The following is an 83,602-nucleotide window of genomic DNA, read 5'->3' as shown; positions in this document are numbered from 1 at the left end:
CTGCCCTGGTTTTTCTTTTGAATATCACCTGTCGCATCAGAAGCAGAACTTCCCAAAATCAAGAAGCCATAATCAGGTGTAGGAATTGCATTGTAAAGATATTCTGCAAATTCTCCCCCGATAGATTTTTCCCACAAAATATCCTGCTGCGCAGAAATAGTAAGCATTGGAAATAAGGAGAAAACAGATAGTAAAGTTTTTCTCATATATAATATTGTTAATAAAATGGCAAAAATATAAAATTATTAACAATAAATTAAGAAATATTGTTCAATTAATGTTAAATTCTATTATGTGGTGATTTTATTAAAAACTACCCGATGAGGACTTTATCTATTTTTACTAAAATTATTATTTCATACCTTTAATTAATACTATGTATGAATATTTAAATTCAAAAAACAATCTACTTCAACTAAAATCCAATAATCTAATTGTCAAGTATTCTTTTTACTTAAATTCCAATATGTTATATTGGTATTCTAAATAGTGTAATATTTCTTCTGCATAATTGTTATATATACTTTTTTATAAAATAATGTGTTTTTTATTTCTCTATTAAGAGATTTTTTGTAACTTATAATCGCAAAAACCGTAATAAAAATGGGAAGAAAGAAAAAAGCGGAAATTGAAAATACAGCACAACCACCTCCTAAAGTAAGAAAAGAAGCATCAGGTCGTTTACGTGATAAATCTCGTACTAAGGCAAGAATGATAGCAGCCGTTGGCAAGGTTATTCAAAAGAAAGGGTATCCGGGGCTTTCCGCTTCTAATATTGCATTGGCAGCTGGGGTCGATAAAAAGCTGGTTTGGACATATTTCGGAGGTGTAGACAACCTGATTGAAGAATATATTCACCAAAAAGATTTTTGGAAATCTGCGTTGAAAAGTATTAGTGGTGATTTGTTAAAGCATCCTGAAACTATAGGCAAGAAGGAAATTGAAAATATATTACAAAGCCAGTTTGATACGTTATACAAAGACAAAGCACTGCAAAAAATTATCCATTGGGAATTAGGAGAGGAAAAGAAAGTGCTACGTGAGGTGGCCGATAAAAGAGAAGAAATAAGTGAACAGTTATTTGCTGCAATACTACCCGATTTTACCCATACAACTTTGGATCTGAGAGCACGGTTGGCTATACTTATAGGAGGAATATATTACGTTACATTACATGCAAAATCGAGTGGCAGATTGTTTTGCGGAATTGACATTAACGAAGAAGAAGGAAAAGAACAGATAAAAAGGGAAATTCAAAATACTGTTTTTGAATTGTATGAAAAAGCAGGGATTGAAAAATAATAACCTAAAATAAGTCCCTCATATTCAGTAGCCGGCATTTAGTTGTAATGATAACAAATGCTATACTAAGCGCATAAGAGTAGAAAAACGATGATTTTCGAGCCTGTTTTTACCATTTACATCTAAAAAAACATTACTGTTAAATGATAAAAAACAATAGCTTTTAAAATTTTAACATTTAAAATAAAGTATTAAATATTAGTATATTAAAAAATAAAAAAGAGGTAAATTGATCAATCTGCACCTATAAATATTGCATTCCGAATCCTTAGCCTATATATTTACGGTTCTACGATCATAGAAAATTACCATCTGTAAAAAATAATATCAGGTGGTTAACCAATCGGTATTTGAAGGCCTCAAATATCACTATTATTTTCAAGCCAGATTATCTGGTAAGTATTAACTATTATAAAATTTTTAAATCATGAAAAAACTATTTTTTAGTGCATTAGCATGTGTTGTTTTTGCAGGAAGTGCTTTCGCTTCGAATGAGGTTGTATCTGAAAACAGCCAAATATCAGAAAACTTATTAAAAAAAGAAGATCCTTGTCAATTAACAGTAAGAGTTTATTCTGTAGATAGAAGTGGTGTCTATACTTTAGTGGAAATAGGTGGTCATAGCGTTGATAAAAGTGGTTCAGCATGTAGCGAATGGTCTACTGGAATAATAAAAGAATATGAATCTCGATGGCCAGGTCACAAAGTTACACATGAATTAGTTTCAAACTAATCAGCAAGAGACTGTCTTTATAGGAGACAGTCTCATTTTTTCTTTCCTTTAACCCTTAAACTGTAAATAATGAGACCATTTTTAGCCTTTATATCGATACTTATTCTCTTTACTAATTATCAAGTTTTTTCTCAGAATATCCAGATTGACTATATGAGCTATAGTGACGGGATTATTGCAACAAAAATTCCGGCTGTTTTGCGTATAGATAATAGTTCACAAAAAGCTATTTACGAGGTAAAAATAAGCCAAGCGCAAAAAATTAAAGATACTATGAATCCTGACGAAAACGAGCTATACCAGCACCTTCAAACAAAAGAATCAAGTTTTAGTGTTTATGACAAAAATGCACGGACAAGCTTATTTTTTGGTTTTCTTGGGAAAGAAGAAGTTTATATTGTTGATACTATACCGGTAATTAAATGGGAAATACTGAATGAAACCAAAAATATTATGGATATAAAATGCCATAAAGCACTCACGACTTTTAGAGGTAGAAATTGGATTGCCTGGGTTGCTTTAGATTTTCCTATATCATATGGTCCGTCAAATTTTCAGGATCTTCCCGGAGCTATTCTCGAAATTAATGATGATGCTAATAAATTTAAAATAGTTGCGACTAAAATCACCAAAACCTCAGACAATTTTAAATCGTATTTTGATCAGTTTACAAAGAAAAAAGCAGATGCATCTGCTGAAATGACATTAAAGGAATTCAAAGAAAAAGAAAAAGAAGGATTTGAATCATTTATAAGTGAAATGCAAGCTAGAGGTAGTAAAACTCCTACCTATTCAGAGCAACGACATGGTTATGAAATCTTGTATGAATGGGAATAGATATAACATTGTTTCCGTTCTTTCAAATCAATAAATCTTTGCATATTAACCGTAAATAAATACAAGTAAAATGAAAAAGTTTATATTCAGTGCAATTGCATGTGTTGTTTTTGCTGGTGGCCTTTTGGTTTCCAATGACAATAGTTCAATAAATACTAATTTAGTAAACAATCCAAATACAAAATTTCAATTTAGTTTTCAAGATACTGATGTAATAGCAGAATCTAATACAGTGGCAGATTATAGTGATCCGAAGCGTCCTTGTATAATATAAGTTACTATTTATAATCCTGATGGTTCAACCAGCTTTTTAAAAGAAGGAAGCAAAATAACCCAATCAGCTTAAAAGAGAAAATTGTCAATCATATCATTTGAGCTGTAACTGAACCTATTAAAATAATCAACAAATGCCTGAAGTTATTTCAGGAGAAAATCACTGATGCACAAGAAAATATATCTAATTCTCTTTTTTTTATTTTCCATACTTGGCTGGGGTCAAACCAAGTGTACCGGAACTGTGGTTTCATCTGAGAAAATGCCTATTTCAAACGCATCAGTATTGGTAAAAGATAGCAATGATCATATAGTAAACTATGGCTTTACCAACGAAAAAGGCAATTATGAACTTGCTATAGACAAAGAAGGAGAGTTCGTTATAGAAGTAAATAAAATGGGGTTTGACAAGCAGCAACAATCATTGCAGGTAACGGCGTCTCAAAAAAATTACAAGCTGCATTTCATCTTGTCCGAAACCATTGAAACGTTAGAAGAATTAGTTATTGAGATAGATAATCCTATTCAGTTGCGGGGCGATACTTTGGTATATGATGCCAAAGCTTTTACTACCGGTAGGGAACAGGTGGTAGAAGACTTGCTGAAAAACATACCGGGCATCACCGTTGAAAAAGATGGAAAAATAAAATTTGAAGATACCGAAATTGAAAAAGTCATGATAGATGGTGATGATTTTTTTAACAGAGGTTATACTCTACTGACCAAAAATATGCCGAACAAACCATTGGACAAAGTGGAGGTATTACGTCGGTATTCCAACAACAAATTGCTCAAAGGCATTGAAGATTCAGATAAAGTAGCCTTAAATCTAACGATACAGGATGAATACAAAGACCTGTGGTTTGGTGATATCAGCCTTGGGTACGGACTTGTAACGGAAAACCGGTACGATGTAACGGGAAACCTAATGAATTTCAGTAAAAAATATAAAAACTTTCTTACCTATGGGCTAAACAATGTTGGTGAAGATCGTGTAGGCCCTTTAGACGATATGTTTTATAATAACTATGAAGTAGAGTCGGTAGGTCAGAGTAGCAGTTTATATCAATTGATGTCGTTAAGCGGAGGAAGACCTGGTCAGCTGAAAGACCACCGTACACGAATTAACAACGCCGAACATGTTTCCTTAAGTACGATTGTCCCCCTAAGTGAAAAACTGAAAGTGAAGATGGTGGGTTTTTTGGGGTTTGATGAAAATTATGCTTATAACAGGAGCTTCAGTACGACCAATGTTGGTAACACGTATTTTGAAAATACAGAAGAGAACTCCTTTAAAAACCATTTAAAAAAAGGATATGTGAATGTACTGGCTACCTATGATGTATCGAAAAATCGGATGCTGCAATTCAGTTCGGTATGGAATCAGGGCAATACCGATAATCAGAACGATTTAACGTTTAACGGTACCAATACTTTAGAGCGTTTAACTACAAAAAATACCTTTTTTGACCAGAAAATAACCTATACGCATAAATGGAACGAGCGAAATGTAATGCTGTTAAAAACACGTTATTTCACCAACAAAATACCCCAGTTTTATACCATAGATAATTACCTGATGGGCGATTTGTTCGCATTTGATGCTGAAGCCATGAACAACGCTATACAGAACCAAAAGGACTTTTTGGGTATTGAAGCCGATTTTAAATTAAAGCAGAAAAAAGGCGACTTAATACAGTTTCAAGTTGGTTTTATGCAACATAACGAAGAAATGAAAACCGGATTTAGTTTGTTTAATGCAAATCAAACCGTTTTTCCTGAAGGCTTTCAGACCAACAGTTCATTTGGATTAGGAGATTTGTATGCGAAAAGTGGTTATACCTGGAAATGGAATACATTTAAAATAGACGGACGAATTGAACTACATCAGCTTTTTAATCGCTTTAATACCGTAATTTCTGATAAAAAGCAGGGACTGTTTTATGCCATGCCATCTCTTAGTTTCAATTGGGAAGTAAAACCTACCCATATCTTTTCAGCGTCTTATAATCTACGCTATCGAAACACTTCTTTTTTAGAAGTAAACGACACTTATCTACTCTCGTCATCACGAGGCTTCAGCAGAGGTTTTGGCGAATTTAAACTTACCGATATGCAGATGGCTAACATCGGGTATAATATTCGACATTACCTGAACCGTTTTCGTTTTTCATTGAATCTGAATTATTCCACACAAGGTAATGTTATTTCCAGCAGAAGCATTTTAGAGCAGAATAGTTCGCTTTCAGAAGCTGTTTTTATTCAAGGAGGTGAAACATATGCAGGATTATTTGCTTCCAGTTTCTATTTCCGAAAAATAAAAAGCACTGTCAAGTTTGACGCGGATTATACCATATCCACTTCTTTTAATGAGGTAAATAATTCCGGGCTTCGGAAGAATACCTACACCAATCAGCGGTACAACCTGGAATGGCGCACCAGTTTCCGCTCGCCTTTCAATTTTCATATAGGTACCGAATGGACAGCAACCCATGTACAGTCACCCGATTTTACTAATTCGTTCACCAATGGCATTAGCTTTTTAGATCTTTATTATAGATTGGATGAACGCCTGGATATAAAAGTAGTAAACGAGTATTACTATTTTGGTAACCTCAGTGAAAACCAACGTCATCATTTATTTATGGATGCCGAACTTACCTACAAGCTAAAAGGCGATAAATATACGGTTGGGCTACGGGCGAATAATATTTTTAATAAACAAAATTTTACGACCTATTATGTAAGCGATACCGGTTATAGTACCAATAGCTATCGCTTAATGCCTCGTTATTTACTTTTAAGCTTTAAATATCGTTTCTCTTTGTAAATCAGATAAAACATATTCAATAAATCATCAGCTTCACCACCAAAAGAATTTTGCTATTCCTGGTGTCCATTCTTATCAATTTTTCGGTTAAAATAATCCAGGCTACCCTGGTTTTTCTTTTGAATATCACCTGTCGCATCAGAAGCAGAACTTCCCAAAATCAAGAAGCCATAATCAGGTGTAGGAATTGCATTGTACAGGTATTCAGCCTGATTTCCTCCAATAGATTTTCCGACAAAATACCGTGCTGAGCGGTAGCATAAAAGGAAAATAAGGAGAAAACCGAGAGTAAAGTTTTCCCTATATGTATTAACGTTAATTAGTTAGTAAATATGTAATTAATTAACATTAAATAAGAATATGTTTAATAATTAATGCTAAATTTGAATATATAGCAATATTTTAACATATAAAATGCAATATGAAATCCTTAACCACTATCAAAGAAAATGAATTGGTTTCCCAACTAAGGGAGGGGGATTCTCGTGCATTTGATTTTCTTTATAAACAATACAGTAAAACTATTTTCAATTACAGCTTTCGTTTTCTTAAGCAAAATGAATTAGCAGAAGAGATAGTACAAGAGGTTTTTTTGAAAATATGGATGAACAGGCATTCTCTTAATCCGGATCTTTCTTTCAAATCATTTCTTTTTACTATTGCCAAAAATCTAATTTTCAATTTTCACAAGAAAGCATCCAACGATTTGAGATTGCAAGAACAGATTTACCATATCCGTAGTAAAGAGAATAGTTACTTTGTTGAACATGAAATAGACTGGCAGGATTATCAGCGGATAAAGAATAACGCTATCAATTCTCTTCCAAAGCGACGCAGAGAAATTTTTCTGCTTTCTCGCGAAGAAAATCTCAGCAATAAGGAAATCAGCGAAAGGCTGAATATTTCTGTTATAACCGTCAGAAACCAATTAAGCATTGCTGTAAACGATATCCGCAACTATCTTGAAGCCCATAGTGACGTTACTTTGATGATCATATTCACTCTCCAATTTCTTTTATACAATAGTTAAAATTTTGTTAAAGTGGTAATTTCGGACGGTACGATTTCCATTCCCAATTGTATTACTTATATAACAACGTATAAACTAAGATCAATTGGAAAGGCAAAATTACATACGGGAATTATTCAAAAAATTTGCTGAAGACAAATGTACGGATGATGAAAAAAGAATCCTCATAGCGTATTTAAAGGAAAGTAATGATGATCCCGATAGTATTCTTCCGGATATGGAAGAATTAGAACCTGCACTTGAAGAAGCATCATTCAGTGACAAGACAAGGGATAGGATTTTATCTTCTATCCACTCAAAAGCAGGTATTTCCCGAAAGAAAAACCACAGAAGAATATATTGGGCAGCAGCTGTACTTATATTCATACTGTTATCAACCGGAATCGCTTTGCAATATTTTTATTTCAGTAATTCTTCTGAATCCCATTTTGAATTGAATGGCAATGACATTACCCTTACCAATGAAAGGGGAGAAGTACAAATTCTTGACCCGACACAGGTAAAAATCATCCAATCTGAATCAGGAACATTTGAACAAAACAGAACAACTCTTGATTTCAGTGGGAATACCCAAAGCGAAAAACTTGTATTCAATACTTTACGGGTTCCTTATGGTAAGACATTCAGCCTTATTCTGTCCGACGGAACGAAAATAGAGCTGAATGCCGGAACTTCGGTTACATTTCCCGTAAATTTTATCGATTCTGAACCTAACCGTGACATCACACTGATAGGAGAAGCTTATTTTGATGTGAAGAAAAATTCAAAACATCCTTTCATCGTTCATTCAGGGAAAATGGATGTGAAGGTTTTAGGAACCTCATTTAATGTTTCCAATTATCCGGAAAGTAAAATTTCCGAAGTTGTTTTGGTTAAAGGAGGTGTTTCACTAACTCAGAACAAAGAAACAGCTTCCGCGCCAACTCTCATCTTATCACCTGGTGAAAAAGGAAGTTTTAATCAAAGTTCAGGACAAGTTAAAAAAGAAACAGTAGTCACAGGAATTTATACCGCCTGGCGAAACGGTGAACTCGTTTTCCGTAATACGTCATTTGAAAACATTCTTGTTATGCTTGAAAGAAAATACAATGTAGAAATTGTAAATCAGAATAAGGAACTCGCACATGAAATGTTTAATGCCAGTTTTAAAGAAGAATCCGTAGAAAATATCCTTGATTATTTTAAAATGACCAATGGAATAACCTATACCCGCAAAGAAAATAAAATTATCATTCACTAAATACAGACGCCTATGAAGCATTGAAAAACAGACACACATTGAGGACAAGCGTTTTTATGCAGAAAGCATAAAAAACCGGGAGAATGTTGGAGCATTCCCCCGGCGAAAAGCGCAATTAACAAAGTTAATCACACTAAAAACAGTTATTAAAAGTATGAAAAATCTTTTTAACCACGCAATTTCTGCGGGGGAACTAAATCAATTTACTATAAAAATGAAGCTCAGCGTTTTTTTCATAGTGGTATTTTTGATGCAGACACAGGCTTATAACCTGTATGGTCAGCAAAACAAGATTACCCTTGAACTTCAGAACCAAACGGTGAAGCATCTCATTGACAGAGTGGAAAATGAAACAGACTATAAATTTGTTTACATGATCAAGGATGTTGATGTCAACCGTATCATCAACATAAAAATGAAAAACGGTACAATTGAAAAATTGCTTCAAAAAACATTTGAAAATACACCTATCCGCTATCAGATTAAGGGAAAACAAATTCTCCTTATGCTGAAAAAAGAAAAAGAAACAACAACTTTGTTGTCAGAGAAGAAAACCCCGGTACTTTTTACGACGACTACAGCCAAAGATAATCAGGAATCCATAACCGGAACGGTAAGTGATTCTATTGGCCCGATAGCGGATGTATTGGTATCGGTAAAAGCAACAGGTGTTTATGTGATAACCGATGAAAATGGGAATTATGCGATAGAAGCCTCACCCGGTGATATTTTGGTTTTTTCCAATCCGGGGTATGATACCCTGGAGATTCCGGTGGGGAATAAAACGGTTGTCAATGCCAGAATGCAACAAAATATTACCGATCTGAAAGAAGTTATTGTCAACGCCGGATATTATAAAGTAAAAGAACAGGAAAGAACAGGAAGTATATCTAAAATAACAGCAGAAGAAATCGGCAACCAACCTGTAAACAGCCCTTTAGATGCCCTTATAGGGCGAATGACTGGTGTTGATATTATACCAAATTCAGGATTGGCAGGTAGTGGATTTCAAGTTCGGGTACGTGGACAAAACAGTATCGCCGCCGGAAATGAACCGCTTTATATCGTAGACGGAGTTCCGTATGATGCCGGAAGCATGGGAGATAGATCTGTTTCAGGGACAGTTTTCTATTTAAATAATATTAGTCCTCTGAATACACTCGACCCTTCTACGATAGCCTCTATAGAAGTACTGAAAGATGCGGATGCGACGGCTATTTATGGATCTCGCGGAGCCAATGGAGTTGTCTTGATTACGACAAAAAATGGCAAGCCGGGGAAAACGGTTTTTTCGGTAGATGCTTCTACCACATTAATTTCAGCTACCCGGTTTCTAAAACTTCTTAATACCGAGCAATACCTTCAGATGCGACGTGAAGCTTTCATAAATGATGGAATAACGGAATACCCTTCTAATGCTTATGATATAAACGGAACCTGGGATCAGAACCGTTATACCGACTGGCAAAAAGAATTTATGGGGAATATCGCGTACAACAATACCATCAGGGCCTCTGCTTCAGGCGGGAATGAACAAACCTTGTTTTCTATCGGAGGTTCCTTTATGAAAGAAACCACTGTTTTTCCCGGAGACTTTAATTACAAACGAACAACTGCCTTCGCTAATATCAGTCATCAATCGAAAAATAATCGTTTTACTTTACAGTTCTCGGCAAACTATGGGTTAGACAGAAACTTTTTACCTGCAACTGATTTGTCGCGAAGAGCAAGAATTCTTCCGCCAAATGCTCCGAAATTATATGATGATAATGGAAACGTTAACTGGGAAAACAATACGTTTGACAATCCTTTATCAGAACTGAATGCGACTTATCGTAATGAGTCTGCTAATTTAATGGCAAACACGACTATCGGCTATAAAATTATAAAAGGCCTGGAATTTAAAACCAATGTAGGATACAATCGTTCAGATCTGACGGAGCTACAGTTGAATCCGCATACAAGGTTTAATCCGGCCTGGGGATTAACAAGCCAGTCTTCTTCGACCGTAAAAAATGAAGGCAATAGAAATTCCTGGATCATAGAACCTCAATTGGATGCTTCTTACAAATTAGGAGATGGCAGATTGAACGTCATCATAGGGAGTACCTTTCAGCAGCAAAATGAAGACCGTTTTGCCGTACTTGCATTGGGATTTGCAAACAATAGCTTTATGACCAACCTAAGCGCGGCAAATGAATTACAAATCATCAATGAAGCAAGCACTCAATATCGCTACATTGCATTTTATGGACGTATCAATTACAACTGGAAACAGAAATATATCGTAAACCTGACGGGACGTCGGGATGGATCAAGCCGTTTCGGTCCGGGACAGCAGTTTGCTAATTTTGGCGCGGTAGGTGCAGCATGGATTTTTTCGAAAGAGGAATTTCTGAAAAACACCTCATTTCTGAGCTTTGGAAAATTAAGAGCAAGTTTCGGTACTTCCGGAAACGACCAGATTGGTGACTACCAATACCTGAACAACTATACTATTACAGATGCAGACTACGGAGGAAATATAGGACTTAGCCCGTCGAGATTATTTAATCCTTATTATGCATGGGAAGAAAACCGCAAGTATGAAGGAGCATTGGAAGTAGGCCTTTTAAAAGACCGAATCAATCTTGAAATCGCTTATTATACGAATCGCTCGAAAAATCAGTTGATCGGTGTACCACTTCCGGGAACAACGGGGTTTAGCTCTATCCATGCAAATCTGGATGCCACAGTAGAGAATAGCGGATGGGAAGTTAATGTAAGAACCGAAAATTTCCGTCGCAAAGATTTTAAATGGAGTACGTCGTTTTTACTAACGTTACCTAAAAATAAACTCATCAGTTTTGAGGGGCTTGAAAATTCGACCTATGCTAATCAACTTGTATTGGGAATGCCCATTTCGGTGTCCAGGTTATACCATTTAACCGGTGTAAATCCCCAAACCGGATTGTTTGAATTTGAAGATTATAACGGAGATGGCATCATTTCATCACTTGACCGTCAGTATAATATTGACATGACACCAAAATTTTACGGAAGCATTTCGAATTCGTTCCAATACAAGAACTGGAATTTGGATTTTATGTTTCAGTTTGTAAAGAAAAAAGGGCTTAATGAATTATCTTATACGGAATCACCGGGTATGATGCTTAACACTTCTACAAGTGTACTTGACCATTGGCAGAATCCGGGAGATCATGCTTTTATGCAGATGTACACAACAGGATGGAATTATGACGCTTATGCAGCTTACTCGAGATTTGGAAGTTCTAACGCTATAATATCAGATGCTTCTTTTATCCGGTTAAAATCGCTTTCACTTTCTTATCGATTACCATTAGACAAGGAAGGACAGCCTAAGGTTACCTTATTTGTACAGGGACAGAATTTATGGACAATTACAAAATTCAAAGGCGGTGATCCGGAACAAATGATCGGCTTTCTACCTCCTATGAAACGAGTGATGTTCGGATTTAGAATGGAACTATAATTTAAAAATTATTCTTATGAAAACAACGATTAAACATCATATAATCATTAGAAATAATCCATTTCTGATGACCTTATTCTTTTGCTTCTTTCTCTTTTGGGGTTGTGATGACTTTTTAGAAGTGGACGGTCCTACTGGTCAAGTTCCGCACCAGGAAGTATTTGAAAACGAAGAAACAGCTACTTCTGCTGTGACCACACTGTACAGTAAGCTTCGGGACGAAGTATTGCTGACAGGAAATCAATCCGGGATGAATATTCTGATGGGGTATTATACAGATGAACTTAATTATTATAGCTATGCAGGAATGTTAGGTGATGCTTTTTACAGACATACGATTACTGCCACAGATGGTTCTGTACAGTCGATTTGGAATGGCGCCTACAACCTTATCTATATGAGTAATTCTGCGATTGAAGGCATTGACGCTTCGCAAAATCTATCTCCGGAAGTTAAAAATCAATTAATTGGAGAAACGCTCTTTATTAGGGCATTGACACATTTTTACCTGATAAATCTTTTTGGAGATGTCCCTTATGTCACAACCACAGATTATTTAACCAATAAACAGGTTTCCCGAATGCCGACCACTGAGGTGTACCAAAGAATCATAAAAGATCTATCTGATGCAAAAGCTCAGTTAACGACCACTTATGTGTCAACTGAGCGTACACGTGCCAACCGTTATGTTGTTTCTGCTTTTCTGGCAAGAGTGTACCTGTACACAGAACAATGGCAGAAAGCGGAAGAGGAAAGCAGCTCTTTGATTAATGCTTCTTCGGTATTCTATCTTGAAAATGACTTGAACAAAGAATTTTTAAAGGAAAGCACCTCTGCCATTCTGCAATTCAAGCCAAAAAGAGCAGGCGATAATACATTAGAAGGAGGGAGTTTTATCTTTAATGCCGGACCACCACTTGTAGTAGGACTGAATCCTGATTTGTTAAACGCTTTTGAACCCGGTGACCAAAGAAAACAAATGTGGATTGGTGAGGTGACAGACGGAAACGAGGTGTGGTATTTTCCCTATAAATACAAACAACAAGAAAATACAGGAACTTCAATGGAATATTCCATTGTATTGCGATTGGCAGAACAATACCTGATCCGAGCAGAAGCCTTGGTGCATTTAGACGACCTCTCAGGGGCAAGACAAGACATTAATGTTATTCGCCATCGAGCAGGATTAGCCAATACAAATGCGGTTTCTTCACAGGAGATGTTGGATGCGATCTTAAAAGAAAGAAGGTTGGAATTGTTTACCGAACAAGGGCATCGCTGGTTTGATCTGAAAAGACTTGGAAAAGCCAATGAAGTACTTTCTTACATAAAACCGAATTGGAGACCCACAGATGTACTTTTTCCGATTCCTGAAAGTGAATTGTTGATAAATCCAAAACTGGCACCTCAAAACCCGGGATACTAAAAATTAATATTTTTCCGCAGTGCGCATTATCCGGATGCAGCAGTTTATATCCATTATAGTCTATGCTTCTTCTTGCTATACATTTCTTTCTCCTCATCAAAGAGCTTAGAGGATATGCCGTACTGCGGATTATTGTAAAAAAATAATAAAATGAAAAAAAATAAAATATATAATAAAGTTCTGCAAAAAAGGTATTTTCAACTTCTTATGATGGGACTCATAGGCTTGCTTTTACTGCCGCTTTCCGGGCAGGAAATCAGAAACAAAAAAACGTATACAGCTGATTTGGACTCGTTATGGAGTACGAATAGTCATGTAACCGATTTAAGCTCTGATGGACGATGGGTGGCTTTTGTAGACGTTTATAATCATGGAGACCGTAAACTTTTTTTATCCAAAACAGATGGAAAAAATCGACTGGAATTTGGTCATTCTGAGTCTTATAAATTTTCAGGAGACAATAACTGGTTTGCATTTATTTCTTCTAAAAAAGAATTGATCTTAATAGACCTAAAAACGCAAATCCGCAGAACGTATTCAAATGTGTTCTCTTTTGAGTTCAGTGATAACGGGCATTTCATTACGATGGATCATTCTGCACCAGCCACTAAAAAATCAATATCAGTTGAAAATTTACAGAATAGAAATTCAATAAAACTGGATAACGTGTTGGATTATACATGGAACCCTGCATATAATCTAATGGCTATTAACCGTAAAACTGATGAAAAATCGGAAATTCTCCTAGTAGATGCAACAGACAATAAGATACAGTTGATTCAGCAAGCGAAGGATAGCAGTTATTCCAATCTTTCTTGGAACGATTCCGGAAATTCTCTGGTATTCTCTGAAACTTTAAACAATCAGACAACCATTCATTTTTATAAGCTGAATGGCGTAAAAATGACAATTGACAATGCGTTGGTTAAGGCAAAATTTCCCCATACTGTGATGAGCAATAAAGAAATTTTGGTGTCTGATAATGGAAACAATGTATTCTTTTACAGGCGTATTGAAGATGCTGAACCCGTTGACGATTATGGGGTTCAAATTTGGGAGACAACCGATCCCTGGGCGTATCCCAAAATGAAGAATTATCGAGAAGCGGAAGCTCCCTTTTTGTTGACTCTATGGGATACTTCATCAAATCAACTGAAGGAAATCGCCGACAAAGAAACCCCAAGTGCTAAATTTAATCCCAATCATTCTCATGCGCTCGTATTTTATCGGTTAAAATACGAACCCCAGTACAAAGAGTATGAAGATGTTGATGTGTTTTTAAAGGATTATCAGTCCGGTAAAAAGACACGGATTGTTGAAAAACTCTACACTCAAAACGGATTCTTCAGGTTTTCACCATCAGGCCGATATTTTGTTTACTTTAAAAATGATGATTGGTGGGTGTATGACGCCCAGAAAAATAATACTCGTAACTTAACAGGAAACTTAAACGAATCCTTTGTAGAAAAGGAGTTGTATTGGACAAAAGATGGAGAACCATACGGAAATCCGGGTTGGTCCGATGACGAGAAATACATTATTCTCCATGACAAGTATGATGTATGGTTAATGGGAGTGGATGGTAAAGCGCAAAGGAAAATTACTTCAGGAAAGGAAAAGAAAATCTCCTATAGAATATGGAGAGACGATTCGAAATATATAAAATCTTCACAATATTTGACTTCTTATGCCTATGACTTAAAAAAGGGCATATTGCTCACAATGTCAGGAGATGATCTGCAAACAGGATATGCGTTCTGGGATGGAAAAAAAACAAATAGCCTCATATACGAACCATTGAAAGTGAATGACGCTTTGTTATCTTCCGATAGGAACACGGTGGTATTGAAGAAAAGTAAATACAATTTGCCTCCTGCCATCTATTCGTTCCATATCGCCAAAGGCAGTGAGACGTTACTTTTTCAAAGTAATCAGGAACTTCTCGGATACGATTTGGGGAAAAGTGAAATCTTGTCTTATAAGAATCCGAAAAACGACTTTTCTAAAGCTGCACTCCTTTACCCGGCTAATTTTGATCCCCAAAAAAAGTACCCGATGATTACCTGGATTTATGATAATAATTCTGTCGTACTTAATTCAGCACCATCAGGTTTTGATATAATCGGTTTTAATGTTCTTAAGTATGTGACGAACGGTTATTTTATTTTTTTACCTGATTTGACTTATAAGATCGGACAACCGGGAGTGTCAGCCACTGCTTCCTTACAACTGGCAATAAACGAAGCGTTAAAAAACACCTTCATAGATAAAGAAAAATTGGGTTTGATAGGTCATTCGTGGGGAGGCTATGAAACCTCATTTATTGTTACACAAACCGATCTGTTTGCAGCTGCTGTTTCCGGAGCGGCTGCAAATGATTTAATCAGTAAATATCATGATGTTGCTTGGAGTATGAGAACAGAACAGATGTGGCGATTTGAAAACCAGCAATATCGGATGGGTGATTCTTTTTACAAAATCAAAGAGAAGTACTATCGTAATTCACCATTGCATCAGGTGGAAAATATAAAAACACCTCTTCTATTATGGACCGGAGATAAGGACGATAATGTAAACTGGACGCAAAGTGTGTATATGTATAATGCGCTAAAAAGGTTAAATAAACCAGGTAAACTATTGCTCTTCAACAATGAAGGACACTTTATTTTTGATAAAAAGAAGCAGCAAATTTTATCAACCGAAATTTTTGAGTGGTTTAATAGATACCTCAAATAAAAATAAGGAGTGAATTTTTTCACTCCTTATTACATTTTTTAAGATGAGACAATAAATTAACAAACGAAATCATTTATTGAACTCTGTGTGTTAAAGGATTACTACAAGATGTTGCACTTGCTTTAATTTGAAAGACCTGCTGACCTGAAAAGGTACACGCCAGTCCTCCAAGATTGTTACACTCCATAGGTACATCTAAACATTGTCCGCTCTGGAAAATGTATCCGGGAGCAAATGCTTCTGTAGAAGCTTCATTTTTTTCAGTTGCAAAAGCAAAAACTCCCGCCGCTAAAAATGCCATTGCAGGCAATCCGATTTTTAAAAATTTTGTTCTCATAATATAAAATTTTATTCATTATTGGCTTACTATTTTTCAGGTGTTCAGCCTATTTCCTGGTACTGTACAGTAACTTTTATTGATAATATTTTTTATCCAGTGTATATACCCATAGCGTATTATCTACAATTCCAATCAGAAGGTTTTTATAGGTTTTCAATTCCAACAATTTTTGATTGGGTTGATGATAGAAATAAAAACTTTGTAAATAGGTATTGTTAGAGGTATTGTACATGTCTATAATTGCGGCAGATTTCAATACTTCATCCTCCTCATATTTTCCTAACCTGTCACTATTGATAAACAGGTAATCACCAAAGGTGGTCGCATATTTGTTGACGATTGTACTTTTTCCACCTAATTTATACTGGTCTTTCTTTTCGTAGAACGCTACATCTATCTGAGCTTTACTTATCGTATCGATTGTTTTACCTGTGATTTCTTGTTTTAGTTTATGATCGGCAACTACATAGCTATTCCGGTAATAATAAACATATACTGTTTTTCCCTGTGAATTGTCCAGTAAGATTCCGTCTGTATCAAACATCCCGTCCACTTGTTTTTCCAGAATTGTATTGTTCAAAGTAACCTCAATAGAATCATTATTCTTACGAAGAACTCCCAAAGTATTCGCTTTTGTTTGTGTACTGGTAGTTGTGATGGCGAGGTGCAGTGAATCCAAGATTGCATATTGCATATAGTACGCATCGTTTTGAGAAAAAGTTTTCGCTTTCCAGCTCGTCGTATTTCCGCTGAATAGAACAGGAACAGTACCGTCACCAAGAAAAAAGTAAGGAGGCTTTACAACCATTTTCACTCTTTTGTATGGGAGTTCCGTATTTTCAATTTCTACCCGTATTTCTTTTTCCGTTTTCAGATCTATGTCTATCAGTTTTAGGTAAAGAGGAGCCATATAATTTCCTAAATAAATGGTTTTGTCGTCTATACCCGCAATATAATAGGAGTTCGAAGGCAAAGTATATTCCCCAACTTTTTCAAGCCCATGCGGAATGTATTTTCTTTGAAAAGCATTGTTTTGTTTAATTTCGTTTTCAGAACTTAGAAAGATAGCTGTTATGATAAAGGTTCCCAATAAAAGTAACAGCAATAAGCGGAAAATTACTTTTTTCAACGGCTTATCTTCCATCAGAACAATTGCCCAGCCAGTCAATAGCACAAATACACTATTGAAAATAAGATGTTCCGTCCAGCCTAATGATTCTAAAACGCCTCCGCAGGAACAAGGGGTAAAAGAGGTAAAATGAAGGATGATGATAATATAAGCTGTAAACATCACCATTAATATATAAGCTAAATATAATCCTATTTTACGTACTCTGTCAATAGCCAGTAAAAGACTAATGAAAAGCTCAAGACTAATTACGCCATAGGAAACCGGTACGGCAAACGCACCCAATAAAGGAGATTGCCCCAGCTGTAGTTGGAAATCTCCGAACTCTCTTGCTTTACTTAGAGAGGCATAGACAAAAAGCAGTATAAATAAATAACTGATGATGATTGGAACAATATGACGGATGCTTTTCATTGGTTCAGTTTCGATTAATTGGTTAACCAAAATTCTGAATATTTAAGCAGTTGTAAAATTGCTAAAAGTAAGTATTACAAGGTGATAAGTCGGTAAATTATGGTTAAAAGTATGAAAAACATTGCTAAAAGTATAAACGCTTAATCTTCAAACAAAAATCGAGGAATTTTATCCAACGGAAAATCGTATTTTGTATTGAATATCTTATACATATTGTTATAATCTGTAAAGCCGTTCTTATCAGCGATTTCTTTAAAACACATTTTACTGAACAAAATATCATCCACTGCATGTATCATTTTAACTTTTGTATAGAATTGATAAAAAGTACTTCTGAAATAACTTTTGCAATCCTGTTGAAATTGCTGGTAATCTTTATTATAATGCCTTGCCAAATCCCGGAGGTTTTTATGTCTTTCCGAACAGTATACTTCTAAAGAATCATTAAGATAGTGTAATTTGCCGGATGTTAATTTTATAATCCTTCTTGGAATAGATAACTCATGAATATTAAGTCGCAATACTGAATTTTCCAATTCAGCCATTCCGCTTAAAATAATGACGCTAGATGTTGTGAAAAAATGTAAATGGATGGGAAAAATTTGATGTTGTTTATCAGGATTCAGTAAATTGATGTTAAGTTCCGCCCATTTAAGAGCTTTTTTCAAAACAAGGTCATGTTCAATTTCCTCACTTGTTCCCAACACACAGTCTTTTACTATTTTTCTTTTGTAATAGTCAAAACCTGACGGTAGAATTTCCAACCTTTGAAAAAAAGAGAGGTAAAAACAAATCAGTTTCCGGGTAAAATAGGTTCGCTGGTTCTCTGAAGTATAATGATACGTCTGATGAAAAAGGGGTAATTGTGATAAATGGAGCATAGCTTGTTCCAATTTTTTGTCAATCATGGTAAGTAAATACATATCAGTTTAATTTAGAAGGGTTAGCTATATTGATCATACACAAATTCAGTTGCCACATCTTAAAATGAATGTATATAATTGGAGAATCTTGTAAAATTGACCATCTAAAGTTTAGATTAACAAGATTTAGAAAAAGTTAAATAGGTTGCAGAAATTTATTTTTGCAACCTATTTTATTTCATTAAATTCTACGGTAGCACATGCGCGTTTTCGTAATCTTGCTGGGTAATGGGATAGATGAGAACTCCGTCTTGCTGAACAATATCATTTTCTTTTACGTTCCATAACGTTGACTTTCCTGAAAGCCAAACGGTATTGCCATTAAGATTGCTATAATAACCTCTGGAATCCGAAAATTTCAGAACAATTGAATCTACCACGACATCCTCAAATCCCGGATACATAAACCCGAAAGCAGGATCTCCAAGAGGTTTGGGTATTGTTACGGTACTTATGCTACTGAGAGATGCTGCTCCTACCAATAAGCTGTACTTAAGTTCAGCCATTTCTAGTTTTGTTCCATAGGGATCTGCGGTGTTGTATCCATAGATTGAAACTGGACTTGCTGATTGATTTTTTATAGCAACCTCATAGGTGTACCGTGGCGTTTCTCCGCCTGTTCCCGGGTCGCAGGATGTTAAGGTTATACACGCTAAAGGCAATGCTATGCCTGTTTTATAAATTATTGACAACTGTGTTTGCATGTGATTTAAGAGTATTTAGGTGTACTTTCGTACTGTTAGTATAGAGGTTGAACAGTTTATCATAGAAAGAATCAACACTATGATTACCATTTAAGGCAGTCTGAATTTGTTTAAGACTATAACCACTTACCTGATCCTCAGGATAAATAATATTAAAGTTATGTTGATTGTAATTATCTATCAAATCTATCATCAATGAGCTATATTCATCCATATCAGAAAGAGTCGTATATTGTCTGCCTCCGTTCCATGTTCTTATAAGGTTATTCCCCCACGTCCATATAGGCGAAGAAAGATAGTTACCTAAACCATATTGATTAAAATATTGTGTATATTTATCATTTGTAGCTATAGTTTCTACGCACTCTGCCCAAGATTCTCTTAGAAACAGTTTATGCTTTGCTGCACTACCTGCAATACTATTAAATGCTGTTCCATCCATTTTATAATGTCCTTTATGAGTGATTTCATGAATTACTGTAGCGTAAACTTCATCACTTTTTTTACGAGAACCATCTTTATTTTTCCCACCAATCTTAACTTCACTTCTAAACGGAATCCAGCCAAACCAATAGTTTGATTTGTGATCATTATAATGTCCAGATATATCAATTGATACGGGATTATAAATACCATAAGTAGGAACGACTCTATTGAAATAGTCATGAGCGGCATTATTGATCAAAGCGTAAAACTGGTGTTTTGTGTTTTTAGTAAAAACAACATTTAAGGCTCTACGTTTATGGCTATCTGATTTCCAATTTGCTATATCAAAAAAGTTACCTGGACGTACTTTCACCTTCACAAAGTCTGCAAACTTAACATTATAATGTACGTGTTTGGTATATGTGGTACCAGTAGAAAAGTTTCCGTTAACATCTGTCGAACCATTTTCAACACGAAGCCACCCCCATTTCAAAACATTGACTTCTGCTCTCAAAACTGGTAAATAGACAGCTGTACCTCTCCTTTCAGACAACCAATCATCTTCTACACGTATATTTCCAGAAGGTCTCCATTTTTTACCAAACAGCCCTTTTGCGACTACTTTTCCATCTTGCGAATTGCCTTCTTCAATGCCTTCACGGTAATTCATATAGCCTTCTGCCAATTCCTCTTCATCTAAATGTCCTGCAATTTTACGAGTTTCATACATTAGGTTTTGCTTAAATTCTATCTCGTCATAATTTTGAGAAACGTCTTCCAGTTTATCTTCGTCTGTAAAATGAAGCAAGGCAAGTGTTTCGTGGGTTACATTTGGTTACTTACCACAGCGTAAAAGCTTGGTATTTCATTTTCTCCCGGATCTTCAGTACGTTCTTTGGGCGTAAATTCAAACGGGTCAACTGTAAGTTGTAATTCTTCATCTTTTTCCATTAATAAAGAATATTGCAAGCTATCAGCAGGTGTAAATTTATAATAAATATGGGTAGGCTCTACTTGGTAGTTTGCGAAACGCTGTGCTACTTGGGGGCGATGTTCTCTGTAGTAAGATAGAACTCTTGGCAATGCTTTATTTACATTTTCAACGGTAAAAGGGATTATTCCTTCTGCAATACGTGCTGAACTTTGGATATTCGTTTGTTCAATATTTTCGCTTTCAGAAATATCATCCTGATTACAGGAAATAAAGGTTGTAGCTGATAATACTATCCCCAAAAAAAGGTTGTTTACTTTCATGTTTTAATTTAATATAGTGTTAATGTATAGAAGGAATCATATTGCAAATTAAAAATAAAAAAGTTAATATCATGTTGTTTATTCTTTATTTAGAAAATAATATTATTATAATTCCTATTAATTTTATAAAATGTAATTTATTAATAATAAACATAATAAAATCATATTTTAAATTAGACTTATTTAATTTTATGAAAAATACTAACATTATTTAATTATCTAATTGCATAATTAAAATTTATTTTGTTTTTTTGGTTAGAGAGTTAAATCATAATTTATGAAAAAGTCTTCTACCATACTTTTATTTATACTACTACTTTTCTTTTCGAATATAAACTTTGCAAATGCACAACATTATGTAGTAAAAGGTAAGTTAGTTGATAAACAAATGAAATCTGTAGAGTTTGCAACTGCTTCATTATTAAAAAATGATTCTCTTATAACTCAAACTTATACTGATAGCCTAGGTATTTTCAACATAAAAGCAAATTCAGGAAAATATACACTTTTAATTGAAAGCTTTGGACAAGAATTCTTAAATAAAACGATTGATCTTCATCAAGATATTGATTTAGGGATTATTGAAATTGAAGAGTCGGTAATCCTTGAAGAATTAACTATTTCAGCAAGAAAAAAATTAATAGAACGTAAAGTTGATCGATTAGTTTTTAATGTTGAAAACTCAATTTCTGCTAGCGGAGGAACAGCAATAGATGCCCTTAAAATAACACCGAGAGTAAAAATTTTAAATGAAAATGTAGGGATTATTGGAAAAAGCTCTGTTTCAGTTATGGTAAATGACAAAATGATATTATTAAATGGCAGTGAATTATCGGACTATCTTAAAACCATAAAAACAGAAGACATACAATTGATAGAAGTTATAACTAATCCGCCTGCAAAGTATAGTGCGGAGGGAAATAGTGGTTTGATCAATATTAAGTTAAAACAGGTTAAAGTAGATTATTGGAGTGCATCTTTACGAAGTTCATATAGTTATAATGAAAAAGCGGATGTATTTTCTTCAGGGGGTTCTTTCAATTATAATAAAGGAAAGTTTGGCATTTCTTCAAGTCTTGGGTATTCAAGAGGTGATAGTTTCAATCTTGCTACAGAAGAAATTGATTATCCTGATCAGTTTTGGTCTGGCACGACTTCCACACTTCGAAAAAATAATTCGATAAGCGGAAAACTAAATTTAAATTATGAGTTTTCCAGTAAATTCAGTTCGAGTATAGAATATTACGGAAGTGAAAGCAAGCCGGGAATTGAACAACAAAACCAGGTGCTGCTAACTGATAAGAATGATATCAATGCAAACAGAATTCTTACGGATTTAAGAAACAGTAAAAAAAATAAAAACCATTCGTTAAGCTTCAATTCTCTATTGAAACTGGACACTATTGGCGGTAAATTGACAATTGGTGCAGATTATTTTAATTTCGATTACCGAAATGACCAAAGTTTCATTACCAAATATTTTGAACTTCCTGTTAATAATCAGACAGGTGAAAGCATTCTTAGCAATAATGGAAAACAAAGAATTAATAATTATACACTGAGAGCTGATGTCGAACAAAAATTATTTGATATCGATCTAAGTTATGGCGCGAGATTATCAAATACGAAAACAATCAGTAAGATATATTACGGAGAAAATCAGGATGGGGAATTGCCTGTTGCAGTTGGGAGTAATGATAATTTTAAATATTCTGAGGCAATACAAGCATTGTACCTGTCGGGTAAAAAGTCATTCAATGATAATAAATGGGAACTTCAGCTCGGAGTACGAATGGAATCTACCCAAACTGAAGGTACTTCAGAATCGCTTGAAAGAACAGATAAAAATTCATACCTAAAATTTTTTCCTACAGCCTATATTGTTTATAATGCGAATGAAGATCATACATTTTCTTTAAATTATGGCAAACGTATTAACAGGCCTCGTTTTGCTATGCTTAATCCGTTCCGGATATATAATAATTCCTTTTCGTATTTTGAAGGTAATCCATTTTTGCGGCCTAGTTATTCACATAACATAGAATTGGGACATAGCGCCGGTAATTTTAATACTTCCGTTTACTATTCGAAAGAAACAGATGGTTATACTATATTGACTGTTATTGACGATCAATCCATTAACCAACAGTCAACTATGCTCAATTATTTCACCACCTATAACTATGGAATCAGTGAAAGTTTTTCCTATCGGAATAATTGGCTGGAAAGTTTTCTTATGTTGGATATTTATTATTCTAAAACCATATCAGACAATCCAAATACAAACAAAATAACGAAGGGATTTGGTTCAGATATTTCAGTTTCTAATGCTTTAATACTGAATAAGAACAAAACGTTTCTTGCCAATGTAGATTTGGCTTATTCTTTTCCTAGTTATTACGGAATATCAAAGAACAGGGAGGTGTTTAATCTCAATATAGGGGTACGGAAAATGTTTTTTGAAAAGAAGCTTGTTGCAAACCTAAGTGTAAGAGATGTTTTCGGAACAAACAAACAAAGGTGGTCAGAAACAATTAACAGTGTTAATATCAGACGTTCCAATTTTGAATATGGCCCAAATTTTAGCTTGTCAGTAAGTTACCGGTTTGGTAATTCTAAAATAAGGGCAAAACAAAATACAACAGGTAATTCTGAAGAAAAAGACAGAGCGACAAATAATTAGATTTATTGTATCAGAGTCCTTGTAGTGCGCAATACTTGGAAAATGACACTTAAATACCGAAAGCTGCACGGTTGATGTAGTATTTTTTAATTCTTAATCTTTAAAATTATGTTTAAGAACAAATTCAAAAACATGCAAATGGGAGAAAACTTTGAAAAAAGAGGTTTTGAAGTTATCTCAGACAACGAAGCATCGGCTTTGGTAGGTGGTTGTGGAAACCTGAAAAAGTGTAGTCAATACACAGGGTCTTGTACAATTCTTGGTTCTTGTGGACAATACGCTAAAGAAGTAGAGTCTAGCATTGAGGTTACACCTTAAAATTAACCGGTTATCTAAAAGTTCTTCTGAGGTAAAATCATTACCCTTTATTTTCTTTAAAGTGAAATATTGGCATTCCTGATTTCTTTTAGATAACCTTTTTTTAACTATTAAATTTCAGATTATGTATAAATCAAAATTAAGATTGCTTTTAGCAAAAAATAAAGGAACAGAACAGAGATTTGAAGTTATTTCTGACCATGAATCTTCCCAACTGCTCGGAGGATGCGGAAACCTAAAAACATGTGGCGTTTTCAGTGGAGACTGTGGCGTTTTCAAAGATTCTAACTGTGGCACTTATACGAAGTCTGTTGCTAATGAAGAATTTGAAATCAATCCATAAAATGTAAAACGATTTGCTTATGAAATTTTCAAATTACCATTTATCTACAGATAATTTAAGCGAGGTTGGTTTAGAAAATAAAAGAATAATATTCTCTACAAGAACAGCTACTTCAATTATGATAGACGAGCGCATATATGAAAAACTTATTGTCAATCAGTTCAGTGAAGTTGAACCGGAACTATTGCGTACACTCGAGGAAAAAGAATTTATTATACCAAACGAGCAAAACGAGTTTGATTTTGTTACGTCCTTAAACAAAGAGATGAGGGCAAAATCCAATTTTCTTTCAATGACTATACAACCCTCTGCAAACTGCCAGCTCGGCTGTCACTATTGCGGTCAAAATCACACAAAGGATTATGCTACAGACGAAGTAATTAATAAATACGAGGAAAGGATACAGTTTTTACTAAATCAAAAAGAGGGTTTGTATGAAGGTTTGGCAGTTACATGGTATGGAGGTGAACCGCTAACAGGCTATTCTTCCATTAAAAAAACATCGCAACGACTGATTGAACTTTGTGAATCAAAAAATATGGGATACATTTCCGATATGATAACTAACGGATTAAGCCTAAAACCAAAATTGTTCAAAGATTTGGTAGAAGTTTGCCGTGTAACCAATTATCAGATAACCCTGGACGGTACCGCTGAAAGTCACGATCAAAGACGGTTTACTAAAACAGGCGAACCTACTTTTGATATTATTATGAACAATATTGTTGAAGTGGTTAAAACCGATACATATGATAAGCATAATTGTAGAATCAGTATTCGGGTTAATATTGATAAGACGAATTATCAGTTTGTCGATGGTCTTATTGAACAAATAAAAGACTGTGGTATATCTCATAAAGTTTCTGTTTATTTTGCACCAATAGTAGATTTTGGCGGTAATGATGCTGGTAAGGATGGACTCGATAAAAACTTCTTTGCCCAATTAGAAATAGACTGGTTATTTAAATGTTACGAATATAACATCTCTGTGGAAATACTGCCTACAAGAAAATTTTCGGTTTGTATGGTGGATATGGAAGACAGTGAGGTTTGGGATGCCTTTGGAAATATTTATGCCTGTTGGGAATTTCCGTACTCCGACACCTATAAAGCCGGCGACAGCCTTATTGGAAACCTGTTCAAACCTGCTGAAACCTATAATAAAAATGCAACACTGCGAGATTGGGATAATACGTTAGAGTCTGGTTCTACCTGGTGTAAAACCTGTAACCATCTACCTGTCTGCGGAGGAGGCTGCCCAAAATCCTGGTTTGAAGGTACGCCGGCCTGTCCTAGTTTTAAATTCAATTATAAGGACAAGCTGTTATTGGATTATTATATAAAAAAGCGAAGAAAGGATTTTGAAAAAGAAAATAAAGTTAGTCTATCAACTTGATGAAATGGATTGTGGCCCTTCGTGCCTTACGATGATTTCAAACCATTTTGGTAAAAAATATGACCTTTCGTACATACGAGAGAAATGTTACCTGACAAGAAATGGCGTGAGTTTATTAGGGATATCGCAATGTGCGGAGGAACTTGGTTTTAACAGTACAGCACTGAAGCTAACTTTTCAAGGTTTATTCGAAATCTCTCTTCCTTGTATATTACATTGGAATCAAGCCCATTTCGTTGTACTGTATAAAATTCAACAAAGGTTCGGAAAGAATTTCTTTTATGTTGCAGACCCGGCACATGGTTATATTAAACTTAATGAAAAAGATTTTCTTAGCAACTGGAATACTTCAGGTATTAATAAAGGAGTATGTTTGGTTCTCCAGCCTACTCCTTTATTTTATGAAAATACAATCCCTGAGCACCGGAATGATTACAGGTTTCTTCTGAACTATTTAAAACCTTTCAGACCGGATATTTTAAAAATATTCGCAGGACTGATTATAGGAAGTTGTATTACCTTAGTACTTCCTTTTCTAACACAATATATGGTAGATGCTGGAATTCAGAACAAAGACCTTGGAATTCTCCAATTGATTGTTATTTTCCAGATTACCTTATTTATAGGAAGTACGGTTATTGAAATCTTCAGAAACAGGTTTTTTCTGCATATCGGAACACGTATAAACATCAATATTCTTTCCGATTTTTTATCTAAGCTCATGGTTATGCCTCTAAAATATTTTGATTCGAAAAGAACAGGTGATTTAATCCAGAGGATTGAAGATCATAAACGAATTGAAGTATTTATTACATCAAATGCCCTGCTGACCGTCTTTTCGCTGGTAACATTTTCAGTTTTCTTCTTAGTTCTTGCGTATTATGACCTTTTTATTTTACTTGTGTACCTGATACTTACAGTAATTTCTGTTGGATGGGCACTTTTCTTTCAGCGGCAGCGAAAGATACTGGATTACAAAAGATTTGATTTGCAAGCTAAAGATCAATCCAATACATATGAACTTATTAATGGTATTGAAGAAATACAGTTAAATAGCTTTGAAGAATACAAAAAAAATAAATGGAAGGAAATTCAGGAGCACCTTTATACAACTAATCTTAAAGTCTTGAATGTTGACCAGTTTCAACTTAACGGTTTTAACCTGATAAATAACTTAAAAAACATTATAGTAACGTTTATTGTAGCCAAAAGTGTTATTAGCGGCGCTCTTTCTTTAGGGAATATGCTGAGCATCTCATATATTATAGGTCAGATGAATTCTCCTATAAATCAACTGATTTCTTTTTTCAGAACTGCTCTTGATGCAAGACTCAGTTTTAATCGTTTAAACGAAATACACAATAAAGACTTGTCAAATACAACTGGGCTTGCCTGCGATTTTAATAATGCTCCCATAATGCTATCTGATATAAGTTTCCAGTACGAAGGCCCCAGATCACCTTATGTTTTAAAAAATATTGATTTAACAATTCAAAATGGAAAAATAACGGCAATTGTAGGTCAAAGTGGTAGTGGAAAAACAACCTTGATGAAACTTCTTCTAAAATACTACGAACCTGTTGAAGGTGGTATTACAATTAATAATACCCCGTTTGAGAGATATAGTTTTGATAGTTGGCGAAAAAAATATGGTGTGGTTTCACAGGAAGGGTTTATTTTTTCTGATACAATCGAACGAAATATTGCAACAGGAGATCTGAATATAGATTGGAAAAAATTAGAATATGCTGCTAAGATGGCAAATATCCATATGTTTATTGCGGGGCTTCCTTTAGGATATAGTACAAAAATAGGTGAAGCAGGTATAGGTATTTCGGGAGGACAAAAGCAAAGAATTTTGATTGCACGAGCAGTCTACAAAAACCCGGAATATTTGTTTTTTGACGAAGCCACTTCGGCTTTGGACGCAGAAAATGAAAAAATTATTCATGATAATTTACAATCCTTTTTTAAAGGAAAAACAGTAGTGATTATAGCGCACCGTTTGAGTACTGTTAAAAATGCCGATCAGATTATAGTGCTTAAACATGGGAAAGTTGTCGAACAAGGCAATCATGAAAAATTAGTATCAATTAAAAGCGAATATTACAATTTAGTGAAAAACCAATTGGAGCTTGGTAATTAATATCACCTGATTTACATCTCCTCAATTTCATTCTTTTTTAATATTTAATCTCAAAATATTAAGCGAACTACTTAACTATTTTAACACTATCAGTTATGGTATCGCGTATACACACAATTTAAAATTACCTACTATGAAATTCGATTACACAAAAACAAGTACAAAAGATTTTGAAGACATTCAAGGAATGAATATTTTTCAAAGAGCAGAAGCCTTTCAAGGCTATCTTGACTATTTAGATAATAATGGATTTCTGAATTATCTTTTAAAAGCTGATTCAGGTTGTAATTCGGAAGTAGAACTTGCCGAAACGAAACATATCAAAAACGGTTCGTATATCAGTTTTGTTTGTAATGACTATTTAGGCTTTACTCAACATCCAAAAATTAAAGAAGTTGTTAAGTCGGCGATTGATCAATTTGGAACCGGTGCCGGGGCTTCTCCATTAATCGGCGGCTATTTTGATTACCATAAACAAGTTGAAGATAAAATTTCGAAATTTTTCAAAAAACCTGAAGGTTCAACCATTATTTATACTACAGGTTATACAGCAAACAGTGCTTCTTTACTTGGTTTATTAAAAAAACAAGATATTGCGATTGTAGATATGGCAGTTCATGCCAGCATATATGAAGGCCTTACAGGGACAAACTCAAAACGTTTCCTCCATAATGATACCGAATCTTTGGAGCGTATTTTATCAAGATCTCAAGATGAATATCAAACAAAAATAGTTATTATTGATGGAGTTTATTCACAAGACGGAGATATTGCTAAATTAAAAGAAATCATTGAGATAACACATCACTATGGAGGGTTAATTCTAGTTGATGACGCACATGGAATTGGCGTACTTGGAAAAACAGGTCGTGGAGCGATGGAGCTTTTCAATGTATTGGATAAAGTGGATATTATAACCGGGACTTTTAGTAAAACATTCGGAAATGTAGGAGGTTATTTGGTTGCAGATCCAAGCATTGTTACCTATTTAAAATATCAATCAAGACAATACGCTTTTTCCGCATCTGCGCCCGCTACAGTTTTAGGAGTCGCTAAAGCGATTGATCTTATAGATGAAGAACCGCATTGGCAAAAACAATTATGGGATAACATTAACTACTTTAAACAAGGATTACAAAACATTGGTTTAACTATTGGAGCGACAGAATCGGCTATTATTCCTGTAAAAATTGGAGATACGTATAAAAATTCTGAAACGGCAAAACTTTTACTTGAAAATGGTATCTACACAAATCCTATTATGTATCCTGCGGTAAGTCTTAAAGATTCCCGAATTCGGATGAGCCTGATGGCAACCCATACAAAAGACCAATTAGACAAAGCCTTAAATGTATTTGATTATATTAGCAAAAAGTTAGAACTTGCGTAAGTATATGTAGAATATTCGAAACAAATAATAAAATGGTTCAAGACAATACTATTAATTCAAGTGATTCAGGCAAACCCAAGAGAAAACCCAGAAAGCCATCACAAGGCCCTTTAAGAGATAAAGAAAGAACAATGGCACGAATGGTTGCTTCTGTTGGAAAGGTGATTCAAAAAAAAGGATATGCCGGACTTACAGCACCTAATATAGCCCTTGCAGCAGGAGTGAATAAGCAATTGGTTTGGACATATTTTGGAGGAGTAGATAACCTGGTTGAAGAATATATAATGCAAAAAGATTTTTGGAAATCAGGAGCTAAACCAATGATGCAAAGAATATTTTCAAATGCAGAAAACGCCGGTGCAAGTGAAACAAATGATGTATTGCAAGCTCAGCTTGAAATCATTTTAAAAGATAAAATTTGGCAAAAAATTATTCATTGGGAACTTGGAGAAAACAAGAAAATGTTACGAGTTCTTGCGGATAAAAGAGAAGAAACGGGAGAGCAATTATTGAGTTTAATCGATCATTATTTTGAACATACCGATGTAAATATAAGAGCGAGATTGGCATTGTTAATTGGAGGAATTTATTATCTGTCAATCCACTCAAAATCGAATGGTAGTAAGGTGTGTGGAATCGACATTAATGAAGATAAAGGTCTTTTAGAAATAGAGAAAGCGATAAAAGGGATTATATACGAGTCTTTTGAAAAAGCCAAAACACAGAAAACGCTCAAATAATTTTATGCTGTAATAATAGTCAACCATTTTCTAATAAATAGCAACATAGCAGATCGATTATTTTAAATCTTTCTGCTATGTTCATTTTAACAAAATATGGATGTAATCAATATCCATTAAACTTTCCAAAAACGTCTTGATAAATTCCGTTTTTTTCAATGAAATTACTTTTATTTTTTCTGAATGAAAAACTTCTGGAAATTGCTTTCCAACTACGGTTTTGTTTTTTTACTGTTGCAAATGTAGGACAGCCTCATTCACTCAAAAAAATCTTTTTGGGTTTCTAAAAAAATTCTCTCCACTTTGTTCCAATAATTTTTTCGGACACTCCTAAATCCTTCGGACAAAAAGATTTCAAGCCCGATTCGGAATTCTGTTTTTTCTAAACGGAATCGAATCGGGTTTTGTATGCCTGATACTTTCCTATGGTCATCGGCAAAGAAAAAAGCCTGAACCTCAGTTATACGAATCAATTCTATTACAAACGTTCTTTGACATCAATGAAAAAATAAAAGTAAAAACAACAAAAAATATTGTTTTTCTCATTAAGAGAAAAATTAAAAAAGAAAAGCCGAGTGTCCTCGAAACCGAATCAATTCACTCGAAAATTAGATAACAAAATAAATGACTAACCATTTTAAACAAAAGAGTATGAGTACAATTATTGGCAGAATTACAAGAGATGCAGAAATCAGAACAATTGCAAACGACAAACAAGTCGTAAATTTTTCAGTAGCTATTAATGAAAGCTACAAAGACAGGCAAGGTGGACGAAAAGAGTTAACCACTTATTATAATTGCTCTTATTGGATAAATTCAAAAATAGCTGAGTTTCTTACCAAAGGTACTTTGGTAGAATTATCGGGAAGAATAAGCAGTAATGCTTGGATAGACCAATCTGGCGAACTTAAATCAGGATTGAACTTCCATACGTCAAAAATCAAACTGCATGGAAGCAGTCATAAAAGAACCGAAACTATAAAGGTTACTGCACATGGTGGGAATAACAGCATAGCAGAACAAGAAACCGAAGACGATTTACCATTTTAAACTTTAATCCAAAGGCTGTTTTCCTTTGAAGAAGCCTTTTATAATAAAATTATGGAAACACAAGCACAATTTAATTTTCAAGTCAAGAGCCGAAAAGATACAAGGGAATGGGAGAATACACCAGTCTATTATAAAACTTATTGTGATAGAACCACTGCAATACGCTATGCAAGAAGAATTTCCAAGATATTCAAGTCGGAAATCCGAATGACAGAGGGAACAAATCCTTTCAAAACGAGTGGAACTTATATAAGTGAATCTAATTAATCACAGGTTACCGTCTTAATCGGTGGTAGCCATCAAAAATAAATCATTACGAAATGAAAAAGACAACAGTATTAAGCGAACACATGCAAGATAGCTTATTAGAACACATGAGAATAAGAGTGGCAATCAAAAGATGCAATTTCGGGATTAAGTTGGCGAAGAAATATTTTAAAGACTTTGAAATGACCAAGTTTGAGCTTTACCGAGAATATGCACAAGACATTCTAAGACCTTATTACAATGAACTTTTGGCAGAGGAATATTTAATCGAAAAGTATAAACATCTGTATCGTGAGGATTTCTGCAAATCAAAATTAATTGCCGAAAAGATACTAAATATTTAATCAAGGGCTATCGCCTTAAATGGTGGTAGCCTACTATAAAAACAACTGATATGAAAGCAAAAACAATAGAGGAAGCGAAAAGTCTGGCTAAAGGCAAGAGCCTTGAAACACAATACAAAGATGAAGCTATTCACATCATCTATTGTAACCGAACTAAATTATACTATGTAGACACGAATAGTTTCATACGGAATTGGGAACGGCTTATAGGCTATTATGAAAATGGTGTTTACACCGCTGAGAAATTACCATTTTAACACAGATAGCTATGAAAATAATGGATTTAAACGGTTGCCCAATCGAAGTAATTGACCTAAAAGAAGCAATCAAAATTGCCAAACGCAATACAGGATATAGCCATGAGAACAAAAGTTTTTCGGAGTTCGACAAAAGACAGAATGCTTATTGGACGGATATGTACGAGAAACTGACAGCAATTAAAGAACAAGAATAACTCATTAAAATTTCAGAACAATGAACACTAATTTTTTTAATCAGATAGCACAGTTGGATTTTACGGGAGTATTGCGACTAAACATTTCCAAAGGAGCAGAAAATAATCTAATCGTATCGGTATTGCTCAACAATGAGCAATGTGGAGATAAGGCAAAAAACGGTATTCCACCATTGACATTTAACGCCACACCACAGGAATTTGACGAGGGATTTTTTGAGCAGATAAAAGCACCTATCAAAACCGTTTCGGGTGTAATGGTGGATATGGAAAAATTTCTGAAACAAGTCGAAGAAACCAAAAAGCATTCTGCAATGGAAAAGGGTAAAACCGATAAGCAGAAAAAGGATCAGGAAACCAAAGACAAAAAATTTGCGGAAGCCATGAAAAAAGCGGACGAACTCGAAAAATCAGGAGAATATAGAAAAGCTTGGTCGGCTGTACCTGAACCTGCCTATTATCCCGAACATGCGGAAATATTGCGAAAACGCAGGTCAGCACTTTCCGCAAAATTTGAACCCAACCTATTCGGTACAATGGAACATGAAACAACGCCAAATCCATCCGAACCGAATAAAGAAGCACTTTATCCCCAGTACCCCGAAAGCGAAGACGAGGATGTGTATTACGAGAATGAACAAGAGTATTAACAGCCAAATCAGAATAGTATGTTATTAGCAACGCAATTAGAGAGAGTATTTATACTCAAAGATAAAGGACAGGACATTAGACTGACCGACCCCGAACCACGTTGGAGTGTGGAAGCCGTACTGAATTTCTACGCCAATATGTACCCGATACTCACAACGGCAAAAATTTCTGCACCACAAATCAAAGACGATACAGTACAGTATCAATTTGAAAGTGTGATGGGAACAAAAGGATAAATCAAAATTGTAAAACGATGAACTATGCAACGCAACATCATATCGGGGATTATCAGATTGCCCGAACAGCCACGACAACAACAGCTACACCGCCAGTTAAACGAGTTCGCAAATTGGATGCAAAAGCCAAAAGATACAAACGAAGTGCAGAAAGACAAGCAGAAATCCGTACCGATAGCCATGTTACCGATGGTTTTCTAAAGTGTACCTTTCTGCCTAAACTGAAAATAGAGCAATCTGTACAGGCTTGTCAGCAATCCACAAAAATGGAGAGAGATTTTTATACGTCCCTTTTCAAAGTTGCCAAAAGTTATAGCATTGAGCCAATGTGTACACAGGCATTTAATTATCCCTATAATGTAGCTTTAGCAATGTGTAATATGCAAACAAAACTAAAACGTACAGTGAAGAATTGGGATAATCTGTATTTGGCAAAAAGCAGAAGAAAAACATTTTTGGCGAAAAAGGAAGTCTACGATACATATGCCACGCTGTATTACATTCCTGTTATTCCTCTTTTTCAAATGCTTGCATATCCAAAGAAAAAAAAGAATGCACACTTATTGCTATCGGTTTTCAGCTACCTGTACCGTATAGCTGATATACCTTATTACAGACAGGAAGAAAGTTATCTGTATTGGCACTATGAAACGCACAATGATTGGATAGAGCAGGAAGATGACGAGGACACGGAGAACTGCAAAAGCGAGTTAAGAAAATCGGAGCAAGTTGGTGACAAGATGTTACGAAAGATTAGCAATCCTGTCAATTTAAAAATCTTTGAACAACGTCTGCGCCAATTTAAACCTCGTGATACGTTTGACCACGAATGTTGGCGTATAGCCTGTAATGCTTTTGCCCTTTATACGGAATATCCGACAGCGCGTATTTTCAGAAATGAGCCAATCCGTGAAACAGATCCTTATAATGACTTGTACGACAGCGAAACTATCCGTATGGAAAAATACATCTCTTTTTGTGCAGATACCGAAGGGTGGCTATACGACAGCATGAAAGACTGTATTAACAACGAGTTTAACGAGTGCGGAGCAATAGATGAACCTACCATTTATAAAGCCATTGATGGAAGCAGGATAGCAGGCAACGATTTTGATTTTGAAAAACGGTTATTTGTCTTGTTAGACGAATTATGCAGTTTACTATATGAATTTAAAGAAGAATTAAAATGAGCAATGTAAAGAACATAACTAAAGATTTTGGCGTATTGTACCATCCAGTATCCGCTTTGGTTTTTTACCAAAATAAAGACGAGAATACAACTAATATGTACGTGGAGCATTTTGATATGGATACTAACGGAAACCCTGTAAATGCCCACCCGTTGACTGTACAGGAAGCCAATGCATTGGCGAAGTCGTTACATACAGCGGACAGGGCATTTTTACAACCTAACGGTATTTTACCGATCAGCATTCTGCATATCAATTCGGGCAACGGTACCGTGATATGGTACACAACAGCACAGCAAAGACAATTGTATTTTGTGGATAGTCTGCAAATTCCCAACGGAAAAGCACAAGTACCGCCCATGCTTTGGAAAGCAACTAAGAATAGTTTGAGCGTATTTGCTATGACAACTGACAGGCGACCGACCGAAAACAGCGAATTGTATCATGCTCCTTTTTTCAATATGTACGAAGACGGCAAGGTCTGTATGGGAACGGTAGATGTAAACATCAAAAATTCCGCTTCGGTGGAAGAATTTACACAAGCATGGGAAACCTATTTTTTTAACAGCTATTTCAGTCATTTGTTGGGAAATCATAATCCGATAAAAGGCAATTGTGTAACCCTTTGGAAAAAGCTGATACAGACAGATGAAGCCTTTCCAAAGGAAGTGTTAAAACCGAATAACAAAACCCTTAAAAATCTATTGTGATGGAAACAATGAATACAGAAAAAGCAAAAGTCCATTTTACGGACAATTACCTGATTAGTCCGACCAACCCGATTACGGTAAACCTTATCGGTGCTGGTGGCACAGGCTCAAAGGTTTTGACAGCTTTAATGGAAATGAACCACAGCTTAATTGAATTGGGACACGCAGGCTTGCAGGTTCGTTTGTGGGACGATGATGTTATTACTACCGCCAATTTGGGCAGACAGCGATTTGCTCCAAGTGAAATAGGCTTGTACAAATCCGTTGCCTTGATAAACCGTGTCAACCGTTTTATGGGAACAAACTGGAAAGCCGAAACCCAAAAGTTTGGACGCAATGCGTTGGGAGAACTTCCCGAAAACGCAAAAGCAACCATTTATATTACCTGTGTGGACAGTGTACAGGCGCGGTTTGACATTGCCGAAATGCTTATAGCGATGGGCAAACACCTACACAACAGGGATGAACCCAAATATTGGCTCGATTACGGAAACAGTCAACACACAGGGCAAGTGCTACTATCTACAATAGGAACTATCAAACAACCCAATTCCGAAAAGTACGAAACGGTGGCAAGCCTGCCATTTGTTACCGAAGAATTTGGGGATTTGCTGAAGCAATCCGAAGAGCTGGACAATAGCCCAAGTTGTTCACTTGCCGAAGCATTGGAAAAACAGGATTTATTTATCAATTCTTCTATTACACAGATGGGTTGTTCACTATTATGGAACTTATTCCGCAATGGAATGACCCAATACAGAGGATTTTTTCACAATCTGAAAGGTTTCCGTACCCAACCCATAAAAGTCGCCTGATAAAAAATCGGGCGGCAAAAATGCAATTCCTTCCTTTGGTCGTAAACGCATTTTTGCATTTTTAAACGGATGCAACAGTATTTCTAAAAACATTTCGATCCTTTGACAAGGAATGTTTTGGAAAAGAAGTTGCGAAGTAAATGAGTTGATTTTATAAATCAATGTCTAAAGTGAATCATTAAAGATTAATTCCAAAGAACTTTTAAGTCCCTGAATTCTAAATCTGCTCTTTTCTTCTCGAATAAATTTCTTTCAGGTTGTGATGTAGTTCTGAATCTGAATATTTTAATATATAAAGGTTCTCCTTCTATCTCTTTAAATGAAAAAGTTAATTTGAGAGGTACATCTAATGCTAATTCAGGGTATGTTCTGCTCGATTTATAAAGATCAATTTTATATTCATTTCCCTCAATATCTACAATAACAATATCTTCAATAGTCATTTTTTTGTTCTCATCTTTTGCTTCAATAAGAAATGTAACAGTAATCTGTTTTTCAGCCTTATTACCAGTTATTTTCGTTATTTTGAATACGGAATTCTCTTTTTCTACTTCAACACTGGGATGATTAATGTCAAGAACTTTTTTCAGATAATCATTTTCCGAAATCAAAGTTTTGTTTGCTGATTGTAAATTTTCGTTTTCTTTTTTTAGCGTATCGCAATTCGTCTGGCTATATCCTAATGATACAATTGATAATGCTGATAAAAGTAAAATTTTCTTCATGGTATTTTTATTGGTTAAGAATCTAAATGTACAAATAAAGATAATCATTTGTGTGTTTTTGATTTTATCACCCGGCATTACCACTTTTTTTTAATAGCTGCGCGGTAGCGCCGTTTTCAGTTTGCAAAATTATAAATCTCGTTTTTGCACAAAAAAATCTTTTTGGGTTTCTATAAAAAATGACCTCCACTTTGTTCCAATAATTTTTTCAGACACTCCTAAATCCTGTGGACAAAAAGATTTCCCAGCCTTCATTCCATGCTTCCATTACGGTATTGTTCAAAATCGAAATTTCTATCGTCAAAAAGCAATGAAAAACGACACACCGTTCAGATAAAAAAGTAAAGCGTTCATTGACATTTCTGAAAAATAATTCAAAAACAAGAACAAGCGAATGGTGTTCATCGTAGAAAACAATTATTAACAATTAAAAATTTTCGAATTATGAAAAATCCAAGTATTTCAGCAAATGAATTTTATAACGAATTTTTAGGAACAGAATCTTACTATCCCTATATGTTCGGAATCATTTTAACAGATGGAGTGAAAACCATTGCCGATGAAGAAAAATGTTATTGGTTCATGGACTGCATAACTTCTTATCAATTTGAAACAAAGTTTAAAAAAGAAGAATTCCAGGTATGGAAAATAGAAAGGGTAAAAGATACCAAATTCAAACTTTCTGCAACAGATGGAAATAACAATATTCTAATAATTCAAAATATTGAATTTTCTGATTTCTTCTTCAGTGAATTTACAATTTGGAAAGAAGGGAATGTATTATTGCTTCCAAGTGAACATTAATACTTACAGAAACCTCACAATGTATAGTTATAAAGCGATAGGAAATTATTTTCTATCGCTTTTTTTAAATCTTTTCTAAATAAGCATTCTTTCTATCGAACGCCAAAAATGTAATTCCTTCCTATGGTCGGAAACACATTTTCGCAGGTTAAAGTGGTGCAACCACTTTGTCAAAATGCTCCACTCCACACACTCCACTCCACATTTTACCAAACAGGTTGCGAGGTTTTTTGCAGGATAAGTGTATCCAGATTTGTGGTTTCATTTGCCATTTTCTTTCTACGAAATAGTTTCATTAGTTTATTAGTTTTCTTATCCACGGTATCTAATTAAAATATTCATGCAATTCTATTATATAAATAAACAGAATTGCATGGATATTTTCTACACTATCTTTGAATGGAAGATGTGTAGTGTTTGAATTAATGGATTGATATTTAAAATTTTAATACTTTAATTTAGCTAGTCTAAAACACAACTTTTAATAGTTGTAGCTTATTAGTTTGGTTGTTCTGTGTTTTCATTTATGCCTTTATAGACTTTATCATCTGAAGTATGCAATAAATAGTCTTCACCCGCAAATATTAAAAGAAATGAGTTCTCGTTATTCAACTTATAATCAAGTCTACTATTTCCCAATTTTAAAAGGACATCATTTATATTCAAATCAGAAAGTGTTGCAGGGTATTTCTGATTGTCAGTATAGTATTTTTCAATAGCTTTTACTAAAATTCTCATATTTTTACCATCCTCTTTACCTCTGGCATACCCACCTAAAGTTTCTTGTTTTTGTTCAACTGTTGAAGTATTAAGTAAGTTTTGTTTAATTTCTTGAAGTTTATAGTTTTTGTCATTAACAGCCTCAATTATTTTATAATGTCTTTCCCCATTTCCACAAGGATCGCTCCTTAAAGCTAGAAACGAAGCTTTTAAAGTCTCTTGAAGCCTTATTGTTTCATTGTCTAACTTATCTTTAAGTAGTTTTGCTTCAGTTTTGACACCTAAATTATCAACGCCGACAGTTACTTGTTCAATAACATTAACTGTGGCCTTTAAATTAACATCTAAGTTCTTTACTGCATCTTCATAATACTTCTTTGCACACTTTTCATTTTTAGGAAAGCTAACAGGTCTACCATCGGGACAGCTTGTCAATTTGTTTCCGCAAGAACAGCCTGTTAAAAAATAAAACCCTAAAATTCCAAGGGTGATGGTTGGAATGTTTTTAATCTGTCTCATATTTATTAATAGTTTGGTTTTAAGTTACAGGTAGCATTATCTCATTTCTAATAAAATGTTTCTTCTTTGTATTTTGTAAAAAGTTCTATAATATACGGAGTACAGTTATTGTACTAATATAGTTAATTATTTCTTAAAATAAAATATTTGAGAAATAATGAGGGGTGAATATTATATAATTTAAGACCTAGAAAGTAATAACCATTTCATTTGCATCGCTGGAGGATGTTGCAGTATTTGGCGGTTTATTAACCTTATAAATATACATAAAGCCGACCTATGATAGTTGGTTTTATGTATAGGTTTACTTAAAGTGCTTCGGTTAAATCGAAAACGCATTAATTTTTATTGAGATACAATAGGTTAAATCAATTGCTGATTTTACTTCGCGCGGTACATCCGGTACACGATAACCTGTGTCCAGAAAAGAAAGTAAGTGTTTTCATTGTGTTAATTTTTCGTTTTATAGTGTTCTTACAAACATATTATATTTTTCACTTTTCAGAGAACTAATTTTGTTAATATTTGATAGTAATATTAAATTTAACACATTGATACTAAACTAGTAGTTGCATATTTTTAAAAGTTGTAGTAGTTATTTGTTTTAATTGTTTGCTAGGAATAACAACTTACGTTTTATTGAAAATAGGCTGCTGATTTATATATTATTATAATTACAAATTCTGAGGAAAATTTTCTTTGCTTAAATTTGTTTAAAACAAAGCTATTTAAGATGATTTATGCCGTACCAACAAAAAAAGGATTAGGAGTCGAAATATGGGGAACTCATGATGATTTGGAATATTTATACGAAGTAATATCAAAATTCTGGAATAATGAATCTTTCTCCCACGTTAAAGGTTATGAGAACAAAAATAGTTTGATAAGCAGTTTTTCATACGAAATCCGAAAAGCATCTTATGGAAATAGATTAGTAAGAAAAAATAGTCATTATTCATTTGAAGAAATCCCTTATTTAGGTTTTAAAATCTCGTGGGTACATATTATTTTTTCTATTGCTACATTACGATATAATATGAGGATGGTTGAGAGTAATAAAGCTGAAATATCGATATTTTTACATCTCGAATATTGGATAGAACAAGCAATGGAGAGCTATGATTCTATTGGAGCAAAGAAGCTATTACCATACATTAATGATGCTATTAATGCTGGAAACGAATATTTGTATCAGTATATGAGAAATATTAATGCTTCATTTTTTGAAATGAAAGGTGGAAAGAACTCTTTCAGAAAATTAGCAGACTTGATGAGAGCTTCTATATATTTTTCAGATGAATATGATGAGCTTCTAAATTTTCTTCAATCAGAGGCAAAAAAGCATGGTTGTAACGTAGAAAACTTGGAACTTAATGATGATGATAAGATATATGAAATTGAATGGTAACTGGTTTAATCAAATTAATAGCTAAAAAATGACAAATGAATCTCTTCAAACTTTACTTTCAAAATTAAATGATAATGACAAAACAGTTGGTCTTATATATACTCGACCTCTAAGTGAGTATGTAGATTTTGCTAAAATCTGGTTAGATGAACCTAAAATGACCGACAGTGTAACTTCTTCAGATGGACCAGATACATTTTATTTAATAAAGAACACTGATAACAATTTTGTTGCAATTGTTTTTGATATGTTTAGAGATTTGCACTGGTATGTACTCTCAGGATGCAGGGGGAAAGGATATCTAACGGAAGCAATGCAACAAACCATTATTCCACATTTGTTTTTTAATAGAGATGAGCAAAGAATTACAATAAACGAAAATGAAATCGGAAAAGATAATTTTATCGCATCTGAAAAAGTTGCGCTAAGACTAGGTTTTATTAAGAGTGATAAGAATAGTGGTGAATACTTTCTTTCAAAAAACCTTTATACTTCTGAAAACTTTGATTCAGGCAAAGATTCAGAATTATCTTATGATAGAATGATTGAATTAAAAAATCACATTAATTACTTGGGTAGATCTTTATGGACAATTCATACTGAAATTGAAATGAAGTTTGGAAAAACTGATTATTCGGATGAAATAAAAGATTTAGTCTACGAAATTAGAAGTCACACTTGGAAATTAGAAGATTTTTACTGGGATCTTGAAAACAAGATAAAGTAATTGGGTAATTTCCAATTACTTTTTTATTTTGGACTCAAAATCTATCCGGAGATGTTTTTCCTTTTGCAGTTTAAAGCGGATATGACCACATTTCCATAATATTTCCGTTACTTCCCTTTAAAATGTTTTTGAAAAGAGATTGAAAAGTTGATTCAATTGAAATCTGTTACGGATGAAACAATAAATTTATTTTTTATAATTGAGTAAAATAGTTCTCAACTCCATCGGTTTTTCAATGAGATAGATGTTGGTTACATCTCCGGTAGTTACAACCAGCGTTCCAAAATTTAAAGTTTTTCCTAAAAGACTTTGATGCAGGTGCATTCCTTCTAATTTGCTTAATGAGAGGTCAGAAAGTGTTTTTCCTAATATTCCTGTAGAAAACGTTAGATGATGATCTGTGACATAAATTTTTGTACTTCTGAATCTTAAGAAACGAATTATCCCCCTGATAAAAAGATAAATAAGAAACAGATAAATAAGACCTATAAAACCAAGCATATATTTATACCCTAATAATAAAAATGCGAAAACTCCTATTGAACCAATTATTATAAAGAAAACAGGAACCACATAAGAAATCCAATGGATTTTGGCTTCGTAATTTACAGGGTCAGAAGTTGTATTTAAGTCTTTAAGCAGGTCTTTCATTATTTACAGAATGGTATTTGTAAATTTACTGAAATTTGGTGTAAAAGCCAAAGAATAAGGAAATAAAATAAAGAGAAAAACCAGTGTAATTCAAAGGTTCGTAAAAATTTTTCCAATCATTCAATAAAATCTTGTTTTCTCATGTATAGCCGATTATTCATCAACATTTGATTTCGGACGTCTGATAGTTTGCAGAACAATTTTTGATGAAATGGTGTTACTCGAGTTTAATTCACTTTGAAGAAAAGGTATAGCGTTTTTTATTGAAGATTTCCAGTTTGTTATCGATTTATTGTAACCATTTTTCCAGTCGTTTTTAATCCAACTATCATATTTTTCTATGATAAGAATTTCTAATTCAGGTATGTAGTTTTCCAATGTTTTTGCATATTCAGTAAACTCTTCTAAAGAAGGAATATTTCCAAAAACCGAAATAGGAACATCATTTTTAGAACTTTTCTCAGAATTTAATTCCAGGCTTTGTATAGTTTCCTTTTTAAGTAGTGATTTTTCTCTATTTTTTTTCTTTTTTGAAATGGCGTTTTTAGGTTTTTCAAAAGCAGATATGATGGGAGAATATTCCGTAATGATTTTATAATATCCAGGAAGTCCATTTTTTGGTTGATATTGAATCATCCCTAGAGTCATAAGCTTTTGACGCAAAGAAATAATAGTAGGTCTGGTAATTTTCAAACGTTCACAAATTTCAGTGTCCGAAAGATTAAAATCATTTTCTTTATTTTTCTCCCATATTTCCAACAAAAAAAGATAAAGGGCAACTGAAACAGCTCCCAATGGGTCTTTTTCGTTATAGTTCCAAAATTTTTTTATTAATCGCGAATAGTTCATTTTTTATGTGAAGCCAGAATCTGCAATACTTTTTCTTTATCAATAATGATAAGATTTCCGGTTTGAATGATGGCATCATCCAATATTCCGCTTGATTTTAATTCTGATGCTTTAGAACGTGAACAACCGAGTATTTTGGCTAAACCTTTCAATCCGTATTCATATTTCTTTTCGGAAGTATTGGATTGTTGTAATGACAGAAATTCTTCAACAGTTAATTGAAATAGAGGTTTTTTTAGATCGATATTCATATAGCTTCTATTTTTTTAGTTCATAATTATTTTGGGAATCTTTGACAATCAACTCTTTTTCACGCATAAATTTAATGTAGCTTTTAGCTGTTCTGTCTTTGACAGCCATTGCGCCTTGGAGCTTCTCACATAATCCGGCATAGGTATAACGCTTTTGTTGTGAAAATACATTTCGGGCAATGTTTGCAAGTTCCATTTCTTTGCGTTTTTCTTTTTCTTCTTTAGTTTTCTGCCCCAAAAAAACATGCATTCCCTTTTCTTTACTCCATGAAAACTGTATAAGAGGTACATCTAAAGGACTTCCATCCCTTACTTTTAATGCTTTAACAACAGATACTTCGGGATTATCATCTTTCTCAATCGATAAAATAGCTGCTGCTTTACGCTGTAATTCACTCCCGAGATGTCCACGAAGCTTTAATCCGTTGGGAGTGAAATGCAAAACTCCGACAATACAGGTTTTGTATATTCCTGCCATACGGTAGAGTTCGTCAATTAAAGCAACACTCTCGGCTTCATCATTGGCACAGCGTATCAAATCGGCAATTCCATCTATTACCACCATATGAATCCCCGAAAACTGATAGTAAAATTTATCCATACTCTGTAATATTGCTTGCATTCGTTCTTTTCTTGACATTCCGGCTAAACAGTATGCTTTGAAATATTTCGGCATATTTTCTCTTCCGGATCTTTTCAGAATGCCTGAAATATTTTTGTAAAGTTGAGTTTCGGACTGCTCAGTATCGTAAAGTAAAACAGCTTTGCCATCTGTATTGGGAAGGATGTTGGTTCCTAAAGTATCTATATAATCATCCTGTTGTAATGTTCCGGAAATAAGGCTTCCTACATAATTACTTTTTCCTGTACCTTCACCACCTGTTAGCCCCATTAGATTGCCTTGTGTTCCCAAAGGAACGTTATTAATGGAAATCAGTGTTTGAGATTCTATGGGAGGCTGTGTAAAGTCGATTTCACAAGGTTTCAATATTGCCATAGTTTCATTATATAATTGGTCTAAAAATTCAAGAAACAATTGATTAAAGTCATTTTTGGTATTTCCCATTCTGAAAAAATCTGAAACATCCTTTTCCTGTTTAGTGCCCGAAAGAGGAAGAACTAAACGATTTACTCCAAAACCGGATAATTGTTTCTGATGCTTGTGTGAAGCTTCTAAGCCTGTTTTATCTACATCGTACAAAATCAGAATGTGTTTAAAACGATAGGAGAGCTTTTTTATCAGGTTTTCGGATATCGAGCTGGTTTCACTGTTGAAACAAATGGCATAAAAACCTTTGGAAGCTAGGGATAGAACATCTTTTTCACCTCCGGTAATAAACAATGTGTTTCCTTTGGCGGGCAATTGTTCCAATCCGAAACAATAGGATTCAGGTATATTTCCGCCGTATAGAAATCGGATTTGTGAAAATGGACGGTAAATTTTCACATATTTTTTACCGAAATACCCAAACATAGGTTCTTCTATTGAAGATCGTATTGTAAAAGGTTTGGAATCTTTATTTTCACTTGTGAATTCATCCAATGAAATCACTTTGTATAATTTTAGAATTTCACGGGTAATACCATAAAGTTTCCAAAACTCAATTTCTTTTAATGTAAAGCTACGTTCAAATATAGAGTAAGGTTTAAAGATGTGTGATAGTTCTTTGGTGCAATTTTCATTTTTACTCTCTGTTTGTGCTCTTGGAGAGTATCTGTTTTGGGGTAAAGCAGAGCCGTTTTCCAACCCCAAATTCATGTCTACATTGATCTGTTTCAGAATTTCTGTAAAATCTTTGGCGCAATCCAAATTTTTAATTTTAGCCACAATTGAAAAACAATCTCCTGCATAACTGGAATCGCCAAAATCCTTCATGCGATACATACCACTTCGTCGGTCAAAATAAATGTTGCAGGATGCCTTTGTATCATCATAAAAAGGATTTTTGAAATTTCTACCTACACGCCAATCTACTGCAAGGTAATGTTTGAAAATATCCAGTCCATCATGGGTACATTTCAGTACTTTGTTTTTGTCTACCATTCTTTTGATGATTTTGAATCAGTTCTTGTAAGGATTCTTCACTCCGACGTATTAAGTTTTCCTTTAGCATTCGTCTAATTTCACTGATTTTGTAATAATTTTTTCCCCTTATACGGGAATAGTTGATTTTGTTTTCACTGCGTAATCTTTGCAGTGTGCGGTCACTAATCTTCAAAAAGGTACATACCTCATAGCTGTCCACCCAACTTTCATCCTCATTTTTGTCTGTGTTTTGCTGGGAAATAACATAATCGAAGATTGTATCCACTTTTGACATCAAGTCTTGATAAGCTTCTGATTCAATAGTGATTACTTCCATTATATTTGTTTTTATTCTTTATTAACAAAATTAAGTTTAATAAATAAATGATCTCTATTCTCAAATAGACAATACCAGACAAGAAATAGACAATAACAGTCAATCTTAAAATTTTATTTTAATTAGACGATTAGAGAAATAAAATAAAAATTCTGCATAATAATTTTATTCATTTTTCAGAAAAAGTGTCCTTGAAGGAATTAAATTCAGTTTCATCAGGGCAGGTGCAAGGTGCAAGTATTATATATACTTGCACCTTGCACCAGTCCCAAATGCTGATGAATAGAGGGTTGTTGTTTTGAAAACTTTTAGTTAAATTTGCACTATGAGTGATTTGCAGACAAAAGGTAGACATCTGATAAGTCAAAATAGTATAGGAAACGCTCTAAATCGTACCCCTTAATTGAAATAATATAATTATGGTATTGAATATTAAATTGTTACACTTTACTTTGTAATTTTTCTTTATAATTAGGAAAATCTGCACCTGATTTTACTTGTTCATGTGCTTGTTCAATTTCAGTTATTGTAAACTCTCTCATATTGGTTGATTATTGTAAATAGTCTAAAAAAACATCACTCGGAATTTCCATAGCTCCTAAACTAGCTAAATGTTCAGTATAAACCTGGCAATCGATTAATTTATATTTTTTGTGATATTTGGCTACAAATTGTATAAATCCAGCTTTTGATGCATTGCTTACTTTCGCAAACATACTTTCGCCACAGAAAACTTCCCCCATATCTACACCATAAAAACCGCCAACTAATTCATTGTTCTGCCAAACTTCGATACTTTTAGCAATTCCCATTTCGTGCAATTTGCAATATGCTTCGATCATATCAGTTGTAATCCATGTTCCATCTTGATTTTTTCTATCAACTTGTGAGCAATTCAGAACCACATCTCGAAATGCTTTGTTTTCTGTATAAGAAAATGTTTGGTCACGGAAAACTTTTTTCATCGATTTCGAAACGTGCAAATTTTCGGGAAACAAGACGAAACGATCTTGTGGAAACCACCAAATAATAGGATCATCCTCATTGAACCATGGAAAGATTCCTTTTTGATAAGCCAAAATTAGACGTTCTGGCGAAAGATCTCCTCCAATTGCGAGTATTCCTTCACTTGTGACCTCATCGTAGTCAGGAAAGACTAAATCAGAACTTAACCAATACATACTCTTCTTTTAAAAATTAATTAAAATTAAAAAAACGTGTTCAATAAAGAACACGTTTAGTATTAATTGACATTTTGTTTCTCCTTAGAATGGTAAATCATCATCATCACCGTTAGAAAACGTATCTACCGGAGGCGCTGGTGCAAAATTATCGTAGCCTTGAGGTGCTTGTGCTGCTGCATTTGCCATATTTTCAATTCTCCAAGCTTGGATGGTATTGAAATATCTTGCTACACCTTCTGGATTGATCCACTCACGACCACGAATATTTATTGAAACTTTCACTTCATCACCAGGTTTGTAAGCATTCAACACATCTGTCTTATCTTGTGTAAGTTCAATTAAAATATCTTGCGGATATTGTTCTTGCGTTGTAACAACGAATTCTCTTTTTTTGAAACTTGCAGTAATGTTTTGAGTTTCAAATACTTTTTTAATTCTTCCTGTAATTTCCATTTTTGTAAAAGCTTTGTACAAATTTAGAATGTAAAAAAAGATTAAAAAAATTTTATTTCTAAATTTTGTTAGAACGAAAACTTGTGTATATTTGCAATCCAAATCAGTGAGATTTAAGCGGGCGTGGTGGAATTGGTAGACACGCTAGACTTAGGATCTAGTGCCGCAAGGTGTGAGAGTTCGAGTCTCTCCGCCCGTACAAGTAAAGGATTTGAAAACATTTTGTTTTCAAATCCTTTTTTTATGGCTTATTGTTTTATACAAATTGCAATAATTTTCATTAAATTAGGTTATTATTTGGTTATAAAGGTTGGTTTGGTATGTATTCTAAAAAGAAAAGAAATCTAAAATCAGGAGGTAGAAATATTCCTGTTTTTGAATTTATTGTCGTCGTCGTTATCATTATTTTATTGATTTACTTCGTGCTCTTTTAAAACATTTTCATAGGTTATTTAACATTAATTTATAACTTATTAATATTCTACGGTTTAATATTTGCTCCTCATAAATCATAATACTAAACAATTTTAAAAAAAACAATTATGGACAAATTAGAATTAGAAGGAAAATGGAATCGTATTAAAGGAGCTGTGAAACAACAGTATGGAGATTGGTTTGATGACGACAAAGTTTATGCTGAAGGTAAATACGATGAAATTGTAGGAAAGATTCAGGAAAAAACCGGAAAAACAAGAGAAGAAATTGAAAAAACAATCAAAGATTGGAAAGAGGATTAATCAACTCTTTTTTCAATGAAAAAGGTTAGGATTTACTCCTAACCTTTTTTTTAGTCTATATTTTTATAAAATGTTTTTCTTCGTTTGTGAACAATTGGATCAAAGTTCTTCCATAATTGCTGAACCTTCATATTTTCCTCAAGCAAAGGATTTGTTTCCAATGTTTTGATTCCTCTCGCTGTAAAACGGTCGTAAAGTTCCTTAAAAATTAAAGCATTTACACCTTTATTTTGATATTGAGGATCAATTCCAATTAAATAAAACTCGACATGATCGTTCTTTTTTTGTGCCTGCATCAAGTGCCACCAGCCAAATGGAAATAATTTTCCTTTCGTTTTTTGAAAAGCTTTCGAAAAAGAAGGCATTGTAATCGCAAACGCAATCATTTTGTTATTCTTATCTTTCACACATGAGATAAAATCGGGATGAATAAATTTTAAATATTTCTTTTTATAGTGCTCTACCTGAAATTTTTCGATTGGCACGAAACTTTGTAACTCAGCATATGTCACATTTAACAGATCGAACATTTCATCCACATAAGGCAACATCTCATCAATTGTTTTGAACTTATAAGTCTCTATCTCATACCTTTTTTTCAGCATTTCACACAACTTATCCATTTGCTTTACAGAACTCAAATTTTCTATGTCAATAAAGTACTCTAACCATTCAGCTTTTGGCTCGTACCCTAATTGTTGCAAATATTTTGGGTAATACTCATAATTGTATAAACCGATTAAAGTCGCAATTTTATCAAAACCTTCTGTTAATAAACCGGCTTTATCCATATTCGAAAACCCCATTGGCCCTTCTATATAACTTAGTTTCTTTTCTATCGCTATGTTTTCAACAGCTGTTAATAAAGCTTTCAAAATGTTAATATCATCTTTAAAAACCAACCATCCAAAACGGATTTTTGATTTACAAAGCTCTTTAACTTCTGTCCAGTTGATAATAGACACAATGCGACCTACGACTTCATCTCCCTTGTAAGCTAAAAAAAACTTGGCTTCTACTGTTTTAAAAATTGTATTATTACAATCAAAACCAGCCAATTCATCTTTTTTTAACGAGGGCACCCAATACGGATTGTCTTTGTACACTTCAAAAGGTAAATCGACAAATTTTTTCATTTCTTTTGACGATTTCACCTCTTTTATTTCGATCATATAATTTAGATTGACTTATAAAATTCTAATTTATGAAGATTTTTTCAGAGAACAATTTTCTCATGTATTGATTTCCCGTTTTTATCTTTTCCGTAAAATAAAATGTAATCAAGCTTAACTGAAATTCCTGTTGTCCCTTTTTTTTGCTTTAGAAATACGCGATTTAGAGTTATCAACTTGTTGTTCACAGTTGTTTCAACAATTGGATTTTTATGTGCATCAAGCTTTAGTATAAGTTTTTGTTTCGGATAAGAGACTAAAGTTAAGTGATAAACATTCTTCTCTATTTTTTCAATATCCAATCCGTAAGCTAATTTTTTCTGAATTGCCGAAAGAGGTTTCTTTTCTCCGTTCTCAGCGTACAAAATCCGGTAAATATCAACCGGGTTATTGGTTTCTAATATGTCTTTTGAAGAAAAAACAGCATCATAAACAAATGTATTTTTATTTTCATTATGCTGAATATAAAATAATCGATTGGCTGATTTTGGAGGTACTGGATAACCATCTTGTGCATTTACAATAAAAGAAAAAAATAGGGCGAAAAATAGAAAATACTGTTTCATATATTGATTATTCATTTAATGATTTAAAAGATACAAAATTATTTCTTACGTTTTTCTTTTATCAACTCAATCACAATCGGAAATAATGAGAATAAAACAATGGCCATGACCGCAATCTCAAAATTGTTTTTAATCAGCGGAACAGTTCCCAAAAAATATCCTGACAACGTAATGCCAACCACCCAAATTGTACCTCCAATGACATTATATTGAATAAATGTGCCATAATGCATTTTTGAAATTCCTGCCACGAAAGGAGCCAAAGTTCTTACAATAGGTACAAAGCGAGCTATGACAATTGTTTTTGAACCATATTTCGTAAAAAAATCTTCCGTCTTTTGAATAGCAGTATCTTTAATAATTCTTTTCCCAAAAAGCGTAACTGTGACCAATTTTATGCCTAGTATTTTACCTATTGTATAATTCACCGTATCGCCTGCAACTGCAGCTACCCATAATAACCCCAGCACAATATAAATATTCAGTTGCTCTGGAAACGCAGCTGCAAGCATTCCGGCTGCAAATAACAACGAATCTCCCGGTAAAAAAGGCATGACAACTAAACCTGTTTCGATAAAAATCAATAAAAATAAAATCAGATAAAACCAATTTTGATAATCGTTTAGAATTGTTTCTAAATACTTGTCTATATGAAGTATATAATCTAAAATTTCCATCAAATAAATGTATAAAAAAACTCGACCGAAGTCGAGTTACATTGTTTTTTTATTCTTGTTCAGCTATTGTTTTTTTTCCGAACTTTTCTTTTAAAACTTCTATTATAATTGGAAGAATAGAAAGCACAGTAATTAATAGGATAATTTTAGAGAAATTATTTTGAACCCATTCGATATTTCCTAAGAAATAGCCGACAAGTGTTAAGCCAACAACCCATAGAACCGCTCCAACTACATTATAGGTAAGAAAAACAGAATAGCCCATTCTTCCTATTCCTGCTACAAAAGGTGCTAAAGTTCTTACAATAGGTACAAAACGTGCAATGACAATTGTTTTTGAACCGTATTTTTCATAAAACTCATGCGTTTTATTCAAATGTTCTTCCTTTACAAAGTTTTTCCCAAAAATTTTAATTTTAGTTGCTCTATAACCAACTTTCCGTCCAATCGAATAATTTAAGGTGTCACCCAGGATTGCTGCGACTAAAAGAATAGCAATAAGAATCCATACATTGAGATTATTTGTTTCCTGAGCTGCTAACATTCCGGCTGCAAACAGCAAAGAATCTCCTGGTAAAAAAGGCATAACAACCACACCGGTCTCCACAAAAATGATTAAAAATAAAATAGCATAAATCCATAAACCATATTCATTTACAAATTCTGATAAATGCTGGTCAATATGCATAATAAAGTCAAAAAGACTCATGAGTACTTCCATAAAAGTTGATTAAATTTCTGAAGCATTAAATGCATTTTTGATATGATTAACGCTCCAAGATTGTTGTGTTTTTAAAAGTGCTAAAATATCAAATCTTGCTTCACAAATAAAATTATTTTTCTGAATAAAATCATCCGCTGCAAGAATTAACAATTTCTTTTTCTTAGCATTAACAGCCGCTTCCGGTTCTGAAATATAATTTGACGTTCTCGCTTTAACTTCTACAATAATAATTTCATTTTCTAATTGAGCAATAATATCCACTTCGGCTTTTCTATAGAAGTAATTTCGCACAAGAATTGTATACCCTTCTTTAAGCAGGTACTCAACAGCAAAATCCTCCGCTTCTTTACCGAAATCGTAACTAATGCTCATAAAAATTTACATTGTTCCGTACAAACGATCGCCTGCATCTCCTAGTCCCGGTACAATGTAACCGTTTTCATTTAATCGTTCATCTAAAGCAGCTAAGAAGATCGGAACTTCCGGATAAATATTTTGAACAGCTTCTACCCCTTCCGGGCAGCCAACTAAACAAGCTAAGCGAACAGATTTAGCACCTTTATCTTTTAAAATTTCAATCGCTTTAATTGCAGAACCGCCAGTTGCTAACATTGGATCCACCAAAATCACATCACGAGAGCTTAAATCAGATGGAAGTTTACATAAATATTCTACCGGCTGTAAGGTATCGTGATCACGATACAATCCGATATGCCCTACTTTAGCTGTTGGAATTAATTGATGAATTCCTTTCACCATTCCCAAACCAGCGCGTAAAATAGGAACAATAGCCATATCATTTCCTTTCATTTTGTATCCAATTGTTTTGGTAATCGGTGTTTCAACTTCTACTTCTTCCAATTCTATATTACGGGTAATTTCGTAACACATTAATCCTGAAATTTCGTCAACCAACTCTCCAAATTCTTTCGTTGTTGTGTTTTTATCACGCATTTGCGTAATTTTCGCTTTAACTAATGGATGTGTAATGACTGTTAAATTATCTTGTTTCATATATTTAATCTATAAAATGCAAATTTACATTATTTGGAGCAACATTCAGATGAACTTTTGCACCCATTTTCAATGCCACATTATATCCTGTATGTCCTGCAGGAAAACCGAAAGCAACTGGAATACCAAGATCTTGAGTAAACCCATGAATGACTTCGTACGTTTTAGGATCGAAAGGATGATTATAATTCTCACCATTTTCTTCTTCAGTATCCATGTATGTAAAACTCCCCAATACGATACCTTTTACTTCGGATAAAATTTTGTTCCGTTTCAAACTCATCAACATCCTGTCTACCGCATACCAGTTTTCGAACCAATCTTCTAAAAATAAAATTTTTTCTGAAGGCTTTACAATTGCGGATTCACTTCCTAACAGAGAATAAACGATAGAAAGATTTCCTCCTACTAATTCACCTTCTGCTTCTCCCAACTTATTAAATGAGTGCTTTCCGATTTGATAATGCATTTTTTGTCCGAATAATGCTTTATACACACTTTGATAAGAATCGGGGTGATAATCAACATCTGCTAGTTTTTTTGCTGTTACAGCGTGCAAGGTTTGAAATCCTAAACGATTAAAATGATTGTGAAAAACAGTAATATCCGAATAGCCAATAATCCATTTCGGATTCTTTTTAAAATTAGTCAGGTCTAACCCATCAATAATTTTAACCGAGCCATATCCGCCTCGAGCACACCAAATCGCTTTTATTTCCGTATCGTCTAATGCCCATTGAAAGTCCTCTCTTCTTATCTCATCTGTTCCGGCATATTTGTAACCAAAATCATATTCGGCATAAATATTTTTTCCTAATACCGGAATCAATTTCCAGGAGTTTATTAAATCTATTGCTTCATCTAATTCACCTTTTAACATTCGTTTAGCAGGTGCTACAATAGCTATTTTATCACCTTCTTTTAGAAAATCAGGTTGAATCATTTTGTATAAATTTTATCAAAGGTAAAAACAAAAAAAAGACGAACTATAAAAGTTCGTCTTTAATTCTTTATAAAATTTTATCTTAGAAATTGTAAGTTACACCTGCATTCCAAGTTCTACCGTTCCCCCAGAAATAACCGTAGTTGTCTTTACGAGAAATGTATTGATCATTGAACAAGTTGTTAACGTTTCCTCTAAATTTAATTGATTGACTATTTGTAATTTTAAATTTATACGACATCCCTAAATCAACAGTTGCGAATGGGCGAATTGGAACATTTACATATTCTTTCCCTTCTGTTGCTGCTTTTACAGCATCAACCAAGTCCACATTTTCATATAAACGAGCATAATAGTTAAAGTTCGTATCAAAAGACAATCCTTTTGTGACATTTACTCTTGTTCCCATACCAAAAGTAAATTGAGCAGCATTACCTACATGAGCATCTAACGAACTCTCTTTACCTTCAAACCCTGGAAGTAAATCCTGTGTGTCTGTATCTTGTACTTGGAAATTATATTTCCCTTTGTACATCCAATCTCCTGTAGAAGCATATCCAGTAATTGTCCAATCACGTGTTACTTTAGCTTCGAAATCAGCTTCTATCCCCTTGTGAACTTCAGATAATCCAGTTGCGATAAAACGTACATTTGAATGTGGATTTCCATTTCCATCTTTAAAATCTTGGCCATTATAAGTCATCGAACGGTTATCCCATTCTGTATAATATGCATTTACGTTCACTCTTAATGTGCGAGATTTGTAACGGTAACCAGCTTCTACACTTTGTAAAATTTCATTATTAATTCCTGTGTCAATATAATTAACTGTGTTACGAACAAAAATATTATTCAAATATGGTTGACGAGAATATTTACCTACATTAACAAAAACACTATTTTCTTTGTTTATATTTAATGAAGCTCCAGCTTTTAAGTTGTATCCTATTTGAGTATGTTCACCAGAATAAGCTTTTCCATTTTTGAATTTAATCCCTTCCTTCTCAGCTCTTTCTGCTGTATAATTCCAGTTATCATATTTTTCATATTCTTGCCAAGATAATGCTCCTTGAAAAAACACTGAGAATAATTCATTCGAATATTCTGCTTGACCAAAGAAACCTTGGTAATTAATACGTTCTGAATTATCAAAACCAATTCTCTCACTTCTTTTTGCTTTATTGAACAGAGAATTCCATGGATCTGCACTAAATGTTTTTGTAACCTCATATCCAGCTGGTCTACTAACATTAGCATTTCTTACATCTGTACGGACTCTAGCTCCTAATAAATCATTAAGCTGTTGATAATGTTCACCTGTGTAAAAACGAATATCTGTACCTGCATTAAATGTCAATCCTTTTTTTGTATCGTAAGTAAAGTTAGAAACACCTCCGTACCAAAAATGATTGTTAACAGATGACGCTAAAACAGTACCATTTCTATATCCGTCAGAAATTCCATCTTTTAAAGTTGCGTTATTTGCATAAACATTTGCCCAGTTAATCTCTCCATTACTAGTATAACCTCCTCCAGGAGTATAACCAATACCATTTCCAGAAACACCTACACCTCCTCCTGTTCCGGTAGAAGCATAAACAACTGTAGACAATGACATTTTATCATTAATTGCCCAATCCCAGTTTAAGTTAGCAACTGGTTTGTGGTAATAATTCGTACGAGCAGACATTGATTCTCCATTGTAGAATCCATAATTAGAATTCCCTTTACGGCCTGTGATATCATAACCTGGTGTAGTAACAACACCATTTTTATCACGTTTAGACTCCATTGGTTTAGAAAAATTCTGGTCATGTTGTTGAGGTGCTCCAAAAATCATAAAGTTAAAAGTATGATGTTCATTTGGCTTGTATCCAACAGAAACAAAGTAAGACTGTCCTTTCCCTTCTGTACCACGAGCAAAACTTCTGTGTGCAGACCAATTATCAAACATAAAAGATGCACCCCATTTACCTTTCATACCTGTATTGTAACCAATAGTTTGTTTTTGGTAGGAATCATTTCCTGCTAAATAACGCACAAAACCACCTTCTTTTTTGTCTGTTGCTTTTGTAACAATATTCACAGTACCACCAACTGATGAAATTGCTAATTTAGATGACCCTAAACCACGTTGAGCGTCAATTACATTTGCAATATCAGAAACTGATTGCCAATTTGACCAATACAAACTACCGTTATCCATTCCATTGATTGGTTGTCCATTCAATAAGAACGCAGTATTCGATTGATCAAAACCTCTCATATACATTTTAGCATCACCAAAACCTGAAGCTTGATCTGCAATATAAATAGATGGTGAATTTTTTAATAATTCCGGAAACTCTACATTCCCTACACCTTTATCAAGGATTTGCTCTCTTGTAATTACAGTAGAAGCAACTGGTGTTTTACGATTTTCCGATACATCAATCACCCCTTTTCCAATGATTAATGTTTCATTTAAAGATACGTTTTCGTCCTGTCCAACCTTTGTAGAATCTGTTGGTTCAACAACCTGAGCGAAAGATAATGATGCCATTAAGGCAAAAGCTCCTACAAGTAAAAGCTTAGTTGAGTTTAACCTCATCTTATGAAATAGTTTTAAATGTTTACCGCTGCAAAGTTGAGGTGTAAATCTGTTAAAACCATTATAAATGTTGTGTTAATTCGGTATAATTATTATACAAAAAACCACTTTAAAAAACGACTCATAATTAACCTTAAATTCTATTAGTATGCTAATTTTAATGTAAAAAAATTATTATATTTTTAACTTAAAAGCATTAATCCTATATTTTTTTATTTCTTCAAAAATCGTTAAATACTTAAAAACGAATATTAATGCAATAATAATTGAATAATTATTCTTAAAATAAATTTATTTAGAATTAATTTAAATTAATTTCATCTATTTTATTCAGCCGAGACAAGTGATTGATAATAAACAAAAAGGCAAACTTTAAAGTTCGCCTTTTTAAATTATATTTATATTACTTAGAAATTATAAGTAACACCTGCATTCCAAGTTCTACCTACTGCATATCCGTAGCCATTTCTATCAATTCTACTTACATATTGCTCGTTAAATAAATTACGAACATTTCCTCTAAATTTGATTTTTTGCTTACCAAATTTAAATTCATATGCCAAACCAGTATTAACTCGTGCGAAAGGTGAAATTTTTTCAGCTTGATAAACCTCTCCTTTTAACGCACTCTTAACTACATCTTCTGGATTTACTTGTCCATAAGTACGGGCGTTATACATAAAATCTACATCCCAATATAGATTTCTTGTAAAATTAACCTTCGTTCCCATTCCAAATGTAAACTGAGCAGCTTCTCCAATATAAGTTCCAGTTAAATCAACATTTCCTTTTTCGAAGATTGTATCATCATCAGTATACATAGACTCAAATGGTGTAGTTCCATCATATTTCCAATCACCATAAGAAGCAAAACCATATAAGCTGAATGCCTGAGAAACCTTAGCATCAAAATCAATCTCAACACCCTTATGAATTTGAGCTATATCAGTATAAGAAGTAAATATTGGTCTTGTAGAATTATCTGGTTGTGTAACAGATCCTGAAATCCCTAAGAAACGATTACCCCATTTTGTATGATAGGCATTAATGTTAACTCTTAAATTTCTTGTTTCATATTTATAACCTACTTCAAAACCTGTAATCTCTTCATTATCTACATTTGGCTCACGTAAATCTACTTTATTATATTCAAATACATTATCAAGGAATGGCTGACGAGAATACCTTCCGGCATTACCGAAAATCGTATTTTCTTCATTAATATTAAATGATAAACCTCCTTTAATATTCCATCCTGTTTTATTTACTTTCTTAGAAGAAGCTTCTACACCTCCGTAATTCCATGTATCAAATTTTTGATAAAACTGATTTGATATTGCTCCTTGAGCAAATACCGTAAAAATCTCATTCGAATATTCTACCTGTCCAAACCCACCTTGATAGTTGATATCCTCACTGTAATCTCTACCTGTCCTTTGGGATTTTCCTGCAGATTTGAATAATGCAGACCAAGGATTTGTTCCAAAGGTCTCATTAACAATTACAGCTTGATTATTTTTTCCATCAATCTTATTAAAGTCTTGCCAACTATTTAATCCAAATAATTTGTTCATTTGTTGGAAATGATTACCTTGATAAAAACGGATATCCGCACCTAAATTGAAGTTCCAACCAGTTTTAGTATCAAAGTTTAAATTTGTTACACCTCCATACCAAAAATGGTTATTTACAGATGTACGGATAGCTCCATTAGAAACATTGTTTACTCCATTTATATCCTTTCCTCCATTATTTCCAATTCCATCTGGATCTAACATATTATTACTTTGAATTAAATCAAAATCAATCAATCCATTTTTCAAAGTACTTGTAGCTCTACCAACACCTGAAGTTCCTCCACCTGTTCCTGTAGAAGCATAAAGCACTGTGGATAAGTTTAAATTCTCATTAATATTCCAATCCCAGTTTAAATTAGCTACTGGTTTGTGGTAAAAATTTGTTCTTAAATTTTCACCTTTACCATTGAAATAACCATAGGTTGTATTGTATTTTTTACCATACCCATACTTTTCTGCATCAGCCCATTGCTTCTCACTTTTTGTAGAGTAATTCTGTCCATGTTCTTGTGGCGCACCAAAAATCATAAAGTTAATATTATGACGATCATTTGGTTTATATCCAACAGATACAAAATATGCCTGTCCACGTCCATCAGTTCCTTGAGCAAACGACCTGTGACCTTGCCAGTGATTAAACAAGAAAGATGCTCCCCATTTTCCTTTCATACCTGTATTATAAGATACTGTAGCGCTCATATAACTATCATTACCTACATTGTACCTTACAAATCCCCCTTGTTTTTTATCTGTAGCTTTTGTTACAATATTTACAGTACCACCTACAGAAGAAATAGCTAATTTAGAAGAACCTAATCCACGTTGAATCTGAACTGCATTGGCAACTTCCGTCATAGCAGACCAGTTAGACCAATACAAGTTACCATCTTCCATTCCATTGATTGGCTGTCCGTTTAATAAGTAAGCTGTATTTTGACTACTAAATCCACGTAAAAACATTTGAGAATCACCAAATCCTGATGATTGACCTGAAACATATACCGATGGTGTTGTTGTGAAAATTTCAGGAAAATCTACATTTCCAACCGCTTTATCTTCAATTGTTGATTTAGTAATTGTCGATACAGCAACAGGTGTTTTACGATCCTCTACTAAATCGATCACCCCTTTCCCAATAATTAATGTTTCATTTAAAGATACATTTTCGTCCTGTTCAACCTTTGTAGAATCTGTTGGTTCAACAACCTGGGCGAAAGATAATGATGCCATTAAGGCAAAAGCTCCTACAAGTAAAAGCTTAGTTGAGTTTAACCTCATCTTTTGAAATAGTTTAAAAGTTTACTTCCGCAAATTTCTACACTTTAAATGAGATTATTGTTAAATTATTGTAAATTTTTTAACCTTCATTAACAATTAAATTCCTTATTTTGTAATTAATAAAAATATATCAATTTAATTATCAATAAATAAACTTTTAGCTGTATAAAATAATGATATTTCATTTCAAGTCAATATTTAATGAACAATTAACACAATAGAGACATTACTTTTAAATAAATTTTACTATCAGTTAATGATTCGCTTTTCATCAAAAATCAGAAAAGCAATTAAAAACCCTATTATTTAGAATCAGTATTAATAAAAAATAAAGCATTTAAACCTCTATCAATTAAATAGATAAATATTAATTTCATTTGAAATTTAAGTAAACAAAAAAAAGAAACCCTTCATTATTTGGTAAAAAGAGTTTCTGATCATTTTATTCTGCTATTAAAAAACTGTTAAAAAGGAAATGTTATCATAAAAACTTAATAAATATACTTGGCGTATTTACTTTTAGCAAAATCATCCATTTTTTTATATTCAGCTATTTTTACATTGTTTTCATACACTTTTACCAAGAAGTTGCTTCTCACATTTCTAAAAAGATGAGCTATAATAATTTTAATCTGTTTACCATTTACTTCTTTATCTACCACTAAATTATTTTCGTTTTCACCTATAATCAATGGATTCGAAACCAATTCCACCAATGAATTCAACGTCTCAATCAACTCATCTTTTTCATTATACACCATAAACTTAAAATCTTTCGTTTGTCGAACGGTAAATTTTTGGTTAGAATTTAATGTAAATCGAATAGGATTCTTGTCTAAAACCGGTATTTTATTGGAAGATTTAAAAACAATGGGTAAATTAAAATTCAGTGCAGCACTGCTTCCATCTGGTAATTCTGCCGGTTTTATAAACTGATTATTATTTTTTAGATACACATTCATCACACGAAAAACATCTTTTACAATAAAAGAAAATAGTTCGGAATTGGATTCATTCGGATGAAAAACATATTCTCCGGATGTATTAATCTGAAACAAAGCTTTTTCATTAAAATCAGGCGTCTGAAAATATTCAAATAAGTTTTGATTACTTTTAAAATAACTTTCTATTAATAGTTTGGTTGTCTGATTAAAACATCCTATTAACTCTTCATTTGTCTGATACTTTTCACAACCAGGAAATACAACAGTCTTATATAATTTTGAAGTTTGAGCAAATGAGATGGAAGAAAGTAAAAATACCGCTATAATTTTTTTCATTCTTTAACCGCTTTCAAGCTAAGGTCAAAGTTCGCGGCCGAATGAATGATTGCTCCTGATGAAATAAAATCTACACCGGTCTGAGCAATCTCTCGTACCGATTGTTTCGTGATTCCTCCGGACGCCTCCGTTTTAGTTCGTCCTTCTATATATTGAACTGCTTCTTTCATCGTTTCCAAATCAAAATTATCCAACATAATAAAATCTACATTTGCCTCTAATGCTTCTTTTACTTCATTCATATTTCGCGTCTCTACTTCAATTTTTAAATTTAAATGATGTTTCGCCAAATAATCTTTGGTTTGTGCAACAGCTTTGGTAATATTTCCAGAAAAATCTACATGGTTATCTTTTAACATCACCATATCATACAATCCAAAACGATGATTTTCTGCTCCGCCAATCTTAACTGCCCATTTCTCAATCATCCTAAAATTCGGAGTTGTTTTTCGTGTATCCAGAATCTTAGCATTTGTTCCTTTTACCAACTCCATCATTTCATTGGCATAAGTAGCAATTCCCGACATTCTCTGCATACAGTTTAGTACCAGTCGTTCACAAGTCAGGATCGATTGAGAAGAACCTTTCACTTTAAAAGCAATATCGCCAAACTGTACTTTATCGCCATCCATTTTGAATGTTTCGATTTTTAAAGAAGGATCAAATGTTGCAAAAATAATTTTTGCTAATTCGATGCCCGCAATTATTCCGTTATCTTTTACTCTCAACTCAGCTTCTTGAACCGAGTCATAAGGAACACAAGCAAGTGTTGAATGATCGCCATCACCTACATCTTCTAAAAAAGCCTGGCGAATAAAAAGTTGTAATTTTTCTTGTGTGATATATGGAGGAAAATTCATTATCTATATGTTAAGGGTGCAAATTTTGATTGATTAAATTCTTTTTTGGTTTTGTATTCATAATACTCGGCCCAAGTTCCGTTTTCTTCTCGTACAACAGTAATTAAAACCTGTACAGAAGGATCATTTTCGAAGAAATGTTTAATTTGAAGTTTATATTCTTTCTCCTCTATTTTACCTTTTGTGATGTCAATAACACCCGATTTAAAAGCTGCTTCGAAGGCTGTTGCATATGGATCCACACTTGCCATTTCGAATAAATTAGAAAATCGTCCCAAATAATATTCTCGATTTCCTGTCTTCCCATACGTCTTGATATTATAATCTTTGTCAATTCTTACTTCTATTGTCTCTTCATCCGTTTTCAATGTAAATAAAACACGATTGGATGAAGGAAAATTTTCAAAGTCATTGTCTTTTTCAGCTGCTTCATAACGTAAAGGAAGGTTTAGGTTAACATCCATTGCCTTATTCTGCTCATCTTTAGCAGGTTCAATTTTTAACTTGGCACGTTCCATTTTATTTTGCAACAAAACCAAACTAGACATCGCTACACTATTAAAAATCGGATTAGCTCCATCTGTTGTCAGATTTGAAAAATTCCCTTCTTTCGTTATGGTAAAACCTAATTTTGATTGTACTGTTTCGATATGTAAATAATCTGCAATATTTGAAAAGAACGCAATTTGCGTCTGAACATCCTGATTCAGATTTTTATTTAGACAAGACACTAACTCTTTGTTCTCTGTCAAACTTTCGCACCCGAAATAAACTGGCATTTTCTTCGCTCCGGATTTTGATTGTGCCAAAGAAAGAACAAACGAAAATAATGAGATGAACAGAAAAAATTTCTTCATTTATTTTAAATCTTTGTTATAAAACGTACCACGATTTTCTTTTTGATGGATACTTTGTTCAATGATTAAATGCGCAACATCAACTAAATTCCTAAGTTCCAACAATTTTGGGGAAATAATTGTAAAATAATAAATTTCTTTTACCATTTTTTCAATTTCGATAATACGATCTTGAGCTATCTTCAGACGATTATCACTACGCACAATTCCTACCAATTCGCTCATCATGGCTTGCAATTGTTTACGTAAATAGGAAATCAAAACCAATTCTTCTTGTACTTTCATTCCATCCTCATTCCATTCAGGAAAATCGAAGTTATAAATGGAAAATTGATTTTGCTCTAATTTTTCCACCGTCTTTAGAGCTGCCCGATGACCAAAAACCATTGCTTCCAACAATGAATTTGAAGCTAATCGGTTTGCACCATGCAAACCAGTATTTGAACATTCACCAACAGCAAATAAATTCTCAAGCGATGTTTTCCCATTCAAATCAACATCAATCCCTCCGCATAAATAATGCGAAGCAGGAACCACAGGAACCAATTCTGTAAACATATCATATCCTTCAGACTTACACTTTTCGTAAATATTAGGAAAATGTTCTAGAAACTTTTCTTTCTCCAGATGGCGACAATCAATGTAAACATAATCATCCCCTCTCAATTTCATTTCATTATCAATTGCCCGGGCAACGATATCGCGCGAAGCTAGCTCTTCTCGCTCATCGTATTTATGCATAAACAACTCGCCGTCTTTTGTGCGTAATTTTGCTCCAAATCCTCGAACTGCTTCAGAAATCAAAAACAACTGTCCATCAAACTCACTATAAAAAGCTGTTGGATGAAATTGAATAAATTGCATTCCCGAAACAATTGCTTTCGCGCGACGAGCCAAGCCTATTCCATCTCCTGTTGCAATAACCGGATTGGTTGTATTTTTATATACATGTCCAACTCCTCCTGTTGCCAACAAAGTAACTTTTGCCAAATGACGTTCCACTTTATCCGTATTCAGATCTAAAATGTATGCACCATAGCAAGTTGTTTCATCAGACAAATCCCTGTTCAAATGATGTTCGGTAATCAAATCAACTACAAAATGATGGGTGAAAACCTGAATATTTGGATAATCTTTGATCGCTTCTAACATTGCACGCTCTATTTCCCATCCTGTCACATCTTTGTGATGAACAATTCGGTTTTCTGTGTGTCCGCCTTCACGACCTAAATCGTAAATACCTTCTTTGTTTTTATCAAACCGGACACCCCAATCAATAATTTCACCGATTCGTTCCGGCGCTTCCTTTACGACAACTTCAACCGCTTCCAATTTACACAAACCATCTCCGGCACGGAGCGTATCTTCAATGTGTTTCTCAAAACTATCTTTTTCAAAATCACTCACCACTGCCACTCCACCTTGTGCATATTTGGTATTGGTTTCGTCTTTATTGGCTTTGGTTACAATCGTAATTTTTGCATCAGGGTACTTAATCGCAATTTTCAATGCATAGGATAAACCTGCAATTCCGGAACCTATGACTAAAACATCTTGAACTGCCATTATTTGATTTTTTCTGATAGCTCCAGCATTCGATTAATCGAAGCCAAAGCTTTTACGCGTAAATTTTCTTCGATTTGTATTTCCGGTAATTCATATTTCATGCACAAATACAATTTTTCTAAAGTTGATAATTTCATGTAAAAACATTCTGAGCAGTTACACGATTCATCTTGTACTAAAGCAGGAATTAAGGTTTTAGTCGGGGCAAGTTTTTGCATCTCATGCAGAATACCTTCTTCTGTTGCAACGATAAATTCTTGTGCTTCGTTTTCAACAACATAATCCAGTAATCGGGATGTTGAGCCAATAAAATGAGCAAATTTCAGCAAATCCTCTTGCGCTTCCGGATGTGCAATTAATTTAGCATTTGGGTGATCTGCCATTTGTTGTGCAATTCGCTCCAAAGAAAATGCTTCATGAACAATACAAGCTCCATCCCATAAAATCATTTTTCGGTTACAAACCTGATTCAAATACCTTCCTAAATTACGGTCAGGTGCAAAAATAATTTCCTGATTTTCCGGTAATGAATTAATAATCGCTTCAGCATTAGAAGACGTTACAATAATATCAGACTCCGCTTTAACACCTGCATCGCAATTGATATAACTCACGACAATCGCATTTGGATGCTGTTCACGTAAACCACGTAACCCTTCTGCAGAACAAGAATCTGCTAAAGAACATCCTGCTTTTGTATCCGGTAAGACAACTTTTTTAGAAGGATTCAAAATTTTTGCAGCTTCAGCCATAAAATGAACTCCGCAAAAGACAATCATATCAGCTTCTGTTTTAGCCGCAGCTCGCGCCAACTGCAATGAATCGCCTAAATAATCAGCCAAATCCTGGATTTCTCCAGATTGATAATAATGTGCTAAAATAACGGCATTCTTCTCTTTTCGTAATCTATTTATCTCTTTAATCAAATCAGTTCCTTTGGGAATTTCAATATCCAAATAACCTTTATATTCTAATTTTTCGATCGCTTGTTCTAATGTATTCATTTGTTGCGAATTTTATTTTATTCCTAATTGCTTTTTTACTTCTTTAGACAAGGCATCTTTATGAATTGTATAAGCAATTGATTTCATTCTGAAAAATGGTTTCGACATATAAATATGTCCATTATTTCCTAAACCTTCTGTTCCCCAAGAATTTTTTACATCATAATATAGATTTCCTAACTGATCTTTCAAAACTCCTGTGATATGCATTAAGTGATCATCCCCTGTCGAATAATCCTCAAAAGCAGCCTGTCGTTCTTCTGCTGAAACCCATCTTTCAGGCAAAATCTGCACAAAATAATCTGATTCTAATCCTTCTAACGGCCAAATTGCCATTCCGTATTTTTTAGAAAATGTTTTTTCCGAAACGTCAGTATCAAAAGCTGCTGTATAACCATTGAACAAAGCTTCATCTAACACTCTCATATACTCATCTAAAGGTAAATTATAGTACAATCCGTTTGAAAAATTATCCGGAACCTGTAAAATAAATTGAGAATAATATGGCGCTTGTTGAAAAGATGTTAAGGTTACGTAATCGTCCGGATTAATTTTCAAAAATTTTGCAAATTCTTGTGGCGTATATTCCTTTCCTTCATATTTAAACTTTTTCGGAGGAACTCCCAGCTTTTGATTCAGCTTTTGATCGAACTTTGTTTTCCAGTCTTTGGTTAAATATTGTTTCGGATTTTTTACAATTGAATCTACAACCGTTTTCAAATCTTTCACCAACATTTCATGATTATGTTTCACATCTGTCCCGTTTGTAAAACCTGTGTACACTTCATTTGGAACTAAACCATTCTTTCGAACAGAGTTCAATACGTCGTGCGATAATCCTCCTTCACTAAACTGTGCCTTTCCCTGGCGATAAACATAATTATAAGCCTTAACAGGATAAGTAAAACGGACATTATATAGTTCTGATAAATCTACATCTTTTCCTGTCATACGCTTCACTTCCGATTCTAAAAATGATGTGGTAGAAAAAGACCAACACGTTCCTGTTTTTCCTTGCGAAATAACCGGTAGAGCTGTATTATTCACCAATTGTGTAAATTTGAAAGGTATTTCTTGCGCCGAAGCTAATGCACTTACAAAAGCGATTCCGGCAAATATATATTTTTTCATGTGTGTTTATCTAGAATTCAAAAGTAAAGTTATTTTATGAAGTTTGTATCTAAAATAATTCCAAATTCAAGGTTCTAATTGAATCAATAGCGTTGTATTTCCGACATTACGTTTCTTTATTTCGTTTCGAAAAAGCGCTCAAATTGACTAATTTTAACTCAAAATGTACAATAATTTCAAATCTAGCGAATAGAATGCTTTCATTCAAAAAGTAATAAAATTTCATTTTCAGAACAAATTACAAATCAATTCAGTATAAATATTCAATTTTTATTCATTCAGAAATTAATTTCCTCCAAAATGCTACAAATCACTCAAAAACCTATTAACTTTGCTCAAACATTACACAGATGCAACCAAGAGAAGATTTTTTATTGAAAGCTTACGAGCTGGGAATTATAAAATTTGGAAATTTCACTTTAAAAAGTGGTATAGAATCTCCTTTCTATGTCGATTTAAGACCTTTAGCTTCAAGTCCTCAATTACTTAAAACTTTAGCTAACAATCTATTAGACTTAGTAGAAGATGTTGAGTATGATTTGATTTGTGGTGTTCCTTATGCTGCTTTGCCAATGGCAACTACAATGAGTTTAACATCGAACATTCCTTTAATCATCAAGCGAAAAGAAAATAAAGGATACGGGACTAAACGTATGGTAGAAGGTGTTTTTGCTGAAGGCCAATCTTGTCTTTTGGTAGAAGACGTTATCACATCCGGACAATCTTTGTTAGAAACCATCGACCAAGTTGAACGTGAAGGTTTGCGTGTAAAGGATTTGGTTGTCGTATTGGATCGCGAACAAGGAGGCTCAGACAAATTAAAAGAACAAGGTTATAACGTTAAAACATTATTCACAATTAACGAAGTCATCGATATTTTACACAAATATCATCGTTTAAGTGATGATGAAGCGAAAAAGATAAAAGACTTTTTAGCTTTACCTCCAGAAGCAGTTCCTGCAAAACAACGAGTGGCATTGGAGAACAAAAAAATTGTTCACCCGGTAGGAAAGCGTTTGGTTGAATTAGCTTTAAAGAAACAATCCAATTTAATCGCTTCTGCAGATTTAATTACTTCTGAAGAAATTATTGATTTTGCTAAAAAAGTAGGTGATCATATTGTTGCGTTAAAATTACATTCTGATATTATTCAAGATTTTTCTGATAACTTAATTGTTGAATTGAAAAATATAGCGCGTGAAAAAGAATTTTTATTATTTGAAGATCGCAAGTTTGGAGATATTGGAAATACACAAGAACTACAATTCAAAAAATCTATTTATAAAATTTCGGATTGGGCAGATTTAGTAACTGTACATCCAATCGGAGGTTTGGAATCGTTAAAGGTTTTTGAAAATACCGGTGTTATCACAATTGTAGAAATGTCTTCGAAAGGGACATTGACAGACGATTACTATTTTACAAAAGCGATTAATGTGTCTGAACAATCGGGGAATGTTTTAGGAGCAGTTGCCCAACGCCAAGTTCCTGATAACTTATTATTGTTTACGCCTGGTGTTAATATTTCTTCAACTGGAGACAGCAAAGGACAACAATACAACACACCTGAATTGGTTTTCAAAAATTACCATACAGACTTCATGATTGTTGGACGTGGAATTTATAAGGCTGCAGATGTAAAAACAGCTGCAAAAGAATACCAAACATTGGGTTGGATTTCTTACCTACAAAGTTTAAATAATTAGTATTTTTACCCTATAAAGAACAAAAAAGCAAGCTTTAAGCTTGCTTTTTTGTTCTTCTTATTTTATCATTTACTTCAAGACAAATTTATGAGAAATTGTATTTCCTTTTTCATCCGTTATATGTGCCACATAGAACCCTGAAGCCAACCCAGCTATATTTACATTACCTTCCGGTTTTTCAGAATTGAATGTTCTAACACGGCGTCCGCTTGCATCAATAATTTTAATCGAAATCGGTGTTTTAAAATTAAGTTGGTAATTCAATGTTTTATTTGAAATATAAATTTTCGATGTGTTTTTATCTAAGTTATTCGTTTCTAAATTTGCGGCTTGTTTTGCTGCTTCAACAACATACTCAATTCCTAATTTTACAAACTTAGCTGCATGAGTAGACGTATTCCCCATCGAAGCATACGTATCATTTGTTGTATGAATATTAGGATTATCTTCATTCATTCGCGCTTCGAAAGGTAGTGTTGCTGCATAACCATTGTCCGCCCAACTAAAATGATCTGAACATCCATAACCACATTTTGAAGTATCATAAGTAAATTGATGTAAACCTGTTTTATTGTATTCCTCCATCAATTGCATCAAAAAACTATTCAGATTTGTATCACAATAATTATCCGTCATCAAAACGATATCTTTTGCAGAGCCTTTGTAATTTGTCATATCAAATTGAACAAACCCAATCACTTCTTTATTGTCATTTGCATACGATTGTGCTATTTCTTCAGAACCTACTAATCCTATTTCTTCTGCCGCAAAAGCCATCATCTCAACTGATGCTTCCGGTTGAAAATTATTTTTTAATAAAACTCGTAATATTTCTGTAATGGTTGCAATACCGGAGGCATTGTCATCTGCTCCGGGAGCATACGACTGATTCGCATTCCAGCCTACCGTCGAATCTGCATGACCTCCAATAATTACAGAAGCATTATCATTTCCAAATATCTTCAATATTAATGATTTCATTGGTGTACCGACATGATCAACTAATTTTACAGAAATATCTTTCCGCCCGGCTTCAGCAATCATTCCTTCCCAAATTTCTTTAATTTTCAGAATCGCATCATTTGCTTCCTGCCGGGTATGATAACGCGTCTTAAAACCTTCTAGTAACAAAATCATTTTTTCGATTTCCTGTACATCAACATCATTCAAAATTTTTGTTACAAAAGCTTGCTCAGTAATTGTATAATTAAATGCCGTTTTTTTCTGAACAGCTACCTTTTGAAGCGAATTAAGTGCTTCTTCTTGCGAATTTCGATAAACATAACCATGCCCATGAGAAAATTTATGGTGCAAACTTTCAGCAATTGAAGGATGAAAATAGATGGCAGAAAAATCAGCTTTTGAAGATAAAATCTGAATAGAATCTGAATGATTATTTTTTAAAAAATTCGCATTTTCAGTTTCCATTGTGGCAAAGATGAAATCTTTGTTCACTTGAGCAAAAGAAAACAACCCATTCAAAATAAACGGAGTAAGAAATAAAAATTTATTCTTCATAAAATTATATTAGTGTGATAACAAATATAGGATGAATAAATTTTTGTCATTTTATAAAAAACAAAAAATCCATCTGTTGATGGATTTTTGTTAGTATTTCAATTGAAACTTTATATAGGTAATCTTTTTACCTTCCTCTAAAAATTTTGATTCGTAATAGGTTTGTACATCGGTTACAATTGCCGGAATATCAGAATGATCCGGGTGATAAACATCGTGTGTAGAACGAATTACTTCATGACCTTCTATATGAATGACACCATGTGTGTACCCATGTAAAAATTCAGAATCCGTTTTCAGGTTCACTGTTCCTTCCGGTTTCAGGATTTTATGATAACGTCTCAAAAACTCAGGATCGGTTAAACGATGTTTTGTTCTTCTGTATTTAATTTGTGGATCCGGGAAAGTAATCCAAATTTCGCTTACTTCATTTTCAGCAAATAGATGATCAATAATTTCGATTTGTGTCCTAAGAAATCCTGCATTTTCAATTCCTTCTTCCAAACAAGTTTTAGCTCCACGCCAAAATCTCGATCCTTTAATATCTACTCCGATAAAATTACGATCTTTATCACGACGAGCCATTGCAACCGTATATTCTCCTTTTCCGCACCCAAGTTCTAAGACAATTGGATTGTCGTTCTTGAAAAAATCCTTGTTCCAATTTCCTTTTAATGCAAAATTGCTGGTTGCCTCGTCCCTTGTTGGTTGAACAACATTTTGAAAAGTTTTATTTTCGTTAAATCTTCTGATTTTATCTTTTCCCATTTCGGATATATTTTGCACGAAATTACAAGATTTTGATTAATCTAAAAAACCGTTCTAAAAACACATAAATATCAGCAAATAGTATTTATGTAAAAAGGTTTGTTATTTTTGTAATGAAAAACTAAAATTAGAAAAATGGATTTTATTAAACAATTTCATAGTGGTTGGGCTTATCTGGTAATTTTGATGGGTGTTATCTTTGTGATTTCAACATTAATTTATGCGATTTCCAAAAAAGATACTGACGCTACAATTAAGAAGATCGGATTATTTACAACGATCACTTTCCATGTACAATTGTTAATTGGATTAGTGTATTACATTATGATGTTTTCTGCATTAGAACCATCAAACATTATGTCTGATTCTGCATTAAGATTAACATTTGTTGAACATCCAATGATGATGATTGCCGGTGTAGTATTTATGACAATTGCAAATGCAAAACTAAAACGTTCGACAACTGTCCCAATGAATGTCGCTATTTTTGCAATCATCGGGTTAGTTTGTATTTTAAGTAGAATTCCTTACCACATTTGGTTTGCTTAAGATTTAGCATAACTTCATAAAAAGAGTATTAATCAGTTTAATACTCTTTTTATTTCCTTGATTTACAATTTTTTTATTCTAATTTCGTTTAGAAACAATCCACGATACTTTTGTTTTTAGATTTTAAGAAATTTTGGCACTTGATTTGAACTGGATCGTATAAACTAAGAAATAAAATGAAACATTTAAAATATCTATTCTCTTTACTTTTGGTTTTAATCACTTTTAACCTAAGTGCCCAGGATTTTCATACGGCAAATATCAAAGTTGACTATGAACAAGAAACAGGTACTTTAAACATAACTGCCCGTACCTTTACAAATCAATTGGAAAAAGCAGTTGGTGCTGATGTTTCAAATAAATCAAATTTTGAAAACAAGTTAAAATCGTATGTGAACAGTAAAGTTGATGTCAAAGTCAACGGAAAAGCTTTAGGAACATCTTATTATGGTTATCAGGTTAATGATAAATCGACAAGAGTGTTCTTTAAATTTGATAAAATTTCTGATATCAGTTCGATTGAATTAAGAGTGGCTTTGCTGACAGATATTTTTAATGATCAACAAAACATTGTAACCTTTGACGTCAAAAACAAAAAAGATACGAAAGTCTTAACAGGAAGTAATGATGTGGTAAAACTATCGTTCTAAATAAAAAAATAAAAAAAAATCTTCCGAAGCGGAAGACTTTTTTTTATTTTTTTATTAATAATGATCTCTAATCATTTTCAAAAGTTTTTCATTTTCACTTCTGATTAAAGTTAAATTTTTGATTGAATTATTGTTCATCAAACTAAAAATTAACGTCCTACCTGAGTTTGTTTTCAAGTAACCACTCAACGTCACATTATTATTCAATGTTCCGGTTTTTGCATAAATATAAGGCTGACCTACATCTTTGTATCTATTTTTTATAGTTCCGGTTTTGCCTCCTATCGGAAAAATAGAGAACAATCGTTGTTCAGAAAATTCGCTGTACATTTTTTCTAAAACCTGAACCAAACTTTGTGGTGTAAACAAATTATAACGCGATAAACCCGAACCATCAAACCATTCAGGTTGTTGTTTCAAATCTTTTAAAAAATTCTTTTTTGAATAATTTATAACCTGAACCGAACTTAATTTACCGGACAATGTGCTGGATGCTAAAATCAAAAGATGCTCTGCCAAAAAATTATCGCTGTTCTCCATCATCTCACGATAAACATCATCTGCTCGCTGACTGTAAAATAGTTTGAAATCTTTAGGCATCGAAGTCTTCACCATATCCACTGGTTTTCCTAAAATTTGAGACAATGATTTTTCAACCACCGTTTCATTTACAATAAACGGAACTTTCTCTGAACGTTTTTTATTACTGATATAAAATTTATTATCGTAAAAATCACGTGGCTCAGTCATTTCTCTAATTTCAGTTAACTCCTCAAAATAGGTAGGAAAAGTTCTTACCGAATTTCCATTTTTAAAAATGGATACTAAATTTTCATTAATCGGGAATTGACTTCTTTCCGGAGCATAATCCTTTCGAAAATCATCCCATGTCCAACCTGGCAAAAAAGATTCTTCATCGAAATTATTCCAATGAAAAATTAGTTTTGTTCCATTATTTTTCAGAAAGTCTACTGCGCGTGTATTCTTATATTTCGGATGTAAAAAAGTCGGATCTCCGGTTCCTTCTATATGCAATTCATCTCCTATCAACTGATATTTGAATGCAGGAATCGAATCATTCAACATTTTCATCGCTGTATAGAGTGTAAAAATTTTAGTGTTGGATGCAGGTATAAAAAATTTATTCCCGTTATAATTATAAATTTCTTCTTTGGTTAACGGATCATATAAATAAAATCCGGTGAATTGTGTGGAATAAAAATCTGAATTGAGATGCTGATCAATCAATTCTTTCTGCGCAAAAAGATGCACAGAAAAAAAAATTGATCCTATTATAAATAAATACTTCATTAATCTTTATTCTCGAAAGGGATTGTTGTCGAATTACTATCATTTTTAATAATCATCTCTGTATGCGGATAAGGTATCGAGATATTATTCTCATCCAAAGCATATTTTACAGCTTTGTACAATTGCCAATAAGCTGTCCAATAATCACTATTCTTCACATAACAACGTACAGCCAAATTTACACTGCTTGCTGCAAACTCCAATATTTCAACGGTCTTAGATTGTGTATCATCTACCAATTCATTTTTTTCCAAAACGCCTAATAAAACTTCACGCGCCTTATCAAAATCATCGTTATAAGAAATTCCTATATTTACATCTAATCGACGATATTCTTTGACGGAATAATTTACAATTGGATTATTAAACAAATTTGCATTTGGTAGCGTCACAACCTGTCCTTTTGCAGTAGCAATCACTGTATTTAATAAACTGATTGATTCGACAGTTCCTTCATTTCCTTGTGAAACAATATAATCTCCTACTTTAAACGGTTTGAAAATGATAATTAGAATTCCCGCTGCAAAATTTGACAAAGACCCTTGCAGTGCTAAACCAATTGCCAAACCAGCCCCACCCAATGCGGCAATTAAACCAGAGGCATCTAAACCCAATCGTGAAACAACAAACATTATCACGATCATTTTTAGAACAATATTTATAATCGGAATAAGAAAAGTACGAATAGATAAATCCACGTTACGAGCAATCATACGTTTTTCTATCAATTTTTTCAATTTACCCGCCAACCATAAACCAATTACTAAGGTAAATATGGCAGAGACCAAGCTCCACCCCACTTCAGACCCTTTCGTAATTAACCAGTTCGTAATATATTCTACATCTTTGATAGGTGTTGAAATCACATCCTGTAAACTATCAACCTTGTCTTGTTCTTGCATAATATTTTTTTAGTAATTCAGCGGATAAAATTAATTCCAATCTTACATCTTTTCAAAAAAAACAAAAATTTATCATTTTTTTTAACTATTTTTAATAAATCTGAATACTGGTACAGTATTCGTTAAGAATACATTACAACAAAAAACAACTATAAATTAAAATTTTAAAAACTATGAACATTATTGAGTTAGTGAAAGGGTATATTACTCCAGATTTAATTTCTAAAACTTCATCAGAATTGGGTGAAAGTGATTCAGGAATTTCAAAAGCAATCAACGCTTTTATTCCCATTATTTTGGGAGGTGTTTTAGAAAAAAAGAATTCTACAACAGGATTGTTCCACACCATTAAAACATTTGGTGCTTCGCGTGGATTAGCTAACATTTCGACAGAACAACAAACACCGGATACAATCAAAGAATTAATTCAGGTTATTTTTGGTTCAAATGCACAACCTATCATTTCTAAAATTGCAGAATACGCAGGTATTTCAACTGCTTCTTCTTCAAAATTATTCGATTTAACTGCCTTAACAACTTTTGGTTCTATTGGCAAAGAAGCCGAGTTTAATCATGTTTCTGAATCTGATTTCTTTTCTTCATTGGGTGGAATAAAAGATAAAATAGTAGGTTTAATTCCTGCTGGTTTAGGTCTTGGGTCTTTAGGTTTAGGCACTATGTTTAACGATGCTCATGAAATTACTGAAACAATTGATGTTGCGAAAGATCACATTACTGAGACCGTTACTGAAACAAGAAAAGTGGTTGATGTAGAACCTGAAGAAAAACCTTATGTTGCACCTGTCGATGCTTATGCAGAAACACATCACAACAATAATGACGGTGGCGGATTTTGGAAGTGGATCATTCCGCTGATCATCTTAGCTTTAGCTGCCTTCTTTTTGCTGAAATACTGCAAAGGAAAAGATGAAAAAACAGTCGTAACAGAAGAAACGGAAATAGTCGTTGACTCTTTAACAGAACCTCGTGAAATTTCTACAATCGATTTAGATGGTATTGCGTTAAAAGGATATGCAAATGGACTAGAAGATCAAATTATCAAATTTATCAAAGCTCCGGAATTTGCAACAATGACTGAAGATCAATTGAAAGAAAAATGGTTCAATTTTGATAATGTCAATTTCGTTTTTGGAAAAACAGATCAATTGGAAGCAGGCTCAGAAATCCAATTGGATAATATCGCTGCAATTTTGAAAAAATACCCAACTGCAAAAATAAAGCTTGGTGCTTATTCTGATAAAAAAGGAGATGATGCTAAAAATAAAGAAATTTCTCAACAACGTGCAGATTTCTTAAAAGCGGAATTAACTAAACGCGGTGTAGGTGCACAAGTTGCAGGAGCTGAAGGATACGGAGAAGAATTTGCAAAAGTTCCGGAAACAGCTTCGGATGAAGAAAGAGCTTCTGACCGAAAAATGTCATTACGTTTTACAAAATAATCGTTTCTTAAATTTTGATAATAAGGATAAAGATAACTTTATCCTTATTTTTTTGTTATTTTTTTTCAAACCAACTCGCAACAAGCTAAACAATTAATATCTTTGCACACTATGAAATTTTCAATCGATAAAAAAGACGAATTTTCAAAGGCAAGAGCTGGTGTTGTAGAAACCGATCACGGTAAAATTCAAACACCAATTTTTATGCCTGTTGGTACAGTTGGTACGGTAAAGGCCGTTCATCAACGTGAATTAGAAGAAGATATTAAAGCTCAGATCATTCTTGGAAACACCTATCATTTATATTTGCGTCCGGGAACAGATATTTTGCACAAAGCGGGTGGGTTACATCAATTCATCAATTGGCAAAAACCTATTTTGACAGATTCCGGAGGATTCCAAGTGTATTCTTTGGCAACAAGTCGTAAGAAATCTGAAGAAGGAGTCCGTTTCAAATCGCATATCGATGGTTCTTATCATATGTTTACACCAGAAAAATCTATGGAGATTCAGCGTTACATCGGAGCAGATATTTTTATGGCTTTTGATGAATTAACAGGTATTCCGGCCAAATATCACGATGCTAAACGTGCAATGCATGTGACTCATCGCTGGTTAGAACGTTGTAGAACTTGGTTAAACAACAATCCGGAATATTACGGACACAAACAAACGCTTTTCCCTATTGTACAAGGAAATGATTTTAAAGATTTGCGCCAAGAATCGGCTAAATATATCGCCGATTTCGGGGCTGAAGGAAACGCAATTGGAGGTCTCTCTGTTGGTGAACCAGAACCTGTGATGTATGAAATGACAGATATCGTAACTGAAATTCTTCCACAAGACAAACCTCGTTATTTAATGGGAGTTGGTACGCCTTGGAATATCATCGAATGTATTGCTTTAGGAGTTGATATGTTCGACTGTGTAATGCCTACACGTAATGCGCGTAATGCAATGTTATTTACTTGGAATGGTGTCATGAATATGAAGAATGCGAAATGGAAAGATTGTTTTGAACCATTGGATGAAAATGGAACAAGCTACGTAGATAGCTATTATACGAAAGCGTATGTACGCCATTTGTTTAATGCAAACGAAGCTTTAGGAAAACAAATCGCATCTGTTCATAACCTTGCCTTTTATTTAGATTTGGTAAGAGTTGCAAGAGAACATATCTTAGCAGGAGATTTCGCTCAATGGAAAGAACAAATTGTTCCACAATTAAAACAACGACTGTAGTTTGAAAATAATTGATAAATACATCATCCGAAACTTTATCGGAACCTTTATCTTCATGGTTTTGATTTTGTCTACCATCGCCGTTATTGTCGATCTTAGTCAGAAATTAGGCCGTATTAATGATAGTGGTTCTACTGCCTATGCAGCAATGACTCAATTTTATCCCTATTGGTCAGTCTGGATTATCAATACCTTTCTGCCAATTGCTGTTTTCATCACCGTGATTTATTTTACTTCACGTCTTACGATGCAAACAGAAATTGTAGGTGTGCTTTCGGGTGGAATTAGTTTTTATCGATTTACACTTCCTTACATTTGGGTTGCCCTATTTTTAGCTGTTTCTGCCATGTTGGTAGGAAATGTAATTTTACCCTGGGCAAATATTAAAAAGAATAAATACCAATACTCTCATTTGTTAAGCAATACAGATAAGGAAGATTATTATAAACGACAACGTATTGGTTCGCAAATTTCTCCTAACGAATATGTTTTTGTAGACAGCTACGATAGAACAGATAAAATGGGAAGTTCTTTTATGTATCAAAAATTTGATTCAACAGAATTAAAGAAACAAATCATTGCATCAAGTTTCAATTGGAATGATAAAGATTCTACATATGCTTTAATGAGTGTTTATACAAGGGAAATCAATAAAGATCATACAGAAAAATTGAAGTATGAGCCAAATACAAATATAAAGTTAGCTGCTTCTCCTGACGAAATTTTACCAGAAGAATACGTCGCAGAAACAATGAATACGTTTGAGCTGAATGAATTTATTCAGAAGCAAAAAGCAAAAGGTTCTGCAAATGTAAATACATATCAAAATGAGCTAAATGCGCGTTTGAGTAATCCTTTTTCGACAATTATTTTAACGATCTTAGCCCTATCACTTTCTTCTAAAAAACGTCGTGGAGGAATTGGAATAAACTTAGCTGTTGGAATTTCATTAGCATTTGTGTATATTTTCTTTTCGCAAACAACTTCTACTTTTTCCGAAAATGGTTATGTTTCTCCATTTATTGCCGCTTGGATTCCGAACATTGTTTTCGGATTACTCACCTTATTTTTATACTTCAGACGAGCACGATCATAAATAGATAAAAATGGCTAATGTTTTACATTAGCCATTTTTTATTGCAATCATATTATACCGCTTAAAATTATTATTCCGTTTTATCATAGCTGAATTGAATACCGGCTGTACCTCCCGTATTGATAAATAGCTCCATAAACCCTTGTGAAGTTTCAGCTCTTTTCCAATCTCTTTGCAACTCACAAAACAACTGTGCAACACTAATAGAAATCGCTCCAGCTTGTTCCATTCTGCGAATAGCTGCATCATGAGCTTCTTTTGATGTTCCTCCAACTGCATCTACAACGATATAAACTTCATATCCTTCTTTTAAAGCATCTAACACAGGGAAAGTCAAACATGCTTCTGTCCAAAGTGCTGTCATAATTAGTTTCTTACGACCAGTTTCTTTTACTGCTTCTACAAACTCTTTATCCTCCCAAGAATTAATTGTTGTTCGATCATAAGATTTAACATCATGCAAATGTTTCTTTAGTTGAGGAACTGTTTCTTTATTAAATCCGGTTTCAACATTCACTGTAGACAATACAATTGGTAATTCGTACAATTTAGCCGCTTGTGCTACTCCTGAAATATTATTCAATAGTAATTGTCGATCCATAGAGGCAATCGAATTAACCTGTACAGGTTGATAATCGATAACAATTAATGCTGAATTTTCCGGAGTTAATAAATGATCTTTCTTCTGATCTCTGATAGGTAAACTTGCCATAATTTAATTTTTTAAAATTGTGAATTTATTTTCTTACTCCTGTAAAATTAGGTGTAGATAATGCCAATAATATTGACCTATGTTAATTACAGACAATACGCTCTTTGACTTTACAACATCTCGAATATATACTTGATAATCAAATAAAAAAGCACCATAAATTGTTCCATAAAATTCTATAAACCGACAAACTGATGTTAATTTATTCGAATTAATTTATGATATAATCTCTTTAAATCATTTTCTATCATCACAAGTCAAAAATCAACTCTTTAAAAATTTCGTCAACTTACAGAAAATTAAAAGTAAGGTGATAAATATTTCTCTTTCAGAAAGAAATACTTTTTTATTTAATTGATAATCAGTATATTTAGTTTATTCTAAACTTATACCAATAATAAGTTTTTAGATTTTATAAAAATCCAAGTGTTAAACGAAAATCAGTTGATATGAAAAAAATTATACTCTCTCTTTTTTTAATACTTTCGGTTTCTCTTTTTTCACAAGAAACATTAAATACGATGTTTTACAATGTGTTTAAATTTCCGAACTCACTCCCTCAAAATCGTCAATTTATCTTAAAAAATATTTTAGACGAATACCAACCTGATTTATTTATGATTTGTGAATTAGTATCCGAAAACGGCGCTGATTTAATTCTGAATACTTCGTTGCAAAATCAACCTGATAAATTTGCTCGCGCTCTTTTTGTAGCTGACTCAACCAATTTAGATGATCCTTTACAAACAATGGTTTTTTACAACACACGTAAACTTACTTTAGTTAACCAACAAAAAATCCCAACAGTTTATCGCGACATCAATCAATATTCTTTCCAATTAAATATAACTTCAAACGACACAATTCGTTTAGAAGTTTTTGTTGCTCATTTAAAATCAAGTACAGGACCTGCAAATCGTCAAATACGCTTGGAAATGGTGCAAGAAGTAACAAAATCTTTGAAAAAGCTAACACAACCTAATACATATGTACTTTTTGCTGGAGATTTTAATTTTTATAACTCATCAGAACCTGCTTATCAAGAAATTTTAAATCCAACAAATGCTATTTTGATGATTGATCCACTCAATGCACCAGGAAATTGGCAAAACAATCCAACTTTTAGTTACTTACACACACAAAGCACGCGCGTTTCTAACGTAGGTTTTGGTAGTGGGACTAATGCAGGAGCAGGTGGCGGATTGGATGATCGTTTTGATTTTATTATGATGAGCGAAAACTTCAAGAATAGTACACGCTTATCTTATGTAAATGAAAGTTATAAGGCTTATGGAAATAATGGAGATTGTCTAGATAAAGACGTAAAAGATCCAAACTGTACAGGTATTTACTCGCAAACATTACGAACTAATTTGTACAACATGAGCGATCATTTACCTGTTGTCATGCAATTTAAAATTCACGAAAATTTAAACACAAAAACGTTTGAATCAAAACCATTTATCTGGTTACAATCATCGAATATCACGAATGATAAAATTATGATTGGTATTGATAAAACTCAATTAAACGCTCAAAATAACATACTTTTCATTTACAATTCAATTGGACAATTTGTACAATCGGTTCACATCAATAATCAATCAAATGTAACGATTGATTGCCAAGGTTTAACAGCAGGAATCTATTATATTAAACCAAAACAATCGAACGAAATTTTAAAGTTTATAAAGAAATAATTGTTTCGAAAATAAGATAATTAGATTCAAAACAGTATCACAACTATTTACTTAATATTTTAGCTAAAATCAACCCTTTAAAAATTTCGTCAACTTACAGAAAAGTCGTAATTTTGCATCTTAGTACAAATTCTAAAAGAAAGATGATAAACATTTCTCTTCCAGACGGAAGTGTAAGACAGTATGAGAGTGGCGTAACTCCTATGGATGTAGCGCTGAGCATTAGTGAAGGTTTAGCACGTAATGTAATTTCGGCTATAGTAAACGACAATCAAGTTGAAACAACAACCCCAATCACCAAAGATGCAACGATCAAATTGTTAACCTGGAATGATGAAATGGGAAAGAAAGCTTTTTGGCATTCATCTGCTCACTTATTGGCGCAAGCTATTTTAGAGTTTTATCCGGAGGCAAAATTAACAATCGGACCTGCAATCGAAAAAGGATTCTATTACGATGTTGATTTTGGTGAAGATAAATTTACGGAAGCTGATTTTGCGAAAGTAGAAAAAGCGATGCTTGAAAATGCAAAGAAAAAAGCTGAATTCAAACTATATTCAGTTTCTAAAGCAGATGCCTTAGAAACATATAAAGATAACGAGTACAAAACAGAATTAATCTCTAATCTACAAGATGGGGACATTACTTTCTGTACACACGATAACTTTACAGATTTATGCCGTGGTGGACACATTCCAAATACTGGAATTGTAAAAGCTGCAAAAATCTTGAATGTTGCAGGAGCTTATTGGCGTGGAGACGAGAAAAACAAGATGTTGACTCGTGTTTATGGAATTACTTTCCCAAAACAAAAAGATTTGACAGAATATCTTGAGTTATTAGAAGAAGCTAAAAAACGTGATCACCGTAAATTAGGAAAAGAATTAGGTTTATTTGCTTTCTCTGAAAAAGTAGGTGCAGGTTTACCACTTTGGTTACCAAAAGGTGCTGCTTTAAGAAGAAAATTAGAAAACTTCTTATTGAAAGAGCAACAAAAAATGGGGTACGAAATGGTCATTTCTCCACACATTGGTCAAAAAGAATTGTATGTAACTTCTGGTCATTATGCAAAATATGGTGCAGATAGTTTTCAGCCAATTAAAACACCAAACGAAGGAGAAGAATTCTTATTAAAACCAATGAATTGTCCTCACCACTGTGAAATTTACAAAACATCGCAATGGTCGTACCGCGACTTACCAAAACGTTATGCAGAATTTGGTACAGTTTACCGTTACGAACAATCAGGAGAATTACATGGTTTAACTCGTGTTCGTGGATTTACTCAAGATGATGCACACTTGTTCTGTACACCAGATCAATTATTAGAAGAATTCAAAAAAGTAATTGATTTAGTCCTATATGTATTTACAAATCTTGGATTTGATAATTATTCGGCTCAAATTTCTTTGAGAGATCCTGAAAATAAAGAAAAATATATTGGTACTGACGAAAACTGGGCAAAAGCTGAACAAGCAATTATAACAGCTGCGGCAGAAAAAGGTTTACCAACAGTTGTAGAATATGGGGAAGCTGCATTCTACGGACCTAAGTTAGACTTTATGGTGAAAGATGCATTGGGACGTCAATGGCAATTAGGAACAATCCAGGTCGATTATAACTTACCAGAACGTTTTGATTTAACTTACACCGGAGCAGACAATGAAAAACACAGACCAGTAATGATCCACCGTGCGCCATTTGGCTCTATGGAACGATTCATTGCCATCTTGTTAGAAAATACAGCAGGAAATTTACCACTTTGGTTAACACCAGATTTATTCACAATTTTACCAATTAGTGAAAAATATGTAGAATATGGAGAAAAAGTATTAAATTTGCTGGCTGAAGAAGAAATTAACGGATTGATTGACAGTAGAAATGAGAAAACTGGTAAAAAAATCCGTGATGCTGAAATCAACAAAATTCCTTTCATGTTAATCATCGGTGAAAAAGAAGCAGAAAATGGTACAGTTTCTGTAAGAAGACACGGCGAAGGTGATTTAGGAGAGATGACTATTCAAGCGTTTATCAACTTCATGAAAGAACAAATCAAATTAAAATAATTTAAAAACAGAATAACTATCGCAATTAGAAGAAAAGGCGGCAGAGGTCCAGCCAGAGTAATTAAGGAAGATCAACACAAGATCAATGATAAGATTGACGCAAAAGAAGTTCGCGTTGTTGGAGAAGGTATAGAACCTGGAGTTTACCCAATTTCTAAAGCTTTAGAGCTTGCTCAGGAACAAGGATTAGATTTGGTAATGATCAGTGAAAAAGCCGTTCCACCTGTTTGTCGTGTCGTAGAGTACAAAAAATTCTTATACGAACAAAAGAAAAAAGAGAAAGAACTAAAAGCTAAACAACAAAAAGTTGTCGTTAAAGAAATTCGTTTCGGTCCTCAAACAGATGATCACGATTACGAATTCAAAAGACGTCACGCCAGATCTTTCTTAGAAGAAGGTTCAAAATTGAAAGCTTATGTTTTCTTTAAAGGTCGTTCTATTATCTTTAAAGATCAAGGAGAGATTTTATTGTTACGTTTAGCGCAAGATTTGGAAGATGTTGGAAAAGTAGAACAAATGCCAAAACTTGAAGGTAAAAGAATGATTATGATGATGGGACCTAAAAAATAATTGGGTCTTCATTATCTTACAAAAAATAAAAAACGTTTTAATTTTAAATATTTGTAATCATGCCAAAATTAAAAACAAAATCTGGAGCGAAAAAACGTTTCAAATTAACAGGAACAGGTAAAATTAAAAGAAAACACGCTTTTAAAAGCCACATCCTAACAAAAAAAGAGACTAAACAAAAGAGAAATTTAACTCAGACTGGTTTAGTTGATAAAGCTGATGTTCATTCAGTAAAACAACAATTAAGATTAAAATAAGAACGTGTTCTTATTTGGTTTATTAATTCATTATTAACCCTGTTGATGGGCCTTAAAGTAGAGCAATCTCGCCCACTACAAAAAAATTAAAAATTATGCCAAGATCAGTAAACGCAGTTGCGTCAAGAGCTAGAAGAAAAAGAGTTTTAAAACTTGCAAAAGGATATTTCGGAAGAAGAAAAAATGTTTGGACTGTTGCTAAAAATGCAGTAGAAAAAGGTTTAGTTTACGCTTACCGTGATAGACGTCAAAAGAAAAGAAATTTCCGTGCGTTATGGATTCAAAGAATTAACGCAGGAGCGAGATTACACGGATTATCTTACTCTAAATTTATGGGAGCTGTTCATAAAGCTGGTATTGAATTAAATCGTAAAGTTTTAGCTGACTTAGCGATGAACAATCCAGAAGCTTTCAAAGCTATCGTAGAAAAAGTAAAATAATTTTTTAAACAATATTAAAACGTTTTAAACTTGGCTATTTAGTCAAGTTTTTTTTTGCCTAAATTTGATTAAATATTTTTACTTTTTATGAACCAACAAAAAGATTTATTTCTACGTATCTGGCCTTTTTTTGTCGTATTTTTTATATATAATTTCGCGGCTATCGCCATGACTCAATACTTTGGCAGAGACGAATTACACCTCCATTTCAACAAATATAGCAGCCATTACTTTGACAAATTCTTTGTTTTCTATACTGATTTTGGGACTTATTATTTGTTCTTTATCGTTCTTGCTTATTTATGTTGGAAACATACCAAAAGAATGGTTTTATATTTATTCCTCGCAGAGTCTGTCGCATCTTTGATCAGTCTTTTCTTTAAAAATGTCTATTTTGCGCAAGTTTTACGACCAGGTTATTATTTTTCGCAGAAAAAAATTGATATCGTTCTGGTAAAAGATTATGCTATACAAATGGCCTCTACTTTTCCATCAGGACATTCTTTAACAGCTTCAATAATTGCAATGAGTTTGTGCTTGTTGACAAAAAATAGATGGTTGCAATTGTTTTACGCCTTGTTATTCCCTAGTATTGCCATAAGTCGAATTTATCTTTCGCGGCATTTTGCAATTGATACTGTTGGAGGTTCGTTTATCGGTTTTTTTATTTTTATCTTTACGTATTACATCATCAATTATTATAATCATCCTGTATTAGATCAAAAATTTATCACCAATGGAAAATCAGAATAAACTTAAAATCTCTTTGATTGAATATGATGTTATTTGGGAAGATGCAAAAGCAAATCAAATTTATTTAGATAATTTGTTAACCAATCATCAAACAGATCTTATCTTGTTACCCGAAATGTTTGCGTCTGGTTTTTCGATGAATGTAGAAAAAATTGCTCAAAAACCATTTGGAGAAACTTTTGAATGGATGCAACATAAAGCCAAAGAATTAAATTCTGCATTAGCAGGCAGTATTTCTACACACGAAAACGACAAATACTTTAACCGATTTTATTTCGTCTGTCCTAGCGGTTCTATTTACATTTACGATAAGAAACATTTGTTCAGTTACGGAAAAGAAGCTGGTGTATATTCTGCAGGTGATAAAATTGTAACAATCGATTATAAAGGGTGGCAAATTCGCCCAATAGTTTGTTACGATCTACGTTTCCCTGTTTGGGTTCGCAATACAGAAGAAAATCCTTATGATTTGATCTTATGCAATGCTAGCTGGCCAAAAGCACGGCGAGAAGCATGGGTATCGTTACTCAAAACTCGTGCAATAGAAAATATGGCTTTTGTTGCCGGAGTAAATAGAATTGGGGTAGACGGTTATCATCTCGAATATAAAGGAGATTCGCATTTATTTGATACATTGGGTCAAGATGTAAAAACAATAAACAAACATCCTGAAATATTACAATTTGAGATAGATAAAGAAGAACAGAATAAGACCCGCCAACATTTTAACTTCCTAAATGACCGAGATTCATTTTATTTTGGATAAAATAATAAAATAACATCACAACTACTAATTAAGGCTTAAAAAGATACTTCAAAGACTTTTAGCTCTTATTTAATCAAAAATAGACACTGTAAATTAAAATCATTTAATTATTTGAATTCTATCCTTAAAATTTAAAGGTGTAGAATGAATCGAAGTAAATACTTTCCTAATAATTTCTGAAGACCAGCAAAGAAATAGCTCATTATATACACTGTAAGAGTACCGTTAAATATCATTTAAGATCATTTATATAACTTTTAGGAGAAGACTAAATTGAAGTACAATAAGAATGATTTTACGGAATTCCCTACGTTCAAGGCATACGTACTAAGTAGTGAGTTAATTGTTAGGATCAAGAGTGCTGAAAAAAAGTAAAAATCTTTTCAGGATTCCTTATCCTAAACCTTTATTTTTTATTTTACCCCATAAAAAAAGCCTCAAGTAATTCACTTGAGGCTTTTGATTAAAAAACTGGCGACGACCTACTCTCCCGTAAGTAACAGTACCATCGGCGCAGGCAGGCTTAACTTCTCTGTTCGGAATGGGAAGAGGTGAGCCCTGCAGCTATAGTCACCCTAATATTTTTATATAGGTTTTAGTTCCTATTATTTCTTTGACATTATTGTTTTATTTATTCACACAACCGGTATACTACCATAATCCAAATAAGATTAACTAACCTT

The 83,602-nt window shown here is 33.5% G+C and carries 78 protein-coding genes, 1 tRNA gene, 1 rRNA gene and 1 pseudogene; 44 read left to right on the top strand and 37 right to left on the bottom strand.

The genetic code is table 11. The features are described 5' to 3' along the window. Window positions 1–206 (bottom strand): annotated as a pseudogene (locus H277_RS0117510) (T9SS type A sorting domain-containing protein); the annotation flags it as partial. Between the two features lie 397 nt (window positions 207–603). Here H277_RS0117510 and H277_RS0117505 point away from each other — a divergent pair. The 10 genes from H277_RS0117505 (at window position 604) to H277_RS0117455 (ending at window position 15,900) form a co-directional block, all read left to right on the top strand. Then, complete coding sequence (locus H277_RS0117505) at window positions 604–1,302, top strand: TetR/AcrR family transcriptional regulator (protein ID WP_019976927.1); 699 nt, start codon at window positions 604–606, stop codon at window positions 1,300–1,302. A gap of 427 nt (window positions 1,303–1,729) precedes the next feature. Beyond that, window positions 1,730–2,035, top strand: a complete 306-nt coding sequence (locus H277_RS0117500) for a hypothetical protein (protein WP_019976926.1) — start codon at window positions 1,730–1,732, stop codon at window positions 2,033–2,035. A 69-nt stretch (window positions 2,036–2,104) separates the two neighbouring features. Then, window positions 2,105–2,872 (top strand): GLPGLI family protein, encoded by a 768-nt coding sequence (locus tag H277_RS0117495; protein ID WP_019976925.1) that lies wholly within the window; start codon window positions 2,105–2,107, stop codon window positions 2,870–2,872. A 70-nt stretch (window positions 2,873–2,942) separates the two neighbouring features. Beyond that, on the top strand, window positions 2,943–3,146 hold the full coding sequence (locus tag H277_RS0117490; RefSeq protein ID WP_019976924.1) for a hypothetical protein: 204 nt from the start codon (window positions 2,943–2,945) through the stop codon (window positions 3,144–3,146). Window positions 3,147–3,311: 165 nt separating this feature from the next. Continuing rightward, entirely contained in the window at window positions 3,312–5,975 is a 2,664-nt protein-coding gene (locus H277_RS0117485) for a TonB-dependent receptor (protein WP_081623252.1), read from the top strand. 421 nt (window positions 5,976–6,396) lie between these two features. Continuing rightward, complete coding sequence (locus tag H277_RS0117475) at window positions 6,397–7,005, top strand: RNA polymerase sigma factor (RefSeq protein WP_019976921.1); 609 nt, start codon at window positions 6,397–6,399, stop codon at window positions 7,003–7,005. A gap of 85 nt (window positions 7,006–7,090) precedes the next feature. After that, the gene (locus H277_RS19390) at window positions 7,091–8,245 is read left to right on the top strand and encodes a FecR family protein (RefSeq protein WP_019976920.1); all 1,155 of its coding nucleotides are present in this window, start codon (window positions 7,091–7,093) and stop codon (window positions 8,243–8,245) included. Window positions 8,246–8,399: 154 nt separating this feature from the next. Then, window positions 8,400–11,738, top strand: coding sequence for a SusC/RagA family TonB-linked outer membrane protein (locus tag H277_RS0117465; protein ID WP_244874909.1), 3,339 nt, complete (start codon window positions 8,400–8,402; stop codon window positions 11,736–11,738). Window positions 11,739–11,754: 16 nt separating this feature from the next. Beyond that, window positions 11,755–13,164, top strand: a complete 1,410-nt coding sequence (locus H277_RS0117460) for a RagB/SusD family nutrient uptake outer membrane protein (protein ID WP_026357708.1) — start codon at window positions 11,755–11,757, stop codon at window positions 13,162–13,164. Window positions 13,165–13,314: 150 nt separating this feature from the next. Beyond that, window positions 13,315–15,900, top strand: coding sequence for a S9 family peptidase (locus H277_RS0117455; RefSeq protein ID WP_081623251.1), 2,586 nt, complete (start codon window positions 13,315–13,317; stop codon window positions 15,898–15,900). Window positions 15,901–15,973: 73 nt separating this feature from the next. Here H277_RS0117455 and H277_RS0117450 read toward each other — a convergent pair whose 3' ends face one another. The 6 genes from H277_RS0117450 to H277_RS0117425 form a co-directional block, all read right to left on the bottom strand. After that, window positions 15,974–16,237 (bottom strand): DUF6520 family protein, encoded by a 264-nt coding sequence (locus tag H277_RS0117450; RefSeq protein ID WP_019976916.1) that lies wholly within the window; start codon window positions 16,235–16,237, stop codon window positions 15,974–15,976. A 76-nt stretch (window positions 16,238–16,313) separates the two neighbouring features. Beyond that, complete coding sequence (locus tag H277_RS19385; RefSeq protein ID WP_146810722.1) at window positions 16,314–17,783, bottom strand: MauE/DoxX family redox-associated membrane protein; 1,470 nt, start codon at window positions 17,781–17,783, stop codon at window positions 16,314–16,316. A 140-nt stretch (window positions 17,784–17,923) separates the two neighbouring features. Beyond that, window positions 17,924–18,706 carry a helix-turn-helix domain-containing protein gene (locus H277_RS0117440; protein WP_146810724.1) on the bottom strand — a complete coding sequence of 261 codons (783 nt, stop codon included), beginning with the start codon at window positions 18,704–18,706 and terminating at the stop codon, window positions 17,924–17,926. A 188-nt stretch (window positions 18,707–18,894) separates the two neighbouring features. Then, the gene (locus H277_RS0117435) at window positions 18,895–19,410 is read right to left on the bottom strand and encodes a biotin/lipoyl attachment domain-containing protein (protein WP_019976913.1); all 516 of its coding nucleotides are present in this window, start codon (window positions 19,408–19,410) and stop codon (window positions 18,895–18,897) included. Then, window positions 19,382–20,644 (bottom strand): hypothetical protein, encoded by a 1,263-nt coding sequence (locus tag H277_RS0117430; RefSeq protein ID WP_019976912.1) that lies wholly within the window; start codon window positions 20,642–20,644, stop codon window positions 19,382–19,384. The genes H277_RS0117435 and H277_RS0117430 overlap by 29 nt, the downstream gene beginning before the upstream one ends. A gap of 17 nt (window positions 20,645–20,661) precedes the next feature. Beyond that, entirely contained in the window at window positions 20,662–21,069 is a 408-nt protein-coding gene (locus H277_RS0117425; protein ID WP_146810726.1) for a hypothetical protein, read from the bottom strand. A gap of 298 nt (window positions 21,070–21,367) precedes the next feature. Here H277_RS0117425 and H277_RS0117420 point away from each other — a divergent pair, with 298 nt between their 5' ends. From H277_RS0117420 to H277_RS0117335, 16 genes are all read left to right on the top strand, one after another. Continuing rightward, window positions 21,368–23,773 (top strand): outer membrane beta-barrel family protein, encoded by a 2,406-nt coding sequence (locus H277_RS0117420; protein ID WP_019976910.1) that lies wholly within the window; start codon window positions 21,368–21,370, stop codon window positions 23,771–23,773. Between the two features lie 138 nt (window positions 23,774–23,911). Further along, a complete protein-coding gene (locus H277_RS0117415) occupies window positions 23,912–24,091 on the top strand; it encodes a hypothetical protein (protein ID WP_221406905.1) in 180 nt (59 codons plus the stop codon). A 124-nt stretch (window positions 24,092–24,215) separates the two neighbouring features. After that, the gene (locus H277_RS0117410) at window positions 24,216–24,434 is read left to right on the top strand and encodes a hypothetical protein (RefSeq protein ID WP_019976908.1); all 219 of its coding nucleotides are present in this window, start codon (window positions 24,216–24,218) and stop codon (window positions 24,432–24,434) included. Window positions 24,435–24,552: 118 nt separating this feature from the next. Continuing rightward, window positions 24,553–25,830, top strand: a complete 1,278-nt coding sequence (locus H277_RS0117405; protein WP_169337525.1) for a radical SAM/SPASM domain-containing protein — start codon at window positions 24,553–24,555, stop codon at window positions 25,828–25,830. Between the two features lie 4 nt (window positions 25,831–25,834). Further along, a complete protein-coding gene (locus H277_RS0117400) occupies window positions 25,835–27,976 on the top strand; it encodes a peptidase domain-containing ABC transporter (RefSeq protein ID WP_051094556.1) in 2,142 nt (713 codons plus the stop codon). 133 nt (window positions 27,977–28,109) lie between these two features. Further along, window positions 28,110–29,366 (top strand): aminotransferase class I/II-fold pyridoxal phosphate-dependent enzyme, encoded by a 1,257-nt coding sequence (locus H277_RS0117395; RefSeq protein WP_019976905.1) that lies wholly within the window; start codon window positions 28,110–28,112, stop codon window positions 29,364–29,366. Between the two features lie 32 nt (window positions 29,367–29,398). Further along, window positions 29,399–30,106 carry a TetR/AcrR family transcriptional regulator gene (locus H277_RS0117390; RefSeq protein WP_019976904.1) on the top strand — a complete coding sequence of 236 codons (708 nt, stop codon included), beginning with the start codon at window positions 29,399–29,401 and terminating at the stop codon, window positions 30,104–30,106. A 651-nt stretch (window positions 30,107–30,757) separates the two neighbouring features. Then, window positions 30,758–31,156 carry a single-stranded DNA-binding protein gene (locus tag H277_RS0117380; protein WP_019976902.1) on the top strand — a complete coding sequence of 133 codons (399 nt, stop codon included), beginning with the start codon at window positions 30,758–30,760 and terminating at the stop codon, window positions 31,154–31,156. Between the two features lie 320 nt (window positions 31,157–31,476). Beyond that, on the top strand, window positions 31,477–31,767 hold the full coding sequence (locus H277_RS0117370; RefSeq protein WP_019976900.1) for a hypothetical protein: 291 nt from the start codon (window positions 31,477–31,479) through the stop codon (window positions 31,765–31,767). Window positions 31,768–31,817: 50 nt separating this feature from the next. Then, on the top strand, window positions 31,818–32,024 hold the full coding sequence (locus H277_RS0117365; RefSeq protein ID WP_019976899.1) for a hypothetical protein: 207 nt from the start codon (window positions 31,818–31,820) through the stop codon (window positions 32,022–32,024). A gap of 11 nt (window positions 32,025–32,035) precedes the next feature. Beyond that, entirely contained in the window at window positions 32,036–32,221 is a 186-nt protein-coding gene (locus H277_RS20240) for a hypothetical protein (RefSeq protein ID WP_026357706.1), read from the top strand. Between the two features lie 20 nt (window positions 32,222–32,241). After that, complete coding sequence (locus H277_RS0117355) at window positions 32,242–32,871, top strand: hypothetical protein (protein WP_019976897.1); 630 nt, start codon at window positions 32,242–32,244, stop codon at window positions 32,869–32,871. Between the two features lie 18 nt (window positions 32,872–32,889). Then, window positions 32,890–33,108, top strand: a complete 219-nt coding sequence (locus H277_RS0117350) for a PRTRC system protein C (protein ID WP_019976896.1) — start codon at window positions 32,890–32,892, stop codon at window positions 33,106–33,108. A 17-nt stretch (window positions 33,109–33,125) separates the two neighbouring features. Next, window positions 33,126–34,298 carry a hypothetical protein gene (locus tag H277_RS0117345; RefSeq protein WP_019976895.1) on the top strand — a complete coding sequence of 391 codons (1,173 nt, stop codon included), beginning with the start codon at window positions 33,126–33,128 and terminating at the stop codon, window positions 34,296–34,298. Then, the gene (locus H277_RS0117340) at window positions 34,295–35,008 is read left to right on the top strand and encodes a PRTRC system protein B (protein WP_019976894.1); all 714 of its coding nucleotides are present in this window, start codon (window positions 34,295–34,297) and stop codon (window positions 35,006–35,008) included. The genes H277_RS0117345 and H277_RS0117340 overlap by 4 nt, the downstream gene beginning before the upstream one ends. Before the next feature lie 8 nt (window positions 35,009–35,016). Beyond that, window positions 35,017–35,823, top strand: a complete 807-nt coding sequence (locus tag H277_RS0117335; RefSeq protein WP_026357705.1) for a PRTRC system ThiF family protein — start codon at window positions 35,017–35,019, stop codon at window positions 35,821–35,823. Between the two features lie 185 nt (window positions 35,824–36,008). On the opposite strand, the gene H277_RS0117330 is transcribed toward H277_RS0117335, so the two are convergent. Next, window positions 36,009–36,548, bottom strand: coding sequence for a hypothetical protein (locus tag H277_RS0117330; RefSeq protein ID WP_019976892.1), 540 nt, complete (start codon window positions 36,546–36,548; stop codon window positions 36,009–36,011). A 444-nt stretch (window positions 36,549–36,992) separates the two neighbouring features. Here H277_RS0117330 and H277_RS0117320 point away from each other — a divergent pair, with 444 nt between their 5' ends. Then, on the top strand, window positions 36,993–37,352 hold the full coding sequence (locus H277_RS0117320; RefSeq protein WP_019976890.1) for a DUF6876 family protein: 360 nt from the start codon (window positions 36,993–36,995) through the stop codon (window positions 37,350–37,352). Between the two features lie 498 nt (window positions 37,353–37,850). On the opposite strand, the gene H277_RS0117315 is transcribed toward H277_RS0117320, so the two are convergent. After that, window positions 37,851–38,591 (bottom strand): hypothetical protein, encoded by a 741-nt coding sequence (locus H277_RS0117315; RefSeq protein WP_026357704.1) that lies wholly within the window; start codon window positions 38,589–38,591, stop codon window positions 37,851–37,853. Between the two features lie 733 nt (window positions 38,592–39,324). Here H277_RS0117315 and H277_RS0117310 point away from each other — a divergent pair. Together H277_RS0117310 and H277_RS0117305 are read left to right on the top strand one after the other, a co-directional pair. Next, window positions 39,325–39,999, top strand: coding sequence for a DUF6904 family protein (locus tag H277_RS0117310; protein ID WP_019976888.1), 675 nt, complete (start codon window positions 39,325–39,327; stop codon window positions 39,997–39,999). 28 nt (window positions 40,000–40,027) lie between these two features. Then, on the top strand, window positions 40,028–40,726 hold the full coding sequence (locus tag H277_RS0117305) for a GNAT family N-acetyltransferase (protein ID WP_019976887.1): 699 nt from the start codon (window positions 40,028–40,030) through the stop codon (window positions 40,724–40,726). A 186-nt stretch (window positions 40,727–40,912) separates the two neighbouring features. Here the strand turns inward: H277_RS0117305 and H277_RS0117300 are convergent, their stop codons facing one another. The 7 genes from H277_RS0117300 to H277_RS0117265 form a co-directional block, all read right to left on the bottom strand. Next, complete coding sequence (locus H277_RS0117300) at window positions 40,913–41,377, bottom strand: PH domain-containing protein (RefSeq protein WP_019976886.1); 465 nt, start codon at window positions 41,375–41,377, stop codon at window positions 40,913–40,915. A 153-nt stretch (window positions 41,378–41,530) separates the two neighbouring features. Next, window positions 41,531–42,226, bottom strand: a complete 696-nt coding sequence (locus H277_RS0117295; RefSeq protein ID WP_019976885.1) for a hypothetical protein — start codon at window positions 42,224–42,226, stop codon at window positions 41,531–41,533. Next, window positions 42,223–42,477 carry a DUF3853 family protein gene (locus H277_RS0117290; RefSeq protein WP_019976884.1) on the bottom strand — a complete coding sequence of 85 codons (255 nt, stop codon included), beginning with the start codon at window positions 42,475–42,477 and terminating at the stop codon, window positions 42,223–42,225. Before H277_RS0117290 ends, H277_RS0117295 begins: the two co-directional genes overlap by 4 nt. Window positions 42,478–42,484: 7 nt before the next feature. Beyond that, window positions 42,485–44,521 carry a toprim domain-containing protein gene (locus H277_RS0117285; RefSeq protein ID WP_019976883.1) on the bottom strand — a complete coding sequence of 679 codons (2,037 nt, stop codon included), beginning with the start codon at window positions 44,519–44,521 and terminating at the stop codon, window positions 42,485–42,487. Next, complete coding sequence (locus tag H277_RS0117280; RefSeq protein WP_019976882.1) at window positions 44,484–44,840, bottom strand: helix-turn-helix domain-containing protein; 357 nt, start codon at window positions 44,838–44,840, stop codon at window positions 44,484–44,486. Before H277_RS0117280 ends, H277_RS0117285 begins: the two co-directional genes overlap by 38 nt. A 551-nt stretch (window positions 44,841–45,391) precedes the next feature. Then, a complete protein-coding gene (gene aat, locus H277_RS0117270) occupies window positions 45,392–46,021 on the bottom strand; it encodes a leucyl/phenylalanyl-tRNA--protein transferase (protein ID WP_019976880.1) in 630 nt (209 codons plus the stop codon). 84 nt (window positions 46,022–46,105) lie between these two features. Next, window positions 46,106–46,477, bottom strand: coding sequence for a DUF3127 domain-containing protein (locus H277_RS0117265; protein WP_019976879.1), 372 nt, complete (start codon window positions 46,475–46,477; stop codon window positions 46,106–46,108). A gap of 117 nt (window positions 46,478–46,594) precedes the next feature. Here H277_RS0117265 and H277_RS0117260 point away from each other — a divergent pair. Further along, a tRNA-Leu gene (locus H277_RS0117260) sits at window positions 46,595–46,676 on the top strand. 343 nt (window positions 46,677–47,019) lie between these two features. Next, on the top strand, window positions 47,020–47,214 hold the full coding sequence (locus tag H277_RS0117255; protein WP_019976878.1) for a CsbD family protein: 195 nt from the start codon (window positions 47,020–47,022) through the stop codon (window positions 47,212–47,214). A gap of 50 nt (window positions 47,215–47,264) precedes the next feature. Here the strand turns inward: H277_RS0117255 and H277_RS0117250 are convergent, their stop codons facing one another. The 15 genes from H277_RS0117250 to H277_RS0117180 form a co-directional block, all read right to left on the bottom strand. Beyond that, window positions 47,265–48,386, bottom strand: coding sequence for a GNAT family N-acetyltransferase (locus H277_RS0117250; protein WP_019976877.1), 1,122 nt, complete (start codon window positions 48,384–48,386; stop codon window positions 47,265–47,267). A 44-nt stretch (window positions 48,387–48,430) separates the two neighbouring features. Continuing rightward, a complete protein-coding gene (locus H277_RS0117245; protein ID WP_026357703.1) occupies window positions 48,431–48,952 on the bottom strand; it encodes a DUF4833 domain-containing protein in 522 nt (173 codons plus the stop codon). A gap of 38 nt (window positions 48,953–48,990) precedes the next feature. After that, on the bottom strand, window positions 48,991–49,629 hold the full coding sequence (locus H277_RS0117240) for a VTT domain-containing protein (protein ID WP_019976875.1): 639 nt from the start codon (window positions 49,627–49,629) through the stop codon (window positions 48,991–48,993). Window positions 49,630–49,678: 49 nt separating this feature from the next. Next, window positions 49,679–50,350 carry a DedA family protein gene (locus H277_RS0117235; protein ID WP_244874908.1) on the bottom strand — a complete coding sequence of 224 codons (672 nt, stop codon included), beginning with the start codon at window positions 50,348–50,350 and terminating at the stop codon, window positions 49,679–49,681. A gap of 9 nt (window positions 50,351–50,359) precedes the next feature. Further along, complete coding sequence (locus H277_RS0117230; protein WP_019976873.1) at window positions 50,360–50,725, bottom strand: YraN family protein; 366 nt, start codon at window positions 50,723–50,725, stop codon at window positions 50,360–50,362. A gap of 6 nt (window positions 50,726–50,731) precedes the next feature. Next, complete coding sequence (upp, locus tag H277_RS0117225; protein WP_019976872.1) at window positions 50,732–51,367, bottom strand: uracil phosphoribosyltransferase; 636 nt, start codon at window positions 51,365–51,367, stop codon at window positions 50,732–50,734. Between the two features lie 4 nt (window positions 51,368–51,371). Beyond that, window positions 51,372–52,310: a S66 peptidase family protein gene (locus tag H277_RS0117220; RefSeq protein ID WP_019976871.1), complete on the bottom strand. Its 939-nt coding sequence runs from the start codon at window positions 52,308–52,310 to the stop codon at window positions 51,372–51,374. 82 nt (window positions 52,311–52,392) lie between these two features. Continuing rightward, the gene (locus tag H277_RS0117215) at window positions 52,393–54,900 is read right to left on the bottom strand and encodes a TonB-dependent receptor (RefSeq protein ID WP_019976870.1); all 2,508 of its coding nucleotides are present in this window, start codon (window positions 54,898–54,900) and stop codon (window positions 52,393–52,395) included. A 407-nt stretch (window positions 54,901–55,307) separates the two neighbouring features. Further along, on the bottom strand, window positions 55,308–57,755 hold the full coding sequence (locus tag H277_RS0117210) for a TonB-dependent receptor (RefSeq protein ID WP_019976869.1): 2,448 nt from the start codon (window positions 57,753–57,755) through the stop codon (window positions 55,308–55,310). 491 nt (window positions 57,756–58,246) lie between these two features. Next, window positions 58,247–59,035: a hypothetical protein gene (locus H277_RS0117205; RefSeq protein WP_019976868.1), complete on the bottom strand. Its 789-nt coding sequence runs from the start codon at window positions 59,033–59,035 to the stop codon at window positions 58,247–58,249. Beyond that, complete coding sequence (gene nadC, locus H277_RS0117200) at window positions 59,032–59,895, bottom strand: carboxylating nicotinate-nucleotide diphosphorylase (protein ID WP_019976867.1); 864 nt, start codon at window positions 59,893–59,895, stop codon at window positions 59,032–59,034. The genes H277_RS0117205 and nadC overlap by 4 nt, the downstream gene beginning before the upstream one ends. Further along, window positions 59,895–60,752 (bottom strand): hypothetical protein, encoded by an 858-nt coding sequence (locus H277_RS0117195; protein WP_019976866.1) that lies wholly within the window; start codon window positions 60,750–60,752, stop codon window positions 59,895–59,897. Before H277_RS0117195 ends, nadC begins: the two co-directional genes overlap by 1 nt. Continuing rightward, window positions 60,753–62,318, bottom strand: a complete 1,566-nt coding sequence (gene nadB, locus H277_RS0117190; RefSeq protein WP_019976865.1) for an L-aspartate oxidase — start codon at window positions 62,316–62,318, stop codon at window positions 60,753–60,755. After that, window positions 62,318–63,322 (bottom strand): quinolinate synthase NadA, encoded by a 1,005-nt coding sequence (nadA, locus tag H277_RS0117185; RefSeq protein WP_019976864.1) that lies wholly within the window; start codon window positions 63,320–63,322, stop codon window positions 62,318–62,320. Before nadA ends, nadB begins: the two co-directional genes overlap by 1 nt. 12 nt (window positions 63,323–63,334) lie before the next feature. Beyond that, entirely contained in the window at window positions 63,335–64,453 is a 1,119-nt protein-coding gene (locus H277_RS0117180) for a C1 family peptidase (RefSeq protein WP_019976863.1), read from the bottom strand. A gap of 350 nt (window positions 64,454–64,803) precedes the next feature. Here H277_RS0117180 and H277_RS0117175 point away from each other — a divergent pair, with 350 nt between their 5' ends. Further along, window positions 64,804–66,159 carry an orotate phosphoribosyltransferase gene (locus tag H277_RS0117175; RefSeq protein WP_019976862.1) on the top strand — a complete coding sequence of 452 codons (1,356 nt, stop codon included), beginning with the start codon at window positions 64,804–64,806 and terminating at the stop codon, window positions 66,157–66,159. Window positions 66,160–66,228: 69 nt separating this feature from the next. Here the strand turns inward: H277_RS0117175 and H277_RS19380 are convergent, their stop codons facing one another. Continuing rightward, window positions 66,229–67,677 carry a M20/M25/M40 family metallo-hydrolase gene (locus H277_RS19380; RefSeq protein ID WP_019976861.1) on the bottom strand — a complete coding sequence of 483 codons (1,449 nt, stop codon included), beginning with the start codon at window positions 67,675–67,677 and terminating at the stop codon, window positions 66,229–66,231. A gap of 90 nt (window positions 67,678–67,767) precedes the next feature. After that, a complete protein-coding gene (gene trmB / locus H277_RS0117165; protein WP_019976860.1) occupies window positions 67,768–68,445 on the bottom strand; it encodes a tRNA (guanosine(46)-N7)-methyltransferase TrmB in 678 nt (225 codons plus the stop codon). A 135-nt stretch (window positions 68,446–68,580) separates the two neighbouring features. Here trmB and H277_RS0117160 point away from each other — a divergent pair, with 135 nt between their 5' ends. Together H277_RS0117160 and H277_RS0117155 are read left to right on the top strand one after the other, a co-directional pair. Beyond that, window positions 68,581–68,994, top strand: coding sequence for a hypothetical protein (locus H277_RS0117160; RefSeq protein ID WP_019976859.1), 414 nt, complete (start codon window positions 68,581–68,583; stop codon window positions 68,992–68,994). A gap of 176 nt (window positions 68,995–69,170) precedes the next feature. Next, the gene (locus H277_RS0117155) at window positions 69,171–69,644 is read left to right on the top strand and encodes a DUF6702 family protein (RefSeq protein WP_019976858.1); all 474 of its coding nucleotides are present in this window, start codon (window positions 69,171–69,173) and stop codon (window positions 69,642–69,644) included. A gap of 54 nt (window positions 69,645–69,698) precedes the next feature. On the opposite strand, the gene H277_RS0117150 is transcribed toward H277_RS0117155, so the two are convergent. Next, the gene (locus tag H277_RS0117150; protein ID WP_019976857.1) at window positions 69,699–70,955 is read right to left on the bottom strand and encodes a D-alanyl-D-alanine carboxypeptidase/D-alanyl-D-alanine-endopeptidase; all 1,257 of its coding nucleotides are present in this window, start codon (window positions 70,953–70,955) and stop codon (window positions 69,699–69,701) included. After that, on the bottom strand, window positions 70,955–71,857 hold the full coding sequence (locus tag H277_RS0117145) for a mechanosensitive ion channel family protein (RefSeq protein ID WP_019976856.1): 903 nt from the start codon (window positions 71,855–71,857) through the stop codon (window positions 70,955–70,957). The genes H277_RS0117150 and H277_RS0117145 overlap by 1 nt, the downstream gene beginning before the upstream one ends. A 173-nt stretch (window positions 71,858–72,030) precedes the next feature. On the opposite strand from H277_RS0117145, the gene H277_RS0117140 reads away from it, so the two are divergent. The 3 genes from H277_RS0117140 to H277_RS0117130 all read left to right on the top strand — a co-directional run bounded on the left by H277_RS0117140 (window position 72,031) and on the right by H277_RS0117130 (window position 75,655). Beyond that, entirely contained in the window at window positions 72,031–73,317 is a 1,287-nt protein-coding gene (locus H277_RS0117140; RefSeq protein ID WP_019976855.1) for an OmpA family protein, read from the top strand. Window positions 73,318–73,428: 111 nt separating this feature from the next. Next, window positions 73,429–74,559, top strand: a complete 1,131-nt coding sequence (gene tgt, locus H277_RS0117135; RefSeq protein WP_019976854.1) for a tRNA guanosine(34) transglycosylase Tgt — start codon at window positions 73,429–73,431, stop codon at window positions 74,557–74,559. A 1-nt stretch (window position 74,560) separates the two neighbouring features. Beyond that, entirely contained in the window at window positions 74,561–75,655 is a 1,095-nt protein-coding gene (locus tag H277_RS0117130) for an LptF/LptG family permease (protein WP_026357700.1), read from the top strand. A 70-nt stretch (window positions 75,656–75,725) separates the two neighbouring features. Here the strand turns inward: H277_RS0117130 and H277_RS0117125 are convergent, their stop codons facing one another. Further along, window positions 75,726–76,367: a hydrolase gene (locus H277_RS0117125; protein WP_019976852.1), complete on the bottom strand. Its 642-nt coding sequence runs from the start codon at window positions 76,365–76,367 to the stop codon at window positions 75,726–75,728. Window positions 76,368–76,816: 449 nt separating this feature from the next. Here H277_RS0117125 and H277_RS0117120 point away from each other — a divergent pair, with 449 nt between their 5' ends. From H277_RS0117120 to H277_RS0117090, 7 genes are all read left to right on the top strand, one after another. Further along, the gene (locus H277_RS0117120; protein ID WP_019976851.1) at window positions 76,817–78,067 is read left to right on the top strand and encodes a hypothetical protein; all 1,251 of its coding nucleotides are present in this window, start codon (window positions 76,817–76,819) and stop codon (window positions 78,065–78,067) included. Window positions 78,068–78,210: 143 nt separating this feature from the next. Next, window positions 78,211–80,133 (top strand): threonine--tRNA ligase, encoded by a 1,923-nt coding sequence (gene thrS, locus H277_RS0117115; RefSeq protein WP_019976850.1) that lies wholly within the window; start codon window positions 78,211–78,213, stop codon window positions 80,131–80,133. A 60-nt stretch (window positions 80,134–80,193) separates the two neighbouring features. Continuing rightward, on the top strand, window positions 80,194–80,703 hold the full coding sequence (gene infC / locus H277_RS0117110) for a translation initiation factor IF-3 (RefSeq protein ID WP_236901663.1): 510 nt from the start codon (window positions 80,194–80,196) through the stop codon (window positions 80,701–80,703). Window positions 80,704–80,762: 59 nt separating this feature from the next. Then, on the top strand, window positions 80,763–80,960 hold the full coding sequence (rpmI, locus tag H277_RS0117105) for a 50S ribosomal protein L35 (RefSeq protein WP_019976848.1): 198 nt from the start codon (window positions 80,763–80,765) through the stop codon (window positions 80,958–80,960). 95 nt (window positions 80,961–81,055) lie between these two features. Further along, a complete protein-coding gene (gene rplT / locus H277_RS0117100) occupies window positions 81,056–81,400 on the top strand; it encodes a 50S ribosomal protein L20 (protein ID WP_019976847.1) in 345 nt (114 codons plus the stop codon). A gap of 87 nt (window positions 81,401–81,487) precedes the next feature. Beyond that, the gene (locus H277_RS0117095; RefSeq protein ID WP_019976846.1) at window positions 81,488–82,153 is read left to right on the top strand and encodes a phosphatase PAP2 family protein; all 666 of its coding nucleotides are present in this window, start codon (window positions 81,488–81,490) and stop codon (window positions 82,151–82,153) included. After that, the gene (locus H277_RS0117090; RefSeq protein WP_019976845.1) at window positions 82,137–82,919 is read left to right on the top strand and encodes a nitrilase-related carbon-nitrogen hydrolase; all 783 of its coding nucleotides are present in this window, start codon (window positions 82,137–82,139) and stop codon (window positions 82,917–82,919) included. Before H277_RS0117095 ends, H277_RS0117090 begins: the two co-directional genes overlap by 17 nt. A gap of 469 nt (window positions 82,920–83,388) precedes the next feature. Here the strand turns inward: H277_RS0117090 and rrf are convergent. Then, window positions 83,389–83,497: ribosomal RNA gene (gene rrf, locus H277_RS0117085) — 5S ribosomal RNA — on the bottom strand. Between the last annotated feature and the right edge of the window lie 105 nt (window positions 83,498–83,602).

Origin of the sequence: Empedobacter brevis NBRC 14943 = ATCC 43319, from assembly GCF_000382425.1 — a bacterium.
Lineage (GTDB): Bacteria > Bacteroidota > Bacteroidia > Flavobacteriales > Weeksellaceae > Empedobacter > Empedobacter brevis.
Note: the sequence above shows the minus strand (reverse complement) of the source record. Positions and strands in the feature narration are given on the sequence as shown.

Bases quoted from the DNA above. Each gene is read 5' to 3' on its own strand.
- H277_RS0117505 (WP_019976927.1), top strand. From the start codon at position 604: ATGGGAAGAAAGAAAAAAGCGGAAATTGAAAATACAGCACAACCACCT.
- H277_RS0117500 (WP_019976926.1), top strand. From the start codon at position 1,730: ATGAAAAAACTATTTTTTAGTGCATTAGCATGTGTTGTTTTTGCAGGA.
- H277_RS0117495 (WP_019976925.1), top strand. From the start codon at position 2,105: ATGAGACCATTTTTAGCCTTTATATCGATACTTATTCTCTTTACTAAT.
- H277_RS0117490 (WP_019976924.1), top strand. From the start codon at position 2,943: ATGAAAAAGTTTATATTCAGTGCAATTGCATGTGTTGTTTTTGCTGGT.
- H277_RS0117485 (WP_081623252.1), top strand. From the start codon at position 3,312: ATGCACAAGAAAATATATCTAATTCTCTTTTTTTTATTTTCCATACTT.
- H277_RS0117475 (WP_019976921.1), top strand. From the start codon at position 6,397: ATGAAATCCTTAACCACTATCAAAGAAAATGAATTGGTTTCCCAACTA.
- H277_RS0117465 (WP_244874909.1), top strand. From the start codon at position 8,400: ATGAAAAATCTTTTTAACCACGCAATTTCTGCGGGGGAACTAAATCAA.
- H277_RS0117460 (WP_026357708.1), top strand. From the start codon at position 11,755: ATGAAAACAACGATTAAACATCATATAATCATTAGAAATAATCCATTT.
- H277_RS0117455 (WP_081623251.1), top strand. From the start codon at position 13,315: ATGAAAAAAAATAAAATATATAATAAAGTTCTGCAAAAAAGGTATTTT.
- H277_RS0117450 (WP_019976916.1), bottom strand. From the start codon at position 16,237: ATGAGAACAAAATTTTTAAAAATCGGATTGCCTGCAATGGCATTTTTA.
- H277_RS19385 (WP_146810722.1), bottom strand. From the start codon at position 17,783: ATGAAAAGCATCCGTCATATTGTTCCAATCATCATCAGTTATTTATTT.
- H277_RS0117440 (WP_146810724.1), bottom strand. From the start codon at position 18,706: ATGTATTTACTTACCATGATTGACAAAAAATTGGAACAAGCTATGCTC.
- H277_RS0117435 (WP_019976913.1), bottom strand. From the start codon at position 19,410: ATGCAAACACAGTTGTCAATAATTTATAAAACAGGCATAGCATTGCCT.
- H277_RS0117420 (WP_019976910.1), top strand. From the start codon at position 21,368: ATGAAAAAGTCTTCTACCATACTTTTATTTATACTACTACTTTTCTTT.
- H277_RS0117415 (WP_221406905.1), top strand. From the start codon at position 23,912: ATGGGAGAAAACTTTGAAAAAAGAGGTTTTGAAGTTATCTCAGACAAC.
- H277_RS0117410 (WP_019976908.1), top strand. From the start codon at position 24,216: ATGTATAAATCAAAATTAAGATTGCTTTTAGCAAAAAATAAAGGAACA.
- H277_RS0117405 (WP_169337525.1), top strand. From the start codon at position 24,553: ATGATAGACGAGCGCATATATGAAAAACTTATTGTCAATCAGTTCAGT.
- H277_RS0117400 (WP_051094556.1), top strand. From the start codon at position 25,835: ATGGATTGTGGCCCTTCGTGCCTTACGATGATTTCAAACCATTTTGGT.
- H277_RS0117395 (WP_019976905.1), top strand. From the start codon at position 28,110: ATGAAATTCGATTACACAAAAACAAGTACAAAAGATTTTGAAGACATT.
- H277_RS0117390 (WP_019976904.1), top strand. From the start codon at position 29,399: ATGGTTCAAGACAATACTATTAATTCAAGTGATTCAGGCAAACCCAAG.
- H277_RS0117380 (WP_019976902.1), top strand. From the start codon at position 30,758: ATGAGTACAATTATTGGCAGAATTACAAGAGATGCAGAAATCAGAACA.
- H277_RS0117370 (WP_019976900.1), top strand. From the start codon at position 31,477: ATGAAAAAGACAACAGTATTAAGCGAACACATGCAAGATAGCTTATTA.
- H277_RS0117365 (WP_019976899.1), top strand. From the start codon at position 31,818: ATGAAAGCAAAAACAATAGAGGAAGCGAAAAGTCTGGCTAAAGGCAAG.
- H277_RS20240 (WP_026357706.1), top strand. From the start codon at position 32,036: ATGAAAATAATGGATTTAAACGGTTGCCCAATCGAAGTAATTGACCTA.
- H277_RS0117355 (WP_019976897.1), top strand. From the start codon at position 32,242: ATGAACACTAATTTTTTTAATCAGATAGCACAGTTGGATTTTACGGGA.
- H277_RS0117350 (WP_019976896.1), top strand. From the start codon at position 32,890: ATGTTATTAGCAACGCAATTAGAGAGAGTATTTATACTCAAAGATAAA.
- H277_RS0117345 (WP_019976895.1), top strand. From the start codon at position 33,126: ATGAACTATGCAACGCAACATCATATCGGGGATTATCAGATTGCCCGA.
- H277_RS0117340 (WP_019976894.1), top strand. From the start codon at position 34,295: ATGAGCAATGTAAAGAACATAACTAAAGATTTTGGCGTATTGTACCAT.
- H277_RS0117335 (WP_026357705.1), top strand. From the start codon at position 35,017: ATGAATACAGAAAAAGCAAAAGTCCATTTTACGGACAATTACCTGATT.
- H277_RS0117330 (WP_019976892.1), bottom strand. From the start codon at position 36,548: ATGAAGAAAATTTTACTTTTATCAGCATTATCAATTGTATCATTAGGA.
- H277_RS0117320 (WP_019976890.1), top strand. From the start codon at position 36,993: ATGAAAAATCCAAGTATTTCAGCAAATGAATTTTATAACGAATTTTTA.
- H277_RS0117315 (WP_026357704.1), bottom strand. From the start codon at position 38,591: ATGAGACAGATTAAAAACATTCCAACCATCACCCTTGGAATTTTAGGG.
- H277_RS0117310 (WP_019976888.1), top strand. From the start codon at position 39,325: ATGATTTATGCCGTACCAACAAAAAAAGGATTAGGAGTCGAAATATGG.
- H277_RS0117305 (WP_019976887.1), top strand. From the start codon at position 40,028: ATGACAAATGAATCTCTTCAAACTTTACTTTCAAAATTAAATGATAAT.
- H277_RS0117300 (WP_019976886.1), bottom strand. From the start codon at position 41,377: ATGAAAGACCTGCTTAAAGACTTAAATACAACTTCTGACCCTGTAAAT.
- H277_RS0117295 (WP_019976885.1), bottom strand. From the start codon at position 42,226: ATGAACTATTCGCGATTAATAAAAAAATTTTGGAACTATAACGAAAAA.
- H277_RS0117290 (WP_019976884.1), bottom strand. From the start codon at position 42,477: ATGAATATCGATCTAAAAAAACCTCTATTTCAATTAACTGTTGAAGAA.
- H277_RS0117285 (WP_019976883.1), bottom strand. From the start codon at position 44,521: ATGGTAGACAAAAACAAAGTACTGAAATGTACCCATGATGGACTGGAT.
- H277_RS0117280 (WP_019976882.1), bottom strand. From the start codon at position 44,840: ATGGAAGTAATCACTATTGAATCAGAAGCTTATCAAGACTTGATGTCA.
- aat (WP_019976880.1), bottom strand. From the start codon at position 46,021: ATGTATTGGTTAAGTTCTGATTTAGTCTTTCCTGACTACGATGAGGTC.
- H277_RS0117265 (WP_019976879.1), bottom strand. From the start codon at position 46,477: ATGGAAATTACAGGAAGAATTAAAAAAGTATTTGAAACTCAAAACATT.
- H277_RS0117255 (WP_019976878.1), top strand. From the start codon at position 47,020: ATGGACAAATTAGAATTAGAAGGAAAATGGAATCGTATTAAAGGAGCT.
- H277_RS0117250 (WP_019976877.1), bottom strand. From the start codon at position 48,386: ATGATCGAAATAAAAGAGGTGAAATCGTCAAAAGAAATGAAAAAATTT.
- H277_RS0117245 (WP_026357703.1), bottom strand. From the start codon at position 48,952: ATGAAACAGTATTTTCTATTTTTCGCCCTATTTTTTTCTTTTATTGTA.
- H277_RS0117240 (WP_019976875.1), bottom strand. From the start codon at position 49,629: ATGGAAATTTTAGATTATATACTTCATATAGACAAGTATTTAGAAACA.
- H277_RS0117235 (WP_244874908.1), bottom strand. From the start codon at position 50,350: ATGGAAGTACTCATGAGTCTTTTTGACTTTATTATGCATATTGACCAG.
- H277_RS0117230 (WP_019976873.1), bottom strand. From the start codon at position 50,725: ATGAGCATTAGTTACGATTTCGGTAAAGAAGCGGAGGATTTTGCTGTT.
- upp (WP_019976872.1), bottom strand. From the start codon at position 51,367: ATGAAACAAGATAATTTAACAGTCATTACACATCCATTAGTTAAAGCG.
- H277_RS0117220 (WP_019976871.1), bottom strand. From the start codon at position 52,310: ATGATTCAACCTGATTTTCTAAAAGAAGGTGATAAAATAGCTATTGTA.
- H277_RS0117215 (WP_019976870.1), bottom strand. From the start codon at position 54,900: ATGAGGTTAAACTCAACTAAGCTTTTACTTGTAGGAGCTTTTGCCTTA.
- H277_RS0117210 (WP_019976869.1), bottom strand. From the start codon at position 57,755: ATGAGGTTAAACTCAACTAAGCTTTTACTTGTAGGAGCTTTTGCCTTA.
- H277_RS0117205 (WP_019976868.1), bottom strand. From the start codon at position 59,035: ATGAAAAAAATTATAGCGGTATTTTTACTTTCTTCCATCTCATTTGCT.
- nadC (WP_019976867.1), bottom strand. From the start codon at position 59,895: ATGAATTTTCCTCCATATATCACACAAGAAAAATTACAACTTTTTATT.
- H277_RS0117195 (WP_019976866.1), bottom strand. From the start codon at position 60,752: ATGAAGAAATTTTTTCTGTTCATCTCATTATTTTCGTTTGTTCTTTCT.
- nadB (WP_019976865.1), bottom strand. From the start codon at position 62,318: ATGGCAGTTCAAGATGTTTTAGTCATAGGTTCCGGAATTGCAGGTTTA.
- nadA (WP_019976864.1), bottom strand. From the start codon at position 63,322: ATGAATACATTAGAACAAGCGATCGAAAAATTAGAATATAAAGGTTAT.
- H277_RS0117180 (WP_019976863.1), bottom strand. From the start codon at position 64,453: ATGAAAAAATATATATTTGCCGGAATCGCTTTTGTAAGTGCATTAGCT.
- H277_RS0117175 (WP_019976862.1), top strand. From the start codon at position 64,804: ATGCAACCAAGAGAAGATTTTTTATTGAAAGCTTACGAGCTGGGAATT.
- H277_RS19380 (WP_019976861.1), bottom strand. From the start codon at position 67,677: ATGAAGAATAAATTTTTATTTCTTACTCCGTTTATTTTGAATGGGTTG.
- trmB (WP_019976860.1), bottom strand. From the start codon at position 68,445: ATGGGAAAAGATAAAATCAGAAGATTTAACGAAAATAAAACTTTTCAA.
- H277_RS0117160 (WP_019976859.1), top strand. From the start codon at position 68,581: ATGGATTTTATTAAACAATTTCATAGTGGTTGGGCTTATCTGGTAATT.
- H277_RS0117155 (WP_019976858.1), top strand. From the start codon at position 69,171: ATGAAACATTTAAAATATCTATTCTCTTTACTTTTGGTTTTAATCACT.
- H277_RS0117150 (WP_019976857.1), bottom strand. From the start codon at position 70,955: ATGAAGTATTTATTTATAATAGGATCAATTTTTTTTTCTGTGCATCTT.
- H277_RS0117145 (WP_019976856.1), bottom strand. From the start codon at position 71,857: ATGCAAGAACAAGACAAGGTTGATAGTTTACAGGATGTGATTTCAACA.
- H277_RS0117140 (WP_019976855.1), top strand. From the start codon at position 72,031: ATGAACATTATTGAGTTAGTGAAAGGGTATATTACTCCAGATTTAATT.
- tgt (WP_019976854.1), top strand. From the start codon at position 73,429: ATGAAATTTTCAATCGATAAAAAAGACGAATTTTCAAAGGCAAGAGCT.
- H277_RS0117125 (WP_019976852.1), bottom strand. From the start codon at position 76,367: ATGGCAAGTTTACCTATCAGAGATCAGAAGAAAGATCATTTATTAACT.
- H277_RS0117120 (WP_019976851.1), top strand. From the start codon at position 76,817: ATGAAAAAAATTATACTCTCTCTTTTTTTAATACTTTCGGTTTCTCTT.
- thrS (WP_019976850.1), top strand. From the start codon at position 78,211: ATGATAAACATTTCTCTTCCAGACGGAAGTGTAAGACAGTATGAGAGT.
- rpmI (WP_019976848.1), top strand. From the start codon at position 80,763: ATGCCAAAATTAAAAACAAAATCTGGAGCGAAAAAACGTTTCAAATTA.
- rplT (WP_019976847.1), top strand. From the start codon at position 81,056: ATGCCAAGATCAGTAAACGCAGTTGCGTCAAGAGCTAGAAGAAAAAGA.
- H277_RS0117095 (WP_019976846.1), top strand. From the start codon at position 81,488: ATGAACCAACAAAAAGATTTATTTCTACGTATCTGGCCTTTTTTTGTC.
- H277_RS0117090 (WP_019976845.1), top strand. From the start codon at position 82,137: ATGGAAAATCAGAATAAACTTAAAATCTCTTTGATTGAATATGATGTT.